Annotated in this window: 106 protein-coding genes and 1 pseudogene (2 of these 107 running past the window's edge); 60 read left to right on the top strand and 47 right to left on the bottom strand. The window is 65.0% G+C overall.

The features are described 5' to 3' along the window. On the top strand, nucleotides 1-1361 hold the 3' end of the coding sequence (locus tag A3E1_RS0102510; protein WP_020519177.1) for an ATP-binding protein. The gene continues 4087 nt to the left of window position 1, outside the view; the window shows 1361 of its 5448 coding nt (coding positions 4088-5448); the start codon falls outside the window, past its left edge; its stop codon occupies nucleotides 1359-1361. Between the two features lie 48 nt (nucleotides 1362-1409). On the opposite strand, the gene A3E1_RS0102505 is transcribed toward A3E1_RS0102510, so the two are convergent. Next, nucleotides 1410-2720: a family 43 glycosylhydrolase gene (locus tag A3E1_RS0102505; protein WP_020519176.1), complete on the bottom strand. Its 1311-nt coding sequence runs from the start codon at nucleotides 2718-2720 to the stop codon at nucleotides 1410-1412. Nucleotides 2721-2893: 173 nt separating this feature from the next. Here A3E1_RS0102505 and A3E1_RS38530 point away from each other — a divergent pair, with 173 nt between their 5' ends. From A3E1_RS38530 to A3E1_RS0102485, 4 genes are all read left to right on the top strand, one after another. After that, nucleotides 2894-4609, top strand: coding sequence for a S8 family serine peptidase (locus tag A3E1_RS38530; protein ID WP_157631266.1), 1716 nt, complete (start codon nucleotides 2894-2896; stop codon nucleotides 4607-4609). 316 nt (nucleotides 4610-4925) lie between these two features. After that, complete coding sequence (locus A3E1_RS0102495) at nucleotides 4926-6191, top strand: chymotrypsin family serine protease (protein WP_157631265.1); 1266 nt, start codon at nucleotides 4926-4928, stop codon at nucleotides 6189-6191. A 184-nt stretch (nucleotides 6192-6375) separates the two neighbouring features. Continuing rightward, nucleotides 6376-8118, top strand: coding sequence for a trypsin-like serine protease (locus tag A3E1_RS0102490; RefSeq protein WP_051104831.1), 1743 nt, complete (start codon nucleotides 6376-6378; stop codon nucleotides 8116-8118). An 85-nt stretch (nucleotides 8119-8203) separates the two neighbouring features. After that, nucleotides 8204-10606 carry a helix-turn-helix domain-containing protein gene (locus A3E1_RS0102485; protein ID WP_020519172.1) on the top strand — a complete coding sequence of 801 codons (2403 nt, stop codon included), beginning with the start codon at nucleotides 8204-8206 and terminating at the stop codon, nucleotides 10604-10606. Here A3E1_RS0102485 and A3E1_RS0102480 read toward each other — a convergent pair. Then, entirely contained in the window at nucleotides 10580-10978 is a 399-nt protein-coding gene (locus A3E1_RS0102480; protein WP_026208015.1) for a DUF5997 family protein, read from the bottom strand. The genes A3E1_RS0102485 and A3E1_RS0102480 overlap by 27 nt on opposite strands. A gap of 22 nt (nucleotides 10979-11000) precedes the next feature. Between A3E1_RS0102480 and A3E1_RS0102475 the strand changes: the two genes are divergently transcribed. Together A3E1_RS0102475 and A3E1_RS0102470 are read left to right on the top strand one after the other, a co-directional pair. Beyond that, complete coding sequence (locus A3E1_RS0102475) at nucleotides 11001-11678, top strand: LysR substrate-binding domain-containing protein (RefSeq protein ID WP_020519170.1); 678 nt, start codon at nucleotides 11001-11003, stop codon at nucleotides 11676-11678. A 115-nt stretch (nucleotides 11679-11793) separates the two neighbouring features. Beyond that, nucleotides 11794-14109 (top strand): immune inhibitor A domain-containing protein, encoded by a 2316-nt coding sequence (locus A3E1_RS0102470; protein ID WP_040390321.1) that lies wholly within the window; start codon nucleotides 11794-11796, stop codon nucleotides 14107-14109. A gap of 39 nt (nucleotides 14110-14148) precedes the next feature. On the opposite strand, the gene A3E1_RS0102465 is transcribed toward A3E1_RS0102470, so the two are convergent. Continuing rightward, nucleotides 14149-15477 (bottom strand): MFS transporter, encoded by a 1329-nt coding sequence (locus A3E1_RS0102465; protein ID WP_020519168.1) that lies wholly within the window; start codon nucleotides 15475-15477, stop codon nucleotides 14149-14151. Between the two features lie 59 nt (nucleotides 15478-15536). Between A3E1_RS0102465 and A3E1_RS0102460 the strand changes: the two genes are divergently transcribed. Genes A3E1_RS0102460 through A3E1_RS0102450 form a run of 3 tightly spaced genes read left to right on the top strand, consistent with a single transcriptional unit; the run spans nucleotide 15537 to nucleotide 18255 of the window. After that, complete coding sequence (locus tag A3E1_RS0102460; RefSeq protein WP_020519167.1) at nucleotides 15537-16154, top strand: TetR/AcrR family transcriptional regulator; 618 nt, start codon at nucleotides 15537-15539, stop codon at nucleotides 16152-16154. Nucleotides 16155-16171: 17 nt separating this feature from the next. After that, nucleotides 16172-17455: a flavin-containing monooxygenase gene (locus A3E1_RS0102455; RefSeq protein ID WP_020519166.1), complete on the top strand. Its 1284-nt coding sequence runs from the start codon at nucleotides 16172-16174 to the stop codon at nucleotides 17453-17455. Beyond that, nucleotides 17452-18255 (top strand): SDR family NAD(P)-dependent oxidoreductase, encoded by an 804-nt coding sequence (locus tag A3E1_RS0102450; protein WP_020519165.1) that lies wholly within the window; start codon nucleotides 17452-17454, stop codon nucleotides 18253-18255. Before A3E1_RS0102455 ends, A3E1_RS0102450 begins: the two co-directional genes overlap by 4 nt. Here A3E1_RS0102450 and A3E1_RS0102445 read toward each other — a convergent pair. After that, nucleotides 18252-20195 (bottom strand): AfsR/SARP family transcriptional regulator, encoded by a 1944-nt coding sequence (locus A3E1_RS0102445; RefSeq protein ID WP_245571061.1) that lies wholly within the window; start codon nucleotides 20193-20195, stop codon nucleotides 18252-18254. The genes A3E1_RS0102450 and A3E1_RS0102445 overlap by 4 nt on opposite strands. 33 nt (nucleotides 20196-20228) lie before the next feature. On the opposite strand from A3E1_RS0102445, the gene A3E1_RS0102440 reads away from it, so the two are divergent. Beyond that, nucleotides 20229-21107 carry an alpha/beta fold hydrolase gene (locus A3E1_RS0102440; protein ID WP_026208014.1) on the top strand — a complete coding sequence of 293 codons (879 nt, stop codon included), beginning with the start codon at nucleotides 20229-20231 and terminating at the stop codon, nucleotides 21105-21107. On the opposite strand, the gene A3E1_RS0102435 is transcribed toward A3E1_RS0102440, so the two are convergent. Beyond that, nucleotides 21094-22134: a hypothetical protein gene (locus tag A3E1_RS0102435; RefSeq protein WP_020519162.1), complete on the bottom strand. Its 1041-nt coding sequence runs from the start codon at nucleotides 22132-22134 to the stop codon at nucleotides 21094-21096. The genes A3E1_RS0102440 and A3E1_RS0102435 overlap by 14 nt on opposite strands. A 174-nt stretch (nucleotides 22135-22308) precedes the next feature. Here A3E1_RS0102435 and A3E1_RS0102430 point away from each other — a divergent pair, with 174 nt between their 5' ends. The 5 genes from A3E1_RS0102430 to A3E1_RS0102410 all read left to right on the top strand — a co-directional run bounded on the left by A3E1_RS0102430 (nucleotide 22309) and on the right by A3E1_RS0102410 (nucleotide 25664). Beyond that, nucleotides 22309-23178, top strand: coding sequence for an NAD-dependent epimerase/dehydratase family protein (locus A3E1_RS0102430; RefSeq protein WP_020519161.1), 870 nt, complete (start codon nucleotides 22309-22311; stop codon nucleotides 23176-23178). Nucleotides 23179-23241: 63 nt separating this feature from the next. Continuing rightward, entirely contained in the window at nucleotides 23242-23739 is a 498-nt protein-coding gene (locus tag A3E1_RS0102425; protein WP_020519160.1) for a DUF2975 domain-containing protein, read from the top strand. Continuing rightward, complete coding sequence (locus tag A3E1_RS0102420) at nucleotides 23739-23954, top strand: helix-turn-helix domain-containing protein (RefSeq protein WP_020519159.1); 216 nt, start codon at nucleotides 23739-23741, stop codon at nucleotides 23952-23954. The genes A3E1_RS0102425 and A3E1_RS0102420 overlap by 1 nt, the downstream gene beginning before the upstream one ends. After that, nucleotides 23947-24861, top strand: a complete 915-nt coding sequence (locus tag A3E1_RS0102415) for an ABC transporter ATP-binding protein (RefSeq protein ID WP_020519158.1) — start codon at nucleotides 23947-23949, stop codon at nucleotides 24859-24861. The genes A3E1_RS0102420 and A3E1_RS0102415 overlap by 8 nt, the downstream gene beginning before the upstream one ends. After that, entirely contained in the window at nucleotides 24858-25664 is an 807-nt protein-coding gene (locus A3E1_RS0102410) for a hypothetical protein (RefSeq protein WP_020519157.1), read from the top strand. Before A3E1_RS0102415 ends, A3E1_RS0102410 begins: the two co-directional genes overlap by 4 nt. Before the next feature lie 4 nt (nucleotides 25665-25668). Here the strand turns inward: A3E1_RS0102410 and A3E1_RS0102405 are convergent, their stop codons facing one another. Both A3E1_RS0102405 and A3E1_RS44320 read right to left on the bottom strand, forming a co-directional pair. Continuing rightward, a complete protein-coding gene (locus A3E1_RS0102405) occupies nucleotides 25669-26310 on the bottom strand; it encodes a response regulator transcription factor (RefSeq protein WP_020519156.1) in 642 nt (213 codons plus the stop codon). Continuing rightward, nucleotides 26307-27581, bottom strand: a complete 1275-nt coding sequence (locus tag A3E1_RS44320; RefSeq protein WP_157631264.1) for a sensor histidine kinase — start codon at nucleotides 27579-27581, stop codon at nucleotides 26307-26309. The genes A3E1_RS0102405 and A3E1_RS44320 overlap by 4 nt, the downstream gene beginning before the upstream one ends. Nucleotides 27582-27712: 131 nt before the next feature. On the opposite strand from A3E1_RS44320, the gene A3E1_RS0102395 reads away from it, so the two are divergent. Both A3E1_RS0102395 and A3E1_RS0102390 read left to right on the top strand, forming a co-directional pair. After that, complete coding sequence (locus tag A3E1_RS0102395; RefSeq protein WP_040390444.1) at nucleotides 27713-28093, top strand: DUF6326 family protein; 381 nt, start codon at nucleotides 27713-27715, stop codon at nucleotides 28091-28093. A gap of 13 nt (nucleotides 28094-28106) precedes the next feature. Further along, nucleotides 28107-28721, top strand: coding sequence for a hypothetical protein (locus tag A3E1_RS0102390; RefSeq protein ID WP_157631263.1), 615 nt, complete (start codon nucleotides 28107-28109; stop codon nucleotides 28719-28721). On the opposite strand, the gene A3E1_RS47870 is transcribed toward A3E1_RS0102390, so the two are convergent. Further along, complete coding sequence (locus A3E1_RS47870) at nucleotides 28718-29434, bottom strand: GNAT family N-acetyltransferase (RefSeq protein WP_020519152.1); 717 nt, start codon at nucleotides 29432-29434, stop codon at nucleotides 28718-28720. The genes A3E1_RS0102390 and A3E1_RS47870 overlap by 4 nt on opposite strands. 86 nt (nucleotides 29435-29520) lie before the next feature. Here A3E1_RS47870 and A3E1_RS48230 point away from each other — a divergent pair, with 86 nt between their 5' ends. From A3E1_RS48230 to A3E1_RS0102375, 3 genes are read left to right on the top strand one after another with little or no spacing between them, the layout of a single operon-like run. Next, entirely contained in the window at nucleotides 29521-29802 is a 282-nt protein-coding gene (locus A3E1_RS48230; protein ID WP_245571059.1) for a TetR/AcrR family transcriptional regulator, read from the top strand. Beyond that, nucleotides 29781-30137 (top strand): TetR family transcriptional regulator C-terminal domain-containing protein, encoded by a 357-nt coding sequence (locus tag A3E1_RS48225; RefSeq protein WP_245571058.1) that lies wholly within the window; start codon nucleotides 29781-29783, stop codon nucleotides 30135-30137. The genes A3E1_RS48230 and A3E1_RS48225 overlap by 22 nt, the downstream gene beginning before the upstream one ends. After that, nucleotides 30134-31195: an ATP-dependent DNA ligase gene (locus A3E1_RS0102375; RefSeq protein ID WP_020519151.1), complete on the top strand. Its 1062-nt coding sequence runs from the start codon at nucleotides 30134-30136 to the stop codon at nucleotides 31193-31195. Before A3E1_RS48225 ends, A3E1_RS0102375 begins: the two co-directional genes overlap by 4 nt. Here the strand turns inward: A3E1_RS0102375 and A3E1_RS38515 are convergent. The 6 genes from A3E1_RS38515 to A3E1_RS38505 all read right to left on the bottom strand — a co-directional run bounded on the left by A3E1_RS38515 (nucleotide 31192) and on the right by A3E1_RS38505 (nucleotide 39932). Then, the gene (locus A3E1_RS38515; RefSeq protein ID WP_020519150.1) at nucleotides 31192-33171 is read right to left on the bottom strand and encodes a discoidin domain-containing protein; all 1980 of its coding nucleotides are present in this window, start codon (nucleotides 33169-33171) and stop codon (nucleotides 31192-31194) included. The genes A3E1_RS0102375 and A3E1_RS38515 overlap by 4 nt on opposite strands. Nucleotides 33172-33204: 33 nt before the next feature. After that, nucleotides 33205-34002, bottom strand: a complete 798-nt coding sequence (locus tag A3E1_RS44315; RefSeq protein ID WP_020519149.1) for a glycosyltransferase family 2 protein — start codon at nucleotides 34000-34002, stop codon at nucleotides 33205-33207. A gap of 133 nt (nucleotides 34003-34135) precedes the next feature. Further along, entirely contained in the window at nucleotides 34136-35362 is a 1227-nt protein-coding gene (locus A3E1_RS0102360; RefSeq protein WP_085952204.1) for an RNA-guided endonuclease InsQ/TnpB family protein, read from the bottom strand. Nucleotides 35363-35837: 475 nt separating this feature from the next. Next, nucleotides 35838-36029, bottom strand: a complete 192-nt coding sequence (locus A3E1_RS46835) for a hypothetical protein (protein ID WP_157631262.1) — start codon at nucleotides 36027-36029, stop codon at nucleotides 35838-35840. Nucleotides 36030-36070: 41 nt separating this feature from the next. Further along, nucleotides 36071-38842, bottom strand: coding sequence for a putative Ig domain-containing protein (locus A3E1_RS0102345; protein ID WP_020519145.1), 2772 nt, complete (start codon nucleotides 38840-38842; stop codon nucleotides 36071-36073). 148 nt (nucleotides 38843-38990) lie between these two features. Next, nucleotides 38991-39932, bottom strand: coding sequence for a LysR family transcriptional regulator (locus tag A3E1_RS38505; protein WP_020519144.1), 942 nt, complete (start codon nucleotides 39930-39932; stop codon nucleotides 38991-38993). A gap of 189 nt (nucleotides 39933-40121) precedes the next feature. On the opposite strand from A3E1_RS38505, the gene A3E1_RS0102335 reads away from it, so the two are divergent. Next, a complete protein-coding gene (locus A3E1_RS0102335) occupies nucleotides 40122-41579 on the top strand; it encodes a S8 family peptidase (RefSeq protein WP_040390319.1) in 1458 nt (485 codons plus the stop codon). A gap of 42 nt (nucleotides 41580-41621) precedes the next feature. Here the strand turns inward: A3E1_RS0102335 and A3E1_RS0102330 are convergent, their stop codons facing one another. Next, a complete protein-coding gene (locus A3E1_RS0102330; RefSeq protein WP_020519142.1) occupies nucleotides 41622-44561 on the bottom strand; it encodes a hypothetical protein in 2940 nt (979 codons plus the stop codon). Nucleotides 44562-44665: 104 nt separating this feature from the next. Between A3E1_RS0102330 and A3E1_RS0102325 the strand changes: the two genes are divergently transcribed. From A3E1_RS0102325 to A3E1_RS0102315, 3 genes are read left to right on the top strand one after another with little or no spacing between them, the layout of a single operon-like run. Beyond that, on the top strand, nucleotides 44666-46549 hold the full coding sequence (locus A3E1_RS0102325; protein ID WP_020519141.1) for an FAD-dependent oxidoreductase: 1884 nt from the start codon (nucleotides 44666-44668) through the stop codon (nucleotides 46547-46549). Between the two features lie 54 nt (nucleotides 46550-46603). Continuing rightward, complete coding sequence (locus tag A3E1_RS0102320; protein WP_040390439.1) at nucleotides 46604-47851, top strand: sensor histidine kinase; 1248 nt, start codon at nucleotides 46604-46606, stop codon at nucleotides 47849-47851. Then, nucleotides 47839-48483, top strand: a complete 645-nt coding sequence (locus A3E1_RS0102315; RefSeq protein ID WP_020519139.1) for a LuxR C-terminal-related transcriptional regulator — start codon at nucleotides 47839-47841, stop codon at nucleotides 48481-48483. Before A3E1_RS0102320 ends, A3E1_RS0102315 begins: the two co-directional genes overlap by 13 nt. Here the strand turns inward: A3E1_RS0102315 and A3E1_RS38500 are convergent. The 4 genes from A3E1_RS38500 to A3E1_RS0102295 all read right to left on the bottom strand — a co-directional run bounded on the left by A3E1_RS38500 (nucleotide 48480) and on the right by A3E1_RS0102295 (nucleotide 53244). Next, entirely contained in the window at nucleotides 48480-48818 is a 339-nt protein-coding gene (locus tag A3E1_RS38500; protein WP_157631261.1) for a YbjQ family protein, read from the bottom strand. The two genes, A3E1_RS0102315 and A3E1_RS38500, sit on opposite strands and share 4 nt — an antisense overlap. Nucleotides 48819-48937: 119 nt before the next feature. After that, complete coding sequence (locus A3E1_RS0102305; protein WP_040390438.1) at nucleotides 48938-50869, bottom strand: CocE/NonD family hydrolase; 1932 nt, start codon at nucleotides 50867-50869, stop codon at nucleotides 48938-48940. Nucleotides 50870-50977: 108 nt separating this feature from the next. Further along, entirely contained in the window at nucleotides 50978-52807 is a 1830-nt protein-coding gene (locus A3E1_RS0102300; RefSeq protein WP_020519136.1) for a multicopper oxidase family protein, read from the bottom strand. Next, nucleotides 52804-53244 (bottom strand): DUF6220 domain-containing protein, encoded by a 441-nt coding sequence (locus tag A3E1_RS0102295; protein WP_020519135.1) that lies wholly within the window; start codon nucleotides 53242-53244, stop codon nucleotides 52804-52806. Before A3E1_RS0102295 ends, A3E1_RS0102300 begins: the two co-directional genes overlap by 4 nt. 166 nt (nucleotides 53245-53410) lie before the next feature. Between A3E1_RS0102295 and A3E1_RS0102290 the strand changes: the two genes are divergently transcribed. After that, entirely contained in the window at nucleotides 53411-54607 is a 1197-nt protein-coding gene (locus tag A3E1_RS0102290; protein WP_020519134.1) for a sensor histidine kinase, read from the top strand. Further along, complete coding sequence (locus A3E1_RS0102285; protein ID WP_020519133.1) at nucleotides 54604-55260, top strand: response regulator transcription factor; 657 nt, start codon at nucleotides 54604-54606, stop codon at nucleotides 55258-55260. Before A3E1_RS0102290 ends, A3E1_RS0102285 begins: the two co-directional genes overlap by 4 nt. Here the strand turns inward: A3E1_RS0102285 and A3E1_RS0102280 are convergent, their stop codons facing one another. Further along, on the bottom strand, nucleotides 55261-55632 hold the full coding sequence (locus tag A3E1_RS0102280) for a glyoxalase superfamily protein (RefSeq protein WP_026208006.1): 372 nt from the start codon (nucleotides 55630-55632) through the stop codon (nucleotides 55261-55263). It abuts the gene before it with no gap. A 175-nt stretch (nucleotides 55633-55807) separates the two neighbouring features. Between A3E1_RS0102280 and A3E1_RS48220 the strand changes: the two genes are divergently transcribed. From A3E1_RS48220 to A3E1_RS0102245, 7 genes are all read left to right on the top strand, one after another. After that, nucleotides 55808-57220: a DUF1996 domain-containing protein gene (locus A3E1_RS48220; RefSeq protein ID WP_020519131.1), complete on the top strand. Its 1413-nt coding sequence runs from the start codon at nucleotides 55808-55810 to the stop codon at nucleotides 57218-57220. 97 nt (nucleotides 57221-57317) lie between these two features. Beyond that, the gene (locus tag A3E1_RS0102270; RefSeq protein WP_020519130.1) at nucleotides 57318-58928 is read left to right on the top strand and encodes a sensor histidine kinase; all 1611 of its coding nucleotides are present in this window, start codon (nucleotides 57318-57320) and stop codon (nucleotides 58926-58928) included. Beyond that, entirely contained in the window at nucleotides 58925-59605 is a 681-nt protein-coding gene (locus A3E1_RS0102265; RefSeq protein ID WP_026208005.1) for a response regulator, read from the top strand. Before A3E1_RS0102270 ends, A3E1_RS0102265 begins: the two co-directional genes overlap by 4 nt. A gap of 52 nt (nucleotides 59606-59657) precedes the next feature. Next, on the top strand, nucleotides 59658-60662 hold the full coding sequence (locus tag A3E1_RS38490) for a Bug family tripartite tricarboxylate transporter substrate binding protein (protein WP_040390436.1): 1005 nt from the start codon (nucleotides 59658-59660) through the stop codon (nucleotides 60660-60662). Then, nucleotides 60659-61171 carry a tripartite tricarboxylate transporter TctB family protein gene (locus A3E1_RS38485; RefSeq protein ID WP_020519127.1) on the top strand — a complete coding sequence of 171 codons (513 nt, stop codon included), beginning with the start codon at nucleotides 60659-60661 and terminating at the stop codon, nucleotides 61169-61171. Before A3E1_RS38490 ends, A3E1_RS38485 begins: the two co-directional genes overlap by 4 nt. 1 nt (nucleotide 61172) lies before the next feature. Next, nucleotides 61173-62663 carry a tripartite tricarboxylate transporter permease gene (locus tag A3E1_RS0102250; RefSeq protein WP_020519126.1) on the top strand — a complete coding sequence of 497 codons (1491 nt, stop codon included), beginning with the start codon at nucleotides 61173-61175 and terminating at the stop codon, nucleotides 62661-62663. Between the two features lie 62 nt (nucleotides 62664-62725). Next, nucleotides 62726-65254 carry a S8 family peptidase gene (locus A3E1_RS0102245; RefSeq protein ID WP_026208004.1) on the top strand — a complete coding sequence of 843 codons (2529 nt, stop codon included), beginning with the start codon at nucleotides 62726-62728 and terminating at the stop codon, nucleotides 65252-65254. Here A3E1_RS0102245 and A3E1_RS0102240 read toward each other — a convergent pair. From A3E1_RS0102240 to A3E1_RS38480, 6 genes are read right to left on the bottom strand one after another with little or no spacing between them, the layout of a single operon-like run. Continuing rightward, nucleotides 65243-66232: an ABC transporter ATP-binding protein gene (locus A3E1_RS0102240; protein WP_020519125.1), complete on the bottom strand. Its 990-nt coding sequence runs from the start codon at nucleotides 66230-66232 to the stop codon at nucleotides 65243-65245. The two genes, A3E1_RS0102245 and A3E1_RS0102240, sit on opposite strands and share 12 nt — an antisense overlap. Further along, a complete protein-coding gene (locus tag A3E1_RS0102235) occupies nucleotides 66229-67254 on the bottom strand; it encodes an ABC transporter ATP-binding protein (RefSeq protein ID WP_020519124.1) in 1026 nt (341 codons plus the stop codon). Before A3E1_RS0102235 ends, A3E1_RS0102240 begins: the two co-directional genes overlap by 4 nt. Next, entirely contained in the window at nucleotides 67254-68246 is a 993-nt protein-coding gene (locus A3E1_RS0102230; RefSeq protein WP_020519123.1) for an ABC transporter permease, read from the bottom strand. The genes A3E1_RS0102235 and A3E1_RS0102230 overlap by 1 nt, the downstream gene beginning before the upstream one ends. Nucleotides 68247-68251: 5 nt before the next feature. Then, on the bottom strand, nucleotides 68252-69979 hold the full coding sequence (locus A3E1_RS0102225) for an ABC transporter substrate-binding protein (protein ID WP_040390318.1): 1728 nt from the start codon (nucleotides 69977-69979) through the stop codon (nucleotides 68252-68254). A 20-nt stretch (nucleotides 69980-69999) separates the two neighbouring features. Further along, entirely contained in the window at nucleotides 70000-71001 is a 1002-nt protein-coding gene (locus tag A3E1_RS0102220; protein WP_020519121.1) for an ABC transporter permease, read from the bottom strand. 55 nt (nucleotides 71002-71056) lie between these two features. Further along, nucleotides 71057-71587, bottom strand: coding sequence for an AMIN-like domain-containing (lipo)protein (locus tag A3E1_RS38480; RefSeq protein WP_157631260.1), 531 nt, complete (start codon nucleotides 71585-71587; stop codon nucleotides 71057-71059). Between the two features lie 73 nt (nucleotides 71588-71660). Here A3E1_RS38480 and A3E1_RS0102210 point away from each other — a divergent pair, with 73 nt between their 5' ends. Genes A3E1_RS0102210 through A3E1_RS0102195 form a run of 4 tightly spaced genes read left to right on the top strand, consistent with a single transcriptional unit; the run spans nucleotide 71661 to nucleotide 75687 of the window. After that, nucleotides 71661-72341, top strand: coding sequence for a response regulator transcription factor (locus A3E1_RS0102210; RefSeq protein WP_026208003.1), 681 nt, complete (start codon nucleotides 71661-71663; stop codon nucleotides 72339-72341). 1 nt (nucleotide 72342) lies between these two features. Then, nucleotides 72343-73632 (top strand): sensor histidine kinase, encoded by a 1290-nt coding sequence (locus tag A3E1_RS0102205; protein ID WP_020519117.1) that lies wholly within the window; start codon nucleotides 72343-72345, stop codon nucleotides 73630-73632. Nucleotides 73633-73677: 45 nt separating this feature from the next. Further along, complete coding sequence (locus tag A3E1_RS38475) at nucleotides 73678-74517, top strand: Gmad2 immunoglobulin-like domain-containing protein (protein ID WP_020519116.1); 840 nt, start codon at nucleotides 73678-73680, stop codon at nucleotides 74515-74517. A gap of 18 nt (nucleotides 74518-74535) precedes the next feature. Then, nucleotides 74536-75687, top strand: a complete 1152-nt coding sequence (locus A3E1_RS0102195) for a hypothetical protein (protein WP_020519115.1) — start codon at nucleotides 74536-74538, stop codon at nucleotides 75685-75687. Here the strand turns inward: A3E1_RS0102195 and A3E1_RS0102190 are convergent. After that, complete coding sequence (locus A3E1_RS0102190) at nucleotides 75668-76621, bottom strand: hypothetical protein (RefSeq protein ID WP_020519114.1); 954 nt, start codon at nucleotides 76619-76621, stop codon at nucleotides 75668-75670. The genes A3E1_RS0102195 and A3E1_RS0102190 overlap by 20 nt on opposite strands. Before the next feature lie 28 nt (nucleotides 76622-76649). Then, nucleotides 76650-77168 (bottom strand): pyridoxamine 5'-phosphate oxidase family protein, encoded by a 519-nt coding sequence (locus A3E1_RS0102185; RefSeq protein ID WP_020519113.1) that lies wholly within the window; start codon nucleotides 77166-77168, stop codon nucleotides 76650-76652. A 112-nt stretch (nucleotides 77169-77280) separates the two neighbouring features. On the opposite strand from A3E1_RS0102185, the gene A3E1_RS38470 reads away from it, so the two are divergent. Further along, on the top strand, nucleotides 77281-77910 hold the full coding sequence (locus A3E1_RS38470; RefSeq protein ID WP_020519112.1) for an N-acetylmuramoyl-L-alanine amidase: 630 nt from the start codon (nucleotides 77281-77283) through the stop codon (nucleotides 77908-77910). Between the two features lie 9 nt (nucleotides 77911-77919). On the opposite strand, the gene A3E1_RS0102175 is transcribed toward A3E1_RS38470, so the two are convergent. Next, the gene (locus A3E1_RS0102175; protein WP_020519111.1) at nucleotides 77920-79167 is read right to left on the bottom strand and encodes an MFS transporter; all 1248 of its coding nucleotides are present in this window, start codon (nucleotides 79165-79167) and stop codon (nucleotides 77920-77922) included. Further along, nucleotides 79164-79715, bottom strand: coding sequence for a winged helix-turn-helix domain-containing protein (locus tag A3E1_RS0102170; protein WP_020519110.1), 552 nt, complete (start codon nucleotides 79713-79715; stop codon nucleotides 79164-79166). The genes A3E1_RS0102175 and A3E1_RS0102170 overlap by 4 nt, the downstream gene beginning before the upstream one ends. Before the next feature lie 66 nt (nucleotides 79716-79781). On the opposite strand from A3E1_RS0102170, the gene A3E1_RS0102165 reads away from it, so the two are divergent. Next, nucleotides 79782-80372 (top strand): NADPH-dependent FMN reductase, encoded by a 591-nt coding sequence (locus A3E1_RS0102165; protein ID WP_020519109.1) that lies wholly within the window; start codon nucleotides 79782-79784, stop codon nucleotides 80370-80372. On the opposite strand, the gene A3E1_RS0102160 is transcribed toward A3E1_RS0102165, so the two are convergent. Next, nucleotides 80317-80955 (bottom strand): TetR/AcrR family transcriptional regulator, encoded by a 639-nt coding sequence (locus tag A3E1_RS0102160; RefSeq protein ID WP_020519108.1) that lies wholly within the window; start codon nucleotides 80953-80955, stop codon nucleotides 80317-80319. The two genes, A3E1_RS0102165 and A3E1_RS0102160, sit on opposite strands and share 56 nt — an antisense overlap. 92 nt (nucleotides 80956-81047) lie before the next feature. Between A3E1_RS0102160 and mddA the strand changes: the two genes are divergently transcribed. Together mddA and A3E1_RS0102150 are read left to right on the top strand one after the other, a co-directional pair. Further along, the gene (gene mddA, locus A3E1_RS0102155) at nucleotides 81048-81767 is read left to right on the top strand and encodes a methanethiol S-methyltransferase (protein ID WP_020519107.1); all 720 of its coding nucleotides are present in this window, start codon (nucleotides 81048-81050) and stop codon (nucleotides 81765-81767) included. Between the two features lie 8 nt (nucleotides 81768-81775). Beyond that, complete coding sequence (locus A3E1_RS0102150) at nucleotides 81776-83902, top strand: alpha/beta hydrolase (RefSeq protein WP_020519106.1); 2127 nt, start codon at nucleotides 81776-81778, stop codon at nucleotides 83900-83902. Here A3E1_RS0102150 and A3E1_RS0102145 read toward each other — a convergent pair. Continuing rightward, complete coding sequence (locus A3E1_RS0102145; protein ID WP_020519105.1) at nucleotides 83885-84706, bottom strand: phosphotransferase family protein; 822 nt, start codon at nucleotides 84704-84706, stop codon at nucleotides 83885-83887. The two genes, A3E1_RS0102150 and A3E1_RS0102145, sit on opposite strands and share 18 nt — an antisense overlap. A 24-nt stretch (nucleotides 84707-84730) precedes the next feature. Here A3E1_RS0102145 and A3E1_RS38465 point away from each other — a divergent pair, with 24 nt between their 5' ends. Next, nucleotides 84731-85348 carry a DUF998 domain-containing protein gene (locus A3E1_RS38465; RefSeq protein WP_157631259.1) on the top strand — a complete coding sequence of 206 codons (618 nt, stop codon included), beginning with the start codon at nucleotides 84731-84733 and terminating at the stop codon, nucleotides 85346-85348. On the opposite strand, the gene A3E1_RS0102135 is transcribed toward A3E1_RS38465, so the two are convergent. The 3 genes from A3E1_RS0102135 to A3E1_RS0102125 are packed head-to-tail and all read right to left on the bottom strand — an operon-like array spanning nucleotide 85285 to nucleotide 88572. Continuing rightward, nucleotides 85285-86874 (bottom strand): phospholipase D family protein, encoded by a 1590-nt coding sequence (locus A3E1_RS0102135; RefSeq protein WP_020519103.1) that lies wholly within the window; start codon nucleotides 86872-86874, stop codon nucleotides 85285-85287. The genes A3E1_RS38465 and A3E1_RS0102135 overlap by 64 nt on opposite strands. A gap of 34 nt (nucleotides 86875-86908) precedes the next feature. Beyond that, a complete protein-coding gene (locus A3E1_RS0102130) occupies nucleotides 86909-87730 on the bottom strand; it encodes a DUF72 domain-containing protein (protein WP_026208001.1) in 822 nt (273 codons plus the stop codon). Between the two features lie 2 nt (nucleotides 87731-87732). Then, entirely contained in the window at nucleotides 87733-88572 is an 840-nt protein-coding gene (locus tag A3E1_RS0102125) for an exodeoxyribonuclease III (RefSeq protein ID WP_026208000.1), read from the bottom strand. Nucleotides 88573-88658: 86 nt separating this feature from the next. Between A3E1_RS0102125 and A3E1_RS0102120 the strand changes: the two genes are divergently transcribed. The 4 genes from A3E1_RS0102120 (at nucleotide 88659) to A3E1_RS45850 (ending at nucleotide 91697) form a co-directional block, all read left to right on the top strand. Next, nucleotides 88659-89138, top strand: a complete 480-nt coding sequence (locus A3E1_RS0102120; RefSeq protein WP_020519100.1) for a hypothetical protein — start codon at nucleotides 88659-88661, stop codon at nucleotides 89136-89138. Nucleotides 89139-89198: 60 nt separating this feature from the next. Then, nucleotides 89199-90305, top strand: a complete 1107-nt coding sequence (locus tag A3E1_RS0102115; RefSeq protein ID WP_020519099.1) for a sensor histidine kinase — start codon at nucleotides 89199-89201, stop codon at nucleotides 90303-90305. Further along, complete coding sequence (locus tag A3E1_RS0102110; protein WP_020519098.1) at nucleotides 90302-90940, top strand: response regulator; 639 nt, start codon at nucleotides 90302-90304, stop codon at nucleotides 90938-90940. The genes A3E1_RS0102115 and A3E1_RS0102110 overlap by 4 nt, the downstream gene beginning before the upstream one ends. Nucleotides 90941-91019: 79 nt before the next feature. Continuing rightward, nucleotides 91020-91697, top strand: a complete 678-nt coding sequence (locus tag A3E1_RS45850) for a DUF2306 domain-containing protein (RefSeq protein WP_083929304.1) — start codon at nucleotides 91020-91022, stop codon at nucleotides 91695-91697. On the opposite strand, the gene A3E1_RS38460 is transcribed toward A3E1_RS45850, so the two are convergent. Genes A3E1_RS38460 through A3E1_RS0102070 form a run of 6 tightly spaced genes read right to left on the bottom strand, consistent with a single transcriptional unit; the run spans nucleotide 91609 to nucleotide 96387 of the window. Continuing rightward, nucleotides 91609-92397, bottom strand: coding sequence for a PIG-L deacetylase family protein (locus A3E1_RS38460; protein WP_020519095.1), 789 nt, complete (start codon nucleotides 92395-92397; stop codon nucleotides 91609-91611). The genes A3E1_RS45850 and A3E1_RS38460 overlap by 89 nt on opposite strands. Before the next feature lie 18 nt (nucleotides 92398-92415). Continuing rightward, nucleotides 92416-92847 (bottom strand): hypothetical protein, encoded by a 432-nt coding sequence (locus A3E1_RS0102090; protein ID WP_020519094.1) that lies wholly within the window; start codon nucleotides 92845-92847, stop codon nucleotides 92416-92418. Between the two features lie 36 nt (nucleotides 92848-92883). Next, nucleotides 92884-93510 (bottom strand): DUF6518 family protein, encoded by a 627-nt coding sequence (locus A3E1_RS0102085; protein WP_020519093.1) that lies wholly within the window; start codon nucleotides 93508-93510, stop codon nucleotides 92884-92886. 10 nt (nucleotides 93511-93520) lie between these two features. Further along, nucleotides 93521-94735: an MFS transporter gene (locus tag A3E1_RS38455; protein ID WP_020519092.1), complete on the bottom strand. Its 1215-nt coding sequence runs from the start codon at nucleotides 94733-94735 to the stop codon at nucleotides 93521-93523. Between the two features lie 2 nt (nucleotides 94736-94737). After that, nucleotides 94738-96057, bottom strand: coding sequence for an FAD-dependent oxidoreductase (locus tag A3E1_RS0102075; RefSeq protein WP_020519091.1), 1320 nt, complete (start codon nucleotides 96055-96057; stop codon nucleotides 94738-94740). A 15-nt stretch (nucleotides 96058-96072) separates the two neighbouring features. Next, nucleotides 96073-96387 carry an ArsR/SmtB family transcription factor gene (locus A3E1_RS0102070; RefSeq protein WP_020519090.1) on the bottom strand — a complete coding sequence of 105 codons (315 nt, stop codon included), beginning with the start codon at nucleotides 96385-96387 and terminating at the stop codon, nucleotides 96073-96075. A 157-nt stretch (nucleotides 96388-96544) separates the two neighbouring features. Here A3E1_RS0102070 and A3E1_RS0102065 point away from each other — a divergent pair, with 157 nt between their 5' ends. The 4 genes from A3E1_RS0102065 to A3E1_RS0102050 all read left to right on the top strand — a co-directional run bounded on the left by A3E1_RS0102065 (nucleotide 96545) and on the right by A3E1_RS0102050 (nucleotide 98364). Further along, a complete protein-coding gene (locus A3E1_RS0102065; protein WP_020519089.1) occupies nucleotides 96545-96892 on the top strand; it encodes an ArsR/SmtB family transcription factor in 348 nt (115 codons plus the stop codon). 65 nt (nucleotides 96893-96957) lie between these two features. Beyond that, complete coding sequence (locus A3E1_RS0102060) at nucleotides 96958-97275, top strand: ArsR/SmtB family transcription factor (protein ID WP_020519088.1); 318 nt, start codon at nucleotides 96958-96960, stop codon at nucleotides 97273-97275. Then, nucleotides 97266-97970: an aquaporin gene (locus tag A3E1_RS0102055; RefSeq protein WP_020519087.1), complete on the top strand. Its 705-nt coding sequence runs from the start codon at nucleotides 97266-97268 to the stop codon at nucleotides 97968-97970. The genes A3E1_RS0102060 and A3E1_RS0102055 overlap by 10 nt, the downstream gene beginning before the upstream one ends. Then, nucleotides 97963-98364 carry an arsenate reductase ArsC gene (locus A3E1_RS0102050; RefSeq protein WP_026207996.1) on the top strand — a complete coding sequence of 134 codons (402 nt, stop codon included), beginning with the start codon at nucleotides 97963-97965 and terminating at the stop codon, nucleotides 98362-98364. The genes A3E1_RS0102055 and A3E1_RS0102050 overlap by 8 nt, the downstream gene beginning before the upstream one ends. Here A3E1_RS0102050 and A3E1_RS0102045 read toward each other — a convergent pair. The 3 genes and pseudogenes from A3E1_RS0102045 to A3E1_RS38450 all read right to left on the bottom strand — a co-directional run. Next, nucleotides 98361-99005, bottom strand: a complete 645-nt coding sequence (locus tag A3E1_RS0102045) for an arsenate reductase ArsC (RefSeq protein ID WP_020519085.1) — start codon at nucleotides 99003-99005, stop codon at nucleotides 98361-98363. The two genes, A3E1_RS0102050 and A3E1_RS0102045, sit on opposite strands and share 4 nt — an antisense overlap. Then, nucleotides 99002-99682 (bottom strand): arsenate reductase/protein-tyrosine-phosphatase family protein, encoded by a 681-nt coding sequence (locus A3E1_RS0102040; RefSeq protein ID WP_020519084.1) that lies wholly within the window; start codon nucleotides 99680-99682, stop codon nucleotides 99002-99004. The genes A3E1_RS0102045 and A3E1_RS0102040 overlap by 4 nt, the downstream gene beginning before the upstream one ends. A gap of 97 nt (nucleotides 99683-99779) precedes the next feature. Further along, nucleotides 99780-100244: pseudogene (locus A3E1_RS38450) on the bottom strand (zinc metalloprotease); the annotation flags it as partial. 120 nt (nucleotides 100245-100364) lie between these two features. Here A3E1_RS38450 and A3E1_RS48760 point away from each other — a divergent pair. The 4 genes from A3E1_RS48760 to fxsT all read left to right on the top strand — a co-directional run bounded on the left by A3E1_RS48760 (nucleotide 100365) and on the right by fxsT (nucleotide 104525). Next, nucleotides 100365-100493 carry a hypothetical protein gene (locus A3E1_RS48760; RefSeq protein ID WP_281167349.1) on the top strand — a complete coding sequence of 43 codons (129 nt, stop codon included), beginning with the start codon at nucleotides 100365-100367 and terminating at the stop codon, nucleotides 100491-100493. 32 nt (nucleotides 100494-100525) lie between these two features. Next, nucleotides 100526-101290: a ceramidase domain-containing protein gene (locus A3E1_RS0102025; protein ID WP_157631258.1), complete on the top strand. Its 765-nt coding sequence runs from the start codon at nucleotides 100526-100528 to the stop codon at nucleotides 101288-101290. A gap of 165 nt (nucleotides 101291-101455) precedes the next feature. After that, a complete protein-coding gene (locus A3E1_RS0102020; RefSeq protein ID WP_020519080.1) occupies nucleotides 101456-102175 on the top strand; it encodes a TerD family protein in 720 nt (239 codons plus the stop codon). Between the two features lie 7 nt (nucleotides 102176-102182). Then, a complete protein-coding gene (gene fxsT / locus A3E1_RS0102015; RefSeq protein ID WP_020519079.1) occupies nucleotides 102183-104525 on the top strand; it encodes an FxSxx-COOH system tetratricopeptide repeat protein in 2343 nt (780 codons plus the stop codon). Here the strand turns inward: fxsT and A3E1_RS0102010 are convergent. After that, nucleotides 104512-105537 (bottom strand): helix-turn-helix transcriptional regulator, encoded by a 1026-nt coding sequence (locus A3E1_RS0102010; RefSeq protein ID WP_169454355.1) that lies wholly within the window; start codon nucleotides 105535-105537, stop codon nucleotides 104512-104514. The genes fxsT and A3E1_RS0102010 overlap by 14 nt on opposite strands. Between A3E1_RS0102010 and A3E1_RS0102005 the strand changes: the two genes are divergently transcribed. Beyond that, nucleotides 105536-106183, top strand: coding sequence for a VOC family protein (locus A3E1_RS0102005; RefSeq protein ID WP_020519077.1), 648 nt, complete (start codon nucleotides 105536-105538; stop codon nucleotides 106181-106183). The two genes, A3E1_RS0102010 and A3E1_RS0102005, sit on opposite strands and share 2 nt — an antisense overlap. Before the next feature lie 46 nt (nucleotides 106184-106229). Here the strand turns inward: A3E1_RS0102005 and A3E1_RS0102000 are convergent, their stop codons facing one another. Next, nucleotides 106230-107399 carry an epoxide hydrolase family protein gene (locus tag A3E1_RS0102000; protein WP_040390428.1) on the bottom strand — a complete coding sequence of 390 codons (1170 nt, stop codon included), beginning with the start codon at nucleotides 107397-107399 and terminating at the stop codon, nucleotides 106230-106232. A 68-nt stretch (nucleotides 107400-107467) separates the two neighbouring features. Here A3E1_RS0102000 and A3E1_RS0101995 point away from each other — a divergent pair, with 68 nt between their 5' ends. Next, complete coding sequence (locus tag A3E1_RS0101995; protein WP_020519075.1) at nucleotides 107468-108451, top strand: helix-turn-helix transcriptional regulator; 984 nt, start codon at nucleotides 107468-107470, stop codon at nucleotides 108449-108451. Here A3E1_RS0101995 and A3E1_RS0101990 read toward each other — a convergent pair. Then, nucleotides 108405-108668, bottom strand: a complete 264-nt coding sequence (locus tag A3E1_RS0101990) for a PspC domain-containing protein (protein ID WP_020519074.1) — start codon at nucleotides 108666-108668, stop codon at nucleotides 108405-108407. The genes A3E1_RS0101995 and A3E1_RS0101990 overlap by 47 nt on opposite strands. Nucleotides 108669-108801: 133 nt before the next feature. Here A3E1_RS0101990 and A3E1_RS46830 point away from each other — a divergent pair, with 133 nt between their 5' ends. From A3E1_RS46830 to A3E1_RS48215, 3 genes are all read left to right on the top strand, one after another. Further along, entirely contained in the window at nucleotides 108802-108960 is a 159-nt protein-coding gene (locus A3E1_RS46830) for a hypothetical protein (protein WP_020519073.1), read from the top strand. 51 nt (nucleotides 108961-109011) lie between these two features. Continuing rightward, the gene (locus A3E1_RS0101980; RefSeq protein WP_020519072.1) at nucleotides 109012-109878 is read left to right on the top strand and encodes an ATP-grasp domain-containing protein; all 867 of its coding nucleotides are present in this window, start codon (nucleotides 109012-109014) and stop codon (nucleotides 109876-109878) included. A gap of 178 nt (nucleotides 109879-110056) precedes the next feature. Continuing rightward, nucleotides 110057-113493 carry the 5' portion of a family 16 glycoside hydrolase gene (locus A3E1_RS48215; protein WP_040390316.1) on the top strand. Its footprint extends 16 nt past the window's final position, so only the first 3437 of its 3453 coding nucleotides appear in the window; the start codon lies at nucleotides 110057-110059; its stop codon lies off the right edge, out of view.

Below are 113493 nucleotides of genomic sequence, written 5' to 3'. Positions count from 1 at the left end.
CGCTGTCAGCCGGTGCCCGGATCTCGATGACGTCGGGAACCGAGAACATGGACTGGGTCGCGGCGGCCCTCAAGCGGATCGTGGAGTTCACTCAGGACGGCGGCGAAATCAACATCGTGATCGCCGGCATTACCGTTGGCGCGCAGCCTTACTGGAACGCCGAAGCGACAATGCTCATGCACACCAAGGGAATCCTGGTGATGACGCCGGATTCGGCGATGGTGCTCACCGGCAAGCAGTCCCTGGACTTCTCCGGTGGAGTGTCTGCCGAGGACAACTTCGGCATCGGTGGCTACGACCGTGTGATGGGCCCCAACGGTCAGGCGCAGTACTGGGCTCCCGATCTGACGGCCGCCCAAGAGGTGCTGATGGCGCACCACGAGCACGCCTACATCGCTCCTGGCGAGAGCAGACCACGCCGTGCCGCCACCACCGACCCGGCCGACCGTGACATCTCCAGCTTCCCGCATTCCGTGCCGGACAGCGACTTCACCACCGTCGGGGAGATCTTCTCCAAGGAGCACAACCCCGACCGTAAGAAGCCGTTCGATATCCGCACGCTCATGCGGGCACTGTCCGATCAGGACCACGTGATCCTGGAACGGTGGGCAGGCATGGCCGATGCCGAGACAACGGTCGTGCAGGATGTGCACCTTGGCGGCATCCCGGTGTGCCTGATCGGCATCGAATCACGTTCGGTGCCAAGGCGCGGGTTCCCGCCCACCGATGGTCCCGACACCTACACGGCGGGCACCCTGTTCCCACAGTCGTCGAAGAAGGCCGCCCGGGCCATCAACGCCGCCAGTGGCAACCGCCCCCTCGTGGTGCTGGCCAACCTGTCCGGATTCGACGGCTCACCGGAGTCGATGCGCAAACTTCAGCTGGAATACGGCGCGGAGATCGGCCGGGCGATCGTCAACTTCCGTGGCCCGATCGTGTTCTGCGTGATCTCGCGGTACCACGGTGGCGCGTTCGTGGTGTTCTCCAAGGCACTCAACCCGAACATGACCGTGCTCGCCATCGAGGGCTCGTTCGCCTCGGTGCTCGGCGGCGCACCCGCCGCGGCGGTGGTGTTCTCCGGTGACGTGGATGCCCGTACGGCCAAGGATCCGCGAGTGTCCGAGCTGCAGGCCCAGGCGGCCGCGGCCACCGGCCCCGAGCGTGGGGCATTGCTCTCCCAGCTACAGGAAATCCGTTCCTCCGTGCGGGCCGAAAAGCTCAGCGAGGTCGCGGCCGAGTTCGACAGCGTGCACAGCATCCAGCGCGCGGTGGAGGTCGGGTCCGTGGACGCCATCATCCGCTCGGCGGAACTGCGCCCACAGATCATCGCGGCGATCGAGCGGGGCCTCGGCGACGTCTAAGCGATAGATGTCAGCGGCCGTCCACATCGGACGGCCGCTGACGTGTGTTCAGGCGATTTCGAGATAGTCGAGTTCGGCCCAGCGGCTGTAGTGGCTGAGCCGCAAGGTGTTGTATCCCGCGTTGAGGGTGACGCCGACGGACACTTGGCGCCAGTTTTCCCAGCCGCTATTCGGGTAGTTCACGACTGCGCCCGCTCCCCCGTTGACGGAAAGCAGATGCTGAGCGTCGCCATAGCCGGCCGCGTAGGCGATGTGCGCGGTGTAGTTGCCGGACAGGGGCGCGAAAACCGTTACGGTGACCCAGCTATCTGCATAGTCAAGGTAAGCGACCGCCTGGCCTTGTGAAGCGGTCGCGGATGAGCGCGCTGAGCACCGGTTGAGCTGCCCGCGCTCGGCTTCGTAGCGGACACGGCTGCCCCGCACGACGGGGTATTCACCGGCCCAGCCGAGCGCCGCGACATACATCGCGCGGGCCGAATAGTTGTTGATCCAGCCGTGAAAGACGACGTGATCGCCGGAGGGTTCGCGAATCACATCCGCACCGCCCGGCCCGCGGACCGCATTGTCCAAACTGGCCGTCGTCATGAGCGACCGGTACGCCTTGGTATACGGGCCGGTCAGTGACGTCGCGGTGGCGTAGCTGGTTTGGTAGGCGTCGCCGCCGTACCCACCGAGTGAATAGAACAGCACATACCGGCCGCCGGTCTTCGTCAGAACCGGGGCTTCGATGATGCCGCCTTCTTCCGGCAGTCCACTTCGGAGCAGCTCGGTGCGGGCACCCTGCAGCGTCACCCCGTCTGCGGCGACCCGTTGCAGCCAAAGGCTTGTGGGCTGGCCGATGGCGTTACCGTCATCTTTGTACAACAAGTAACGTACGCCGGTGGTGTCGACAAAGCTAGCCGCATCGATGTCACCTCCTTCGCCACCGTCGCACACCAGCGGTTGCGTGCCAACGGCGGTGAACGGCCCCAAGGGAGAGTTCGCTAGGGCGGCGCCAAGGCACTGACGGCCGGCCGCGCGGCTCCTGGCCGTGTAGTACAGCAAGTATTTTCCGTCGGCACGCTGTGACACATCGGGTGCCCACGTCAGGCCGCCGCTGGCCCACGCTCCAAGCACGGGCAGCGCATCGGGCCGGCGCGTCCATGGGCCGGTGATGCTGCTGGCGGTGGCGACGGGAACGTTTCCGTTGCCGTTGTTGGTGGAGTAGGCGTAGTAGGTGCTGCCGAACTTGGAGATGTCCGGGTCGGGAAAGTCGCTCCCGATGAGCATGGATGGCGCGACCGTGACGGCGAGTGCTGGAGCCGGGACGGCGAAGGCGGCTGCCAGTGTCAGGACCGCCAGAACCAAACCTCTTCGCATGAAGAATTCTAACTCATCACACTCTTATATCGAAATATTTCGCCAAATCACGGAGGATTCACAAGTCACTGTCGCGAAAATTATGCATCGGCATATGTTCACCTGAGCCCTGGCGCAATAGCCTGTCCTCAAACATCGACCGCCATCATGGTCGATTGGTTTTAGGAGGGGAGATGGCAAATCCAAGAATGCTGGGTCTCGGCATCGTCTCAGCTAGCGTGCTCGCGTTAGCTATGGTCGGTGCGCCCGCACAGGCTGCAGAGGGCACGATCCTGCACGCCGGCGGCGCGACCGCGGTCGCCGATTCCTACATCGTGGTGTTCAAGGACGCCACGGTCAGCAAGGCGGATGTTGGTGGTGTCGCGCAGCGGCTCGTGCGCAAGCACGGCGGCTCGATCACCCACACCTACTCCACCGCTCTGCGCGGTTTCGCGGTGAACCTGCCCGAGGCCGCCGCTAAGCAGCTCGCCGCCGACCCGGCGGTGCAGTTCGTCGAGCAGAACCACACGGTCACCATCCAGGGCACCCAAACCCCCACACCTTCATGGGGCCTGGACCGCATCGACCAGCGTGATCTGCCCTTGAACAACTCGTACACGTACCCGAACACGGGCAGCGGCGTGCGGGCGTACATCCTCGACACCGGTATCCGGATCACGCATCAGGACTTCGGTGGCAGGGCAAGCCACGGGCGCGACACCGTTGACAACGACAACGACGCCACTGACTGCCACGGGCACGGCACGCACGTCGCCGGGACCGTCGCGGGTGGAGCGTATGGCGTTGCCAAGGGCGCGTCGCTCGTCGCTGTCCGCGTGCTTAACTGCCAGGGCTCCGGCTCGTTCGCGGGTATCGTCGCGGGCGTCGACTGGGTGACCGCGAACGCGGTCAAGCCCGCCGTTGCCAACATGAGCCTCGGCGGAACTGGCACCAACGCCGCACTCGAGACCGCGGTGACCAACTCCATCAACTCTGGCGTGGTCTACGCGCTCGCCGCAGGCAACAGCAACGCCGACGCCTGCAACTTCACCCCGGCCCGCACCCCTGCGGCCATCACCGTTGGCGCGACCGAGAGTAACGACGCCCGCGCGTCCTACTCCAACTTCGGCACCTGCCTGGACATCTTCGCGCCAGGTAGCGGAATCACGTCCGCGTGGTTCAGCTCGGACACCGCCACCAACACCATCAGCGGCACTTCGATGGCGTCACCACACGTCGCCGGCGTCGCCGCGCTGATCCTCAGCGCCAACCCGGGCTGGACCGCCCAGCAGGTGCGGGACCGGATGGTCGCCGACTCCACGCCGAACAAGGTGACCAACCCGGGAACGGGCTCACCGAACCGGTTGCTGTATGTCGTCAACGGCCCACCCGGCAACCAGCCGCCGGTCGCGAGCTTCACCCACAACTGTGGCACCGGCTCGCTGTCGTGCACGTTCAACGGTTCGGGTTCATCCGACCCGGACGGCACCATCGCCTCGTACGCGTGGAACTTCGGTGACGGCACCACCGGCACCGGCGCCACGGTCTCGCACACGTTCGCCGCCGCGGGCTCCTACACGGTGACCTTGACAGTGACGGACAACGGCGGTGCCACCGGCTCCACCTCGCAGAACGTTTCCGTGGGACAGCCTCCATCGAACCTGCCCCCGGTCGCCGCATTCACCGCGAGCTGCCAGAACCTGTTCATCTGGCGCTTCTGCACCTTCGACGGCACTGGTTCGTCCGACCCGGACGGCACCATCGCCTCGTACGCGTGGAACTTCGGTGACGGCTCGTCCGGCACCGGCGCCACCACTACGAAGATTTACACCGGTACGGGAACCCGGACCGTGACGCTGACCGTTACCGATAACGGCGGCGCCACCGACACCGAAACCAAGCCGGTCTAATCAGCACAGCGAAACTACCGTCGGCCGAAGGTGGATCGTCACCTTCGGCCGGCGTTAGCGTTCCCAGGTGGTCCTGTCGTTCGGCGTTCTCCTTCGCGAGCACCGCAGAGGTGCTGGATGTGGCCCGGGTGCACGCGCGGCCGCACCGGGCGCTCACCATGCTCGACGATGCCGGCGCGGCAGAGCACGAGGCGGCGTGCTAGCGGATCATCGGCGAGCTTGGACTGCGAGTAGCCGCCCTGCGCCTGACAAGTGTGTAGGCCAACTGTAAAGGTTGTCGCTGTTGCCCGCGCGGCGCAGCGGGCCAGACTCCCTCATGCGATTTACCAGAACGATGGTCATCGCCGTCTCGGCGGCAGCCGTCTTCACCAGCACCGCAACGGCGGCCGTGGCCGCACCGGCCGTTCCAGCGTTTGAGCCCTTCGGAACCCTTGTCGCGCAAAGCTCCGACGAAACGCAAGAGGCGTACGAAAAGATCGCCCTCATGGTCGAGCAGAACCCGGATCAGTTCACCGGGGCACGCATCGACGGTCCAAACACGATCACGGTCACCGCTCCGCACGGAGCCGACGTCAGTTCCCGAATCGCCGGCCTTCGCAGCGGCGTTGGTGTCACGGTTCAGCGCACGGTGCGCAGCTACGCTCAGCTGCAGGGGACCAAGGAGAAGATTGGCGCGCTCATTCGCGGCGGTGCTCACCGTGACGGCATCGTCGGGGTCGGCGTCGACGGGACGCGAGGAGTCACCACGGTTTACGCCACTGGCGAGTCTGGGAAAGCGCGCGCCAGCCTGAAGCAGCGCTTTGGGGACGCGATCGTGTTCCGGCAGGTTTCGGCGCCGCAGTTCGTTGAGGCAGACCGTAACCGGGACACCGCTGCTCACTTCGGTGGCGCCGGGTACAGCATGTGGAACGATAGGCACACAGCCGTCCGTCCCTATTGCTCAACGGCGTTCCCGGTCGTCTTGCGCGGGGTGTATTACATGCTCACAGCGGGCCACTGCCTGCCCGCAGCGACATCGTTCCCGGACGCCTGGGCGACGGCGTTCACCTCCACGACGTTGCCGCCGGTCAGTTACTACTTCGGAACCCGTTCCACCACGACAATGGGTGGCCAGTTTGGTGCTCCGGCCGATGGGACGCAAGATGTCTATGGCGACTGGGCGCTGCTGAGCGGCTCGACCTACGCGGCCTATGTTTACAACTGCGCCAATGTCACCGGCTCGTGCACTGCCGTTCCCGTGGGCGCGGCCAGCTGGACCACGCCCAGTGTCAACGCGGGCGTCTGCACCAGCGGGCGCACCACCGGCCAGATCTGCCGGCAGCACGTGGTGGATGCCACCGCCGACGCCTGGATCGAGGGTGTTTATGTGCGGCACTTGGCGATGTTCACGCGAGATGACGGCGGATGCGACACCGTCCGCCGCGGCGATTCCGGTGGCGCGGTCTATCAGGGCATGAGTACGCGGCCCGGTTACCAGCGGGCGCTCGGCATAGTGACCGCAACCGACTATTGCACCTCTTGGTATACCAAGCTTTCTGGGGTCCGGGCCTGGAACTCGGCGGTATGGATGCCGACGCTCTAGGCACCATCGGCCGGGGACGACACGATCATGTTGTTCCCGGCCGATGTGTAGAATTATATGTTTCGATATTGCCAACTATCACTGGTTTCGCTTACCTTCGGCGCACGCCCGGTAACCCCCGGGCTAACCGAGGGAGGGACATGTGAGACAAGCACTGCGTGCTGTGCTCGTCACGGCATTAGCCATGACCATGTCGGCCGTAGCGACGGCCACACCCGCGCAAGCCGACCCCGTCTGGCCACAGGTCGTGGGCGGAACACCGGCCGCGCAAGGCGAATTTCCGTGGATGGTCCGGCTATCAATGGGCTGTGGCGGTGCGCTCTACACCCCAACACTCATCCTGACCGCCGCACACTGTGTCAGCGGAACGGGCAACAACACCGGCATCACCATCACTCAAGGCGCTGTGGACCTGCAGGACCCCAACCGCGTCACGCGTCAATCCAACTACGTGTACCAAGCGCCAGGCTTCACCGGCGTTGGCGGCGGCAAGGACTGGGCCCTGATCCGGATGTCCCAGCCGATCAACGGAGTGCCGCTGCTGCGCCTCGCCACGGACACCTCGCTGCACAACGGCATCTTCACCGTCGCCGGGTGGGGCGCGGCTTCCGAAGGCGGCGGGCAACAGCGCTACCTGCTTAAGGCCGACGTCCCGTTCATCACCGACACGCAATGCCAAAGCGCGGGCAGCAGCTACTCCAGCCTGATCTTTGACGACATGATCTGTGCCGGCAACTGGACGAGCGGCGGCGTGGACACCTGCCAGGGCGACTCCGGTGGCCCGATGTTCAAGCGCAACGCGCAAAACGAGTGGATCCAGGTTGGCATCACGTCTTGGGGCATCGGGTGCGCCCGGCCACAGAACCCTGGTGTCTACGCTGAGGTCCGCTTCTTCGCGACGGCGATCTGCAACGCGGCGGCCACTCTTGGCGGATGTCAGGTGCCGCCCGGCGGCATCAGCGTTTCCAACCCCGGCAACCAAAACAGCACTGCCGGCACAGCGATCAGTGCCGTTAGCCACACCGCTAGCGGTGGCACCGCACCGTACAGCTGGTCGGCCACAGGCCTGCCCCCGGGTCTGTCGCTCGGCTCATCCACCGGCCAGATCACCGGCACGCCCACCACCGCCGGGACCTACACCGTCACCGTGACCGCGAGCGACAGCTCGAGTCCGGTTAAGACAGGCACGACTTCTTACACCTGGACCGTCGACCCGGCACCCGTGCCCGGCTGCTCGCAAACCAACGGCACCGACGTCAGCATCCCTGACAACGCAACGGTTGAAAGCTCTGTCACCGTGGCTGGCTGTGCCGGCAACGCGGGCAGCGCCAGCACCGTGGCGGTCAACATCGTCCACACGTACATCGGCGACCTCATCGTGTCTTTGGTGGCACCTGATGGCACCGCTTATGTGCTGCACAACCGCACGGGCGGCAGCGCTGACAACATCGTGCAGACCTACACGGTCAACCTGTCGTCAGAGGTCGCTAACGGGATCTGGAAGCTGCGGGTGCAAGACGCCGCCTCAGCCGACACGGGCTACATCAACACGTGGACGCTGAACGCCTCCGGCTCAGCTCCCCCGTCGTGCACCGGCACCAACAACACCGACGTGACCATCCCGGACAACACCACGGTGAACAGCACCATCGCCATCGCTGGCTGCACGGGTAACGGCTCGTCGGCCGCGACCGTGCCGGTCGCCATCGTGCACACCTACATCGGCGACCTCATCGTCACCCTCGTCGCGCCAGACGGCAGCACCTACGTCCTGCACAACCGGACCGGCGGCAGCGCCGACAACATCAACACCACCTACACGGTGAACCTGTCGTCCGAGCCGAAGAACGGCACCTGGACCTTGCGTGTTCAGGACGCCGCCTCCGCGGACACCGGTTACATCAACAGCTGGACCATCAACCTCTAATCACGACCGATCACAGGGCCGGTGCGAACGCATCGGCCCTGCTTTAATGGGTGGTGGCAGGACGCTTACACGACCGGGAGACCGCATGAGCGACTTGCCACGCACCGAATTCGCGCAGCTGTTGTGCCGCATCCGCGACCTGAGCGGGCGCAGTTTGCGCTCACTCGAACGCGACACAGGGATCAGCAGCTCTTCCCTATCGCGTTACTTCGCTGGCCAGACGGTGCCGCCTTGGGACACGGTCGTGGCGCTTTGCCGTCTGGTCAAGCGTGACCCACGGCCGATGCGGCGGCTTTGGGAAGCGGCTTCACGGGCTCAGCCGGTACCAGCGAAACAGAAAACGAAAGCACGTAACCATCTTCCGTTTGACGTCGGCGATTTCACCGGGCGGGAAAAGGAACTCGCGGAAGTCCTGTCGCTTGTCAAGAGTTCACGAGCCGTCGCCATCGACGGCATGGCGGGCGTGGGCAAGACCTGTCTCGCGGTGCACGCGGCACATTTGCTCACCGAGGACTTTCCCGACGGGCAGTTCTACCTTGACCTGTTTGGATTTTCGGCAGGGCGCGAACCACTCGACCCCGGATCAGCATTGCAATTCTTGCTCAGCGCTTTAGAAATTTCCAACATTCCCTCTGGTACTCAGGAGCTCTCGGCCCGATTACGAGCCGAATTATCGCAACGGCAAGCCATCGTGGTGCTCGACAATGTGGCCAGCGCCGAACAAGCACGCCTCTTGCTGCCCGGCGCCGGATCCAGCGCTGTGCTGATAACGAGCCGCAACCGCCTCGTGGAGCTGGAAGCCGTCCCGCCCGTTTCGCTGGAGGCGATGCCGGAAACCGATGCGGCGCGACTGTTCTCGCGCGCGGCCGGTGACGACCGCGGTGAGCGCGATCCCCAGGCCCTGTCGCAGGTGCTGCGGTTGTGTGGCGGGCTGCCACTCGCGATCCGGGTCGCCGCCGCACGGCTGCGGCATCGTCCTGGCTGGACAGTCGGGATTCTGGCCGAGCGGCTGGGCGAGGGCACCTCATCGTTAGACACCGCGTTTGACATGTCGCTGCGACAGCTGGAGCCGTTGCAGCGACGGGTCTACCGGCTGTTGGGCCTGCTTCCGGGAGCTGGCTTCAGCCACGAGCTCGTGGCCCTGCTGGCAGACAACCCGCCGGCGAAGGCACGCTCCATTTTGGAGGATTTGGTCGACGCGCACCTGGTGCAGGAGCCCGCACCGGGACGGTACAAGTTGCACGATCTCGTGCGCGAGCACGCCCGGCGCGTGGCGCAAGCCGAGGAGCACGAAGCCAGCCGGGCGAGCGCGCTCCAGCGGATGCTCGGCTACTACCTCAGCTGTGCCGCGGCGGCGCACGACGCGATGCCCTACGTGCTGCGGACCGGACGCGTCAGCCGCGTTCCCCTTGCGGTGCCGGCTTTTGACGGGCGTGAGGCGGCCCTCGCCTGGTATGACCTCGAGCACGCCAATCTGGTGGCCGCGTTTGACTACGCCGTCGAGACCGGAGCCGACGACTTCGTCAGCGAGCTGCCGATGCTGATGCGGCCGTATTTCTTCCGCCGCCGCGCGGGCACCGCCGAGGAGAACCGCATGCTGGAACTCGCGGTGGAAGCGGCGGAACGTTTGGGCGACCGGTTGCGGCTGGCGGAGTTGCGCGACGATCTGGGATACGCGCGCTACACCGCCGGGCGTGCCGACGAAGCCATGGCGGAATACGCGGCCGCTGCTGCCCTGATCTCCGATGTGGACGACCCTGAGCTGGCCGGGTTGCTAGCCATGCGGCGCGGCTACCTGCAACACGACCGGGGGTTCGTCAACAACGCCCTGGCTCTGTACCGTCTCGCCGCGGCACAGTATTCAGCTATCGGTCACCAGGTGGGCATCGCCTATGCGCTGGCATATCAAGGCTGGGCGTCGCTCCTATTAGGACGCTTCAGCGAGGCCGCCGAGCTGGCTCATGCCGCGCTGGAACCGCCGCCTGGCGAGAAAATATGGCCGCCTCGAGTGACCGCGCTGGTGACCCGCGGGCTCGCCCTAGCGCGGTCGTCTCCGGAGACGGCAGATTCCTTGCTGCGCGAAGCACTTGGCATCGCCGAGGAGGACGGCCACCTGCGCAACCGCGCCTGGTGCAGCAACATGCTCGGGGTCGTGCTGCGCCACGCGGGCAAGCTTGACGAGGCGTTGCACTTTCACCGGCAAGCCTTCAGCATCCTCGAAGAGCTGGCCGAAGAGCAGTGGGAGATGGATTTCAGCAACAGCTATGCCGAGACGTGCCGCATCGCCGGCCTGCGCGACGAGGCGCTAGCCCGCTTCCGCAGAGCACTGGAGCTGGCGCGAACGATGACCTACAAGCGGGAGGAAGCCCTTGCCCACCAAGGCATCGCCGCCATCCTCGACCTGACCGACACGCACGCGGCCGCGAGGCATCGTGACGCCGAGGCCGCGATCCTGCACGAGCTAGGCGTGCCGGGAGTCCCGCTCTAAGTCCGCACGCCGCTCCTCGATCCTGCGCTGCTCACGCAAAACCTCAGCATGCGTCTCGCGTTCGCGGATGAGCCACGGCGGCGGGTCAGCGTTCAGGCCCGCGATCTGTTCTGTCGTGAGCGGCTCGGTGATGCCACCGCGGGCGAGCCCGCTGTTGGACACGCGAAGCCGGGCCGCCACAACGTGCCGGGGATGCGGACCGTTCTTACGCAAGTCGACGAGCCATGGCGGAGGGTTGCGCTGCAACTCGTCTAGCTCTTCGCGCGAGATCAGGCTGTCCTGGAACTCCGGCGGCGTGGCCGGCAAGTAGACCTCAAGCTTGAGCGCTGCGGTTGACGGCTTCATCACCTGGGTCTTCTTAGGCTTGCTCACTCCGTCAGCGTAGCCTAATGGGGTGTCTGTCTTCCGGTTGCTCGTTGTCCCCGGCGTCACGGTGAGCAAGTGGAGCCGCACCTGGTCTGAGCGACTACCCGACGTGGAGCTGCGTCTCGTCGCGGCTGAGGACGCTCAAGCCGCCGATGAGCTGCTGGCCTCCCAAGCCGATGCGGGCCTGATCCGGCTGCCGGTCGACATGGACACATTCCACGCCATTTCCCTCTACACCGAAGCGACGGTCGTCGTCCTTCCGCGTGACCATGCGCTCGCTGAAGCTGAAGAGCTCACGTTGGCTGAGCTCGCCGGCGAGACCATGTTGCATCCGCTCGACGATGTGCTCACGTGGACTGAAATGCCCGCCACCGTGCTGGAGCACCGTCCGGCCACGACATCCGCCGCCGCAGAACTCGCCGCGGCTAGCGCTGGCGTCCTCATCGTCCCGCAATCCCTTGCGCGCCTTCACCATCGGCGCGATCTCACCTACAAGGTGGTCACTGACGCCCCGGCCTCATCGGTGGCGCTCGTGTGGATACAGGACCAGCAAACCGACCTCGTCGAGGAAATGATTGGCATCGTCCGGGGCCGGACCGCCAACAGCAGTCGCGGGCGCGGCCAGACCCCCGCCGCACCCGCCGAAGCCAAAACTCGCCGCGCGCCCAAGCCCGCCAAGGGCCCGCAGCGGCGCCGCGGGCGCTGAGCTTCCCGCGCTCTACCACTGATTCCTCTCGTGACCGGTGACATCTGGGGCTGGAAGCACGCTAACCCCACAGGCGGCCAAACCGCTTCACCTTCGTCCCCAGAAGGGATCAACGATGAGAAAGCTCCCGATATCCGCTATCGCCGGCGTGGCCGGTCTAGCGTTGGTGATCACTGCTTTGCAGTGGCCCGCCGACGCGACACCGGGCGGCCAGGACAGCGTTAATCAGGGCCAAGTCAAGGCTGAGAACCACCGGCCACACAACCGGCCGGGCCCTCTGAGCAAGCAGTGGACGGACAAACGCAAAGCCGCGCTCGCCATGGTTGCGCGTGGCGAGGCACAAGTAGATGCCAAAGGCAACGTCACGGTCGACGCTTCGACGAACAACGTCGTCGAGGTCGAGTTCGAGAAGACCGACAAGATTTTCACCATTCTGGCCGAGTTTGGAACGGAAGGTCTCGGTAAGTACGGCACGGTCCCCGGCCCGTCGCACAACGCGATCCCCCAGCCGAACCGTTCCGTGGACAACTCGACCGGCTGGAGCGCCGACTTCAACACGGCCTACTACGAGAACCTGTTCAACGGCCCCGGCGAGTCGATGAAGAGCTACTACGAGCAGCTCTCCTCCGGCAAATACTCGGTGACCAACGTTGTTAGTGACTGGGTTCAGGTGCCCTACAACGCGTCCTACTACGGCGACAACGCCATCGAGGACAACGGCGGCTCGTGGGCGTTCATTCAGGACAGTGGAAACGCCTGGTACCAGGACGCGCTGAGCACGATGAGCCCTGAGCAGATCAACGCCTACCTGGCACAGTTTGACGTCTGGGACCGGTACGACTTCGACCACGACGGCAACTATGACGAGGGTGACGGCTACATCGATCACTTCCAGGCCGTGCACGCCGGTGAAGGTGAGGACGCCGGTGGCGGCGCCCAGGGCGAGGACGCCATCTGGTCGCACCGCTGGTTCGTCAATGCCACTGACTTTGGCCTGACCGGCCCGACCGTGGGCGGCCAGGAGAACAAGTCCGGCGGCGCGCGCATCGGTAACTCCAACTACTGGCTGGGCGACTACACGACCGAGCCGGAAAACGGCGGGCTTGGCGTCTTCGCGCACGAGTTCGGCCACGACCTCGGTCTGCCTGACTACTACGACACCGCGGGCGGCGAAAACGGCACCGCCTTCTGGACGCTGATGAGCTCGGGCTCTTGGCTTGGCCACGGCGCCGAGGAGAACGAAGGCATCGGCACCGTCGGTGGCCTGATGGGCCCGGAGGAGAAGCTGTTCCTCGGCTGGCTCGACTACACCGACGTCAACCTGGGCCAAAACAGCACCGTGCTGCTCGACCCGGCCCAGGACGCCAATGCCGCCAACGCGCAGGCGATCAAAGTCAACCTGCCGAACAAGACCACGACGAAGGCGTACACGACACCGGTCTCGGGTCAGTACGCGTGGTGGACTGGCAGCGCTGACGAGCTGAACGAATCGCTGACCCGATCCATACCAGCCGCTTCCCGGGTCACCGTGACCGCGAGCGCTTGGTATGACATCGAAGCCGGATATGACTACCTCTACGGCGAGTATTCGACCGACGGCGGCAGCAACTGGATTAGTGCCGGGCAGGTCGTCTCCGGATCGTCCAACGGGAAGTGGACCACGCTGCGCTTCTCCTACGACGCCAACGGAGCGGCGACGCTGTTCCGCTTCCGTTACCAGTCCGATGGTGGTGTGCACCTGGCTGGCGCGTTCCTTGATGACATCGTCGCCAAGTCCGGCGGCACCACGCTTTTCAGTGACGACGTCGAGACGCCCGGCACGTGGACCCCAACGGGCAAGTGGGAACGCAGCACCGGCACGGTCTCCACGACGGCGGATCAGTACTACCTGCTGGAGAACCGTCAGTACACCGGTTACGACGACACCCTGCGGACCGGCCCCTACCAGTTCAGCTTCAACATCTCCGCGCCCGACAAGGTCGAGTTCTTCTCGTTCCGCCCGGGCATGCTGGTCTGGTACGTCGATCACACCACCGAAGACAACAACGTCTCGGAACACCCGGGTTCGGGTCAGGCCCTGCCTGTCGACGCGCGTCCCGCGCCGTTCAGTTATTCCGACGGCACCAGGCCAAGCAACCGCCGTCAGCCGTTTGACGCGACTTTCGGCACGCAGCCCGTGCCCGAGTTGTGTCTGCACAAGGAAATCCTTGTCGGGAAAGGACAGTCCAAGACCGTCCAGACCCTGGCCGCGTGCGCTCCGGCAAACGCGGGCATCGCGTCGTTTAGCGACAGCAACCCGACGGCTTACTACAGCACCGCTAACCCGCAGAACAGTGTCATCCTCGCGGGACACGGTGTGACAGCAACGGTTACGGCTCAGTCGGGCAACGTCCTGACCGTAAGCGTGGTCAACCCTTCAGCCGCTGGCTGACCGGTTCAGGAGGGCAGGGGCAAGCCTCTGCCCTCCTGATCACCCTCGCCGCAGCTGACTGTCGAGTGTGTACTTTCGCTGGCACAGCACGGCTAGCGCCATCAGCGCCGCGGGCACCAGCCCGAACCCGAGACGGATCGCGGTGTGAGCGCTGGAGTTCTGGATGACGGTCTGTCCCGCGCCGCTGGCCACGAAGCCACCGATGGCCAGGCAAGCCGCGTAAACATACGGCCCGAGCGCGCCGCCCGTGGCCTCCGCGGCGGTCCACATTCCCGTGTAGGCACCGGCTTTCGCCGTTCCCTCAGCCCCGCTGGAACGGATGACATCGGGCATCATCGAAAACGGCAGCAGTTGCATAGCGGCGAAAGCGATGCCCAGGATCGCGACGGCGCCGACGAGCACGGGAATGCCCGCGGGACGGCCGACTGCCAGCACCAGTGACCCGGCCGCGAAGGTGACCTGAGCTAGCAGCAGCCCCGGCTGTTTGCCGATGCGGCGGGTAACCACCACCCATATCGGGGTCGCGATCAGCGCCGGTGCCACGAATGCGGCGACAAGCACTGTCGTCAAACCTGTTCGCCCGAGTTCGTATTCGGCGAAGTAGGGCACCGCGGCGAGCACCAGATGCGTCGTGGTGGACATCAGCAGGTAAGAGATGACCAGCCAGCGGAACTGCCGATCGCCAAGGGCGGCAAGGAGTTTGCGTAGCCCAGGGCTGTGCGTGCTGGTGATCGCGGTGGGGGCGGCGGCGGTGAGCTGGCGAACGCCGCGCAGCCCCACAAGCATGACGCCCAGCATGGCCGCGCCAAGGATGAGGCCCATCAACGAATATCCGCCTCGGGTGGGGTCTTGCCCGCCGGTGATGACGGGGGCCAGCACTCCACTGAGGAGGATCCCGAGGGTCAGCACCACCATGCGGAAACCCATGAGGCGCGTTCTTTCGTGGTACCCAATGGAAAGGTCGGCCGGTGTCGACAGGTAGGGCACCTGATAGAACGCGAAAAACAGGTTGCCCGCGATGAAGAAACCCATGACCCACAACGCGGCCGGTGTGCCCGAGAAGTCGCCTGGCAAAGCGAACAGCCCGGCGAAGGCGAGGGGCAAGGCGCACCCGGCGAGCATGAGGCCGCGACGGTGACCGCGGCGGCGCAGCCCGTTGTCGGACAGGTGGCCGACCCACGGATGCACGATGACGTCGAAGATCTTCGGAACGAGTAGCACGAGGCCGGCCAGCCAGGGGCTAACGGCGAGGATCTCGGTGAGGAAGTAGAGCAACAGCAGGCCGGGCACGGTGACCCAGATGCCCATGCCGAGTGAGCCGCCTGCGAAGGTGAGCAGGCCGGTGCGGGGTAGCCTGTCCGTCGTCATTCACGACTCCTCGACACTTAAATCCAACGTTCGCTGGATTGTAGGGCAGGATAGGCGCCATGACTACACCTCGCCGTGGGCCAGGCCGGCCGCGACGGGCCGAGCAACGCGACACCGCTGACTCGATCCTGATCGCGGCCACCGGGCTGTTCGCCCGCAAGGGCTTCGACGCCGTCAGCATGCGGGAAATCGCCACCGCCGCCGGCATAGATGTGGCCACGGTTCACCACCATGTGGGCACCAAAGCCGAGCTCTACCAAGCGTGTTTCGCCCGTGTCTTCGAAGCCGAGACCCAGGCCCTGACGGCATCGGTCGCCACCGCGCACCGCAGCGTGAAAGACACCCCCGAGGATGTGTTCGAGCACCTGCACGCGCTGCTCGACGCGTTCGTCGACTTCCTGGAGCAGGTGCCCGAAACCACCGGGCTGTGGTTGCGCCGGTGGTCTGAGCCGGAGTTGCACGCCGAGCTGGACGCGGCTTATGCCACTCCCCTGTATCAAGCGGTGGAAGACATCCTGGCCGCGGCTCACCGCAAGCGCTTGCTCAGCGAGCCGACGCCGCACCTCGCGGTGCGCAGCCTGGTCTGGGCGGTGCACGCGCACGTGGCCGGGGGAAGGGCCAAACCCAGGGAGTTCCGGGCTTTTGTGCACCGGTGGCTTGACCGGATGTACCGCTAACCCGCATTATCCATCGTGTGCTGGATAAATCCTCTCTCCCCCGCGCGGCCGTCATCGGCGCCGGGCCTGCCGGGCTGGCCACCCTCAAAGCGCTGAGGGACAAAGGCATTCCCGCACGGTGCTTTGACGCGGGCAGCGAGCCGGGCGGGCTCTGGGTGTTCGGGGCGGTTCACTCCTCGGCCTACCGCACACTGCACCTCAACACCAGCAAGAGCCGCACCGAGTTCGCTGACTTCCCCATGCCGGCGCACTGGCCCGACTATCCCGGCCACGAGCACATCGCCACCTACCTGGCCGAATACACGGCGCGGTTTGGGCTAAACGAACACATCTCCTTTGGGCACACCGTCACCGGCATTACGCAGACCCCTGGCGGCCGGTGGGAAGTCACCGCCGAGGGTGTCAGCGACAGCTTCGACGCCGTCATCGTCGCCAATGGACACAACAGTGTCCCCAAGCTGCCCGACTATCCGGGCACGATCGCCGCCGAGCAGTTGCACAGCCACGACTACCGCGGACCGGAACAGCTTGAGGGCAAACGTGTGCTGGTCGTCGGCGGCGGCAACTCGGCGATGGATATCGCGGTCGACGCCTCCCATGTGGCCGACCGGACCCTGCTGTCCATGCGCCGCGGTGTGTGGGTCGTGCCGAAACACTTGCTAGGTAAGCCTTCTGACACCCTCAACGGTGCGCTCGCCAAACGGCTGCCCTGGCGGTTGCGTCAGCGCATCAGCCAGACCATGCTGCGGGTGACGGTCGGATCGCTGGAACGGTACGGATTGCAGCGCCCTGAACACGGCTTCCTCGAAGACCATCCCACGTTGTCCGACGCTCTCCTGTCACGCATCAGCCATGGCGAAATCCGGCCCAGGCGTGGCATCGAGCGTATCGACGGCAAGACAGTGTCTTTCGCCGACGGAACCAGTGACGATGTCGATGTGATCGTGTGGTGCACCGGGTACCGGATAGATCTCCCCTTCCTAGACCCCGCGTTGCTCAAGCCGTCGGCGGAGATGATGCCCTTGTACCGCAGGGTGTTTCACCTCACCGCGCCGGGGCTGATGTTCGCTGGGCTCATGCAGTCCACGGGCGCGGCATTGCCTGTCGTTGAGGCACAAGGAAAGCTCATCGCCGCCTACCTGTCCGGTGACTACACCCTGCCCTCGCCACAACGCCAGCGTGCCGACTGTGCGCAGCAGCTCAAAGCGGCACACCAGCGCTGGGGCGACCGGCGCCCTGCGATGCGCATCGACTTTGACGGCTACCTGGCCTTGATGGAACGGGAGATGCGGCGCACATGACTGACCTAAGTGGACGGCGTGTTGTCATCACCGGCGCCGACGGCACGTTTGGCAGGCTCCTGGCCACACAGTTCAAGGCACGCGGCGCACGTGTGGCCGGCCTTGATCTGCGCGGGGACGACGTCATCCGCTGCGACCTCACTGATCCGCAGGCCGTCAAAGACGCTGTCGCGCAAGCGGTCGAGTTGCTCGGCGGCCTCGATCTGCTCATCAACAACGCCGGGGTCGGCGGCCCTGCGCCGGCCGAACTCGCCCCGGGAGCCGAAGCCAGACAGCAGATCGAGGTGAACCTTCTCGCCGCTTGGTCGGTAACGGCGGCGGCTCTGCCCGCTCTGGAAAGCTCACGCGGGCGCGTCATCTTCGTCTCCAGCCGGATGGCTTTTCTGGCCTTACCGCTCGCCGCGGCCTATGGGGTCAGCAAACGGGCGGTGGCCGCCTATGCCGACGCTCTGCGCCTAGAGGTCGGCACCCACGTCGGCGTCACCGTGGTCTACCCGAGCATGGTGCCGTCGCCGATTCACGATGCCACCGCTGAGGCAGGCCTTTCCCTTCAAGGGGTGTCACGCTATGAACCGGTCGAGGGAGTCATCGCGGCCATCATGCGCGCCGCGACCGCCCGCAAGCCGCTGCGCGACGTGGCGACCACTCGCCGCGGCTGGTTCGAGATCGCCATCGCACGGCATCTGCCAGGCTTGGCCGCGCGCATGGTCCGGCGCACCATCGCCACTCGCATCGCGGCCGGCGACCTCGACAACGCTCCATTAGCGGCAGGCATGCGCCGCCGCCACGGCCGCTCTTAAGCCACGCCAGCGGCTAGTTCGGCTAACAGGTCGCGCACGGGACCGAGAGTGAACAGACCGGTGCCAGCGCCCGCTAGTTCACCACCGGCTGGCAGCAGAGCCTCGTAGGCACGGGCCGCCAGGTCACGGTCGCCGGTCCGCAGGGCGGCCAGCCCGGCAAGAGCCCACAGGGCTTCCTGTGTGTGGTTAGCCGGCGGCGGCGGGATCGCTTCGGCAGCTTCGCGTGCCTCAGCGTGAAGTCCTTGTGCCAGCAGCAGATGCGGGCGTGCCCACGGCTCGTAGGGTCCCCAGTTCGCGGACTCATCAAGGTGGACAGTCTGCCCATGGCGCACTTGAAGACATAGCAGTGCCATAGGAAGCAGCCCATCGGACAGTCCCGGCATGCCAGCGTTGTCAAGCAGTGCCGCGGCCTTGAGATAGGCGCCGGGGACACCCTGGCGCAGGGCGCGATACCACGCGGTGAACACCCCGACCAACGCCAGATCATGTTGCTGGGCAAGCGCATCCGCTGCCTCCGCATGACGGTCGGCGGCGGTGAAGTCCGCCAAAGCGCTACGGGACTGCAGGCGGATGAGGTGACCCAGCACTTCGTAAGTCGTCAGGCCGTGGCGGGCCGACACCTCGATCAGTTCGCTGCCGATGGCGTCCCGCTCGGCGGCCAGTCCACAGTGGCCAAACGACTGCATGAACAAGGCGTTGAGCGCGAACACGACAACGTTGGGGTCGTTCAGGTTCCGGGCGATCGCCACGCTTTCGGCAGCGGCGGCAGCGGCACTTGGGTCGAGTACACCCCGGGTTTCCAGGCCTATGGTCGCGAGGAGCCGAGCGCGGGTCGCGTTGTTTTCCCCTGCTGGCAACGAGCGGAGCGCGCGGCGGGCGGCGGCCACGATGTGAGCGGCCTGCTCAGGATCGTCTACACGGCTCCAAATAGCGGGCACGTCATAGGCACCGATCACGCGAGCGGTCAGGTGCGGGTCGCCGAGCTGTTCGGCTGCCGTCACCGCGGCGACACGGTGCTCGCGAGCTGACCGCAGTCCGCTTCCGCCAGTGACAGCCAGGCCGCGCAGGATGCTGACGGTCGATTCCAGTCTGGTGCGCGCATCTGCGGCGACGGCCCGGTCGTAGGCGGCTGTGGCGTTGGCCCAAACCTTTGCCGCCAGCACTTGCGCGGGAAGCAATTGGGGATCGTGGCGCAGGATGCTGGCCTCTAGTCGCGCCAGTGCCGGACCGGGGTCCAGGCCGAGTTGCCCGGCCAGCATCGATTTGGCTTGCCGCACCACGGCTAACGCGTCGGCCTGACGGCCACTTTGGTACAGGGCAAGGGCAAGGAGCCGCCAGGCGTTTTCCCGCCAGGGATGTTCAGCGGTGTGGGCATCGAGATCCGCGGCAACCATGTCGGCCAGCCCGAGTTCGAGGCGAACCGTGGCAAGCTGTTCCACTGCCTGCAACCGCAACTCGCTGAGCCGTGACCGTTCGCCATGTGCCCAAAGGTCGTCCGGGAAGTCGGCATAAGCGGGACCACGCCACAAGTTCAGTGCTTCTTGCAGCTTCTCCGCGTTCGGTCGCGCGGCAGCAGTGACGGCCGTTTCGAAGCGCCAGGCGTCAACGCTGTCAGGCTCAGCGTGCAGGGCATATCCCGGCCCCTCGGTGACGAGCAGCTTTGCCGGGGTCCGCGGGGCACGGCCCGGTTCCAGTTCACGCCGCAGCGCAGCGACGAACGTGCGTATCGCCCCGGCGGCATCCGGTGGTGGCGCCTCGGGCCACAAATCATCGATCAAAACATCCAGTGGTACAAGGCGACGGCGGGCCACGATCAGACGCGCCAGAACGGCCCGGTGACGCGGACCGCGCAGGTTGATCCGGGCACCTTCCCCGGTCCAGGCCGAAACCGGCCCTAGCACCCCGAACTCGACTGGCATCCCCGTCAGCCTAACGCTCATCAGATGCTCATTGGCTCACGGCAGCCTGGGTTCATGACCAAACGTATTCCTGGGTTTCAGTACGACGCGATCGCTGGCGCTGACGGTGTGATGCTCAACGTCGCGCATGCCGGAGCAGGCAGCCCGATCGTGCTCCTGCACGGTTTCCCGCAGACGCATCTGATGTGGCGGCATGTCGCGGCTGACCTCGCCGCCGATCACACCGTGATCGTCCCCGATCTGCGTGGCTATGGCGCCAGCGGCAAGCCGGCCGCCACAAGCGAAGACATCTACTCCAAGCGCACGATGGCCGCCGATGCCGTCGCGGTAACGAAGGCGCTTGGGCACGACCGGTTCGCCTTGGCCGGCCACGACCGCGGTGCCCTGGTCGCCTTCCGCGCCGGTCTTGACCACCCTGACACGATCAGTCATCTGGCCTGCCTCGACGTGCTGCCGACGCTGGACATGTGGGACGTGATGCACGGCACCACCGCGGCCATAGGCTTCCACCTGTTCCTGATGGCACAACCGCCCGGGCTGCCGGAGAAGATGATCAGCGCGGCTGCGGACGAGTTCTTTGGCTACTTCCTCGACACCTGGACCCGCGACCCGTCGGCCATCCCGGCCAGCATCCGCCAGGTCTATCTGGACGCGTCACGCGAAGCCGTCACTTCGATCGTCGCCGACTACCGCGCGTCGGCCACTATCGACGTTCAGCACGACACCGTCGATCTGCGGCAAGGCAATCAGCTGCCTATGCCAGTGGCTGTGCTGCAACAGGATTGGGGCGCGGCGCTCGGCTTTGACGCCGAAGCACTTTGGCGCGCCTGGGCTCCGGACCTCGAGCACACCACCGTCGGCTTTGGACACTTCATGGCCGAGGAGGCACCAAGCGACATATCGAAGGCGTTACGTGCCCTCATTGCCCGTTAAAGGTCACCGGGCCTGAGCCGTCCTGCCAGGCGTTGCCGGACCACACGTTGCCCGTGTTGCCGGGATGGAACGCGGCGACGGGTCCGTAGCCACCGCAACGGGGGTGATACTTCTTGCCCCAGCGGTTGTCTATGAACCGGATCCGCGTGCCATCGGCGCCACCGCCATAAACGCAATATCCGCCAACGGTGTTGAACAGATTGTTCTGCACGAGGACGTCGTCGAGGGTCGGCTCGTCATAGAGGGACAGTGCCGAGGAGCAGATCTGCTGCTGCCCGGGCAGCCGGTTGCATTCGATGTTGTTGTGGATGATTTTGCTGTGGTCGCCGTTGCCCTGGCCCTCGCCCATTCCGGCCCCGTGGGCACCGGGTGTCATGACGAAGTCGTGGGTCCACGAGTCGATGACAGTGGAGTTATCGCCAACGTGGATGCCGCTGCCCATGTGGTGCACGTCGCAGCGGATGCAGGTGAAGTTGGGACCACTGAGCGCGGACTGATCCGGGTGCATGTTGTCGGCTTCCTCGATCTCGACGTCGATCAAGGTGAGGTTGCGGAAGTCGAAGTTGTTCGTCCAGTGCGCGTTGACCGGCCCGTGCGATTGCGACCGTTTGATGGTGACATTTGAGCCGATAACCATGATCCCATCGGGGAAATAGCACGAATCCAGCGTGACATTCGAGGCGTGGATCGGGCTTTCACAGTTACGCAGCTTCACTCCGGTGTGCCGCCAGCCCGTGCAGTCGGGTCCCGGAAACTTGGGGAACGGCGGGCACACCTGGGTGTAGGCCGGTGGAAGAACCGGTTTGCTCTGCGTGGGCGCTGGCTTTGACGGACTCGCGGAAGGGCTGGGCAGCGCGCTGGGTGAAGCGCTGGCGCCTGGATCCGCGCTAGGGCTGACTGTGCCTGCCGAGGCCGACGCACCGGGAGCAGCCGTATCGTCCGCCTTGGACCGTCCAATGTAACCGAGAGTAACGGCGACAAGACTGAAAATGACGATGCCGCTGATACCCGTCGCCGCTAAGGCCATCGTCCAAGAACGACGAGAACGATTCCTCAACCAATTCATACGTTTTGCTCCCACCAAGGGCATCGGCTGGCGCAGTCCGTCGTCCAGGTTACCCATTTAGCTACGGGGAACGGCCAATCGTCGCGTCCTTGACACCTCTGCGCATGATCGGCGAGAGGCCTTACCGTGTGCGCCATGGGTCTAACGATCGCTGTTCTCGGTGCTACGGGCGTCTACTCCAGACACTTGATACCCAGGCTGACCGCCGCTGGGCACCGTGTGCTCGCCCTCGCCCGCCGGCCAGAGGCGGCCACGGTGGCTACCGCCTGTGGTGCCGAGGTCAGGCAAGCCGACATCTTCAACCGCGATCAACTCGCCGCGGCGCTCGAGGGCTGCGACATTGGGGTCAACCTGGCGACGAGCCTGCCGGGGCCAGCCGGGCGCGGCGACTTCGACGCCAACGATCAGCTCAGGCGGGAAGGCACGCCTGTCTGGGTCGCGGCCTGCCGTGACGCGGGTGTCGCACGGATAATCCAGCAGAGCATCGCGATGGTGAACAGCGGTGCGGGCGACGCGTGGGCCGATGAGGACACCGCTCCCACGATCGACGACAGCCCAGCGGGGCGGGCGATCGCGGCAAGCCTCGACATGGAAAACGCCGTCCGTACGTCCACTGCCGACTGGGCGATCCTGCGCGGTGGCCTGTTCTACGGTCCCGGCACCGGTCTTGACGACGATTGGTTCTCAAGGGCCGCGGCGGGAAAGCTGCGGCTGCCGGGCGACGGACAGCGCTACGTGTCTCTGGTGCACATTCAAGATATGGCGATGGCCACCCTGGCCACGATCGCTCGGTGGCCGTCGCGCCAAACGCTCATCGTGGCCGACGATCAGCCCGCGAAGTGGCTCGATGTCATGGGTTACGTCACGGCCAGCGCTGGCTCGCCACCGGCTCAGCCTGGCGGCCGCCTCGGCTTTCCCTCGTTTCGCGTGCGCAACGCCCGCGCCCGCGAGGTGTTGTCGTGGAAGCCGTTCTACTCCAGCTATCACAGCGGGCTCGCCCGCTGAGAGAGTTGCCGAACCTATCGAATAACGGTAGATTCCCATCGTGGTTCGATCGAGGGAGAAACGATGGGAAAGCTGACGGTGCTCGCACTGCGGGCCGTCATCGCGGCACTGCTCACTGGTTCGCTTTACCTGCAAGTCGTTATGGTCTACGCCAACGCGGTAAAGCTTGACGAAGGCCTAGCCGCCGGGAACAGTCCCTACGCCGTGATCTCCATCGTGCTCCTGGGCCTGCTGACCTTTCAGGTCATCCTGATCTGCATATGGCGGCTGGTGACCATGGTGAAACGGGGAACCGTGTTCTCCCACGCCGCTTTCCGCTATGTCGACATCGTGATCGGCGCGATCCTGGCAGCGGCGGTCCTAGCGGCGGCGCTCGTGATCATTCTGGCCAGCTCCGGCGACGGCGATACCCCTGGAATGTTCCTCATCATGGGCGGAATCGTCGTGGCCATCCTCGGCGCCGCTCTCCTCGTGCTCGTTCTGCGGATGCTGCTGGCGCAAGCCGTCGCCCGCGACGCCCGGGCCGCGCACCTTGAGGCCGAACTCGACGAGGTGATCTGATGTCCATCATCGTCGATATCGATGTCATGATGGCCAAACGCAAGATCTCCGTCAGCGCGCTAGCCGACCGCATCGGAATCACTCCCGCCAATCTCGCCGTCCTGAAGAACGGCCGGGCCAAGGCGGTGCGTTTCACCACTTTGGAAGCACTGTGCGAAGCCCTCGACTGTCAGCCGGGAGACATCCTGCGCTGGGAAAGAGACAGCGATGATTGAGGTCCGGGGACTGACCAAACGCTACGGCAGCATCCTGGCCGTCGACGACCTGAACTTCGACGTCGAGCCCGGCAAGGTCACCGGCTTCCTCGGCCCCAACGGTGCCGGCAAGTCCACCACGATGCGGATGATGCTCGGCCTCGACCGGCCGACTTCGGGACAGGCGCTCATCAACGGCAAGCCCTTCGCGACGTTCGCCGAACCACTGCGCGAAGCCGGTGCCCTGCTGGACCCCAGCTTCATGCACCCGGGCCGCACCGGCCGCAACCACCTGCGCATCGCCGCCAAAACCAACGGCATTGCGATGCGCCGGGTGCACGAGGTCATCGAACAGGCCGGGCTCACCGGTGCTTCTGGCAGACCCATCAAGGGGTACTCATTAGGAATGCGCCAGCGGCTCGGCATCGCCGCCGCGCTCCTTGGCGAGCCAAAAGTCCTCCTGTTTGACGAACCCATCAACGGCTTGGACCTAGACGGTGTGCTGTGGATCCGCGACCTGTTGCGCCAGCTCGCCGACGAAGGCCGCACCGTGCTCGTGTCCAGCCACCTGATGAGCGAAGTGCAGCAGACAGCCGATCGCTTGCTGGTCATCGGCCGCGGCCACCTGATCGCAGACGCGACGACACAGGACATCCTGAACGGGCTGGGAAACCGTCAAGTGCGCGTGCGCACCCCAGCGCCGGACCTGTTGTTCACCCGGCTCAGTGAGCAGGGCCTGGCCGTCGAACGCGTGGACCCACAAGAGCTGAAGGTCGCCAACAGCACCGCCGAAGACATTGGCAATCTGGCGCACACCCTGAATGTCCCCGTGCACCACCTATCCGAGGTCAGCCAGTCCCTCGAAGACGCCTACCTCGAGTTGACCAACGGCAGCGTGGAACACCACAGCCGAAAGGAAACGCCATGACGGCCACCACGATCACCCCCAGCCGCGATGCCTTGCGCCCCAACGTCTCCCTGGGACAGATCTTCGCCAGGACGTGCACGGCTGAGTGGAGCCGGCTGTGGAGCGTCAAAGCGACCTGGTGGTTCCTTGCCGCGGCGGCGTTCGTGATGCTGGCTCTTGGCACCATCGCCGGTTTCGAGTCCGCCGCCCGCCCGGCGGACCTGCCCAGTCAGCCGGCGTGGACCGAGGTCCGCTTCATCGCCCTGCCAGCACAATTCGCGCTCTTCAGCCTCGCCGCCATTTCGGTGACCGCTGACTACGCCACCGGTGGCATCGTTCCCGCGTTGCAGTGGACGCCGCGGCGAACTGTCTTGTTCTTCGCCCGCTTCCTCGTGACCGTCGCGACCGCGACAGGTGCCGGAGTGCTGGTGGCTGTGCTAGCGGCACTGACCGCGTTCACGACCGCCAATTCCGCCCTTACCTTGCAGCTCAACGAGTTTCCGGGCTTTGTCGGCACCGTCGCTGCCGTCTTCGCGGCCGGAGCGGCCATCGCGGCCGGGATCGGTTTCGTGCTACGCAACACAGCCGGGGCACTGGTCACGTTGTTCCTGCTGATGCTCGTCCTACCCTTGGTACTACGGCAATTCGGCACGTTCACCTCGGCGATAGCGGAGATCCTGCCCGGCTCCGGCACGATATTCCTCATCACCCGCCAGGTGCCCGGCATGACGATGACCTCTTCGGTCATGGTCCTCCTCGCCTGGGGCATAGGCCTCGCACTGCTCGGCTGGCTACGGCTGCAACGCACCGACGCGCACCGATGACGAGCTAGACCGCACCAGGCTTGATGAATCCCGTTTCGTAGGCGGCGATCACGGCTTGCGTGCGGTCACGAACACCAAGTTTCATCAGGATCGCGGCGACATGTGACTTGACCGTCTGCACCGACAAGAAGAGCCGCTGCGCGATTTCCGTGTTCGACATTCCGCGCGCGAGCAGGCGAAGGACCTCCTGCTCGCGTTCGGACAGTTCCGGCAGCGGCTTGCTTGCCGCCACGGCGAATCGCTCGATGACCCGCCGGGTCGAAGCCGGAAACAGCAGGGACTCACCGTTTGCCACCACCCGGACGGCTTCGATGAGTTCCGTGGGCGGAACGCGTTTGAGGACGAAACCGCTCGCCCCAGCACGCAGCGCCTCGAACACGTACTCGTCGATGTCAAAAGTGGTCAGCACCAGAACCTTCGGCGCACCATCGTGTTCGGTGATGCGACGGGTCGCTTCGAGCCCATCCATGCCGGGCATGCGGATGTCCATCAGTATCACGTCTGGCGCAGGCGTTCCCGTCGCTAACCGCACCGCGGCCTGCCCATCGCCTGCCTCCGCGCTGACCTCCCAGCCCTCCACAGTAGACAGGATGGCGCGCAGTCCGATGCGTACCAGGGGATCGTCGTCGACGATGGCGATGTTCATCCGAGCACGCTACGCCGCGTCGTGCACCCGATGCACGCGCACCGCCGCGACAGGGCGCAAACCAGTTCCGTGCCTTCGGGAAAGGCCGCCGCGATCGGCAGCACAGCGTTGACCGCGAAGTCGCCGTCGTCAGTGAGCCCGATGGTGGCCTGACCGCCGAGCAACACCGCCCGGTCCCGAATGGACGCCAGGCCGCGCCCCGGCACCGCGGGCCCGCCACCGTGGCCGTTCACCACCGAGATCGCGACCGCTGTTTGACTCGCCGCGACATCGGCACGCACAGCGGCGCCTGGGGCATGCTTGGCCGCATTGGTGAGCGCCTCCTGCACGATGCGGAAAACGCCGCGGCCCAGTGCCGGGGGCAGGTCTGTCATGTGGAGTCGCGAGACGACGTTCATGCCCGCCTCGCGTGCGCCGTCGATGAGGCCCGCCAAGTTTTGCCCCTCTGGCAACGGTCCGGTCTGCAAGCCACCAGAGATGCTGGAGATGATGCGGTCAAGCTCGCCTAGGGCGGCCCGTCCACGCACCTCGATAGTGCCCAGAGCACGCCGTGCGAAAGCGGGATCGGCATCGAAAACGTGCGCTCCCGCGCCCGCTTGCACGACGATCATCGACAGCATGTGACCGATACTGTCATGCAGCTCCTGGTCGATGCGCACCTGCTCTTCCGCCTGAGCCGCACGGGCCAGAGCAGCCGCGACGATCTGACTGCGATCCGGCCCGAGCGCCCACACCGCCAGCCGCCGGTGCAGGCCAGCCACGGCGTTCGCGGCCCGCCATAGCAACGGCGACAGCACCAGGCCCAGCGGCGCTAGGAGCAGCCAAATCCTTGCTGTGGAAGCAACCCCGGCCACGAGGGCAAGCGGCGCCAGCAACAGCGCGACAGGCAGCACCACGATGGCGAAGCCAAGCGGCCCAAGGACTACGCGGGCACCCACCCACGCCATGACCCGCCAGCTATGCCCGTCCTGGAAGACCGCAAAGCACCGCCGGATCGCGTTGATAGCACCAGACCCCTGGCTGAAGCGCAACGGTTCGGGCGCTGGGACCTCCTGGCCCAGCAGCGAACGCACCCAGTAGCGCTCGAAGCGCCCCACGGGCCGCAGCAACAGTTGCGCCACCACGATGCTGGGGAAGGCCAGAAGCAACAGCTGCCCGAAAAGCCCGCCGATCCAGAGCCCGACGACCACCGTGAACCACAGGACGCCGAAAACCAGCCCTAACACAAGGTAGAGCGCCACACGGGCTCGGGGCGGACGCAGTCTGTTCACCACCTCATCGTGCCCTGCCCGCCGGCGCTGGGCCTCACCCACGCGCCCAAATCTCAGTAGCTCCTGAGAGCGATGGAGGTTCGCTCCGCGGCGGGATGTCCGCCGGCGGTGCCGTGCCTACGTTTCAGGACATGGGAGCCAAACTTTCCACCCTGTGGATTTTTGTCATGTTCAACTATTTGTACTGCGACATCGTCGGCCTAATGGATTCGGCACTATTGCGGCAGTACCTGACCGGTGAAGTCGACGGCCTTCAGATCACCGAGGGATTCCTGCTCGGCGCCTCAGCGTTGATGCAGATCCCGATCTGGATGATTGTCCTATCTAGACTCACCAAGCCCCGCACGAGCCGGCGGCTTAACATCGCGGCCGGCGCCGTCATGACCGCCGTTCAGTCGGCCACATTGTTCCTTGGCACGCCAACCATGTACTACGTCTTCTTCAGCGTCATCGAAATCGCCACCACTTGCTTCATCGTGTGGCTCGCGTGGAGATGGCGCGACGCCGGGTAATACGATGTCGGCCGTGATCGACCCCTCGGTGGCTAAGCACGGCCGCATCCTTCGCCTTGTTCTAACCCTGCTCACCGCGAGCGTTAGTGTCGCGGGCGCGATCTGGCTTGAGGACCTGTCGCATCAGGTCGCCTCCCTGCGGTCGGTGCGCAGGCACTTGCTGGAAACCGGGTTCGTCATGTTCACTCTGTTCGCGATCGCGGTCCCGGTTGGCACAACGCTTCACGCCATCACCGCACGCGATCGCGGCCGGCGGCCAAGCCGGGCTTGGGGCAACGCCGCCATCGTTTTGGCCTATGGCGCGGCTATGGCGGTGCTGGCCTGGCTGGTGACTCCGTCAATTTCCGCGACGCTTTCCGGCGGCCGCGGCGGAGGGTCAGCCGGCGCTTACGCCGCTTGGCTTGTCTTCGTGCTCATACCGTTTGCCGCGATGGCTTGCGCCGGTGGGCTTTACACCCCTGATGAGGTGTCAGCCGGTCCGCTCGAAGCGCACGCCAGCGCGCCCAGGCAGGAGCAACGCAAGCCGGCGCCACTGTTAAGCAGGGCACTGGTGATCACCGCGATCGCCGGCTGGGCGCTGGGCGCGATCCCCTTCGTGCTGCTCGTTATCGGCCGCCTCGTACGCTAGACGTCGTCCCAGGCCATCGAGCTCATCTTCCAGCCAGACGGCGTTAAGACGAATTGGGTCGTCTTGCGCCCGGATCCTTCAAACCAGGTGCCGTCAAGGAATCCGGACTTGCGGTATTCACTGAACCGGTGCGCGATGGAGCCGAAGATCTCGGTGCGCTCGGAGACTTCCCATTCGGAGAATTCCGTCAACGTCCCGTCGGTGAGGATTTTCTCCCGCGGTTCGATGAATGCCTCCACGTCGTAGACAACTGGATCCGCGCCCACGTTCTTGACGATCATCCCCTGTGGAATGAACAGTTCCCAGATCACGCCAACGTTGGGACGCCTGCCCTTGGTGTTGGTGAAGGCGCCAAGGAACGCGTGCGTGAGCTCATCGAGCTGTGCCTTGGTGCCAGGCGCTTTCACAGCGGGCTCAAGCCATTCGGAAGCTAGGAGTGACCAGATCTGAAGGTCACCCCGGCCGCTACCGACGGGTCTGGGGAAACTCTGCCGTAGCGTGCCGTCGAGCGTCATGCCCAGTTTCTTCGCGACATTGCTGCTGCGCTCGTTGGCGGGCTGGGTGCGCCACTGGGCGTGCGCGAGCCCGCGCACGCGGAAAGCCCAGTCCAGCATCGCCCGCACTACCTGGACGAACAGCCTTTTGCCTTCCGCCGAGGGTTCGAGCCAGCAGCCGATTCGGGAATTCTTCGGCGTGCCACGGCTCAAGAGCACGCAGTTGGGCGTTTTCTCGCAGTGGGTTGGCGAACATCGGGCCTCACATTCACATAACAGATGTTGTGCGAATGTATCCTGTCCGCATGCCACGCAGCAAGGGAGATCACGAAGCCCGCCGCCGGGACGTTTCTGGAGCGGTCTGGCGCGTGCTCGCTGAGCACGGCTTCACCGGCCTGACCCTGCGCGCGGTCGCCACCGAGATGGGCGCGACGACAGGCCTGGTCACGCACTACTTCCCAAGCAAACGGGACCTCGTGGAATACGCGCTGCAGTTGCTCGGCGAACGCAGAGCGGCCCGCCCCCGGCCCGATGCCCCGAAGGGCTCGCCGCCCTGCGCGCGGCCTTGCTCGGCATCCTCCCGCTGACACCGCAAGCGGCTGCCAGCAACCGCATTTGGGTCAGCTCCTGGGACGCCGCCCTCGCCGATGCCGAACTGTCCCACCAGCATGGCCTGCGCTACGCGCACTCAAGGGAACGTCTTCGTCAGCACATCCAAGCCGCGCAACGGTTAGGCGAGCTGCCACCCTCCAATCCGGACAGTGCCGCCGCGTCCGTCCAGTCCTTCGCTCTGGGACTCATCGTGCAAGCGCTCTTTGCCCCCGCGGCCTTCCCACCCGAGACCCAGATCAGCCTGCTCGACACCCATCTGGCCCAACTCACCACACGGCCACCCGCGCAGGCGGGCACAATGGCAGGGTGAAGCTGCCTGTCATGCCGCCGGTCTCGCCGATGCTCGCCAAACCGGTGTCCGGGTTTCCTGACGACTGCTCCTACGAGCCTAAGTGGGACGGATTCCGTTCGATCGTGTTCCGGGACGGCGACGAGATCGAGATCGGCAGCCGCAACGAGCGGCCGATGACGCGGTATTTCCCGGAGCTCGTCACCGCGTTCTTAGCGGAGTTGCCGGTCAGATGTGCCGTTGACGGCGAGATCATCCTGGTACGCGAAGGAAAGCTCGACTTCGAAGCACTGCAACTGCGCCTGCATCCGGCCAAGTCACGCGTCACGTTGCTGTCCGAGCAGACACCAGCCGCGTTCGTCGCCTTCGACCTGCTGGCCCTCGGCGACGAGGACCTGACGGCACAGCCGTTCGCGCGGCGCCGGGCGCTGCTGGAGGAAGCGCTCGCGGCCGCGAAACCGCCCGTGCACATCACCCCGGCCACGACCGACCCTGTGCTTGCCCGCCAATGGTTTCACGACTTCGAAGGCGCCGGCCTCGACGGCATCATCGCCAAGCCACTCGACGGTTTGTACGTCCCGGACAAGCGGACCATGTTCAAAATCAAGCACGAGCGCACGGCTGACTGTGTCGTCGCCGGCTACCGCCCGCACAAGAGCGGGGCCAACGCGATCGGCTCCCTGTTGCTCGGGCTCTACAACGACGACGGCACGCTCGCCTCGATAGGCGTGATCGGCGCGCTGCCGATGAGCGAACGGCTGCGCCTGTTCGAGGAGCTTCAGCCTTTGGTCACCACGTTTGAAGACCACCCATGGAACTGGGCTAAGCTCGCCGAAAACGTGCCCGACAAACGCTGGTCCGGTGGATCGCGCTGGAACGCAGGCAAGGACCTGTCTTTCACGCCACTGCGGCCAGAACGGGTCGTCGAGGTTCGCTACGACTATATGGAGGGCAACCGTTTCCGGCACACGGCGCAGTTTTCCCGCTGGCGTCCCGACCGGGCCCCGCAGTCATGCACCTTCGAACAGCTTGAGCGGCCCCTCAACCGAGACCTCAGCACCGTCCTCAGCGGACTCTAGTAGCCGATGTTGCGCAACGCGGTGACGCCAAGCCGGTCCTGAAGCTGTTGCAAATACAGGCTCCACGGCCCGGCCGGTGTGCCGAAGGAGTCAAACTCGCCGTTGCCTTCCCGCGCTGGACCACGGCACCCGATCACCCAGTTGCGCGCGTTCGGTGGATTGGCCACCTTGAACTTGTCACCCAGGCAGTTGTAGAACACCTGATATCCGCCGGACCAGCCGTGACCCGTGCCGGAGTTGCCGCGGTTGTAGGCGCCGATCTGCTGCGACCCGCTACTGGACTGGTGCACGATGTTGTCGAACAGCGTGCCGGTGCCCCAGCGGTGGTGCGGGCCCAACTCGGAGTAGGACTGCTCGGCACGGCTGTCGAGGAACACGTTGGGGCCAGGGCTGTTAGCGCCGGTGACAAAGTCATGCCGCCCGGTCTGCGCGAAGCTGCGCATGACAAGCACATGCGAGGCGCCCTCCAGGTCAAACGGGTAACGCCGGCCGCCCGTGATCTGCGACTTGTGATCCAGAGACGCGCTGTCGGTGACGGTAAGGTTCTTGACCCCGGTGCCGGCCCGCATGGTGCCCTGCACAAAGTGGAGCGAGGTGAGGTTGCGCAGCCACGCGTTCTGCACGTTGGTCAACGCCACCATCCAGCTGGCATGCGCCTCATCGGTCGCGGAGGCGAAGCTGGACTCGGCGCGCAGATTCTCCACGCCGACATGCTGGATGCGTCCACTGAACGTGTATTTGTAAAGCGCGCCGCCGCCAAACTGGGACTGCATCGCCTCCACCACCGGCGAGTCGATGGTGACCTGGTTTCCGCTCACAGCGGTTACCTTGCGCTCATAATGGATCGTCCGCGCCGAGGGAGTCCATGCCGTCGTTGACAAGCACGTCGAACCGTCCACATCGGACGTGTCATAAGACGTTCCCTTGGTGCTGCACGCATCCGTTCCGCTGGCGTCAATCCACTCCTGGTTCGGGGTGCGCACGACCACCACGTCATCGCCGGCCCTGAAGCCCGCGCCGTTGGCGACGGTGAACGTATGCGCGCCAACGGGAACATAGGACGTGGTGATCCGCTGGCGAGATCCGGAAACCTCGCTGCGGCTGCCGCTTCCTTTGACTTCAATGAGATTGCGGGTACTCGTTCCGCTAGCCGTGATCACGGTTCCTGTTGAGCCGCGCAACACGACCCCACTCTTGCTCAGTGTCAGCGTCCCCGAAACCTCGTAACTGCCGGGGTTGAGCAGCACAGCGCCACGAAAACCGTTGCTGTCAGGGGTCAGGGCACCGACGGCGTCTAGTGCCGACTGGATGCGGGCGCCGTCGTCTCCAGTACCAGCTGAAATGGTTTGGCGCACTTGAAGTGTTGGTAGCGAGACTCCCCCGCCGCCGTAACCCGCACGGGAAAAGTCAGGAATGCGGTCGCCATTCGTGTGCGGGAAGTATTGCAGCCGCCCATCCGTGCCGAGCGCCAGGCGCGCACTCGTCACGGCGGCGATGTGAACCTCGACTTCGGTGAGGCTGTTCCACAGGTTGGCCGAGTTGCCATGACCGACGTAACGCACGTAGCGAGCCGAAGTCGCCGCGATGGCGAACGTCTCGTGACCGGTGGTGGTGCCACTGCTCTGTCCGGACCAGACCGTCGTCCAGGTGGTGCCGTTCGTTGAGGTGCGGAGCTCGAAGGTGGACCGGCGGGTGTCGCCGCTGTAGAAGGCGATCCGCACGAGGTTGACGGTCTGCACCGTTCCGATGTCGACGGTCAGCCACTGACCGTCGCCAAGGGCCGACCAGCGGCTGGACAGGTTGCTGTCGAGCACATTGCGCGGGACGTTTCCGTCGTCGGTGCTAGCTGTCGCGAGGCGGGCAGCCGCCTTGACGGGAGCCACCGCGGCCAAACTGACCGCGGCTTGAGCTGGATTGACCGCGGCCGAACCTGCGACAGCGAGAAGCACCACCGGCACCACAACGAGAAACTTCATAAACAGTTAAACTAGTTTCCAAATGTGAATGGGTCAATACGTCGGCATAGGACGGCGAATAGCTGTGAACAAACTGGCCAGCGCCCGTGACCGGCCACCCGCCTCGTCGATTCCGGCGATCGTGGCCGCGCCTTCGCTGACCCAGTCGTTCCACAGCGGACGGTCCAGTGGATCGAGACGCCCGCTCGACATGGCGAGCCGAAGCACCGCGGCGGCGATCTCCGTGCCCATCGCCGGCTTGTACCGGAACCGGCTGGCGATCACACCCAGGTGCTGGACCGCTATGGTGCCGCCCGCTAACCCAACGGTGATGTTGATGTGCGCTTCCACCCCGAAGTCGTTGGGCAGCAACGTATTCAGATAACTGCGGCGCACCGCCCGGTAACCGGTCAGCGAATTGGCGCCCAGCTTGCCCGCGACTTCCGGAAAGAACCGGGTCACCAACGGCTCATAGAGGGTAAAAGTGTTGCTCAGAATCGTGCCAGGGTCGTCATATTCCCAGTCCCCCGCGACGTGATCAGCCGTGCCGCCCACCGCCGCGGCCCGCAGTAACGCGGGCACATTGGCACGCGAAGAGCCAAGATCGGCGTCGAGGAAGCACACCCACGGCGTATCAACGACTCCCAGCGCCGCGTTCATGGCCGCGCCTTTGCCCAGCGGGCCAACGAGGACCTCGGCACCGGCCGCTGCCGCTTTCCCACCCGTTCCGTCGGTCGAGGCACTGTCCACAACCAGGACACGGTCACCTGGATGGCATGCCTGCAAAGCTTGAGCGACCACGGTCGCGACCGTGTCTTGTTCGTTGTGCGCGGGGATGACAAACGTAAACAAAAGATGGCACCTTCCGTCGTGCCGCTTGAAGCGGCCAGGGTCGCGACAGCCCGGCATGGACCGTCGCGTGTGGTGCCTACCGGAGGGTATGCCTTGGCTTAGGCGGTTCCCGCATCTTGACGTTCTCTCCGCTCTAAAGGACGGAGATTCCCTCCACGCTGCGTGTGTAACACACCGCGTCTGGGTGGATTACCGCTTCACCGCGCTGCGCCAGCATCACTACTGGTCTTACCTGCGCTCCACGGTCGTTGAGGTCCGCCCGTCCGGCGGCCCTAACGTTTAACGCCGCGTTGATATCCCGGTCATGAGATACGCCGCATGGGCACACCCACTCCCGCACCGACAGCGGCAACTTCTCGCCCAACCGACCACATGCCGAACATGTGCGCGTGGACGGGAAGAACCTGTCCACTTTGGCCAGTGTGCACCCGGCACGGGCAGCCTTGTACTCCAGCATGTTCACGAACATAGCCCAACCTGCGTCATATACCGATTTCGCCATCCGGGTCCGCCCAAGTCCGGCCACGCAAAGGTCTTCCAGATATACCGCTTGGTTATCGCGGATTATCGTGGTGGACAGTTTGTGTAGCCAGTCTCTGCGTGTGTCGGCAACTCGGGCGTGAGCCTTGGCAACTGCGCGCCGGGCTTTCTTACGATTGTTGCTGCCCTTGGTCTTTCGTGCCAAATTCTGCTGTGCTTTGCGTAATTTGTGTGCGGCGCGCCTCAGGAACCTCGGACTTGCGACCTTGGTGCCGTTCGACAGAACGACGAAATGGACCAGCCCGAGGTCGATACCCACGTCTGAATCGCGCGGTGGCAGGGGTTTTGTGTCTACGTCCACCACGAACGACACAAGATAGCGCCCCGCTGCGTCCGCGATCACCGTAACGGACGACGCAGCACACGGTAGCGGTCGTGACCACACAACCTCCACGTCACCGATCTTCGGCAAGCGCAGTCGGCCGTTGTCGAGCACCTTGAATCGCGCATTGCTGGTAAACCTGATTGCCTGCCGATTGTCCTTGCGTGACCGGAACCTAGGCGGGGCGATGTTGCGCCCCTTATGTTTCCCTGTCATTGATTTGAAGAAGTTGCGGTAGGCCACGTTCAAGTCCGCCAGCGCCTGTTGCAGCACCACGGCGGAAACTTCGCCCAGCCATGCCTGCGCTGGACTCTGCTTCGCCTCGGTCAATGCTTTGGACAGCGCACCATCAGAGATATAAGGCAGTCCGGCCTCGTGTGCCTGCTGACGTGCACGGAGGCCATCGTTGAACGCCACCCGGGCACATCCGAAGGCCCTCGCCAGGCGATCACGTTGAACAGGCGTCGGATAGATCCGGTAGTAGTACCGCAAATGCACAGCCAAAGTTTAACAATGGTTTATGGCCAAGTTTGACGACGTACGCACCGGCACACTGTGGATGCACATTTGGTCTTTGCCTGCCAAGTCTCGGCACCAGGTATTCAGTGATGGGTGCGTGCCCCCGATGAAAGAAATCATGCCGCGATATGCCGCCTTTCGATTTCAACCGGCGAGAACAACCGTGTACATCTGCCAATGAACTAGAGGCCCTAGCGCGTGCGTCTTAACGATCGCTCCGAAGGACACCATGCTGCCATCCGTTCCATTAGAGGCCGCGTGAATCGGGCGGTTCGGGGTAGGCTGAGGCTCTCAGGCGCTCCGGTAGCCGTCCGGCCATCAGGGCTTCCCTGCCGATTGGATTCGTCATGGCCGAAAAGTCCCCGCAGAAGAACGGTTCCAAGAAGGCCGGCAAGACGCTCAAGGAAAAACGCGCTGACAAGAAGACGAAGAAGGCCGCTCGCCGCACCGACGACTAGTCGGCGTCAGCCGCCCGGCGCTTAGCCTCGACCTCATCCCAAAACTGCAGCTCGGCTATTTTCGCCAGCCGCCGCCTCTCCGCGTCCTCAACCCCGCCACGCACTGCCAGCCGGATGATCCAATACTGGGCGAACAAACTCACCAGGATCATGACGATCCAGAAGAAGAACATGCCTTCAGCGATCACGGTGGCAGGCTAGCAAGAGGGCGCTAGTTGCGTCTGTCCACTCAGGACGTTCTCGGCTTGACCAGGAGCAGCTTCCACTTGTTCGCACCGAAGTCCTGGTCGTAGACAAACGCGATCCCGGTGGAGCTTGACCAGGGCGAACTGTCAATGCGTTGCCTGAGGGAGATCGTTGTGAGGTCTCCAATGACGGCGTTCGTAGCCAGATCGATAAAGACGTAGCTGCCATACGGTGGTTCCTGGCCACATATCGGGGAGGCGATGGCCAAGACATACCGGCCCATACTCGTGGACCCGAAGGTGTAGATGCACCGGCCCTCTGAGGTGACGGTCGCAATCGCGTTGGTGTCTGGACGCCACACCACCAAGGCACGGTTGGGCCAGCCGGTGGTACGCGCGAAGGCATAGGTGCCGTCACTGCTCCAGCGCAGCGACTCCGCGATAGCGGGAATAGTGGTGGTTGTGACCTGGCCGGTGGCCGTATTGAGCTTCGTCGTCGGCTGTCCATAGGAATGGATCAAAATGGACGAGCCGTCCGGCGAGGGCAATGCCTGAAGGCCAGGCGGCACGAGACCGATCGGAATCGCGGTAGGGCTGCCGAGCGGCCAGCGGTAGATAGTCCTGCCCTCAGGAGTGAAGTCACCTAACGTGATCAGCGCATCCTGCGCTGGATTCCAGGCCAGGAAGGTATCCGCGTGCTGCGGCACCTGTGTTGTGCTGCCCGTCGCGGCGTTGAACAGCACCAGGCGTCCTTCCGCCACGCCCACTGGGATCCGCGTTTGATCAGACGACCAGGGATAGAGAACTGGCGAAACGTAGAAATCCTGCGAGCCGGACCATAAGGTCTGGTCGCACGTCGTCGCCAGACCTGTGCACAGACGCACCGTGTTTCCTTGGCCATCCGTTTGCATGCCGAACATCCGGTGCCCGAATGGCGCCCATGCCGTGACATTGACGCCACCGTTGCTATTGGACAGCGGAATGGAAACTCCTGTCTGCCGGTCGTGGAGATAATTCGCATGCCCGGCCGGACCGTCATAGCCGAAGAAGAAGACATAGCGTCCGTCGGCTGAGATCTTCACGTTGGACAGCGAGCCACAGCAAGGATGCGTGACATTCGGGGCGATCTGTGTCACGGCATGTGTCGCCGCGTCCCACACGAGCAGTTGCCTGGCAGTGAAACTGTCTCGGGCGAACAGCAACGCGTTGCCGGTCGCTGACCATCGCGAATCGTTGACACCGGAGCCGCAGGAAAGGCCGGCTTCGACAAGGTGATCGGCGCCGCTGGCAGTGTCGTGCACCCTCAGATCGCAGGTCGAGTTCTCGCTAGGCTGGGGGTAGTAGGAAAACAGTGTCCCTTGTGGACTCAGTTGCAAGCCGTAGCTGTTGAGACCGAGATCAGCGACCACCGTGCCGAGCCCGCTCGGCGGTGGGGTCGTGGACGGGGCGACAGTCAGCCTGACCGGCATCGTAAGGCTGTGATTCGCCGTGTCCTGCAACAGGATCGAGAAGTTCCAGGAGCCCGGCTGATCCGGCGTGCCTCCCAGGGTCACCGCGCCCTGGTCTGCTGAAAGAGATAGCCAGCTTGGCACCGTTGAGTCCGCAGTGACGGTGGCGACAACCTGTCCCTGCCCACCTGAGTAGTGCAGTGGTTGCGGTGCAAGCTCTTGGCCGACTTCACCTTCGATCTGCCAGGTGCTGCCAAGGCTAGTCAACGCACCCTGGAACGCGGCTTCGACTTGGGCCGCCATCATGGTCTGCCCACCGCGATTAGGGTGAAACGTCGCGGTGGAAACTAACTTCTTGGGGCCAACACCACGGAAGATGCTCAACAGCACGCCGTTAACCGAAACCCCAGGCGTGTCACCGGAACAATTGTGTGGCACAGAGGCGTCCCAAGTGTTGGCGAAGGAGATCCGGCCAGCGAAGCCATCATTGGCCAGGGCCGACACCTGGCGCAGCGCCGCGAGGTTTAGCCGCTGAATGAAGGCGCTCAGTTCCGTCGCATACACATCGGCGACGCCCGCCCAATAGCTCAGAACACGACCGTTGGTGCGGCATAGCATCGCCGCGGATCCGGGCAAGCCGAGATAGGTACGCTGCTCGACGGTAAGCCCAGCCAGCGAGAGACCCTGTTCGAAGGTGTCGGGAAAGACCTTGGGGTATCCGACCACCACGAGGTGGGCGTTGGGCGCCTTGTTCAGCAGGTCACGGTAAACGTCGTGCAGCGCGAGGTCGAGCTCACTACTGCCGGGCGGAGTTAGCTTGGCGTTCGAGCGCTCGAGGCGTTCCGCGCAGCCCGGCTCGCCCGGCGGTCGCCACACCTTGCCGGTGAACGGTTTGTACCCCATGGCACACGCCTTGCCCAAGTCCCCGAAGTAGGCATCGTTACCACCCGCCGAGATGGTGATCCACTTGGTGTCGGCGCCGACCGTGTCGGAAACCTGGCGCGGCTGCGAGTGCTGATACCTTCCGTCGCTCGAGGGCAGCTGGCCAACATCCAAGGTCATCGTCTCGGTAGTCGCACCTGAACACGCCCAAAACCCACGGTTTGCCGCGAGCACGCCGGGACGCACGCGGAAGGTCCCGTCCTGTCGCTGTGTGGCGTAGGCGTCAGTTCGCGAACGGCGGCAGGTGTTCTTCTGCGCGCCATCGTTTTCCTGGGTTCCGCTTTCGAAGGGATCGAGCCCTTCCCCTGCCGCATAGGAGTCACCCAATGCCACGTAGGTGGCGTTAGACCGAGGCCCGGAAGCTGAGGCGGTGTTCGTTACCGCGGTGAAAACCAGAAGCACTAGCGCGGTGACCGCACTGCCCATGCTTGTCTGCCTCGACATAGACAACAGTAGTACGGGCACAAGGAGGGGACATATATCCGTTGATCCGCCAGCGATTTCGCCGTAAGGCCTAGCTCAGCCGGCTAACCGCCCGCCGCGGCTCGTCGTTTGTGGACAAAAGATGAGTGAGTCATGCACTTGCGGGGTCGTCGCCTAGGCGGATGCCGGCCTGCACATCGGCGCGGGCGTCGGCGGGAAGTGCTGACAGGAGTTCGAGATAGGCGTTGACCGCGGCTGTGTATGCCTCCGCGGCGCGGGGTGTGCCGGACCGCCAGACGAGGTGCCGCTGCACCCGCAACGGATTGTCGCGCAGTGGGCGGATGATGATGCGCGGGTCATCGCGGCGGGCCAAGGGCTGAAAGAGCGCCACACCTCCGGCGGCGACCATCTCACGGATCATGCCGGACCCAGGGGACTGATTCTTTACCCGTGGCGTGAAGCCAGCCTCAGCGCACACGCGAAACAGGGCAAGGTGTTCGCCGTCGTCGAGCACGGGCGGCACGATCCAGTCTGAATCGGCCAGGTCGGTCAGCAAAACCTGTGGCGAGTTGGCCAGCGGATCGCTCACGGACAGCCCAATGTAGGCGGGTTCGTCGATGATTTGCTTGGCGTGCAATGCCTTCGGGATCGGGGCGGCAAAGGATCCAAAACGGATCGTTAGCCCGAAGTCATAACCTTCAATCACCTTCTGGCAGATAGCGCTCGTCGAATCCTCAGCGAGCACCTCTGGGTTGCCGAAAAGTTGTGCGAAGGCCATGAGCAGTGGCCCGGAATAGCCGATGACCCGGATCCGCGATGTGTCCCGCAACCGTTGCGCGGTGCCCTCGGCGAGGCTGTCCATCTCGGCCAGGACGGCCCTCGCTCCCCCGAGCACGAACTGCCCGAGGTCGGTTGGCTGGACGCCGTGGGTGCCGCGGGCGAAAAGGACACCGCCGACACGCTGTTCGATGCGGCGCAACATGGCGGTAAGCGCCGGCTGGGAAATGCCCAGGGTGACGGCGGCTTTGCTGAGGCTTCCCGAGTCGGCGATCGTGCATATAACGCGCAGGTGCCGAAGGTCCAGGTCCTGCATACACGAATGTTATGCCCTATTGGGATAAGACGGATGGCCTTTGCCTGGCTGATGCTGTTATGACACGGAGTCATCCATCCCATCCATCCCCCCCGGCGAAGAGGCGGCGTCCGCCTAGAGAAGCGACGCCGCCACTTCCATCGGCTTTGATGATTGTGGGTGACCGGACGGCCACCTAGTGTCCACCACATGAGATTCAGGCGTATCACGGTTACCGCTCTCGCGATGGGGCTCGCGGCTACCGCCGTCGGTTCCGTTCCCGCAGCGGCAACCGGTCCAAACACGACCTACCTGGTGGTCGCGCCTCAAGGCCACGCGGTCGGCCAGGCCGCGGATCGGGTCGCCTCAGCAGGCGGCACCATCGTGGCCAGCTACCCGCAAATTGGCGTGCTGGTCGTCCAGTCCACCAGCCTGTCCTTCGAGACCGATGTCGCCGGCAGCGGCGTTGAAGCGGTCGCGTCCACGGCGAGCCTGCGCACCCGGCTCGACGAGGAAGAGGTCATGGAGACGGTCGACGCTCCCATCGGGCAAGCCACCGGAAACCCAGCCGGTGAGCCACTTTGGGGTCTGCAATGGAACATGCCGCAAATCAACCTTGAGGCGGCGCACGCGATCACGACCGGCAGCTCCAACGTCGTCGTTGGCGTGCTCGACACCGGCATCTCCAGTTCTCACCCGGACCTCGCGACTCAGATCGACAAGTCCAAGAGCGCCTCGTGCCTCGGCGGAGTGGTCGACACGAACGAAGCCGCGTGGAATCCAACCACCTCAACGCATGGCACCCATGTCGCCGGCACCATCGCGGCGGCACTCAACGGCATCGGCGTCGCCGGTGTCGCACCGGGTGTCAAGGTCGCGTCGGTCAAAGTCGTGACCAACGCCGGATTCATCTACCCCGAGGCGGCCATTTGCGGCTTCATCTGGGCGGCCGAAAACGGCATGCAAATCACCAACAACAGCTACTTCATCGACCCGTGGGAGTTCAACTGCCGCAACGACGCGCGCCAGCGGCCGGTGTGGCAGGCGGTCCAGCGGGCCATCCGCTACTCGCAAAGCCGTGGTGTGCTGAACATCGCGTCAGCCGGAAACTCCAATGTGGACTTGCAGCACAAGTTCATTGACGACGGCAGCCCCAACGATGGCAGCGCTCCGGTCGAAGAACGGCTCATCAACAACGCTTGCGTCGTGCTGCCGGGTGAAGCTCCCGGCGTGGTAACGGTTTCGGCCGTCGGCCGGGTGCGGCTCAAGAGCTACTACTCGTCCTATGGGCAAGCTGTCGTGGACGTCGCGGCACCGGGTGGCGACACCCGCCAGCCGAACCCGGCCGTGTCGACCACCGCTAACGCGATCCTGTCGACCACGTACAACACGGCGACCGGCATCAACGGCTACGGCTACCTACAGGGAACGTCGATGGCCAGCCCGCACGCCGCAGGCGTTGCCGCGCTGGCACTTTCGGCACACCCGGGCCTGACGCCCGCCGCACTGGCTTCGTTCCTGGAGCGCACCAGTGTCGCGTTGCCTTGCCCGCCCGGCGTTTACGACCCACGCCCGGGTCTTGACCAGTTCAAGGCCACGTGCACCGGTGGTAACCGCAACGGCTTCTACGGCGCCGGTGAAGTCGACGCTCTAGCGGCGGTTCAGTAATGCGGTCTGCCCGGCGGGGGTCCTCCCGCCGGGCAGCCTTCCTCAGGCGATGACGGAACGCCTGCGGCGGATCAGGAACCAGACCACGCCGGCGATCGCGACCGCCGCGGCGCCGCCTGCCCCGAGCCAGAGCCACAGGTGCTCAGGTGGAACAGCCGCGCCGGCCAGGAGCCGCCGTTCAGCATCAGGTTCTGCTCCTTGGGTACGCAGTGCGCCCGCACCCCCATCAACAACGGTCAGTTTGAGCGTGGCGATCCCGTTGGCCCCGGAGCCGTCCGTCACCGAAGCGGTGATCGTGTGCTCGCCCAGCGACAGCCGCCGCAACGACAGCGTCCTGCCAGAGCCGAGGTCGCCGTCGAGGCTGGACTTCCACAAGATCGCCGATCCGGCCAGGTCGCCTTCTTCGGGATCGAACGCGAACGCGCTCAGGTCGCCCAGGAAGTAGCGCGGGATCGTCGACCCATCCGGAAGCTCACCAATACTGACCAGCGGCTTGCGGGCCGCCATAGCGAAAGGCGTGCTCACGGTTTCGGTGTTGCGCACGCCATCGTTCGCGATGACCTTCACCTTGACGGCCGTGCCGCCCGGCACGGCGACGCCGGGTCCAATAAGGACAGACGTCACGTCGGTGTCCAGCGCGACCGGCAGCCAGCGAACGCCATCGGCACTCCACAACACCGTCGAGCGCACCGCGTCACCATCGGGATCGCTGACGTTCCACGTGATGCGGGTGCCGTCGGCGCCCGTGTTCACGGCCAGGCCGCCGATCGCGGGAGCCGCGTTGCTCACCTTGCGCGTCGACTTGACGTTTCCGTCGGAGAGCAGGCTGATCGCACTGATTTGGCCGGCGACGGGAATCACCTTGGCGAATTCACCGACCGCCGTTTCGGTGCCCTTGTCGCCGTGCAGGTGCACCATGTCAGCCGAGCCGAGTTCGCCAACCTTGACGCGGGCGATGACCGCTCCGGCACTGTCGCGCACGGCGATCTCGTTCTTGCCTACCGCACCGCTTCCGGTGGCTTCTTCGGCGGCCAGTGCCGCCAGTGACGGTGCGAGCTTGTCGACCAGAGCGGCTTGTGTGATGGTGCCGCCGTCCTTGGTGAGCACGCCGGTCACGAGCACCCATGCCTGAGGTTTGGCTGGGATCGCCATTTTCAGCTTGGTGGCTGGCATCGTCGGGTATTCGTTGTAGTTGGGAGTGCTGGGATCGGCGAGGCAGATCTTCAGCTCCATCCCGTTAGGACCGGTCACCGACTCATCGCAGTCGACCGTGTTGCGCGTCGGGTTCGGAATCGGTTTGCCCGGCACGCCAATGCCCTCAGGCGAGCAAGGAACCTCGTAGTAGGTGAGCATCAGGCACCAGTGGTAGGCGTCGTTCCACTTGGTGCTGGCGTAACTCATCAACGGGAACGCCGCCTTCGGGTGCGACGGGTTGTTGCTGTAGATGTTGAACGGGGTGTCGAAGACTGTCATCCCGAAGTAGCCCATGGCGTTCACCGGTGCCAGGGAGCAGTTGGGTGCCGCGTTGGGGTGGGTCTTGTCCAGCGCCCCACCGGCTTCCTCGCTGCCAACACAATCCACATGCCCGAGTCCGGTGAGGTGACCAGCTTCGTGCGAAGGGGTCGTCCCGGAAGGCATGGTCCACGCGGACTTCAAGCTCGACTTGGCCCAGCCGGTGTAGCCACCGCTGGGAATAGAGCTGTCGAACATGCCGAACAGGCGCTCATCGGCTGGCAGGTTCAGCACTTGGTGATACCAGAACAGTTTCTGCAGTGGCTGCGTGCGCCCGGTGCCGCTGGAGAGATCCCAGGCGGAGATCGCGGCGAGCCCGCCGTTGCCACCGCCCGTGGCGGGGCTGAGCGGAATCGGGTAGAGCGTGAGGTTGGTGTCGGCCAGCGGGTGGTAGCGGACAATGTTGTTGGACACGAACTGCGCTGAACTGACCGTCCACGCGAGGCTGGGATTTGGTCCCGGGCCAGCCCCATCGTCGAGCGGGACGACGTGGATGTTCGGCTTTTTCGCGTTCTTGAAGTTGACGTTTAACTTCATGAAGTTGTTCTCGGGGTTGGGTTCCTTATCGTCCAGTGTGGACGGTCCATAGGCCCACACGAGCGCGGAGACGCTCAGGTTGCCTTCGGCATACCACTTCGGATCGAGCACGAAGTTGAGCGCGGAGTCGGTCTCGGTGCGGTCGGTCGTCAGGCCCACGCTGAGCGGCCCGTTGACCGGGTAGAGAATCTCTTGCTCGCCACCGCGTTTGACCAGAATCGCCCCATCGACCGGAGCCCAGTTGCCTACGTTGGCTCGCGGGTGCACGCGGATCCAGGTCTTGCGGTCGGCCACGAGCGGCATCTGTGACTTGAGGTCCTGAATGTTCTGGGTGACCTCAACTCCCAGGAGGTAAAGATCGGGGAAGTCCGGGGCTGGCCCAGGGTTCTGAATAGCCGGGCCAGGGGTGGGGCTTTTCGGTCCGGCCAGGTTGACCGGGTTGCTCGGCGCTGGCGGATCGCAGCACAGCGGGTCCAGGGAGATCTGCAGGTCACCCGGGGTGGCCGGAGGCGGCGGCGGCACGGGAGTGCGGGGCGGTGTCGTCTGCGTAGGCGGTGGCTCGATGCGCAGCCGCGCCTGAGCCGACGTTCCGGGCGCGGTCGAGCACACGCCATTGTTCGCCACACAAGCGGTCACGGTGTGGAAGCCGGGGGTCAGGTTGGGAGCGCTGAAGACCGCCGTGAACCCAGGTGGCTGGTAGGCGACGGTTGTCAGCACCGTTTGTCCAATGGCGAGCTTGATCTGGTTGCCGCCGAAGGTGGGGAATCCCGCTCCCGTGGCGGTGATCTGCGCGCCTGGGCGGGCGCTCGCTGGGTTCAGCGAAAGGCTCGCGGCCGCTTGGGCCACGGCGGCCGGCTGCGCGGCTATCAAGACTATTACGGCGGCGGCCAGGGCTGGCCCGCGCCAGTAACGGCGGTAAAGCGGCATCGTCATATCTATGTGAGACCGCCCGGCCGCCATCACCAACACAAATTTGGTGTCGGCAAGGCGACGAGCTGGGACTGTTCTCGGGCGCACAAACTTCGTACGATTCGTACATGACGGACGAAAGCGGGCATTTGCCAAGTGTGCTGGTCATCGGAGCCGGGATCGCGGGACTAGCCGCGGCAAGAGCCCTGCACGACCGCGGCCATCCCGTCACCATCCTGGAAGCACGCGACCGGATCGGCGGTCGCATCTGGACCGACCACCATGGCGTTGACCTGGGCGCGCACTGGATCCACGGCACCGATGGCAATCCGATCACCGACCTCGTCGAGACCCTCGAAATCCCTTACAGCTATATCGGCGGCGACAGTTCCTACACCGGTGGCTTCGACAACCTGGACCTGTTCGGCGCGGGTGGCCAGATCACGGGCAAAGCCGTAAAGGACCGGACGCTTCAGCTAGCCGACAGCCTGCTGCACGAGATCGAGCAACGCGCCGACATCGCCCGCAAACGCGGGCATCCTGACATCACGCTCGCCGAGGCGATCCAGCAAATCTTCGCCGCCCGTGCCTTCAGTCCCGAAGACGAACAGGCCGTTCGGTACCACTTGAATATGATCCTGCGCGACGACGTCGCTGAAGACGCCGACAAGCTGTCGCTGAAATTCTGGGAAGACGGCTATCTCGTTTACGGCTACGGCGACAGCATCCTGCACCACGGCTATCAGTCCGTCGTGGACGCGCTCGCCAGCGGCCTGGACATCAAGCTGGGACATGTCGTTAGCCACATCTCCTCTGACGGCGGGCTGGTGCGTGTCACGACAAACGGCGGCGTGTTCGAAGCCAGCAAAGTGCTCGTCACCTTGCCACTCGGCGTTCTCAAAGCCAACACCGTGACCTTCGAGCCTGACCTGCCGCAGGACAAGCGAACCGCGATCGCCCGCCTTGGCTTCGGCACCCTCAACAAAATCGCGCTGCACTACCCGGAACCCTTCTGGTCACAGGAGCAATACGTCTTCGGTTACCTGTGCCGGGAGACCGACCAGTACCCCACTGTCGTCATCAGCATGTGGAAGTCGCACGGCAAGCCGATTCTGGTGCTGCTGCTGGGCGCATCGCTGGGCCGCGCGATGGAAAGCTGGCCCGACTCGCTGGTCCACGAATACGCCACCACCGTGGTTCAAGACATCTTCGGCCCGCAAGCGCCTGCCCCGCAACATATCTCGCGCACGGCGTGGTCGGCCGACCCGTTCTCTCGCGGTTCCTACACCTGCATCGGTGTCAACGCTTCACCGGCCGACATCACCACGCTCGCCGAGCCGGTGGACGACCGGCTCTTCTTCGCCGGTGAAGCCACCAACGGGTACCACTGGGGTTGTGTCCACAGCGCTTATGAGTCCGGATTACGGGAAGCCGCGCGGATCAGCGGCGAGACGTCGCTCTACACCCCGCCGAGCGCCGAGACGTCACGCCGTCAGCGCCGCGATATCGACCGCATGAAACGGTTCGCCCGCCTGCGCATGACACACATCAGCGACCGTGACCTCAAAGAACGGGTGGCCTGTCTGCGTGATAGCGCCGATCCTTATGGGGTCAGCCTTTTCGCGCCTCTGGTGGATGCCGAGCTCGAAACCCTCGCGTCAATGTTCGACGAGTTGTCCTTCGCTCCAGGCGAGGCGATCTGCCGTGAAGACGATGTGGCCCACGGCATCTACCTGATCTCAGCCGGAGACGTAAACGTCGACTTTGGCGGCATCTACGACAGCGTCACCATGGCGCGCGGCGCTCTGCTCGGCGCACATGACCTGTTCTTCAACGCGCGCACCACGACCGTCACGGCCCTGAGCGACGTTGAGGTCTACTACCTGGACCACTATCGCTATCGGACGTTCCTCTACGCCTTCCCCGACGTCATGATGCTGATGATGGCCGACCTCGTGACGCGCTGGGAGCGGCTGGAGAGTGCCCTCAACGGTAGAGCTATCTCTACCTAAAGTGTCTAGGTGGACTCCGTGTGGCCGCAGGCGGCCGGCAATAGCGTCAAGCGCATGCCTTCAACGTTGCTTCGTGCGGTCATTAGCCGCCGGTTCCTGTTGTCCCCCTGGCCCTGGCGCGGACTGGCCTATGCCATCACGACGGGGATCAGCTCCGCCGCGCTGTGGCTGCTGCTCCTGTGCCCGATCTCGCTCGGCTACGCGGCCGCCAAGGCCAACGTCAGCCTGGCCGTCGCCGCCGTCTTGGCGATGTCAGCCGCCGCGATCGTCGTGTTTCTCGGTCCACCGCTCGCCGTTGTGTTCGGCTATGGGGAACGCTGGCGGCTGCGGCTAGCCGATGACCGCCCGGCTGTCGCCAACCGCATTGGCACCCTTTACCTGGACCCCAACACGTGGCGTGCCTTCGCCTATCTGCTCGCGCTGGCTATCCTGCCACCGGTTTGGCTTGGCGGCCTTGGCTTTTTTGGCCTGCTCATCTTCGGGCTGATCGCCGCGCCCTTCGCCGTGCCGCTGTCCAGCGGGCCGATCGTCTTCGGGCCAATTGAGATCGACTCCCCCGGTCCCGCGGCGGCACTAGCGGTCGTCGGCGTCTTGCTGATCCCCGTGCTGCTCTACGCGGCGTCGGCCTTCAGCGGCGTGCAGGCGGCCTTGGCACGCTTGCTGCTGTGCCCGGACCCGGCCCTGGCCGAGGTGTCCCAATCACGGACACGGCTTGCCGACGCCTTCGACGCCGAGCGCCACCGCATCGAACGCGACCTGCACGACGTCGCCCAGCAACGGCTCGTCAACCTCACCATGCAGCTCAGTCTGGCCAAACTGGACGTCCCCCCGGATTCACCCGGGCACACCGCGCTGGAGGCAGCACATGAGCAGGCCAAGATTCTGATGGCTGAACTGCGCGACCTCATTCGCGGCATCAACCCCCGCACGCTCAAGGAACTTGGCCTGCGCGCGGCTTTGGAGGAACTCGCCGATGACAGCACGCTCACGGTCGCTTTGGATGTCAACGTGGGCAGGCTGCCTGCCGCTGTGGAGACGGTCGCTTACTTCGCCGTTTCCGAGGCACTGACTAACGTCGCCAAACACAGCGGAACCACCCAGGCCTCCGTCACGGTCCGCCAAACGCCAGGCATGCTTCACGTGGAGGTACACGATGAGGGCCGCGGCGGCGCGAATCCCACCCAGGGATCAGGAATCACGGGCCTCGCCGACCGGATCGCCGCCGCCGGTGGACGGCTTCTCCTCTCCAGCCCGCAAAACGGCCCAACTGTTGTCAGGATTGAACTGCCATGCGCATCGTGATCGCCGAGGACTCGGTTCTGCTGCGAGAGGGTCTCGCCGGCCTGTTCGCCCGCTTCGGCCACACCGTGACCGCGGCCGTCGGTGATGCCGGCGCCCTCATCGCGGCTGTCGCCGTGGACGCGCCAGATCTGGTCGTGACCGATGTCCGCATGCCACCAGGCTTCACCGATGAAGGCCTTCGCGCCGCGGTCACGTTGCGCCAGATGCACCCCGGTCTTCCGGTCGTGGCACTGAGCCAATTCGTGCAGCATTCCTACGCCACCGAACTGCTCGCCAGCGGCGACGGGCGCGGGATCGGCTATCTGCTCAAGGATCGTGTTGGCGACGTGGAGGAGTTCATCGCGTCCCTGGAGCGGGTGGCGGCTGGCGACACCGTCGTCGACCCCGAAGTCGTGCGCCAGTTGTTGCGCCGCAGCCAAAATCCACTCACGACACTGTCCGCCCGCGAACGTGAAGTGCTGGCGCTGGTGGCCGAAGGCCAGTCCAACGCCGCCATCGCCAGGACCCTGGTGTTGTCTGAAGCGGCGGTCAACAAACACATCGGCAACATCTTGGCCAAACTCAACCTGCCCGCGACCGAAGACACCAACCGCCGTGTGCTGGCCGTGCTCACCTATCTTCGGTCCACTTAGGACACCACGACCGCGGTCCCGTAGGCGCAGATCTCGTTTGATGTTTCCGTGACTTGGCGGTGGTCAAACCGCATCGCGATGACCGCGTTGGCGCCACGTGCGCTAGCGGCCAGGCGCATGCGGTTGACCGCCTCCATCCGGCATCTGGTTAGCAGCTCGATGCGCCGTTCGGGAGCCACAGGGCTTCCATCGGCGATCGAGCGAAGACCTTCGCTATAGGGGCTCAGACTGCGCGCGGCCACCCCGATCACCTCACCGAGAACGGCTGTAATCGTTAGCCCAGGCAGGCTTTCAGCGGTCGCGACCAGCACGCGCGCAGGGAGTATGGGATTCATAGGCCAGCCTCCCGCCGTGAAAATCAGCTGGGTTGATGACATTACTGCCCACAGGCCGCCCGCGTAGCCGTTTTCACGAAGACCGCCGCCCGGACCGAACCGGGCGGCGGCAGGTGACCTCAGCTGTTAGCGGTTTCGAGGAACTGGCGGATCAGGATCGCCGGGTCTTTGACCGGCTCCGGGTGTGCTTTGACGCGGCCCTTGAGCGCCACCACGGGACCGGCTTCACGCAGGCTGACCGGAACCGTCTGCACGGGAAGGGTCAGCAGCGAGCCACCAGCGTCGATGGTTAGCTTGATGCGGTCAAGGTCGTGGTCGGGATTGCTTTGCTCCACCGTGAACACCAGGCCGATCCGGTGCCCTGCCGCGAAAATGACATCGTCGGCGTTGAGCTCGAAGGTCAAGTCGTACCAGGTGCCACGCTGCAACGGTTCCAGCTGGTCAAGTGAGCGATAGTGGCCGATGTTGGCGATGTTGCGGGCCACGATGTTCAGATCGGACGGTTGCGCCACCACTGCCGTGTTCACGTAACAGCCTGTGTCCGCGGCGGTCCCGCCACCCCAGCACGTCTGCGTCGGCAGATTTGCCATGGTGACATAGCGGTTGGCGGTGCCGTAGTCGACGAGCCGTGCCTTGATCGCGGCCGCTGGCGCGTCGGACTGCACCCTGACTTGCACGGTGCCGGTGCCCGATACCCGCATCGGGGCGCTGAGCGCGTTGCTGAGGAAGACCAAACGGTCGGTGCGCGTGACCGTGGGGTCGTAGACGAAGTCGTCGTCTGATTCGCCCCGGCTTGCCATCGTCGCCGTGCCCGCACCCGGCTGTCCGCCGATGGTGAGCGTGCCAGCGGCGCGGCTTTGCGGTTTGCTTAACGTGAACGCGGTCTGCTGCACGCCAGCGGCAGGCCATGTGTTCTCGGAAACGAACGTGCCGTCTTCGCGCTGCACCGTCGCCATTGGACTGTCCATGACGCCGTTGGCCAGGCCTTGCAGCCAGTGGTCAAACCAGGGATGCAGCCGCTGCACCCAAAGATCGCGGTAACGGAACGAGTCGATGTGAACGTCTTGGTGCAGGAAGATCTTCCGGGGTACGCCGAAGCGCTCCAGTTCATCCCACCACTCCCCGAAATGGCGAGTCTTGACGTTCTCATCGTTGAGCCCGTGCACCACGTAGACACTGGCATTGACTTGCCCCGCGTTGAGCCGGTAGTTACGCGGGTCCCACCAGGAGCTGTAACTTCCCGTGGGAGTGTCCGAGGCGATTTCGAGTTCCTTGTTCAGCGGCACACAGCGCGGGCTGCTGTAGTTGCTGACGTAATCGTGCAGGAAGCCGACGTACTTGCCCCAGAACGGCACCCCGTGCCCACGGGTGTAGTCGTACCAGCTGGAGATGGCCGCGATGGGAACGATTGTTTCCAGTCCCGCGACCCCTGTGCTGGCAACGGAATTGGCGATCGTACCGTTCCAGGACACACCAATCATGCCGGTCTTGCCGTTGGACCAGTCCGCTGTCGCGGCTGAACCGTCGGTCTTGAAGCCCGGTGCGCGGCCGTTGAGCCAGTCGACCACGGCTTTGCCACCGGCGATCTCCCCGTCGCCACCGACATCGTCGCAGCCCGAGGAGCGGAACGTGCCGATGAGGTCAACGAAAAGCACGGCGTAGCCGCGCGGCACGAAGTAGTTGTCCAGCCAGGTTTCGAAGACCTGACGGGTGCCGCTGGCGTCGAAGTTCGCCGGTGGCGTGGAGGCGTAGTAGGGCGAGGCCTGAATGATGACGGGCACATCCACCCCGGCCGCGGCTGCCTCCCGGGGGCGGATGATGTCCACCATGACCCGGTCGGCAGCCCCGTTGCTGTCGCTGTCGATAGGCACCTCGACCGCGACGCGTTCCCGGATAGCGCTGGCGTAGTCGTATACCGGCACGGTTTGCGTGCCGCTGACGAACGGCCGGCTGTCAGCCACTGGCTGGGCTCCGGCGTTGAAGGGATTGAGGAGCACGCCAGCGGCCGCGACGGCGGCCACTGCGGCCCCGATGACGGGCTTGCGTCTCATGAAGCGCACAAACATCGTGGGGGTCTCCTGTGACTAGGCGCCTGATACGTAGCGCCCATCAAACCCGTCAATGCATAGCTATTCAACCCCGGCTATGCATCGTCCCTGCTAGCCGCCGTGCGCGCCATGAAACGGGGTGACAACGCCTTCGTAGGAGAGGTGAAGTGCCATTCCCTGATCGGCGTGCGTGAGGTTGTGGCAGTGGTTCATCCACACACCGGGATTCGATGCGCGAAACGCCACCCGCCACACCTCTCCTGGCCGCACGTCAAACGTGTCCAGCAGCAACGGGCTACCCGTCACCGGTTTGCCGTCTTTGGCGAGCACCAGCACCCGGTGCCCATGCAAATGCCACGGATGCGTCTCGAAACCCCGGTTGACCACCGTGAACGCGACGAGGTCGCCCTCGCGGACTATCTGCTCGGGGATATTCGGGTACGCCCCACCGTTGACCGTGTGCGCATACATCGGCTTTCCGTCCACTATGGACAGACCGCGATCCAGCACGAGCGCGAAGTCCTTATCGGGCCGTGCGTCCAGGCCGCCCCACGACGCCGGGGTGCCATAGGACGTCAGGTCCAGCTCCGGCCACGCTGACGTGTCTTGATGCTCGCCACTGGCGCCGCCGGATAGGGCCACGCCAACCGGGCCATCGTCGATCCGCAAGGCAACGGGACCTGACGGCATCGTGAAGGCGATGTCATAGCGGGCACCCGCGGCCACCCGCAGCGCCACATCGCGCACCTCTGTTGGCCCGTTGAGGTCGTTGCCGTCCGCGGCGACGACCCGGAAAGCGCTGCCGCTCAAGGTAAAGCGATGTGGGGTGTTGTCGGTGTTGATGAGCCGCAACCGCACGGGCTCACCGGCAGGCACGGGCCGGCTGTCCATGCCGTCGTGCGTGCCGATCGCGAGCACACCGTCAAACGTATGCACCGGCAGCACGAGATCGGTGCCCACAGACGCTGACCGCGGCCGCACGATCAGATTGCCATACAGGCCAAGGCGCACACCACGGTCGGAGACCTGATGCGTGTGATACCAATACGTTCCCACCTGATCGGCACGGAACCGGTAGACGAAAGTCCCGCCGGGCGCGACCTCGTCCTGCGTCACGCCAGGTGCACCGTCCTCACCGTTGCGCACGTCGTAGCCGTGCCAGTGCAACGTCACCCCATCGGCGATGTCCAGATTGGTCAGTGTCACCTCGACGAGGTCCCCTACGCTAGCCGTCAACGCGGGCCCGGGAACCTGACCGTCAAACGTCCACGCCGCCACCTTCTGGCCCGACGCGAGCGTGATCTCGGCTTGCCGTGCCGTGAGGGCGTAGCGTTTCACGGTGCCGCCGGGGGCGGGCTCAACCGGGCCGCGCAAGTCCGCGACGGAAACGGTGTGGTGCGGGTGTGCGGCGGGAGCCGGGTCGCCCGGCAAGAAGCCGAGCGCGGCGGCGATCAGGCCCAGGACGGCCGCGCCCACTCCGGCGAGGACCGCCGCTCGTTGTGCCGCCGGCTGCCGCAGCCACCACGTCACGGCCGTTGCCGCGCCCACTAAAGCCAGGCTCGCGGTGATTTGGGCCGGGCTCGCTGGGTACCCCCAAAGGAATTGAAAAAGCAGGCCACAGATTGCGGCATAGCCGGTCATGAAAAGCGGCACCACGGCTTGGGAAATGCCGCGCCTTAGCGCGGTGAGGCCGGCCGTCACCGCGGCCAAACCCAGCAACGGCAAGGCGAGGGTCACCTTGTCCTGCACGAACCACCAGCCGTGACCGGCCAGGGCGATGACAATCGCGACCCGGGCGGCGGTGGACACGACGGCTGCTATCGCCGCTGCCACGGCGACCCGGCGGCGCCCGGAGGCTACGGCGATCGCGGTCGCCAGCCACGCGGCGGCGCTCACCGCCGCCGCCAAAAGGTCGGCGGCGATGAGCTGTTGTCCATTCATCGCGCGAGCTCCACTTTGGACACAGGAGCGGCCTTGAGGTGAGCACGCGCTTCCGTGAGCACACCGCCGGCGACGCCCATGATGGCCATGCCGTTGACGGCGTGCAATCCCAGTATGGCAAGGGAAACGGCCGTGGTCCGCTGCTCGGTCGAACCACCGATAACGTTACCCAGCACGATAATCAGCGTCTGCACGATGGTCAGGCCGAGCGTGAGCGCGGTCCGGCCGATCAGCCGGCCCGGAGCGCGGGCCAGCGCCGCGGCGAGAATCGCGACAAGTGCCAACAGTGCGAAGATCCGGCCGTTGAGCACGTGCAGGGCAAACGAGTCATCGGTGCGTGGCCGGGTGAAAGCCCCAATGGCGGCGAAGTAGAACTGCAGCGCGCCCGAGGCGAGCAGAAGTCCCACGATGGCAACATAGATCCGGCGCATCATCATGCGTTTGATCCTCGGCTGCGAGACGATTCTTGGCGTCGCCTGTGAAGCGACAGTTGCGCTACGGCGCTGGTTAGCGGACCTAGCCTGGTCGACTACGTTCCGGAACGTACCCGGATGCGCTCGCTGCCGGATTCGGGCCGGGCTGAGCTGCGGTTACCATCGGCGCATGAATCCCGTGCTGGGCCGCCTGGTTCGTTTGCCGCTGTGGGTGCAAGACACCGCGCTCGCGATCTTCATCGCGCTGATGCAATGGCAGGGCACCCGGCACACCGCCGCCAGCCAGGGCACGAGCGTCGACCCGACCGAAAACCTGTTCCCCGCCATCGTGCTCATGGGCAGTGGCCTGCTGCTTATTGTCCGCAGACGGTGGCCGGTGCCGGTGTTCGTGGCGATTGGCGCGATGAGCCTTTGCTACTACGCCGCGGGATATCCCGATGGCCCCGGCTGGGTGGCGTTCTTCGTCGCGGCCTACACGCTGACCGCGCACGGTGACGGCATCCGCTCGATGCGCATCGCCATGGGAGGGCTCACCGCGCTGGCGATCGGCTGGATCATCACCGCCGACACCTCTGACCCGAACCGGATGGGCTGGCTGATGTTCCGCATCGGCACCGCCATCATGGCCACGATCCTGGGCGAGTCGGTGCGGATGCGCCGCGTCCTTGCGGCACAAGCACATGAGCGGGCCGAGCGGGCCGAGCGGACCCGTGAGCAAGAGGCTCGCCGGCGCGTGGACGCCGAGCGGATGCGCATAGCGCGCGAAGTGCACGACACGGTCGCGCACGCGATCGCCATCATCAACGTGCAGGCCGGTGCGACCGCACACGTGCTCGACAAACGTCCGGAGCAGGCTCGGGAGACCCTCACCACGATCGAACGGACCAGTGCCCGCGCCTTGCAGGAATTAAGGGCGACCTTGGGCGTACTCACCGATGGCTCCGATGACACCAGAGCGCCCGCACCCGGGATGGATCAGGTCTCCGAGCTCGTGCGGGTCGCCCGCGAAGCAGGCCTGTCGGTGGAGATCAAGCTGCCCGCCAACGCCAAGGAACTGCCAAGTGCACTGGACAGCGCGGCCTACCGGATTTTGCAGGAGTCGCTGACAAACGCCATCCGCCACGCCGGTTCCGGCGTCACCGTGCGAGCGACGGTCGCCTATGACGGCGACGAACTTGTCGTCAAAGTCAGCGACGACGGCGTCGGCTCCTCAGCGTTCGAAGCGGGCAGCGGCCGCGGCATCGTGGGCATGCGCGAAAGATGTGAGCTGCTAGGCGGTTCGCTCATCGCGGGCCCACGCACAGGCGGCGGATTCGAAGTGCTAGCACAGCTTCCCGTGCGGGCCGGGCTGGTGGCAGCCGCATGATTAAGGTCCTGCTAGCCGACGACCAGGTGCTGGTGCGCGCGGGATTTCGCATGCTGCTCGATGTCGAGGACGACATCGACATCGTGGGCGAGGCCGCTGACGGTGCCGAAGCCGTCACCATGGCCCGCTCCACTAACCCCGATGTCATCTTGATGGACATTCGCATGCCCGTGCTCGACGGCATTCAGGCGACCCGGCGCATCACGCAAACCGCTGGCCTGGAAGCGGTCCGCATCATCATCTTGACAACCTATGACACGGATGCCTATGTGTTCGAGGCATTGCAGGCCGGTGCCAGCGGCTTCCTCCTCAAAGACTGCGGCCCCGCTGAACTCCTGCACGGCATTCGCGTCGTGGCGGCTGGAGAAGCCTTGCTGGCGCCCAAAATCACACGCCGCCTGATCGGCCGCTTCGCGGCGGCCGGCGCTGCCGCGCGCGTGGCCGACGAACAGCTAGCGGTGCTGACCACCCGCGAACGAGAGATCGTGGGACTCGTCGGGCAGGGACTGTCCAATGAGGAGATCGCCAGTGAACTCGTGCTCAGCCCAGCGACCGCGCGCACCCACGTGAGCCGGGCCATGACCAAGCTGGGCGCCCGCGATCGCGCCCAGCTTGTCGTCATCGCCTACCAAACCGGCCTCGTCACGGTGTAGTCACTGGCGCAGCATTTCCTGGACCGCCCAGCCGTTGCCGTCGGGGTCCTGGAAGAAGACGAACTTGCCCCACGGAAACTCCTGGACCTCACTGACCTCAACGCCACGCGAGGCGAGCTCCCGGGCGACCGCCGCGGCGTCTTCGACGACGACCTGCAGTCCCTGTGCCGATCCCGGTGCCGCGACGCCGCCAAGGCCGGTGCCGATGGCGATGGAGCACGCCGATCCGGGCGGTGTCAGCTGAACGAAACGTATCTCGTCGCTAACCCGGTGGTCGTGATCGGCGTTGAAGCCCACTTGTTCGGTATAGAAAGCCTTCGCCCGGTCGACGTCGGAAACGGGCACGGCGATCAACTCCAGCTTCATATCCATTCCCCCACCATAGACACACAGGAACGCGGATGTGTCTCAGAGAGAAGGATGCGGGGCCGGTGGGAAACAGAAAGCGCTCTTTCAGAGAATAGTTGACATCTTTTGATGTCTGTAATAGGAAGCTCACAAAGGCATGAGAGCGCTCTCTTAACTCACTCCATGCTTGGGAGGACCCATGCGCCGTCCCTTTGCCGCTCTGGTCGCCATGACCTTAGCGGTCACCATCGGCATCATCGTCAACCGCACCATCGACGCACCGGCTGTTTCGGCTCCACCGCAAGACAATCCGCACGCGTGGCATGTCATGTCCAGCGGGGAAGACGCCGCGCACATCCAGGCGCAGCAGCTTGCCGCCTTGCCCGGGTCGGAGTTTCGCGCGGACTGCCGGGGCACCCACGTGGCCGGCGACGATCCCATCGTCAAGTTCAACCAGCCCGGAGCGTCACATCGGCACCAGTTCATCGGCAACTCCTCCGCTAACGCCGCCTCGACCCAAACGTCGCTAAGACTCGGGTCGACCAACTGCAACCCTGTCGTGGACAAGTCGCCCTACTGGGTGCCCGCCTTGTACAAGAACGGCGTCCACGTCGCACCGGAGAGTGTGATCATCTACTACCAGGGGCTGACCAATCCGCAAACGGCAGTCGCGTACCCCCAGGGTCTGAAGATCGTGGTGGGTAACGCTTTGGCGACCAGCCCGGATCAGAATCCGTCAGCCAGATGGAACTGCACGCCCGGTTCGGCTTCCAGCCGCGACTTCATGAATTGCCCAGCGGGCACGAAACTTCAGACCTATCTGGACTTTCCAACGTGCTGGAACGGCGTCGACCTCGACAGCCCGAATCACTTCAGTCACATGGCCTGGGCCCTTGGCGGCGTCGGGGCTCCTTGCCCGGCATCGCATCCGGTCGCCGTGCCACGGGTTCAGTTCGTCATCACCTACCCGGTCAACGGCACCGGCCTGACCCTCGCCGGAACACGCAATGGTGTCAACGTTCTTGACGCTCCGGGGTACACCTTCCACGGAGACTTCTGGAACGTCTGGGACCAAGCCGAATTGCAGCGGCGGGTACGCGACTGCATCAACGCCGGATACATCTGCGGCAACGACGGCTGTCCCATCGGCGGGCCGTCTTGCCAGCCGCAAACGCCACCGCCGACGTCCAGCCCGGGTGACGGCCGCGACGCCTTCGCCACGATCCAGGCGGAGTCGTTCGACTCGCAGTCGGGACTGACCGTTCAGTCCACATCGGACACTGGCGGCGGGCAGAACCTGGCTTCCATCAACAACGGCAACTACGCGGTCTATCGCGGTGTCAAGTTTGGCACCGCGACGGCCACACAGTTCAAGGCGCGGGTGGCAAGCGGTGCTTCAGCCGGCGTCAGTGGCCTGGTTCAGGTGCGCCTCGGCAGCGCGACCGCCGCCCCGATCGGCAGCTTCGCCATCGGGAACACCGGCGGCTGGCAAAACTGGCAAACCATTCCCGCCAACATCAGCGGCGTCACCGGCACCCACGACGTGTATGTCACGTTCAGCAGCGGGCAGCCGGCCGACTTCGTCAACCTCAACTGGTTCACGTTTAGCTAAGTTCACGCAGGCGCGGGCCGCGCTCCCGCGCCGCCCGGCCCCCGCCTGCGGGTGAACGAGGCTTTACAAAGCCGAAACGTCGTGGACACTATGCCCCATGCGCGCAAGGTGGCGGCCCGCTGAGTGGAGCCTGGCCCAGCAGTTGCTGGTCTTTCAGGCCGCTATCGTGCTGGTCGTTTTCCTGATCGCGGCCGGGGTGGCGCTCTTTGACGCCCGCAGGGACGCGCATCTGAACGCGAGCCAGCGGGTGATCGGGGTAGCTGAGGCTGTCGCACGCTCCGCCGAGGTCGCCGCGGCGGTTCAGGCCGTCACAGCGGCGCCAGAGACCGCTGCCGCCCAAACCACCATCCAGGCGTACGCCGAAGAAGTCAGGATCGCTTCAGGCACCGACTTCGTCGTCGTCATGACACCGTCTCGGCTGCGGCTCTCGCACCCGAACCCGGCCCAGCTGGGCAAGCTCTTCCTCGGAAACATCGACCAAGCGCTGCAAGGGCAGCCGTTCACCGAGACCTATACCGGGACGTTAGGGCCATCGGTGCGGGCCGTCGTGCCGGTGCGATCCGGCGGCAACGTCGTCGGCCTGGTCTCGGTCGGCATCACCATCGACAAGATCGGCCAGGAGTATCTGGCACAGCTGCCGGCCGTCTTAGGCGTGGCCGCGTTCGCCTTCGCGCTCACCGCGGCGGGCACCTTCGCGGTCAGCCGGCGGCTGCGCCGCCAAACCCATGGCCTCGGCCCGAAGCAGATCACCCGCATGTATGAGTACTGGGACGCCGTGCTGCACTCGATCCGCGAAGGGCTGATCGTGCTCGACCGGGAGCAGCGCATCCAGCTGGCCAACGACGGCGCGCGCACCTTGCTGGACCTGCGGCCCGATGCCGTCGGCGGGCCAGTGTCGGCCGCCGCGTTGCCGCCGTCGCTTTTGGAACTCGCGGTGTCCGGGCGCGACGCGGTTGACGAGGCGCACATCGTTGGGCTGCATACGGTGGTCGTCAATCAGCGCCCCGCTGTCTGGGAAGGCCGTGTCCTGGGCACGGTCATCACCCTGCGCGACCGCACCGAGCTCACGGAACTCACCGGCGAACTTGACTCCATCCGTGGCTTCGCCGAAGCTCTGCGCGCGCAAACCCACGAGGCGGCCAACCGCCTGCACACCGTCGTCGCGCTGGTCGAGCTGGGCCGGGCTGAGGACGCCGTGCTCATGGCCACCGAAGAACTGCGGCTGACGCAGGAACTGGCCGACCAAGTGCTCGGCGCGGTGAACGAACCCGTGCTGTCGGCTCTCTTGCTGGGCAAGGCTTCCCAGGCACACGAACGCGGCGTCGAGTTCGTCGTGACCGCTGACACCAGGGTGCAGGACACCATCATCGACCCACGTGCGCTCGTGACCGTGGTGGGCAACCTCATCGACAACGCGATCGAGGCTGCCCTGGCCGCGCCACTCCCCCGCTACGTCAAGGTCACCGCCTTAGAGGACAACGGCGAACTCCTGGTACGCGTTTGTGACAGCGGCCCGGGACTCCAATCTGAGCAACTCGAACAAGCCGTCAAACGGGGCTGGAGCACGAAAGCGAAGGCTGGCCGGGGACTCGGCCTGGCGCTCGTGGACCAGATCGTGCGGCGCTATGACGGCACGATCAGCGTTTCTTCAGACGGCCCAACCGTTTTCGAAGTTCGCCTGCCGGTCGCGGCGGTGCTGCCGGTATGAGCCCGATCAGGACACTCGTGGTCGAGGATGAGCCAATCATCGCCGAGGCACACCAGGCCTACGTGCAGCGGGTCGCGGGGTTTACCGCCGTTGGCGTGGCACACACCGGGGCGGGCGCGTTACGCATGCTCGCCTCGCAGCCGATTGACCTGGTGCTGCTGGACTTCTACCTGCCCGACATGGGCGGCCTTGACGTGTGCCGGGCGATGCGCGCGGGCGGCCACTCCGCGGACGTCATCGCGGTGACGTCGGCCCGCCAGCTCGACACCGTGCGGGCCGCCGTGTCGCAAGGCGTCGTCCAATATGTACTCAAGCCGTTCGCCTTCGCGACGTTGCGCGACCGGCTCGAACGTTATGCGGCCTACCGCCGGCAGATCGCCGGCAGTGCCGAGGCCGGCGATCAGGTCGACGTCGACCGGGCGCTGGCGGTGCTGCGCGGCTCCAGCGAGCCGGGCACCCCGAAAGGGCTCAGCGCCACCACGCTCAACATAGTGATCGAGCACGTCAGATCGCATTCCGAGCAAGTGTCGGCCTCCGATGTGGCCGAGCTGGCTGGGGTTTCCCGCGTGACCGCACGCCGCTATCTTGAGCACCTGGTGGAGCAGGGGCTGGCCGACCGGCACGCCCGCTATGGCCACGGCCGGCCCGAGCACCTGTATCTATGGAAACGACGCTGACCAAAATGAACAAAAGCGAGACCTGATCTCGCCGTCCTCGCACAGTGTCCCCATGAATAACGCATTCTCCCGGCGTAGCCTGCTGCGCGCTGGAGCCGGCCTCGGCGCTGGCGCGATATTGGCGGGTTGTTCGGTCAAGAAAGACGATCCAGGGCAAGGCTCGGGAGCGAAGTTTCCCGAGCGCGCCGTGGAATGGGTCGTGCCGTTCGCGGCCGGCGGCAGCACCGACCTGATCGCACGGATGCTCGCCAAGAGCCTCGAAAAACCTTTGGGGCAAACGGTTCTGGTCGTCAATAAGGAAGGTGCCGCTGGCGCCGTTGGCACCAAGGACGTCATCTCGGGCACGCCAGACGGCTATCGCATGGCGTTTCCGCCGTCATCCCTGTTCACGATCACGCCGCATCTGCAGCAGAGCGCCACGAAAATCGGTCTCGACGAGCTGCGCATCGTCACCGGGCTGACCGTCGAAAACATCTGCTTCATCGTCCACAAAGACTCCAAATACAAGACCATCGACGATCTGCTCAACGACAAGGGCGCCAAGATAAAGTTCGCGCACTCAGGTGTCGGCACGGGCTCATATCTGTCGCAGGTGCTGTTCTTCAAACAAGCCGGCTTCGACGCGACCGACGTTCCGTTCGGCGGCACCGGCCCGGCGGTGACCGCTGTGCTGGGCAAACAGGTCGACATCGCCGCCTCGCATGTGGCCGAGTCACACAAGCAGGTCGCCTCAGGGGATCTGCGCCGGCTGGCCGTCTTCACCGACACGCGCATGCAGCTGCTGCCTGATGTGCCCACGGCCAAGGAGAAGGGCATCGACGTTGTCGTTGACCAGATGCGCTTCGCCTGCGTACCCCCAAAGGTTTCTGATGATGTCGCGAAGGTCTTGGAGAACGCGTTCCGTGAGGCCGTGAAGACGCCTGAATACGGCAAGTTCCTCAACGACAACTACATCGAGCGCCGCGAACTGTCCGGAGTGGACCTCACCGCGAAAATCAAGGCGGACAGTGACAGGTACAAGGCGGCACTGGCCAAGTTTGGGATCGCCACGCGATGACCACTCCCATCGAGCTTGATGTCGAGGCCGAGCCAGAGCCCTCAGGCCCCGCGACGCGGCTCATCGCCATGATCGTGCCGTTGGCCGTCGGTGCCAGCGCACTGGTGAACGCCTACCTGCTCGGTGTCGGAACGCTTACCGCGCCGGGTGCCGGGCTCTGGCCGGCCTTCGCCAGCGCCGCCATGGTGATCGGCTCGATCGTCCTGCTCGTGCGCTGGCGGATGGCGCCAAACGACTGCGAGCGCTTCGATCGGCGGACCCTCCACATAGGACTAGCCGTCGCTAGTCTGAGCGTCTTCGTCGTGGTGTTTGGTGGCCTCGACGCCTTCGGCTGGCCGGGCATCGGCTTCGAGTGGTCAACCTTCCTTCTCCTGGCGTTCTGGTTGCGTGTGCTGGGCCAGGAGAGCTGGAAGACCACGGTGCTGGTAGCGCTCGGCGTCACGGTGGCGTTGCACCTGTTCTTCATCGAGTTGTTCCAGGCACCCCTTCCTCACTTGATCGGCCCCTAGCATGGATATCTTTGGATCAATCGCCGACGGATTCGCGGTCGCCCTGGCCCCACGCAACCTGCTGTGGGTCTTCGTCGGCGTCCTCGTCGGGATGATTATCGGGGTGATGCCGGGTCTTGGCCCGGTCCCGACCATCACCCTGCTGTTGCCGCTGACGTATGAGATCCCGCCAGACTCGGCCATCATCCTGCTCGCGGGCGTCTACTACGGCGCGATGTATGGCGGCACCATCACCTCCGTGCTCTTGAAGCTGCCAGGCGAAGCGGCGAGCGTCGTGACCGTCATCGACGGCTATCAGATGGCACGGCAAGGACGGGCCGGCTCCGCCTTAGGGATCGCCGCCATCGGCTCGTTCATCGGCGGCACGGTCAGCATTCTGGGCCTGACGTTTGGCGCACCTCTGCTAGCGCGATACGCGCTCAACTTCGGCCCGCCCGAATACACCGTGCTGGCTATGCTGGGCATCCTGCTCGTGGCGACAATGACCACTGGATCGACCGTCAAAGCCATCATCGCCGCCGCGGCCGGCTTGCTGCTCGCGGCGATCGGGCTCGACCAGTTCGTTGGCGTGGAACGGTTTACCGGCGGCGTGCTGGAGCTATCCGACGGACTCGACTTCGTCGCGGTCGCCATGGGCCTATTTGGACTCGGGGAAATCTTCTACGCCTTGGACCATCGCGTCCGGCAGAGGTTCACACAGGTGCGCCTGGCCACCAAATGGCCGTCGCGCCAGGATTTACACGACTCACGCGGCGCCATCACGCGCGGCTCGTTCCTCGGCTTCGTCCTCGGGATCCTGCCCGGCGGCAGCGGCACACTTTCGTCCATGGCGTCATATGCCTTGGAGCGGCGCGTTTCCAAGACCCCGGAACGCTTCGGCAAAGGCGCCATCGAGGGCGTCGCCGGACCCGAAACAGCCAACAACGCGGCGGCGACATCATCGTTCATCCCGTTGCTGACACTGGGGATTCCCACCAACCCCGTCATGGCGGTCATCCTCGGCGGCCTGATGCTGCAAGGCATCGCACCCGGTCCACGGCTGATAACGGAAAACCCGGCCGTCTTCTGGGGTGTCATCGACTCGATGTACATCGGCAATGTCTTGCTGCTCATCATGAGCATCCCGCTCGTCGGGCTGTTCGTGAAGCTCATCTCCGTGCGCGAGTCCATCCTCGCCTCGGTGGTCATCGCCGTGGTCATGCTTGGCACGTACACCATCTCCAACACCGTGTTCGACATGTGGATCGTCATCGGGTTCGGCGTGCTGGGCTACCTGATGAAGAAGACCGGTTTCGATCCCGGCCCGCTGCTGCTGGCTTTCGTGCTCGGCTCCGTCCTTGAGGAGAGTCTCCGGCGGTCACTGCGCATGTTCGACGGTGACTTCGCCGGCTTCGTGACCCGCCCCATCTCGGGCACCCTGATCGTGATCATGGGCATCGCCATCATCGCGCCGTTCGTCCTGAAGAGGCTGCGGCGGGCGGCCGAAAAATAGCAGCCAAGTTGCCGACAGGCGTTTTGGTGGAAGCGGGCCCTCGCCGGTGCGACGCTGTACCTATGCGCACGCACATCACGGACGAGGGCTCGCAGCTCAACCGGCGAGCGATGGCCCGGTCTTGGGCGAGCAGGCGGCCCGTGGAGGCCTACCACGCGGCCGGGCGGGAGCCGGTGTTCTTCATTCAGGGCGAGCTGCTGGTCAATGCCGAGGACACCGAGCTGATCGATGAGCTTGTCAGCCGCGGCGGGCGTATCACGCGAGCGGCTGAGGATCCGCCCATGCCGGAGGAGTTCCGCAGGCTCGGTCTCGGGCGTGATCCCGAGGTGGACATGAGCCGCGCACCCCGCACGGTGAAGATCTGCTTCGACGAGGTTCCACCACCTCCGGACAATGCGGGCGAGGTGCTCGCTGAGGCGTGGCCACGGCTGGAAAACGTGGAGTGGACCTCCGCATCCGCGCAGGGACTCGCGGCGCTGATCGCCCCGATGCGTGCACGGGGCAGGCGCGTGTCCCTGAACCGCGTCGCCGATTCGCGCACCCTGCCACACCTCGCGCCGATCGAGGGCGGCGGCCAGGATCCGCTCACGTGGCCATGCCTGAACAAGCGCACGCGCATCACTAGCGCATGGCAACTGGTGGAATCGATGCGGCTCATGCGCACCGTGTCGTCGCCTGCCGAATTCATCGCGATTCACGACGTCGAATTCGACACCTCGTTGACGACAGACATCGGCACCGGACTCGTCCGGTGGAATTCAGCGACGGATAAGCCAGGGATCCCTGTGCCACCACCGGGTTCCACCTTTCACGGCGTTGAAGTCGCTGGGGTGGCGGCGGCCGCCGTTGGCAACCTCGCCGGCACCGCGGGTGCGGGTGGCACCGTCGCCTTGCCCTGTTTCTTCGACACCGACCGGACAGTCGACGCGGTGATGACCACCGTCAGGCGCTGCACCCAGTGGGGCATCCGGATCGTCAACATCAGCGCGGGTTTTGTCATCGACCAGGACGACATCGAAGACGACTGGGTCGACATGTTCAACTGGGCCGCGGACAACGGTGTGCTCATCGTCTGTGCCTCACCTAACGGGCCTGTCAACCTTTCCGGAGGCAAGGGAGACTTTCCGAGTACCGTCTCGCCGCGCGTGCTCGCTGTTGGTGCTCACGCCGACGACGAGACGTGGTTTGACTCTGCTTTTGGAACCGGCGTCGACCTTTACGCGCCCGGAAAAGATATCCCGCTGGTAGCCACTCCCTTCATGCCCATTGGCAACAAGAACAACGGCACCTCGTACGCCGCGCCGCTCGTAGCCGGAACCGCCGCGATGATGCGTGCGGTCAATCCCGGCCTCACGCCGGATCAGTTGCACAGCATCATCGTCAACACCGCGTGGCCTGGCACGGGCAGAGTCAACCGTGGCCTCGACGCCTACGCGGCGGTCTGGGAGGCGATGCGCTTACAGATGGCGGAGACCATCTCCGAGTCGCCAGACGAGCGTCTTTACCCGGCCGCGAACGGAACGTTCAAGCCCATCTTCAACGACGGCTTCAACCGCGCCGGTGACACCGACACATTCTTGCTTGACGCCAAAGCTTTCTCCAACGTGACCGTCCGGCTGCGATGGTATAACCAGCTCGCCAAGGTCACGCTGGACCTGGAAGGCGCCAAGGCGACCATCACGGAGGTGGCTCCCGGCGAGCTAACGCTGGCGGCCGATGTGGGCTCAGGGACCTACCGCCTGACGGTCAGAGGCTCTGGGGCGTCGGCCTATTTGCTGACCGGGCAAATCACACCGGGAATCCTGCTCCCGGACCGTTTCGAGCCGAACAACTCCTTCGACGAAGCCACGGAGCTGAGGTGCCATCCGCGCGGCAAGTGGGAAGTCGGTGGCGTTCTCGCAGCCCCGTGGGGGCCAGGAACTTTCGACCTCAACCTGCACAGCGACGGCTTGGGTCCCGTGACCACTGACGCCGACTACTTCGTCATCACCACACCCGCCGCGCCAGGAGTGCTCGACGAATGGCGGGTGCAGATCACCTACAGCGACGAACCGCTTGAGGTCACGTTGTATGACGCGGCACGCAACGTCCTGGTGACGCATCGCAACGTGCGCAGTGTCCCTATTGGACTTCCCGCCTCACAAACGGTCTACCTCAAGGTGTCGGGCCGGGTGCACACCCGCTATGGCATCTGGACCGGAAAGTACTTCCACGATGAGGAATTCAGGCGCGTATGGCCGGAGATTCAGCTGCTTCCAAAGTGGTGGGAGCAAAACATCGTCGACCGGTTCACCGGGCCACGAGAACAGCGGGGGCTTCAGATCACTCCTGAGCTGATCAACGACGGGGTGCTGACCTTCGGCGGAGCCAACGGCCAGGCGCTGCCCGACGGCGTCAGCATCACGTTGCTGGACAAGGCCGGAGCCGTCGTCAGCGAAGGCAGCATCGTCGATGGGCGTGCCGTCATCAGCCTCGACGGCGTAAGCGAGGACGCTTACGTTGTCAGCGCCACACTAGAAGGCACAGCCCTCGAAGTCGCCACCGCGAGTGGGCTTGGCTTCGCGATGCAGCCGCCGGCGTTACGGGGTTAGGTTTTCGGGGAAGTGGCAGGCGACCCGGTGGCCTGGTTTGAGTTCACGCAACGGTGGTGTTTCAGTGCGGCAGATGTCTTGCGCTTTCCAGCATCTGGTATGGAATGGGCAGGCCGGTGGCGGGTCGATCGGGCTGGGCGGGTCGCCTTGCAGGCGGATGCGTGACTGGCGTTTGGTGCTCTTGGGTTTCGCGACCGGGACGGCTGACAGCAACGCGACCGTGTAGGGGTGCATGGGTGTTTCGTAGACGGATTTACGTGGCCCGATCTCGGCGATGTGGCCGAGGTACATGACGGCGACACGGTCGCTGATGTGCCGCACCACTGATAGGTCGTGTGCGATGACGACGTAGGTGAGACCGAGTTCGGTTTGCAGGTCGGCGAGCAGATTGATGACCTGTGCCTGAATCGAGACATCCAAGGCGGACACGGGTTCGTCGGCGACGATAAATTTGGGCCGCAGGGCAAGGGTGCGGGCGATGCCGACACGCTGGCGCTGACCGCCGGAAAACTCGTGGGGGTAACGGTTGTAGTGCTCGGGACTCAGCCCGACAAGCTCGAGGATTTCCTGGACGGACCGTTTGATGCCCTGTGGTGTTTTGACGCCCTGGATGCGAAACGGCGCACCGACGATAGTCCCGACAGTGTGCCGTGGGTTCAGTGAGGAGAACGGGTCCTGGAATATCATCTGGATGTCGCGGCGCAGGGGCCGCATCGCGGCTTTGGACAGGCGGGTGATGTCTTTGCCGTCAAAGATGATGCTGCCCGCGGTGGGGTCGAGCAATCGCACGAGCATGCGCCCGGTAGTGGTTTTGCCGCAGCCGGATTCGCCGACCAGCCCGAGTGTTTCGCCTTTGAAGACGGTGAAGTCCAGCCCGTCAACCGCTTTGACCGGGCTGCCGCTGCGCGGGCGCCAAAGTTTGCGGGGCGGCGGGAAGTGTTTGACCAGCCCGCTCACTTCCAGGATGGCCTCGCTCATGGCCCCTCCAGTTTGGGCTTGATATCGGTCTCCCACAGCTGATGTCGGGTTTCCACGGGCAGGTGGCAGGCCACGAGGTGGCCGGACTCGCTTGCTTTGAGCGCGGGCACGCTGGTGTAGCTGCGCTCACCGTTGAGTTCGGCGTAGGGGCAGCGAGGGTGGAACGGGCAGCCGGATGGCACGTTGATCAAACTTGGCGGGGTGCCTTTGATCTGCAGCAGCCGGTCGGTGGGTTCGGTGTCCAAACGCGGCAGTGACCCCAGCAGTCCCCATGTGTACGGGTGTTCTGGCCGCGTGAACAACACGTCGGACGAGGCGCGTTCGACGGCCCGTCCCGCGTACATGACGAGGATCTCGTCTGCGATTTCGGACACGACACCGAGATCGTGCGTGATGAGGATGACGGCTGTGTGGAAGTCGCGCTGCAAATCCCTTATCAGATCAAGGATTTGCGCCTGCACGGTCACGTCGAGGGCGGTCGTGGGCTCGTCGGCGATGAGCAGTTCCGGATCGCAGGACAGCGCCATGGCGATCATCGCGCGTTGCCTCATGCCGCCGGAGAACTGATGCGGGTAGTCATCGACACGCTTTTCCGGGCGGGGGATGCCGACGCGGCCGAGCATGTCGATGGCGTGTTTGCGGGCGACTTTGGTGGAGACGGCATGATGTATCTGGTACGCCTCAATGATTTGGTTGCCAACAGTGTAAAAGGGGTGCATCGACGACAGCGGGTCCTGAAAGATCATGGCCATTTTCTTGCCCCGCAGCCGGCGGATGTCATCGGGCGCCATGCTGATGAGGTCCTGCCCGTCGAGCAGGATCTGCCCCGATAGGCGGGCTTGCTTATGCAGCCCCATGATGGCAAGGCTCGTGACACTCTTGCCCGAGCCCGACTCCCCCACGATGCCAAGGGTTTGCTGCTTGCGCAGCTCGAAGGACAGACCGTCGACAGAGCGCACCAGGCCATCATCAGTCTGGAACTGCACCCGTAGATCCTGCACGCTCAGAAACGGCTCGCCCATCACAGCCTCACCCTCGGATCGGCTACGGCGTAGAGCAAATCCACGACGAGACTGGCCACGACGACGAAGAAAGCGGCGAGCATGGTGACGCCCAGAACCTGCGGCAGATCCTGGTTGTTGATGGCATCAATGGCGTAGCGGCCGATGCCCGGCAACGAGAACGTGCTTTCCGTCAGGACAGCACCACCGAGCAGCAGCCCAATGTCGAGACCGAAGATGGTAAGAATCGGGGTGAGCGTGGCCCGCAGCGCGTGGCGCGTAACGACTTTGCGTTCCCGTAAGCCTTTGGCGCGGGCGGTGCGAATGTAATCCTCAGTCATCGTCTCGAGCATGCCTGCCCGGGTGAGCCGGGCGTAGAGCGCCGCGTAGAGGAAGGCCAGGGTGATCCAAGGCAGCAACAGGTTCGAGGCCCATCCAAGCGGATCAGACGTGAACGGGACATAGTTCACCCCAGTGGGCCGGAACAGGGCTAGGGAAAGCAGACCGGTGAAGAAGATGGGCAGCGAGACCCCAGCCAGGGCGATGACCATCGCGAACCGGTCGAAGATGGTGCCCTTCTTCAAGGCTGACAGCACCCCGATGGACACCCCGGTGATGAGCCAGATGACGGCGGCCCCGATCGCGAGGCTAAACGTCACCGGCACCCGGTCAACCAGATCCGGCCAGACAGGCCGCTGCGTTTTGAACGAGTAACCAAAGCACGGTGGCGGGCAGTATTCCGTGTCCGGCCCGAACGAGAACTCCCGCCCAGCCACGATGCCTTTGATGAACTGTCCATATTGGACAATGATGGGCTTGTCCAGGCCAAGTTTCTCCTTCGTCGCCTCGATTTCAGCCTGGCTCGGGTCTTTGCCGACATATTGCGCGGCAAGCTGGTCCACCGTCTGCCCGGCGAGCCTGGGCACGATGAAGAAGATCGCGAACGTCACCATGCTGGTAATCACCAGCAGCAGTACCGCTCCGGCCAGCCGGCGGACCAGGAACCGCGCCATCTAACTCACTGCTTTCCGACCTGCGAGAAGTCGTAGATGCCGTACGAGTACTGGATGTACACGTTGGTCATCTGCGGGTTGCGGTAGACAAGTCCCTTCGCGTAAAGGAACGGCACCACCGACGCGTGCTCCATCGCGGCCCGGTCGATCTGGCCATAGATCGCCGTGCGCTCGGCGACGTCGGTGCTCGCTGCCGCCTTGTCAAACAGGGCGTTGATAGCTGGCAGATCCATTTCCTGGACGTTGGTGTTGCCCTGGGCCTTGATGGTCCTGCCGTCGACCAGCTGCTGCAGGAAGCCGTAGCCGGTCGGCCAGTCGGCCTGCCATCCGTGGAAGGCAATGCCGATGTTGTTGGCGTGCATGTATTCTGGCGCGCCCGCGAACCGGGTGAAGTAGCCACCCGAAGGCACACCGGTGATCTCGGCCTGAATGCCCGCCTTGGCGAGCGCCTGCTGCAGCGCCTCACCCGCCGCGACCTCCTTTGGCCGGTCAGACCGCAGCAAGATCTTCGTCGAGAAGCCATTTGGCATGCCGCACGCGGCCAGTGCTTCCTTCGCCTTGGCTATGTCGCCCTTGGCTTCCGGTGTCTGATAGAGATCAAACTTCTGGTACCCGACGATGTTCGGCGGCAGCATCGTTGTCGCCACTTCACCGCCGGCGATCGGGCCGCCGAAAGCGGTTTGCAGCGCGACCTTATCCGTCGCGTACTGAACCGCCTTACGGCACTCGATGTTGTCAAAAGGTGCGACCTTCTCATCCATCACGAAGAACCACAGGCGTCCCGTGAAGGAGTTGTCCGCGTTCTTCTTCAGGTTCGGGTCGGACAGGATCCTCGACTGTGCCGCCGCTTGCACGCCCGTGCCAGCGAGGTCGGCGTCCAGCGATCCCGCCAGCAGCCGGTTGTCGATGTCTTCCGCGTTCACCTTGAGCTTGACATCGATCTTGTCGAGCAGCTGTTTGCGGTTGGTATCAGACGTATCCCAGTTCGGGTTCTTGCTCAGGATGAACTCTTTGCCAGGCACATAGGAGTCCACTTTGTACGACCCGGTCGACATCGGGTGCTCCTGGTACTTGGCACCGGTGTCCTTAGCCTGCGGCACCGGAATCGTCTGCGGGTTGGCCGCGAGATAGTCGAAATCACCGAACGGTGCCTTGAGCTTGAACACGACTGTCAGATCGTCCGGTGTCTGTATTCCGGTGAACTGGTTGAGATCCGGTTGCTGGTATGGGCCCGGGTAGTCACCCGCGTCGAGCAGATCCACGAAATACGTCGGTCCGTTGGGCAACACGTCACGTGCGTAGGTGCGGGCCACGGCGTACTTCACGTCCTTGGACGTCACGGGCGTGCCGTCCTCGAACTTCACGTTGGGCCGCAGCTTGTACGTGACCGTCCGGCCCCCATCGGTGAACTCGCCCAGCCCGGTCGCCAAGTCGGGCACCACCTCTAGGCCGGCGGTTCCCGGCGCGGGCTTGAACATCGTCAGCGCCCGTCCATAGAACCGGGCGAAGTCCCAGGCGAAACCGTAATAGGTGTTGCCTGGGTCAATGGAATCCCAGTCGTCGTTGAGCGCTAGGTTCAGCGTGCCACCGGCCTTTGTGGACGCGTTCACGATCGAGGTGTCCGCGGCGTTGAACTCCGCGGTCCCCCCGTTTCCTCCGTTGCCCCCACCGCCGCAGGCCGTTATCGCAAGGACGAGCGCGAGCCCGGCGGCTAAGGCAGCCTTCCTTCTCATCGTCACCACCCCCGTTGTGGTTACCGGGCACGCGGGTCCAGCGCGTCCCGGAGCCCGTCGCCGAGCAGGTTGAAGGCCATCACCGTGATGAAGATGGCCAGACCGGGCACGACCATGTACATGGGCGCGACCGAGTAGAAGGGGACAGCGTCGGCGAGCATCTTGCCCCAAGAGGGGGTTGGTGGGCGGATGCCAACACCGAGGAACGAAAGCGCTGCCTCAAACAGAATGTTGGTCGGGATCATGAGGGTGCTGTAGACGAGAATCGGGGCGAACAGGTTCGGCAGAAGCTCACGGAAGATCACCCACCGGCCACTGGCGCCCAGACTGCGTGCCGCGTCAACGAATTCACGCTCACGCAACGCCAAGGTCTGGCCGCGGATAATGCGCCCGATATAGGGCCAGTTAAAGAAGCCGATGATGAACACCAGCACCGCGACCCGCAAACTGTTGCCGCTCAGCCCAAATGCACTGTCTGGGATAACACCCGCTAGCGCCAAAGCGAACAACAGCAACGGGAAGGCAAGGAACACATCCATCGTGCGGCTCAGGAACGTGTCCACCCAGCCGCCGAAATAGCCCGCGATCACACCGGCAACCGTGCCCAGCACGACTGACACCGCCGTGGCGAGGAATCCAATCAGGAGCGAGATCTGAGCCCCATAAAGGATGCGGCTAAACACATCCCGGCCACTGCGCGGCTCTACCCCGAGCGGATGGTCCCAGCTGAACCCGGCGAAAATCCCATCGCCTTTAGGTTTGCTGAAGGTGGGGTCGATGAGATCCTGGTTGAACTCGGTCGGCGAACCGCCAGTGATCTTCGTGAGTAGTGGTGCCAGAAGCGCCATGGCGATCAGCAAGATCACGACCACGCCACCGGCGATAGCGAGCTTGTCGCGCTTGAGCCGCGCCCAGGCGATCTGGCCGAGAGACCGGCCTTCGATAGCTTTGCGGCCAATACCCTGCAACACGGCCTCAGGCTGTGCCACAGCAGTGCTCGGGGCATCAAGCGGCGACGTCATCAATGTCTCCTAGGCACATCGTAGCTCGCTCAAAGCACCGCGTTCCCAGTACTGCCTAATAACTGAAGTCGAACACGACGCGGGCGGGCGAGGTGAGCGTCTCGACCCGCACGCTGCTCTGGTGGCTCAAGCCCACGCCAAAGCTGAGCACAGCTTCGAAGTCCCCCGAGATGGCCACCTCTTTGAGCACGCGGAGCCCGGGCGTGATCCGCTTCGGTCCGGTGTATTTCTGCGCCTTGGTGGGGTCAGTCTCGTGCGCGCTGGTGTCCAGGAACGCACCTTGGCACACGATCTGCACGAACGCCTTGCCCTGTAACGGAACCGGCTTGTCAGACGGATCTTCCGTGACCGCGTCCACGAAGGCATAGCTGACCTCGGGCGCCTTGTCGCCACCGAATTCCAGGACCAGACGGTCAAACGTGGGGTGGCTGGCGGCCCGGATCTCCACCAGCAGACCTTCGGCCGCGGATGGCTTGGCCGCGGAGCTCGGTGAGGCACCGGGTGCCGTAGGTGATAACGGCGGGCTCACGGCAGGCTCACAGGCCGCCATGAGTAACACTGTCAAGAACATCAAGGTTCGTCTCATGACGTTCACCGTCCAACGTCGTCCTAACCGCCGCTTCACAGCCGGGTAACCGTTGTGTCACGCTGGCCCTGCTATGGAGGGACGAGTGCTGATCGTCGAGGACGACGCCTCTATCCGGGAGGTGACCGCCCTCGGCTTGTCGCGCGCTGGTTTACGCACCACGACAGCGGTCGACGGGCGCGAAGCACTGGCTCAGTGGCGTGCGCACGAGTTCGACCTGATCATCCTCGATGTCATGCTCCCCGGGCTCGATGGCTTCGAGGTGTGCCGTGAGATCCGCAAAACCAGCCAGACACCGATCCTCATGCTGACCGCCCGCACGGACACGATCGATGTCGTGGTCGGGCTGGAGTCCGGCGCCGACGATTACGTCAAGAAGCCCTTCGAGGTGCCCGAACTGGTCGCACGCGTGCGGGCCCTGCTCAGGCGAGCGACGGCGCCGGTGGAGCAACAGAGCGTCCAAGCCGGTGACCTGACCATCGATCCGGGGCGTTTCTCCGTCCACAAAGGCGAGACTGAGCTGACGCTCACGGCGACGGAGTTTCGGTTGCTGCTGGAGCTGGCCCGCCGGCCCGGTCAGGTGTTCACGCGCGAGGTGCTGCTGGAGCGCGTTTGGAACTACCCACAGGTGGGCGACTCCCGCCTGGTCGACGTCGCGGTGCAGCGCCTGCGGGCCAAGATTGAGGACGATCCCGCCAACCCGCGTCTGGTTAGGACAGTGCGCGGCGCCGGTTACAAACTGGCAGCACGGTGACATGGCCGTCCTGCCCGGCCGTCTGCGCCGGCGGCTGACCATCGCCTTCGTGCTGGTGGCCGGTGTCTCGACCGCCGCCTTGGCGATCGGCTCCTACCTGCTCGTGCAACGAGCACGCTTCGACGACTCACTGTCGCGAGCGTCCGCCGACGTGCACTATCAACTGGTGCTCGCGCAACAGTTCCTGCCGCTGGACAATCGCGAAGCCCTGCTGGAAAGCTTCCGCAACAGCGGCCGGCAAGTCTTTCTCGCCGCGCCGGAGAGCGGATTGGTGCGCCCGCAGACGAGTGCGGTGGCCGCCCAGGGTCAGATCGCCTACGAGCGGACCGCCGATCACCGCCTGATCGTGGGCGGGCAGATTCCCGGTGCCACGATTCAGCTTTACGTCATCTACGAAGAAGCCCGCATCCACCAGGATCTGGCTCAGCTGCGTAACGCGTTAGCGGGTGGCTGGATTCTTATCGTCATCCTTGCCGCCCTCATCGGCCGCTCGCTCGCCCGGCGGACCCTCGAACCCGTTGGCAGGGCTAGCAATGCGGCGCTGGCGGTCGCCGAAGGACTGCTCGCTACTCGCCTACCCGTGCAGGGGCGCGACGAATTCGGGACGTGGGCCGAGTCCTTCAACCGGATGGCCGAAGCCCTGGAGGCCAAGATCGCCCGCGAACGCCAGTTCACCGCCGACGTCGCGCACGAACTGCGTACGCCAGTCACCGCCTTGGTCGCCGCGGCCTCCCTGTTACGCGAGCATCTGGACGCCATACCAGCCGAGGCACACCGCCCGGCCCAGCTTCTGGTCGCCGATGTGGTGCGCCTGCGTCACCTCGTCGATGAGCTGATGGAGATCTCGCGTTTGGACGGTGGCCGCGAGACCGTTACGCCGCAACGGCTGGAGCTGCTGTCGTTCGTCAACGCGATCGTGCTCAGCCGCGGCTGGGAGGCCGAAGTCACGGGCGATCCGGCACCTGTGGACCTGGACCCGCGCCGACTGGAACGCCTCGTGGCCAACTTGATCGCCAACGCGGTCGAGCACGGCCGGCGGGAAGTCCGCGTCTTCGTTTCCGTGTCTAGCATTAAGGTGACTGACCGCGGGCCGGGCATAGCGCCAGAGCACCTGCCACACCTGTTCGAGCGCTTCTACAAGGCCGACCGTGCGCGGGGCGGTCCGGGCAGTGGACTCGGGCTCGCGATCGCTCACGAAAACGCCCGGCTCCTCGGCGGGGAACTGCACGTGTCCAGTGAACCCGGCGCCGGCAGCGAGTTCACCTTCACGCTGCCTGTTACGAAGCGGTAACCCGGCAGTGAAACCACGGTGGCTCAGGAGGGGGACGGTGACACCATGAAGAGTCTTAGTTTGCTCACGGCACTGGTGACGCTCAGCGCTGTCGCCGCGTGCACACCAGGCGACGGCGGTTCGCTCGGCCCGGCGCCAAGCGCGAGCCCACGGCCCTCGGTGTCCTCAGCGGCCCCAAGCCCGGATGCCGTCGCCACCAACAGCATCACCATCGAGGTGTGGTTCACCCGGGCCGGAAAAGTGTTCCCCACCAAGCGGACCCGCCCTTCGACGCTCGAGACGTCAAAGCTCGCGTTAACCGAACTCATGGCCGGACCATCCACAGTGGAGCATTCAGCCGGTGTGAGCACCAGCATGTTCAGCCACTTCACCTTCGCCATCGCCGGCATCACCAATGGCGTGGCGACGGTCAGCTTTGAGGAGAACTTCTACTCCGGTGGACGGGAAGTCGCGCGCATGCGCCAGGCACAGGTCGTCTACACGCTGACGCAGTTTCCAACCGTGTCCAAGGTGGGTTTCCAGTCCGCTGGCCAGCCGGTGGCCGCGCCCGTGGGGCGGGCCGACTACGCCGACTTACTCCCGGTCATCGTCGTCATGACACCCGTCATCGGGCAACTGGTGCGAAGCCCGGTCACCATCAGCGGCACCGCCAACGTGCACGAATCCACGGTGACGGTCCGGATCCTTGACCGCAATGGCAAGGAGATCGCGCAACGATTCACGACGGCCACCTGCGGCTCGGGTTGCCGCGGCGAGTACTCACTGAATGTTCCTTATCAGCTCTGCGGGGAGCAGCCCGGAACCGTGGAGGTGTTCGAGGTTTCCTCCGAAGACGGCACCCGCGTGCACACGGTCGCCATCCCTGTCGTGTTTGGGGCCTGTTAAAGGTCTTAGACTCCCTGGATGACTTTGAGCGCCGCCGAACGCTACGTGCAGCTGGGACTGCGGCTGGGCCGCCATGACGACGGCGTGGTCGACGCCTACTTCGGCCCACCCGAGCTCGCGGCAGCGGTCGAGGCTGAGCCACTTGCCGCGCCGGCGCGGCTGGTCGCCGACGCGGAGGCGCTGCTAGGCGACCTGGCTGACAGCTGGCTGCGCGATCAGGTCGCCGGGCTGCACACGTTTGCCCGTGTGCTGGCCGGTGAGTCGCTTTCCTTCGCCGATGAGGTGCACGGCTGTTATGGCATCCGGCCGGTCCACACCGATGAGGCTGTCTTCGCCACGGCACATGCCCGGTTAGAGGAACTGCTGCCTGGCTCAGGGCCGTTGCTCGACCGGTACCAAAGCTGGCGTGAGAGCACTTTGGTCCCCACCGGGCAAATCGCGCCCACGATCGCGGCGGTCATCGAAGAAGCCCGTGCCCAAACACGAGCGTTCGCTGAACTGCCCGCCGGCGAAGGATATGCCCTCGAGATGGTCAGCGATGAGCCGTGGATGGGCTACAACTACTACCTTGGCGACCTGCGGGGCCGGGTCGTCATCAACGAAAGCCTTGCCACATCTAGCTTTGAGCTGCTCCACCTCGCCATCCACGAAACCTATCCCGGGCATCAGGCCGAACGTTGCCTGAAAGAGCATCTGCTGGTACGCGGTCAGGGCCTGATCGAGGAGGCGATCGTGCTCGCGCCGACGCCGCAATCGCTTATCTCCGAAGGCATCGGCGAACTCGCACCGGAACTCGTGCTTCAGGGTGAGGGCGCGGACGCCTTCGCTGCCATCCTGCACCGGGCAGGGCTCAAGCTCGATCTCTCCTTCGCGTTCGCGATCGAGCAGGCTCGGCTGGATTGCCACTGGGGCATGGTGAACGCGGCGCTCATGCTCAACGAGCACGGTGCTTCCGAAGCCGAGGTGCAGTCCTATCTGGAGCGATGGGGATTGCTGAACGCCGAGCAGTCAGGCCACGCGGTCCGCTTCGCCACCGAGCCGTCCTCGCGCACCTACGTTCCGGTCTATCCGGTGGGGCGTGAACTTTGCCGGTCGTTTGTGGACGGTCAGCCGGAGCGCTTTGGGGCTCTGCTCACGCGGCAACTGCGCGTCAGCGACCTGAGTCAGTGAGCTCGTGGTAGTAAAGCAGCGGCCCTTCTTCGCCTGACGCGGCACCAGCGTCGAAAAGGTAAAGCGTGACAAGGAGGGCCGGTGCGCCCGAGGGAGCGGTCAGCATGGTGACCGTGGGATTGGCGAACGCGGCACTGCCACCGGGAGTCTTGATAGCAACCGGATAGGCCTTATCGACCGCCGGGTCATACAGGAAGATCCGCCATGATTCCCAGCGGTGCTTTCCCAATTGCCCTTCAATCAGGGTGTACTGCCGTCCGCGCCACCTGAACTCATCGCGCCCGCCGATGTTGCCCTTGACGTTCCAGCGCGCGAGAGCGGCGTCAAGGTGGCGTTCGCGCCGCGTGGTCCAGTGCTGGAAGTTGACGAGCAACCCCTGTGCCTGCCGGTCAACGTCGCCGCGGCGCAGGAAACGGGTGGCGCGCAGGTAATGAAACCCGGTGATGACCGTCGAGTGCTCGATATCCGGGGCGAACGTCACCTGATAGACGTTCGGTGTTCCCTCGGCCATCTCGCGATGAGTGATGGTGTGCGGGGCGTCGAACACCTTCACCGCGTCGCCGGACAGCAGCCGCGCCACGTTGGGGTAGTAGAGAAAGCGCAGCCAGGCCGGACGGCCATCGCCGCCGGCCTCGACCACGACGAGAAAACCGCCGTCTGGGGTGACCGCGATCGTCGGCTGTGACGCCGGTTCATCGAGCAGGGCCTGATGCGTCCAGTTCAGCAAATCCGCTGACGTCGCCAGGTGGACCTCGTAGCCGTGACCGGTGCCGACGTGATAAACGGCCAGGTAACCGCCCGCCGGGCTCGAGATCACCTTGAGGGTGTCCATCGTCTTGCCGAGGTCGTCACGAATGCCGAACCTCGACGTCGCCGTGGGCACCTCACCGATGAGCCCGATCAGCTCACGTAGCGCGGCCGCGTAGTCAGACACCCGCTCAGTATGGCGCCTGCGTGCCTGCTTAATGGGCGAAGTCCCAGCGCGTGGCGCCGTGCGGCTCAGCCGAGGCCACGCCGACCGCCGTGTGCAGGTCAAAGCGGTAGAGGTACCACGGTGGGGGCCCGGCGCTGGGCGCGGTGAACGGCGCTGTCAGCGCGTCACCCTCAACCGTCGCGGGCCAGCCGCCGCCACGGTATACCCCGGCGAGACGCTCCAAAGTGGACGCGTCAGTGACCCTTTGCGCTTCGCCTTCGAGCACGAGATCGATGCCAGGCAGGCGAACGGAGGCGTTGCAGGCCGGATTCTTCGCGAGATTGCGGGACTTCAAAGTGTCGGGCCCACTCACGAAGTACAGCGTGTCATCGACCCACACCGCACCAACGCCGGCCGAATGCGGGCGTCCATCGGAGCGCACGGTCGCGATGAAGAACGTCAGGTCGGACTCCGGAGTCTCGCTGGCCAGCAGGTCACGTGGACGCGACCACGGCAGCTCAGCAGACCCGTACTGATCAAGATTTTGTGTCGAGATCGGCTCAGTCATGCTCTAAGTCATACCCCCGCGCCGGGCGAACAGACGCCGAATCGGCGATGAATGCTTCGGGCACAGGCGAAACTTTATTTCAGCGACGTATGTATATACGTTATGGTCGCGCATGACCTTCATTCAGCGTCGCACCCTGCTGGCCGCCGCGGCTGGAGTCGCCGCGGCACCCTTCGCCGCTAGCCCGGCCTTCGCCGCGGTTCCCAAGGTTTACATCGACCCAGGTCACGGCGGCACCGATCCGGGTGCCAGTGCCAATGGGCTGACCGAAAAGCACCTGACCCTCGCCATCGCCCTGCAGACCCGCGACTTCCTGCTTGCCCGGGGCAATGTCGCCGTCCGCATGTCACGCACGTCGGACATCACGCGCAGCCTCACCTGGCGCACCGATGACGCGAACGCTTGGGGCGCCACGATTTTCGTGAGCATCCACATCAACGCCGGTGGTGGCACCGGCTTTGAAAGCTACCGTTACCCAGGCACCGGCGCGACCACGCAGCGCTTGCACAGCAACGTGCACAGCCGGGTGCTATCGGGCATGCGGACGATCGCCGCGGTCACCGACCGTGGCCAGAAGACAGCCAACTTCCATGTCCTGCGCGAGACGGCGATGCCTGCCGTGCTCACCGAGAACCTGTTCGTTGACCGGGTCGCCGACGCTAACCTGCTCAAGCGAGCCGACTTCATCACCGCGACCGCGCGTGGCCACGCCAACGGGATCGCCCTTTTCCTTGGCATCTAGCCCATGACGTCAGGCATCCGCCGTCGCCAGCTGTGCGGCGGGTGCCTGCGGCGGAGACGCCGGAAGCGTGCGCACGTCACGGCTCAGGAGCATGAAAACGACCGCCACAACGGTCAGCACCGAGGCGCCTAATAGAGCCGTGCTCGTGCCCCAGGCCTCGACAGCGGGCCCAGCGAGCGTCTGTCCTAACGGGATGGCCAAGAACGAACCCAGGGCGTCATAGGAGTAAACGCGGGCGAGCTTGTCAGCGGGAATGTAACGCTGCATGCTCGACTCCCACGCCACGCCGAATTGTTCGACGACGATGCCCGCGATCAGGGCGGCCGGCATGAGCAAGACCACCCGTGGCGCTTCGGCCAGCAAGAACATCAGCGGCGCCTCACCGAGCATGCAGATGACGCCGAGCCGCAGCAGGCGGTTGACCCGGAGTTTAAGCGCCACAATGGCTCCCAGCACCATGCCCACGGTTTGAGCCGCGAGCACGAGTCCCCAGGCACGGCGGCCGATGGTCTCGTCGGCGATGACCGGGCCCAGCACCCCGATCGCGGCCGCGTGCACCCCGTTGAGCAGCATGAAGCCAAGCACCACCACCCAGAGCCAGGTGCGTGAGGTGAACTCGTGCCAGCCTTCCTTCAGCTCGCGCCACGGATGCGGCCGCTGTGCCTTCACGGCGACGACCGAACGCACTCGCACGAGCGAGAAAGCGATGGCGGCCAAGGCAAACGTCGCGGCGTCGACGGCCAGGCCCCAGCCCGGGCCAACGACAGCGACGAGGATGCCGCCCACGGAAGCCCCGAGGATCATCGCCGCGTTGATGCCCAGCCGGTTGATCGCGTTGCCCGGCTGAAGCAGCTCGGCCGGAATCGTCTGCGGGACAAGGGCTGCCGCCGCCGGGAAGGCGAACGCGGACACTATGCCGTTCACGCTCGCCAGGGCGATCAGCAACGGGATCGTTGCCGTATCGGTGAGGACGAGCGCGGCGACCGCTCCTTGGCTGACCGCTGCCAGGACGCAGGAGACAACCATGACGAGATGCCGCGGCAGCCGGTCGGCGACGACTCCCCCAACGAGCAGGAACAGCACGTTCATCAGTGAGCGGGCGCCAACGACCAGGCCCAGGTCGCTGGCCGATCCGGTCAGGTCCAGCACGGCGAACGCCAGAGCGATCGGCGCCACCGAGTTGCCCAGCATGGTGATGAAGCGGCCCATGGCCAGGAACCGGAAAGCGCTGTAGCGCAAGGGGGCGAAGGCGTTCACTGGTCACTTCTCATTTCGAAGAGGGCGATCGTCGCGTTGACGCGGATGCTGCCGCTCGTGCGCGGGGGCACGGCGAGGCGGTGCAGCTCGTCTGACGCGGCTTCGATCTGGTCGCGGATGCTGGCCCACGCGGAAGGGTCGATCCACAGCTCGGCGTCGGTGAGGTGGTTGTGCGGGCCGCGCCGCATGGTGGCGGCCCGGCGTTGCAGTTCGGCGGCCATCGCGGCGTACACCAAAAGGTGTTCGCGCGTTGGCCTGCGGTCGGCCGGTGTCGTCTTTGGACGGTCGCCGCCCGCGCTGGAATGGTGCCGGTAGCGCTTGGCGATGCCGCCGTGGATCCGCTCCTCGCCGACGATATCGATCACCTGAGCGGCATGCAGCTGGCGCAGGTGATAGCTGGCGTTGGCGTGGGTGAGCTCAAGCTCGCGCGCGATCTCGGCGGCGGTCAGCGCCGACGCGGTGAGCAACGACAGCATGCGCAGCCGGATCGGATGGGCGAGCGCGCGCAACTGCGCGCGGGCCTGCTCGTCCGCAACCCCCAAAGACATGTTGGGGAGCTTAGCCGCCCTGCCGATTACGCGGCAACCGCCTTGCTACCGTGCGATCCTGACGTTATGTCCACGTACAAAGTTGGCTACTTCGTCGGTAGCCTGTCTTCCAAGTCCATCAACCGGGAGCTGTCGAAGGTCTTGCTCAAGCTGGCTCCCGAAGAGCTCGAGTTCACCGAGATCCCGATTGGCAACCTGCCGCTCTACAGCCCGGATTACGACGGGAACTACCCGCCGGAGGCCAACGAACTCAAGGACGCGATCCGGCGGTCCCAGGCGCTTTTGTTCATCACGCCCGAGTACAACCGGTCCATCCCGGGCGCGCTGAAGAACGCGATCGACTGGGCATCGCGGCCCTGGAGCCAGAACTCGTTCGACCACATCCCGGCCGCCGTTATCGGAGCCTCGATCGGCGAAATCGGCACCGCTGTCGCGCAGCAGAGCCTTCGCGCGGTGCTGAGCTTCTGCAACGCGCGCCAGATGACCGCACCAGAGGCCTACATCAAGTTCACGCCGCAGCTGTTTCCGGGAAACGGTGAGGTGACGGAACCGTCCACCAAGAAGTTCCTCGAGACCTTCCTAGGGGAGTTCCGCGATCACATCATGCGGGTGCTGACGGTCCTGCCACGGGAGGCTCAACCGGCCCAGGCGGGGTGACCCCTTCCTCCAGCACCCGGATCAGCTCGGCGACGCGGCGCAGGGAGGCATGCACGCGCCCGGCCCAGCTTTCGTCACCGAGCAGAATCATCGCCTCACCGCCGAGGAACGAGATGCCGATGAGGGCGGCCAATTCGGCGGCAGTGAAAGGACCTAACGAGCCGAAGCGTTTCTCCGCTTCACCGGCGACCTCCTCAAGCAGGTCCATCCAGCCCTGCAGCATCGCGAGCACTTGACGCGCCACGGCACTGTCAGACCAGCCGGCGGCGATCATTTCCTGAAGCACGCGAACGTAACCCGAGGCGAGGTCATCGTCGAGGAAATCGCACGCCTGCTCATATCGCTTCCACAACGGAGCCGACGCGGCATACATCTGGCGCTGACGGCTGACGAGGCGCTGGTTCTCATAGTCCAAAAGCGCCAGCACCATGCCCTGCTTACCGCCGAAGTGGTAATGGATCTGGCTTAGCGGCACCCCGGCCCGGTCGGCGACCTTGCGTGTCGAGAGGTTGGCGTATCCGTCGGCCAGCAAGCAGTCACGTGCCGACTCCATGATTTTGCCCGGCGTCTTGGCTGTCGCCATTCAGTCTCCCCCTTGCTCGGTCGATCGACCGAATGCTAGCTTACCCGAAATTCGGTCGATCGACCGAACACCCTTCAGGGAGGGAAAGCAGCATGACTCGGCGCATCCTGACAGCCGGATACGGCGTGATCGCCTACGTCGCGTTTCTCGCGGTCTTCACCTACACCATCGGCTTTCTCGCCGGTGTCGCTGTCCCCAAAGGCATCGACGACGGCACGCATGGCCCAGCCTGGACCGCCGTGCTCATTAACCTCGCGCTGCTTAGCCTTTTCGCGGTGCAGCACAGCGTGATGGCCCGCCCGTGGTTCAAACGCTGGTGGACCCGGATCGTGCCCGAGGCGATCGAGCGCAGCACCTATGTACTGGCCGCGAGCGCCAGCGTCGCCCTGCTGCTCTGGCTTTGGCGGCCGCTGCCGGAAACGGTCTGGTCCGTCTCGGCCGGGTGGCTGCGCACCGTGCTGTGGACGGTCTACGCCCTGGGCTGGATCGTGCTCGTGCTGAGCACCTTCCTCATTGGACACTTCGACCTCTTCGGCCTGCGCCAGGTCCTAGCCCGCAAAACCTATACCGAGCCCGGTTTCCGCCAGCCGTTCCTCTACCGGCTCGTGCGTCACCCGATCATGACCGGCTTCCTCATCGCCTTCTGGGCCGCGCCCGACATGAGCGTGGGGCGGCTGCTGTTCGCCGCCGTGGCCTCGGCCTACATCCTGGTGGCGGTCCGCTTCGAGGAGCATGATCTGCGTAAGCAGCTCGGCGAGCCCTATGAGCGGTACCTTGAGGAAGTCCCGCGATTCGTTCCCCTGCCTAAGTAGGACGTCAAATGCAGGGCTTCATAGAGCACGACAACGTCAAAATCCACTACGAAGTCCACGGCGAGGGCGGCCCGGCGCTCTTGCTCATGCCCACCTGGACTGTCATCCACAAGCGGTTCTGGAAGGGACAGATTCCGTATCTGTCCCGCCATCACCGGGTCGTCACCTATGACGGGCCGGGCAACGGCCGCTCTGACCGCCCAGATGACGCCGGGGCCTACGCGCAGGAAGCACAGGTCGCCTACGCGCTCAAGGTGCTTGAGGCCACCGGAACGGAAAGCGCCGTGCTGGTGGCGCTGTCCATGGCGGCGAGCTGGGCGCTCGACCTGGCGGCCAATCACGCTGACCGGGTGCTCGGCACTGTCCTAATTGGACCGACGGTCGCCATTCCCGCGCCGCATCCGGCCAGGGAAGCCAGCACGGCGAGAGTCGATGGGCCACTGCCCCAGGTCGCGCCATCTCAGGTCCCTCTTGTCAAGACAGACCCAGCCGAGCACTGGGCCAAATACAACCGGGAGTACTGGCGGGAAAGCTACGAAGACTTCCTCTGGTTCTTTATGGGCCAATGCTTTTCCGAACCGCACTCGACCAAGCAGATCGAAGACGGCGTCGCGTGGGGGCTCGAGACCAGCGGCAGCGTGCTCGCGACGAAAAGTCATGCCCGCTGGCCCAGCACCGCGGAGGTCACCGATTGGTGTGCTCGCTTAACGACTCCCGTGCTGCTGATCCACGGTGACGAGGACCGGGTTAGCCCGGTGCGCCGCAGCGAGATCCTCGCGGAACTGACCGGCGGGGAACTCGTGGTGATGCAAGGAGCGGGCCATATCCCGCTGGCCCGCGATCCGGTGAAAGTCAATCTGCTGATCCACGACTTCGCGCGGCGGCTCACGCCCACAGCGGCGAAAACGCAGACGTGGCAACGCTGGAGCAACCGGCCTAAGCGCGTGCTCTACCTATCCTCACCGATCGGCCTCGGGCACGCGCGGCGCGACGTCGCGATCGCGGCGGCGCTTCGCGAGCGCCATCCCGGCGTTCAGATCGACTGGCTGGCCCAGCATCCGGTGACACGGGTGCTCGAAGACGCCGGGGAACGCTTGCATCCCGCTAGCCACTGGCTCGCCAACGAGTCAGCGCACATCGAACGCGAGGCCGGCGAGCATGACCTGCATGCCTTCGAAGCCATACGCCGCATGGACGAGATCCTCGTCGCGAACTTCATGGTGTTCCAAGACGTGGTCAGTGAAGAGCCCTATGACCTCGTCATCGGCGACGAGGCGTGGGACGTCGACCACTTCCTGCACGAGAACCCGGAACTCAAACGGTTCGCCTACGCGTGGCTCACCGATTTCGTGGGCAATCTGCCGATGCCCAGCGGAGGCCAGCGCGAAGAACTCGTCACCGCCGACTACAACGCCGAAATGATCGAGCACATCGCACGCTATCCCCGCCTGCGGGACAAGGCAATTTTCGTTGGCAACCCGGACGATGTCGTGCCGCACCGGTTTGGGCCAGGGCTGCCGCTCATCCCCGACTGGACCCGTGCGCACTATGACTTCGCGGGTTATGTCACCGGATTTGACCCCCGCACGGTCGCCGACCGGGAGGCACTGCGTGCGGAACTTGGCTTTGATCCAGACGATAAGGTATGCGTGGTAACGGTTGGCGGCTCCGGAGTCGGCGGCCACTTGCTGCGCCGTGTCGTGGAGGCTTACGGCGAAGCGGCCAAACGCGTCAGCGATCTGCGCATGATTGTCGTCACCGGGCCACGACTCGACCCATCAGCCATTGGGCAACGCCCGGGGCTCGAAGTACGTGCGTTCGTCCCGGATCTCTATAAGCACTTGGCGGCAAGCGATTTGGCGATCGTCCAAGGTGGACTCACGACGTGCATGGAGCTGACCGCCGCCCAGCGGCCGTTCCTCTACATCCCGCTGCGGCACCACTTCGAGCAGAACTTCCACGTGCCGCACCGCCTGAGCCGCTATGGCGCGGGCAGGCGGCTCGACTACGAAGACCTCAACCCGGACAGCCTGGCCGAAGCGATCGCGACCGAGATCGGGCGCGAGACAAAATACCGTCCCGTGGAGACAGACGGTGCTTCCCGCGCCGCCGATCTGCTAGCCGGCCTGCTCTGAAAACAGGTGCACCAGCGACGCCAGCCCCTCATCGCGATAGTGGGGCTGGCGTTCGCGCACGCCATAGGCGATGTCACCGAGCACCGAGCAGCGCGCGTAGAACCACGAACGCGGCGCCCAGTCGCCAGGATTCATGGCCTCAAACACCTCCGGGCCGAGGTCGCGCAAGAGGAGACCGGGGTCGCGGGCTGGATCGGCCATCGCCGCGTCGGTCCAGTCAATGACCGCCTGCGGTTCGCCCGCGTCGCTGGCGAGGATGTGTTCGGCACCCAAGTCGTTGTGGCAGAACACTAATTCCTTGCCCCGTGGCGGCGGATCCGCGTCGAGAAAACGCGCGATGGCAGGGCGAAACCGTTGCGGCACCAGCTCGGCGACTAGCGCATAGTCTGCTGCCGCTTCGGCCAGGTGATCCTGGAACGGTTCGTCATCGGTGCCGGCGATATCGGCTAGCGGAGCGCCGTGAAGCCCGCGATGGAACTCAGCCAGCACCCGGCCCACCGCGTGGGCGTCGATCCCTTGACATTCATTCAAGGGCAAACCCTTTAGCTTGGGGTACGCGAGTGCGCCCGCCCCCGGATCAGAAAACAGAAGGTGCGGCACCGCCAGCGTCGACCATTGCCGCACCACGGAAAGCACCGCCGCTTCCCGCGAAACCGCCCGCACCGGATCGTCATCCTTGCTGAAGCGGACGATCAGTTCACCGTTGACTTCATAGGCGACGTTGTCCCAGCCTTCGCCCAGCAGACTCACGGTCTCGATGGCATAGCCGGGCAGGTGTTTGCCGAGCAGCTGCTGGACCTCCACGTCGGCAAGGCTACCCTTGGACGCGTGATCCCCCTCGCGGCCCTGTTCCTTGGCTGTTTCGCCGTTCTCGGGCTCGTGTTGTCGGTCTGGCCACTCGGTTTCGAAAGTTATGTGAGCGAAGGCGGTGTCCCTGGCACGGGCCGCGCCACGCTCTACACGCTTAGCGTGCTGTCCATCGCCGCCTCGGCTGGCCTGCTCGCCTGGGCTTACCGCAAGGCGGCCCCACTGGCCGCCCTGGCGCTCGTGGTCGCCGCGCCCGCGATCGCGTTATCGGCAGCGGTTCCGTGCACGCAGGGCTGTCCGCTGCCGCCTCACGAGGAGTCCACGGTTAGCGATCTCGTTCACGCGGCGGGCAGCACGGCGGGCGTCGGTGCGTGCGCGCTCGCGATGCTCGCGCTGGCCTGGCAGTCGGCTGGCGGGACCAGGCGTTTGTCGGTCGTGGCGCTGGCCATCAGCTGGCCGTTACTGCTCGGCACCGCTATCTCGATTCTCGCCACCGGCCGCGATGTCGTCACGGGCACCTTGGAACGCCTGGGCCTGACCGTCTGTCTGCTATGGATTATCGCCGTGAGCGTGGCTCAGAAACGGCCAGCCAGGCGCATCCGTGTCGGCCGGCCATCCGGGTCGCAGACCGCACGGTAGAGCGCCCGCGCCAGGGGGCGCCGCCATCTCGGCAGATCCGGCTGTTCGTAAGGACGCAGCTGTCCCGCCGGGCGTTCACCGATGCCGCCGCTGTCGTGCCAGGCCTGAAGTTCCTTGGCACACCGCGCGAAAGCCGCGAACGCGATCGCGGGATCTTCCAGTCCCTCCGGCTCGGTTAGTCCCAAGTGTTCCTGGCTAAGCGCCAGGCGCAACTGCCGTGGGAAGCCGTCGCCGCTGGTCTGGTCATAGACGGCACAAGTGAGTTCACTGTCGTAGGTCCATGAACGCAGGTTGAAGTTGTCCGAGCCCACGGTCGCCCACGTGTCATCGATGACGCACACCTTCGCGTGCACGTAGATCGGTGTGCCGCAAGCGTTTTCGACCCCGTAGGTGGCGACCCGGTCCCCGCCGGCCTCCCACAGCACGTTGAGCGCGGCATGCCTGCCGTGTGCCTGAGCGTCGGCCACCGAACGGCTCGGTGAGTCGGGGTACATCGGCACGATCGCGATCATGTGCAGGTCCGGGTTGGAGCGCAGTGCTTCGGCGAACGGGCCGATAACTTCGCTCGACCACAGATACTGGTCCTCGACGTAGATGAGCCGCCGGGCCTGCTTGAGTGCCTTGAGGTAGCCGCGGGCGATGCTGCGCTCCCCGCGCGGCGCGAAGGGGTAGGGCGTTCCCCGCAGCCGTGGGTAGGTGCGCAGAATCTGCACGTGCTGGGTGACCGCTCCGGTGTCCACCGCCGACGGTGCCGCCGCCGCTGGCGGGTCCGCCATGCGGCGGGGAAGCTTGCTGGCCTTGCTTTTGCGGCGGTCGACGAGATCGCGCAGCCGCCGGGCAGGATGGCGCGACAGCTCAGCCGGGTCGTTCCACCGTTCCCGGAACACGGTTTCGACATCGGCCACGGCGGGACCACGGATCTCGGCCTGCACGTCGTGCCAGGGTGGGCGCGGCCCATACTGCGGCGCCATCAGCACGGGCTGCGGATCGCCGTCGTGGACATTGCCGTCATTGCGGCCGTGGCACAGATCGATCCCGCCGACGAACGCGACGTCGAGTTCAGGGCGCCCGGCATGCCTGACGACGAACAGCTTCTGATGGTGTGAGCCGCCGACTTTGACGCGCATGTCCAGCAGGCAATCGCCGCCTGCGGCCTGAATCGCGTCGGTTAGCCCCCGATTGGCTGCAGCGCTAAAGGCCAGTCTGTCGTCATAGGACCGCCAGATCAGGCCCTTGATGATGACGCCGCGTTCCGCCGCCGCGCCAAGGATGGCTGACACTTCGGTGCCTGGGCCGGCCAGCTTCTCATCGGCGTCGCCGCGCCAGTCGGTGAACATGACGACATCGCCGCGGCGAGTCCCGGCCAGCACTTCGCGTAGCCGCGCGAAGTAACTGTGCCCGTCGATCAGCGGAATGACGATGTTGCCCGCGGTCCATGCGGTGCCGTCAGGTTTGCCGGAATCAATGCGGGTAGCCGAATTGCCACGCTCGGCCGGTTTGAGGAACCAGTCCGACACCATCGCCATGCCAAAGGAATACCCGTGACGCCGGGGGACGAAACTAGAACAGCGTCAGCGGCCCGGCCGGCTCCGGCTCCGGCAGCGGGTCCAGCTCAGGCACCCGGACCCGGACCTCGTCATGGAAGCGGCGGGCCAACTCGGGCGCGTCAGCATTGTCGGGTGTGTGGAGGAACACTGTCGGCGAGCGCCCTTCGCGCAGCCACCGCTCGACGATCCCGATCCACGGCTGCCAACCCGCGACTGTCTGTATCGGATCGTCCCTGCCGAGGTAACGCACCACCGGGCGGTCCGTCAGCGCGACAGTGCGCCGCGGCATGCGCGGTTTCTTCGACCAAGCGTCGCGTTCAGCGTCACTCGTCGGCGGCTGCTGGAAGAAAGTGTTGGTGTCAAAGGGGATCCACTCGGTGGACAGCTCACTTAGTACCCCCTCTAAAGGTTCGGGGTCTTCGAAGAAGGCGCGGTGGCGCACCTCGACGGCGTAGCGGTGCGACGACGGCAGCCGGCGCAGGAACCGTTCCAGCACAGGGACATCGGCTGGCCCGAACGATCCCGGCAGTTGCAGCCACAGCAGATGCAGCCGGGAGCCGAGCGGTTCGATGGCGTCGAGAAACGCCCGGGGGTCGCCGGTCAGGCGGCTCTCGTGCGTGATCGTCTTGGGCAACTTGATGACGAACCGGAAATCGGGACTGGTCTGGCTCGCCCACGACGCGACCGTCTCGCGCGTGGGCGTGGCGTAAAAGGTCGTGTTGCCCTCAACCGCGTTGCACCAGCTGGCATAGGAACGCAGCCGTTGCGCGGAAGGCAGCTTCGCGTTGAACCACGGCTTGAGCGTCCACATCGCACACCCGACGTGCAGCCGCATCGTCACCGGCCCCGCTTGGCGGGCGCGGAAGGCGGCGGCACGACCGGCCCAATGTCACCGTCGGGCGCCTCGTCCAGATCGACGATGACGGGAGCATGATCGCTGGGGCCGGTTCCCTTGCGCGCGTGCCGGTCTACCCAGGCCGCCCGCACCCGGCTGGCCACCGGGCCGGAGGCGAGAATGAGGTCGATGCGCATGCCCAGGTCCTTGTGGAACATGCCTGCCCGGTAGTCCCAGTAGGTAAACACGCGCTTGTCCGGCCAGCGATCGCGCACGACGTCATGCAGCCCAATGGCTTGCAGCTCGGCGAGTGCGGCCCGTTCCAGCGGCGTGACATGCGTACTGCCGAGGAAAGCGCTGGGATCAAACACGTCCGCGTCAGCGGGAGCGATATTCACGTCCCCGCAAACGATCGCGGCGTCCGGTCCGGCGGCCACCATGTCCCGCAACGCGGTCAGCCACGCGAGCTTGTAGTGATAGTGATCGGAGTCGGGCGTCCGTCCATTCGGGACATACACCGAGTGCACGCGAACGCCGCCACACGTGGCCGAGACCGCCCGGGCCTCCGGATGCGGGAACCCGGGCCCGTTGGGGATGCCGCGCACAATATCGTCGAGCCCGACGCGGGAAAGGATCGCGACCCCGTTCCACTGGGCTTCACCGTGAGTGGCCACTTCATAACCACGTTGTGACAGTTCCGCGCCGAGCAACGCGTCGAAAGCGTCGTCGGTCAGTTTGGTCTCCTGCAGGCACAGCACGTCGGGCTGGCGCTCATCGAGCCACGGCAGCAACCGGGGCAGCCTTTGCTTGACGGAGTTCACATTCCACGTCGTCACCCGCACTCACGCCACGATACCGGCCTGCTGGGCATCGGCCGATCGGCGCCTCGACTAGTCCGAACGGACGTGTGCGGGTAGGGTGCACCGGCATGCGGCACACATGGAGTCTCCTCACCGGAATTGTCGTAACCCCTCTTGTCTGGCTTCTCGTCGCCGTGGGCCAGGGTGCGACCGAGAAGGCGCTTCCCAGCCAGAGCAGCATGCCGGGCCAGTTGCTTGTCGGCGGCTGCGTGCTCGCTGGAGCTGGCCTGCTCGGCGGGCTGATCGCCACGCTGCGAACCTCACCGACGGGTGCGATGTTCACCGGCACCATCTACCTCATGGCATCCACATTTATGTATCTCAAGCACGTGCAGGCGGTAGACCTCTTCACCACGGAATGGGAAATCCAGGGCTATCCGGTCAATCTCGCCACCCCGCTCACGAGTGGATTGCTGGCCTTCGCCGGCGCCATGCTCGTGATCTCGATCTTTAGCGCTTCGCGGTGGCGTGGACCGGAAGCCGAGGCCGAAGACCGCAACTGGCACCCGCTCGTGCCCGACGAAGAGGAGAGCTGGAGCTACCGCTAGGACAAAACGGTCGTACTTTGGGCGGATCTGGCAGGACAGCCCGGTTCGTAGGATGGCTGTGTGCACGCCACCTGGCATTCCCTCTGGGATGAGCCCCGCCCGCCCTACCCGGCCACAGGCTGGCGTGACTTCGCGCTCGGCGGCGTGCTCGCGGTTGCCGCCGTACTAGAGGTGACGTTACGGCCCGGGCTGCCCTGGCGGGGTGTGTGCCTCGCGCTGGCGCTCCTCGCCGTCCCGGCCGTGGTGTGGCGGCGGCGCTATCCCCTGCTGATGGTGGCGGCAGCCTTCACCGTGACCGGTCTTGCCCCGTTTGTCACGGGAGGCGAGCAGCCGCAACTGGGCTCGCTGGTTTTCGTGCTGCTCCTGCCTTTCGCGTTGTACCGCTGGGGATCCGGGCGGCAGATCGTGCTCGGCACCGCGATCGTTGTCGTGAAAATGGCTCTGTCATTGGCCTTTGGGCACGTGCCGCTCAGCGACACCGTGGGCGGCGCCGGCGTTCTGTTCGCCGTGTCGGCCCTGGCTATGGCTTTGCGCTACCGGGCCAAGGCACGCGCGCGTGAGCTGGATCAGGCCCGGCTTCTGGAGCGCGAACGCCTCGCCCGCGACCTGCACGACACCGTCGCCCATCATGTGTCCGCGATGGCGATCCGCGCCCAGGCCGGTCTCGCGGTCGCGGCGTCCGATCCGGACAGTGCCGCGAAAGCGTTGCGCCTCATCGAATCCGAGGCATCACAAGCCCTCGCTGAAATGCGTGCCCTGGTTCATGTGCTGCGCCAGGACGAGGGCGCGGCATTGCGGCCCAGCCCCCGTGTAAGCGACCTGCTCCAGCTTGAGGCCGGCAGCGGACCGTCCGTCGAGGTCACGATCTCCGGCGACGTGGACAACGTGCCCAGCGCTATTGGCACCGCGATCTACCGTCTGGCCCAGGAATCGGTGACGAACGCGCGGCGGCACGCCAGGCACGCCACCCGTATCGAGGTGAGCGTCACCGCTAACGAGACCACCGTGCGGCTGCGCGTCAGCGACAACGGTGCCAGCTCAGAGCAGGCGAAGCCTGGGTACGGGCTGATTGGCATGACCGAACGCGCCACCTTGCTCGGCGGCACGTTAACGGCCGGTCCCGGCCCCGCCAAAGGCTGGACCGTCGACGTCGTGCTGCCCACATGAGCATCCGCGTGGTGGTCGCCGACGATCAGGAGATCGTCCGAACCGGACTGACGATGATCCTCAACGTCCAGCCGGGCATCGAAGTCGTTGGCGAGGCTGCCGATGGCCGCGAAGCCGTCAGCCTCGCCCGGCGGCTGCGTCCCGACGTGTGCCTGTTCGACATCCGCATGCCAGGCATGGACGGCATTGAGGCCACCCGCCAGCTGGCCGGCACCGGGATAGCCGTCGTCATCATCACGACCTTCGACCTCGACGAATATGTCTACGGAGCGTTGCAGGCAGGGGCTCGCGGCTTCCTGCTCAAGGATGCTGGACCACAGCTGCTGTCCCAGGCGATACACGCCGCGGCCAACGGCGACGCGCTGATCGCGCCGAACATCACCGTGCGGCTGCTAAAGGCCTTCGCCTCCGGCTCGCCCCCGAAACAGCCCATCGAACCGCTAACGGACCGCGAAGAACAGGTGCTGCTGGCCACCGCGCGCGGCAAGACCAACAGCGAAATCGCCGCCGAGCTATACATCAGCCTCAGCACGGTGAAGACACACGTCGCCAACCTCATGGCCAAACTCGGCGCCCGCAACAGGGTCGAGATCGCGATGTGGGCCTACGAAACGAACCGCGTCAAAAAGGCCTAAAACGCTAGTGCTTAAGCACGAGAAGCCTTGAGCCTGTGGAGCGATCCGCTAAACCGTTGCCACGGCGACGATTACGGGTATGAAACGGCTCATCCCCTTCTCCTTACTCGCCTTGGGCGCCGTGCCCATCATCTTCGGCGCGGTGCGCGTCGCCGAGTTGGCCGGTGGCCCTGACGTGACTGAGGCCAACGCCCGGTTCGTCGGCTCGCCCGTGCCGATAGTCGTGCACATCGTCAGCGTCACCATCTACAGCCTGCTCGGAGCGTTCCAGTTCGCGCCCGATTTCCGCCGCCGCAGACCAGGCTGGCACCGCGCGGCGGGCCGGGTACTTGTCCCCTGTGGACTGCTGGCCGCTCTTTCGGGCATATGGATGACTGTTTTCTATGCCTTGCCCGCCACCGACAGCATGGCCGTCAACGTCATGCGCCTGATCTTCGGCTCAGCGATGGCGGCCGGGATTGTCCTTGCCGTCATAGCGATCCGCCGCCGCGACATCCAGACTCACCGCGCCTGGATGATTCGCGCCTACGCCATCGGGCTGGGCGCGGGAACGCAGGTCTTCACCCACCTGCCGCTGGCGTTCGTCACGGGGCAGCAGACGATCACCGGGCTTCGCACCTATGCCATGGGGGCCGGCTGGCTCATCAACATCGCCGTGGCGGAGTGGATCATTCGCCGTCCGGCAAGGCTTCGAACAAACCGGCGAGCATCGGCCCTTCGTAATCCGGCCACGCGATCGACCACCATTCCCGGGTGACGATCCGTTCCCACCGCTCAACATCTGTCGGGTCGTCGATGATGACATGGTGCTGGCTTCGATGCTCCAGCAAGCCAGCCACCACCCGTTTGGACACCGGCGACGTGTCGATGGTGATGTCGACTTCCTCGTCGGGCACACCACGCATGTGGTACATCGCGGTGGGGTCAAACGGTCGCAGGCCCATCTTGAGACGCTGGCTGTTCCACCGGCTGAACACCGATTCCGGGATAATCCCGTGGCACAGCCGTTTGAGGCTGGACTGTCCTCTTTCCACCAGCCGGAGAAACGCCGCATCGGTCGCGGCACCAATGGTGATGTGATCCGGGTGGCCGAAGATGCCGTCGGGGCCAAACGTCGGGACCACAGTGGCTCGCTCTTCGGCGAGGATCGCCTCGACCCGCCCGGATAGCTCCTCAAAGGACACGTTAGCCAGTTCACCGTCGGGATAGCCGAGCCACTCATGCCGGTCAGGCACCCGGCCCACGGCACGCCAGGCCGCCGCGGTTTCGCCACGGCGCACCGCGCCAAGGGTTTCGCGCGTGGCCGGGAAACCTTCGCGGATGTCTCCCGCACCACCGTCGGTGGCATGCACCATCACGAACCGGAACGCGGGGTCATCCCTTAGCAGAGCGACGCTGCCGGCGATGCCATAGGCGTCATCGTCAGGATGCGCCATGACACAAACGAGGGTTCCCATTCGCGAGATCGTAGCTTTTCAGAGCGCTAACCACTGGCATTCGTAGTCAGGGCCGTCGCGATGAAACCGCTTGTCCACTTCCATGAACCGCAACTCGGCGAAGGCTCTGCGGGCGTTTGGTGGCGGCACCCGGTGTGGGGCCAGCAACCGTTGCAGCTGGTCGTAGCGGCCGTTGATGCCGCCACGAGCGGGATGCGTTTGGACAGTGGTGGTTCCAGCTTCGAATTCATCGTTCCAGTCGGTGAAGATGGCCCACTGCTCCTGTTCCCAGGCCACCGCTTCCTCACTGGCAGGCCACACGTGAAACTCATCGACAGCATCTCCTGGCCGGGAGTAGCCGCGCACGCACTGGAAGTAACAAACCTTGCCCCAGACGTAGGCAAGCCCGCTGCGTGGCCCGTCGTACCAATCGTTTTCCACCAGCACCGGCTCGAACCCGTACCCAGGCATGCGCAGAGTTTAGCGGTGCCTGACCGCCGCACTAGGTCAAGCCCCGAAACCAGCCAGAGCGAAAGCACCAAACCCAATAACGCCAAGGGGTACGGCAGCGAGCAGCGCCAGGCCACGTTCCCGTACCCCACGGCTGACCCAAAACAGCACCAGGATCGCCAGCACAGCATTGATCGCGGCGGTTTGCAGGCTGTCCGTGCGATAGCTGCCGTCGTGATTCCCGCTGCGCTGCCACAGCACCGCCGCCTCGGCGAGCAGAACCGCACTCGGCACGGCCTGGCTCACGTGGCGCAGGACACCTTCGCCGTCACGTGACCACGCGCCGGCAGTACCAAAGATGACCCCGGCGAGTGCACCAAAGCCCAGCCACAGCAGCGTCGCTTCGCCCCAAAGGTTTTCCCAGCTGTCGTTTTGAATCAGTGACGCGGCCGCGTAATAGCTCTCAACAGCGACCAGCAGGCAGATCACCGCCGCTAGCGCGGGCCAAAAGCGTTGCCGCCCCACCCACCGGCCGACGGCGAAGGCCGCGATGGCCCAGACCGCGCTGGAGTTGGCCAGGTTGGCCCACGGATAGGGCAATTCCCGCTGGGCGATCAGATCCAGCGGACCGAGCAGAAGACCGGCCAAGGCAGCGACGAGGAGAATGCGGCTGGGCTTAGGCATGCGAGCCACCCTATCGCGATGTGCTTTTCCTCGATGCCCCTAGCAGCAACAGCGCACTCGCCGCACAGGCGATCGCGCTAACCATCACGAACACGTTGGGCGCCACCGCGGCCGCTGCCAGTGGGGCGCCGGCCTTGCCGAGGGTCACCGGCACGGTCATCACCCCGGCGATCGTGGCATAACGGGTCGTGCCGTAGCGGGCCGCTAGCAGCGCGGGCCGGGCGATGGTCGCCACCCCGAAACCGAGGCCGAAAGCGACAACACAGGCCGCCGCACCGGCGACGCTGCGGCCAAGAAACGGCAATGCCGCCGCGCCCACGGCCTGCACGCCAAACACGACGGCGGTGATGGTGGCCATACCGTGGCGTTTGGACAGTCCCGTCAGCACGACCCGCCCGGTGACCGACAGGATGCCGAGCAGGCCCGCTAGCGTCGCGGCGACCGTAGCCGCGTGCCCCGCCTGCCGCAGATAGGTCACGAGCAAGACGCCCACGGCGTTTATCGCCGCGGCATGCACCACAAAAGCGGCGGCGAGAAGCCAAAAAGTCTTGTCCCGCAATGCTTCGCCGACCCCGGCGCCAGGTGCAGCAGCGGCCAGCCGGGTTCGGTGTTCCCGCCGTCCCGGAACGGCCAGGAAATGCGCGGGCACGGTTACCACCGCGAGCAGCGCGGCCAGGATCATCAAGGCGGTGCGCCAGCCGAAGCGTTCCAGCAGCAGTCCCGTTAACGGAAAGAAGATGCTTGAGGCGAAGCCCGCGACGATGGTGACGGCAAGCAATGCTTTGTCACGCCGCTGCGGAGCGGTCGCGGCGACGATGACGGGAAAGGCCGCCTCATAAAGCATCGTGGCCCCGGCAAGACCCAGCAACGTGAACACCGCATAGAGCTGCCAGGCAGTGGTGACCTGCGACCACGCCAGCACGAGCAGTGCGGCGCAGAGGGAACCCACGGTCAGCAAGGTCCGGCCGCCGTGCCGGTCGAGCCAGCGTCCAACGGGGATGGATGCCGCCGCGGCCGCCACGATCGCGGCGGTCAGGGCGCCGGTCACCGCCGCGGTGCTCAGGCCAAGGTCGCGGGCGATCGGTGTGAGGAGGACGGGAAAGGCGTAGAAGACCACGCCGTATCCGACGGTCTGGGTGATGGCGAGCACGGCGATCAAGACGCGCGGCGACGATGACCGGCCGCCAGCTGGCGAGCCGGCGGCCGGAATGAGGGTGGCGGTCATCGTTAGCCGCAGCAGGCGCTGCCGCTAGCCGTCGCGCTAACGAGCGGCAGGGAGAGCAGTCCACCTTGGACACCGGTCGCGAGACCCTGTGCGTTGCTGGACGAGCACACTCCGGTCTCGGGCAGTTCGAGCTGGACGTCGCGGGCCGCCTCCCAATCGCCGTCAATCGCGGCGACAACGGACCGTGCCTGCTCGTATCCGGTTGCCAGCAGGAACGTTGGCGCCCGGCCATAGGACTTGGCCCCGACAACGTAGAAGCCCGGCTCAGGATGGGCAAGCTCGTCGGCTCCGTGGGGCGGAACCGTGCCGCAGGAATGCTTGTTCGGGTCGATCAGCGGTGCCAGTGCGCGCGTCGAGCCCAGGATGGGGTCCAGGTCGAGACGCAGCTCGCTGGCCACCGCGTGGTCGGGCCGGGCACCGGTCGCGTTGACGATGACATCAGCGGGAACCTTCTGCCCATCGGCCGATACCAGACTGTCGCCCGTGACCTCGTGCACGAAGAATCCAGTGTGGACGGTCACCTTGCCGCTTTCGACGAGCGCCTTGACGTGTGTGCCAATCGATCCCCGGGCGGGCAGCGCGTCGGCGGCGCCACCGCCATAGGCACGCGAAGGGTTTGGCGCCCGCACCACCCAGTGCACCTCGGTTCCCGGCTCCTGTGTGGCCAGCTCGGCCAACGTGAGCAACGTGCCAGTGGCTGAGTGACCCGCTCCCACGACAGCGACTGTCTTACCGGCGAACGCGTTCCGCAGATTACCCAAAACGTCAGGCATGCCGTCGAAGATCCGGTTGTCCAGGCGGGCTTCGGTCTCGCCGTGAGCCTCAAGACCGTTGCCGCCCAGCGGATTCGCCGTGCGCCACGTCCCTGAGGCGTCGATAACCGCGCGGGCCAGTATTTCGCTGCCGTCGGACAGGCGCAGGAGGAACGGTGCCTCTTCCCGGCCGGCGGTGCGCACTTTGTCAAAGCCCTGCCGGGCGATCGCGGAAACCGTGGTGCGGTAACGAATATGTGGTGCGATGGCCGGGTGCGCGGCCAGCGGCGCGAGATAATCAGCGATGAGGTCGTCGCCGGTCGGAAGGTGTTGCGGGTCTGGCGCCGTCCAGCCGGTGGCCTCGAGGAGCGCCCGGGCCGCGGCGTCGGTGTTGTATTGCCAGGGGCTAAACAGCCGCACGTGTCCCCACTCGGCGATGGAAGAGGCGATGCGGTCACCAGCTTCCAGCACAACGAAGTCGAGGTGACGGGCGGCAAGCTGAGCGGCGGCGGCCATCCCGACCGGACCGGCCCCGATGATGGCGACGGGAAGTCCTGATGTGGTGCTCACGGCAGAAATCTCCTTTTAGATTTTGGGGGGCGCCGGTCTGCCCATGACAAGGTCAGCGGCACTGGGAAAACAACTGATGCAGTTTTTGTTGATCCGGTAGCGGCGGGCGTTGCCGTCCGGTTCGGACAGCACGAAGCGCACGTCGGCCAGGATCTTCAGGTGTTGCGAGACCGTGGACTGAGCGAGGCCCATGACGGCGACGATCTCGCCGACGCTCATGGGTGCACCTGTGCGAGCCAGCAGCTCGACGAGCTGCACCCGCGACGGATCCGCCAGCGCCCTGAACCACGACGCGTACTCCTGGGCACTGGCCCGGTCGAGCAGCTCCACGTTTCACTCCAACATCATCGTTAATCGCCGATAGACGATTTAACCCTAGTTACAACATCCCTGTCTAGTCATGACGCCTCCGCTGTCTAGATGATTGTCTAATCAGATGTGCAGGACCTAGCTTGCACCCTGTTTAGATATCTGTCAACCTAGAGGCATGTCGAAACAGCTTGTGGTCCTGGACACCTCGACCGGCGCCTGCTGCGAGCCGCTCGCGGCCGCCGCCCTTGACTCCGGGCAGGCCGAAACGCTGGCGCCCATGTTCAAAGCGCTGGGTGACCCGATCCGCCTGCGGCTGCTGTCGATGATCACCTCCGCCGCGGGAGGCGAGGCCTGCGTGTGCGACCTGACCCCCGCTTTTGACGTGTCTGGGCCGACGATTTCGCATCACCTCAAGGTCCTGCGGGAAGCCGGGCTCATCGAAGGCGACCGCCGCGGCACCTGGGTCTGGTACCGGCCGATGCCTGACGCGATGCGCGCCCTGGCTGCCGTTCTAAGCACGTGAACACCTGGTGAACTTGTCTGCCACACCCTTGCGGCGACCGCTCGGGCTCCTCGTAGCATCACACCGTGCTGATATCAGCTGACAATGATGTGTCCATGCTCGCGGGCTTGCTGGCCGATCCGGTCCGCGCCCAGATCGTGCGCGTCCTGGCCCAGGGGCCAGCGTGTGTGTGCCACCTCGTCGAAGACCTGGAGCTGAAGCAGCCCAACGTGTCTAACCACGTGCGGGTGCTGCGCCAGGCTGGCCTGATCAAGGGCGAGAATCGCGGCAGGTTCACCTTCTACCGCCTCAATCATGAGCTGCTCGGCCAAGCCGCGGCACAACTTTCCGCGCTCGCCGAAGCCGCCAGGGCTAACGCTGACATCTATCGCGAGTGCGCATGATCGCCCTGTGGCGGCGTGCCGCGGCCGAGTTCACCGGCACCGCAAGCCTGGTCACCGTGGTCGTCGGGTCCGGCATCATGGCGCACAAGCTTTCCCCAGATGGCGCGGTCCAACTGCTCGCCAACTCAACGGCCACCGTCTTCGGGCTCGCCGTCCTCATCGCTGTCTTCGGGCCGGTTTCGGGCGCGCATTTCAACCCGGTGGTGTCCCTTGTGGACTGGTGGCTGGGGCGCAGCAGCCGCACAGGACTGACTTTGCGCGAAGTTGGCGTCTATGCCGTGGCCCAGACCGCGGGTGCGATAAGCGGTGCCGTGCTGGCCAACCTCATGTTCGGGCTGTCAGCCGTCTCATGGTCACAGACGGCTCGCGATGGCTCCAGCCTCTGGCTGGCCGAAATCGTTGCTACCACTGGGCTTCTGGTCGTCATCGTGAGTTTGCTCCGCAACGGGCGAGCCGCGGTCATCCCCGCCGCCGTTGGTGCGTATATCGGTGCGGCTTACTGGTTCACGTCAAGCACATCATTCGCCAATCCCGCGGTGACCATTGGCCGGGCCTTCACCGACACTTATGCCGGGATAGCTCCCGCCAGCGTGCCCGGATTCGTTGCCGCCCAAGCTATTGGCATGATCGCCGCGATCGGCCTCATCGCCGTGTTCTATCCCACGGCCGTAGAAAGCGAGCCTCAGCATGTCTAAACCAACGGTGCTCTTCGTGTGTGTCCACAACGCTGGCCGCTCGCAGATGGCGGCCGGCTGGCTGCGGCAGCTGGCCGGAGACAAGGTCCGGGTCCTGTCAGCCGGATCGGCGCCCAAGGAGTCCATCAACCCGGTCGCCGTCGAGGCGATGGCCGAAGTCGGCATCGACATCACCGGCAACATTCCGCAGAAGCTCGAATACGAGACGGCACAGGAATCCGACGTCATCGTGACGATGGGCTGTGGCGACGCGTGCCCCTATTTCCCCGGAAAGCGTTATGAGGACTGGGTTCTCACCGACCCGGCTGGCCAGCCGATCGAGGTCGTGCGCACGGTCCGCGACGAAATCCGTCAGCGCGTCGAGAAGCTAGTCAAGGAACTCCTTCCCGCTTAAGCGGCTGGGACGTTGAGTTCGCTGAGAAGCTGCCTTACGCGGCGTTCGATCTCGTCACGGATCGGGCGCACGTGTGTGACGTCTTGTCCAGCTGGGTCGTCCAAATCCCAGTTCTCATAACGGATTCCGGGGAAGATCGGGCAGGCGTCGCCGCAGCCCATGGTGATAATGACATCGGCGGCGCGCACTACCTCGTCCGTCCACGGCTTTGGGTATTCACCCGTGATGTCGATGCCCCGTTCCGCCATCGCCTCTATCGCGGCAGGATTGACGGACAGCCCCGGTTCGGAACCGCCGGACCAGCCAACGGCCCGGTCTCCAGCCAGGTGCTGGAAGAAACCCAGGGCCATCTGTGAGCGGCCCGCGTTGTGGACGCAAAGGAAAAGCGCCACGGGCTTACCGTCGTTACGCTTTCCTTCCACTTTGGCCAGTGCGTGCAGACGTTGCCGGGCAAAGCGTTCGGCTAGCAGGGGCAGGAATTGGGCGATGCTCGACTGGGTCGCGAACTGGTCGTAACTGGAGTGCAGGAACCGCTCGATGGTTTCCGGTCCGTAGATGCCTGCGAAGTCATCGGCCAGTTTCGCCGCCGCTGTCCGCAACGCGAGCTGCTGATCGATGGAAAGTTCGGTGTATGTGCTCATGACCGCTCCTTGGCAGGGATGGCTGGGGTGAGCCGCTCAACGCGGGCGGCGAGATCGGCGTATGCCGTTTCGAATGCGTCGTCTGTATTGGCGGGAACGGGATCGGGGACGGACCAGTGCAACCGGACCACGTCCGTGGGCAGGTTCTCGTGGGCGTGATCGCACACGGCGATGACGAGGTCACCGGCTTGGGTTACGTCATCGACGTGGGACGTATGGACCGGATCGAGTTGCAGCCCATGCTTTTTGGCCGTTCGCACCGCCCGTGGGTGCACCCGTGGCGCCGGATCGGTGCCCGCGGATGCGGCCGGAACGGTGCTATGCCTGGCCCACAACGCCGCGGCGAGCTGAGAGCGGGCCGAGTTGCGCGTGCAGACGAAAACCACGCGACGCGGGGTCGCCAGGGCCGGCGTGCGCAGAGCGGCTAGTGCTTGTGGGAGCAGGCGCACATAGGTGCGGCGGCGGTCAGCCTCTGACCGTGTCCGCTCCGCCACTCCCGCTTCAGCCAGAACGTTGAGGTGATGGGCGATCAGGTTGGAAGGCAGGCCGAGGCCGGCGGCGATCTCGCCCGGCGAGGCGTCGCCGACCGCGAGCGCGTCCGCGATCGCGAGCCGCACGGGATCGCCCAGAGCAGCGTGCACACGTGCCCGTGTCTCCAGAGAAAGCTCAGTGTTCATTGAGTCAATATTTACTGAGCAAGTGACGGGCCGTCAAGTGAACAATCGCCGGCTGGCTGGCCTCAGTGCCACGTGAGGCCAGCCAGCTTCGCCATACCTAGCGCACTGCCCGGTAGGCGGTCCAGGCCGTCACCATGCGGGTCGTCTGGCCGAGGGTGAAGACGTGCATGCACGCGTCATCGGTGTAGTCGATGAAATTGCGGATCGGGTCGCTTCCCAAGGCGGCACACGTGTTGCGGCCGACGGAGCAGCCGAAGGCGGGGCTCGACTCAGCCGGTGTGTCCGCGGCGTAGTCGCCGCTGACACCGCAGCCACCCTGGAAGGTGTGGTAGAGCCCGAGCCAGTGGCCCACCTCGTGAGCACCAGTGTCACCAAGGTTGTAAGGCGAGGCGGTGCCGCCGGGTAGCGACTCAGCGAGCACCACTACCCCATCCATCCTCGGGCTGGCGCCATAGCTCGACAGGAACGTCGCCCAGCCCAGCAAACCACCGCTGGCGTTAGCGCTATAGATGTTCAGCATGCTGGCATTGCCCACCCGCAAAGAATTTTTCATGGTGCACTCATCGGCACCAACATCATGGCCAACTCCGGTGACAGCATGGGCAACCGCAAGGCCAAGTCCGGCGGGGCCTAGCCGAAGCTGACCACTCCTGCTGACGCCGGCCGGCAGATCGTTGAGGCGGTGGAGAAAGGAAGCTATCGCGTGCGCATCGGAGGTGACGCCCGTTTGCTCGACCGGCTCTCGCGCCTCATGCCCCAGCGGGCGACGGCGATGATCGCCAAGCGAATGAAGTCCCTTTTGGACTCCTGACAGACGCCAAGCGCCGCAGTAGCGTGACGCCCATGCGGCGTAACCTCACCCCGATCGTCATCACCGCAGCCACCGCTGTCGTGTCCTGTGCTTTGCTGGCGCTCGCGGTGTGGCAAGGCTGGCTCGGCCCCGACGTGGGCCGCGGCGCGAACTTCTGTGAGGCCGCCCGCGACGCGCTGGTCCGCCAGCCAGCCAACACGTTTAGCAACGCCGGTTTCGTCGCCGCCGGGCTGCTGATCGCGTGGCATGCCGGCGCCCGCGCCAGGCTGGGCCGGATGGCCACATTCTACGCCTGCGTGGTCGTCCTATTAGGACCGGCCAGCGCCGCGATGCACGCCACCCAATCCGCCAACGGTGGCCATCTCGACATGCTCAGCATGTACCTGGTGGCATCGTTCATCTTCGCCTACGCCGCGAAGCGCTGGTTCCGCGGCGGGTGGCCCCTGTTCGCGGCACTATTCGTTGTCGGCATAGCGTTCTGCGAACTCGCTGGCCTTTGGAGCAACAACATACCCATCGTGGGGTACTCAGGTAACGCCGCCTTTGGCCTTTTGCTTCTTGCGGCGACCGTCCTCGAAGCGCTCATCATGAGGCGGGGAGAAACGTCCTCGGCACGCGGCTTCGCCTTCGCCTCGCTGGGCGCTCTTCTCGTCGCGTTCGCGATCTGGAACGCCACCAAGGACTGGCTGTGCGCGCCGCACTCCTTCGTGCAGGGACACGCGATCTGGCACCTGCTCTGTGCCCTCGCGGCTTACCTGCTCTACCACTATTACGACAGCGAAAAGGCCGCGGCCTGACCTGACAGCCCACATGCGGGCACGATCGTCTATATCGACGGTTGCGCTCGTCCAGTACCGTGATTGGTCGGAACTCGCCTGCTGGGGTGGCTAATGTGGAACAGGTTCGTGCAGTGGTGGGCTGGTTCGGAGCCGGAGCTACGCCAACACACGGATGGAGCGCACATGCCGACCGACCGCAACGGTGATTCCACGAGGCAGGGGAAGACGACGGCGGGATCTCGCCGGCCCGGCCCGCCAACGAGCCGGGTGCCCGCAGAGCCCGCCTACCACGTGCACTCCCCCGGTGGCATCGATGAGACCGGCATCAACGTGGCGTTTCGTGCTGACGAGCCCGGTCTAACGTCCAAAGTGGAGGCACGCCTCACCTACGACGCCCACAAGTCACCCGACGACCTGCTCTTCCACCTCGCCGCTTTCATGGTCGACGAGAATGGCACGGTTCCCCGCCACGACCCCTACTACTCGGTGCACCACGCCTGGATCAGATCCAAGGATCTTTCCCTGTTCCGCCAGGGCCGCCGTCCCCACGGCTCGGGCAGTCTGGATGAGACGATCATCGCTGACCTGCCCCTGGTCGTTGATGAGATCGCCAAGGTGGTCTTTGTCGCCTACATCCAGACCGGCGCTGTCGAGCACAAGTTCGCCGACGTCGTCGACGGCTTGGTGACCTTCTCTGAGGTGCTGCCCGACGGGTCGACGCGGGAGTTCGCCCGCCATGAACTCGACGCCGACTACGGCGACGGGCACCGCGCGGTGATCGTCGGCAAGCTCATCCGAAGGGCTCACCCGGCCGGTGCCGACGAGTGGATTTTCGTGGAGAGCGGCGAGGGAATAACCAGCCTGATCGAAGCGGGCGATCTGTTCGGCGTGAAGTTCGTCTAAGGCCGCCGTGGCTGGATCACGAAAATACGACATCTTCATTTCGCACGCCGGGCCGGACGATGACTGGGCCGACTGGGTAACCGAAAGGCTGGAAGGCGCCGGCTACCGCGTGATCGTTGACCGCCATTGGCGGCGCGGGGAGAACTGGGTCCAGCGCATGGAGGAAGCGCTGGACGAGTCTGACTGGATGGTCGCGCTCTATTCGCGGGTCTACTTTGAAAACAAATACTCCAAACAGGAGTTGCGGGCGTGGTGGTCTCGTCCCGACGGCGACGACCGGCTAATCCCGCTACGGATTGAGCCTTTCGACGAGATACCAACGATCTTCCGGCCTGTGCTTTACGCCGACGTCTTCGGGCTGTCTGAGGTCGCGACCGTGCGGGCGCTCATGCACGCCGTCGAGCGCGTCGGGATGTGGCGCGCCGAGCGCACCGCCAAACCCGTGCTGGGACAAGCGTTTTCGGCTCCGCCGAGGAACGCCGCGTTTACCGGGCGCTCACATGAGCTGGAGCTCATCCGGCGGCAGTTGCAAGCCGGTGACCGGACTGTCGTGCAGGCGCTGCATGGTCTGGGCGGGGTCGGCAAGACTCAGGTCGCGACCGAGTTCGTGCACCGTTACCGCAGCGACTACGACCAGGTGTGGTGGGTGGACGCTGAGCGCCCGGAACTCGTTGACGGCCAGTTGAGCGCGTTCGCGGTCGATGCTGGCGTCGCGAGCCCTGAGACACCGATTCCGGAAGCCGTCGACCGGCTTCGCGCCGCCCTGCGCGAGAACAGCCGCTGGCTCATCGTCTTTGACAACGCCGGGTCAGCCGACCAACTGCAAGACTCACTGCCCTCCGGCGGTGGGCACATCCTGATCACGTCACGTGACGCCAACTGGCGCGATGTTGGCCAGACCGTGAACATCGGGCCGTTCACCCGGGCTGAGTCCGTCGAGATGCTGCGCAACGGCGTGGGCGCGCTGACCGAGGCGCAAGCAGGCACGCTCGCGGGCCAGCTTGGGAATCTCCCGCTCGCGATCGCTCAGGCCGTGGGCGTCCTGGCTGGGTCGAAGATGCCCGTTGACGACTATCAGCTGCTGCTGATGAGCCATCCACAGAAGGCGATGCAGCTGGCCGGGCCGGGGAGTTATGGCACTTCCCTGGCGCAGGCCGTGGAAGCTTCGCTTCGCCGCCTAGCGCAGGAGAATCCGGCCGCTTGGGAGCTGGCAAGGGTTTGTGCGCTTCTTGGGCCCGAACCCGTTCCGCTGGACTTGTTCACCGGCTCAGCCCGCAAGGCGTTGCCGCCGGCGCTGGCCGCCCTCAACACTGCCGCCGCACTGTCCACTTGCGCCGAAGCCGTCCGCACGGTGGGCCTCGCCTTTCCCGCTTCGCCTGGATCACGACAACTTCAGCTGCACCGGCTCACGCGCTCGGTGATCGCCGACGGCATGGACCAGTCCGAGCGCCGCGCCGTGAGTACGGTCGCCGAAAACATCGTCTCGGCGGCACAACCCGACGACGGCAGCAATCCCCGGCTTTGGGTCCGCTGGCGCCAGCTGATGCCACACTTGCTCGCCCTGCGGCCGGCGCGCAGCGCTAATCCGTTGCTGCGCAACATGGCTAGCGCCGCCGTCTGGTATCTCCTGTCCGCCGGGGACGTCCGCTCCGCCGACCTGACAGCCGTCGCGCTGTATGACGAGCTGGCGGAAACCCTTGGCACGGACCATCCGGACACGATGAACGCGGGCGTCAAACTGGCCGCCTGCCGCTATCAGCTTGAGGATTACGCGGCTGCCCGCGCACTGGACGAGACTATTTGGAAACAGCGTCAGCGCGTGCTGGGTAAAGACCATCCCGACACTCTGACGTCCGCGAGTGACTTGGCCTTGGACCTGCGCGCCGAGGGCGACTTCGAGCGCGCGAAGGAAATCAACGAACAAGTTTGGGCGGCCCGCTATCGTTTGCTCGGGCGAGTGCATCCACACACGCTGACCTCTCAGCACAATCTGGCCCTGGATCTGCTTGCCCTAGACGACCTCGGTGCCGCGCGCCGGCTGCTTGAGGAGTGCTATTCGGTGCGCCAGCACGAGCTCGGCAAGGACCATCCCGACACCCTGACGACCGGCAGCAACCTCGCCGAAGTCGGCTATGAGGAGGGTGATTTGGTTACCGCCGAACGGCTCCAGCGCGAAATCCTCGCCAAACGCAGGGCTGTTCTGTCCAATCACCACCCCGACGTCGCCGAATCCGCCAGACGCCTGGCCAAAGTGCTTCGCGCGCTAGGGAAAGGGCAGGAAGCCAAACAGATCGAAGAAAGTGTCCGGCCAGCGCGCCGCAAACGGCCACGGGGCGCTAGGCGCCGCTAACGCCATAACGCGCACTGGTGGCCTTCAGCTCCGCGGCGATGCGTTCCCGCATGGCAAGAGGGCTCAGCACTTCTGCCGCGGAACCAAAGCTGAGGATGGCTTCGCGTGCCCAGACTTCGCTTTCGAACGCAACCGTGATCTCGGCTTCTCCCGTGACCGAGACGGGAATGGCGTCCTGTCCGTGCACGGGCACCATTTTCCGCAGGCGAGGTAAGGCACTTGCCGCGATGCGCAACGTCACCTCGACGGCGGTCTGCTCCCGCTCTAGCTCGGCGCGTGTGTCCAACCACGACTGAGCCAAGTCGAACCCGGCGGGACGGCGCACGGGTTCGTCGAGAAGCTCCACAGCGGTCACCCGGGAAATGCGATAGGTGCGCCGTCGCCCATCACGGAAGGCGATGAGATACCAGTCGCCGCCCGCGAGCACGAGACCCATCGGCTCCACGTCGCGCAAGGCTGACTGTCCGTCGCGGACATAGGTCATGCGCACCCGGCGGTCCCTCCACACGGCTTCGGCAAGCTGCGACAAGCAGGGCACGGGCTCGGGTGTCCCGTACCACCGCATGGGGTCGAGGTGGAATCGGGCCGCGGCGTCACCCGCCCGCTTGCGTGCCTCGCTGGTCAGGCTGGCCCAAACCTTGATCCGGGCGCCTTCGAGCACCTCGCCCAGGCCGAGCTGCTGAGCTGGGCCGGAAAGGCCGAGAAAGGCCAGCGCACCGGCCTCATCGAGCCCTACTCCGGTCAGCCGGGTGCGATAGCCGCCATCAAGGCTATAGCCGCCAGCAGGCCCCCGAGCCGAACGGACCGGCACGCCAGCCGCCACGAGAGCGTCAACGTCGCGCTGAACGGTCCGCTCACTGACCTCCAGCTGCCTGGCCAGGTCTTTTCCGCTGGCCTGCCCACGCACTTGCAGGTGCAGCAGGAGCGACATCATCCGGGAAGCGCGCACGAGACCATGATCGCCGCTATATACGACAGAGGATGTCGGGAACTCGGGTAATACTCGCCGCATGGCAGAAAAGATTTCTCCCCGGCAGTTCCACGACAGCGCCGGAGTCGACGACTGGCGGGTCATCGGCGACGGAGTGTGTGCCGTCTTCCGGCCTGCCTCATTTTCCGAGGGCACCCGGTTCGCGCACGCCATCAGCGAGCTAGCCAGTCCTGATATCGATGTCCGGCGAGACAGCGTGACGGTCCGTCTGATCAACGTTGGCGAGGGGTTCTACGGCTTGACCGCCCAGGACGTCGAGACGGCTCAGCAGATTTCGGAACTCGCGCGAAAGCACGGCCTCAGGGCTGACCCGGCCGCGGTGCAAAACATCCAGGTTTGCATCGACGCGCTCGTCATCCCGGAGGTGCTGCCGTTCTGGCGTGCCGTGTTCGGCTACGAGGATCGGGGCGATTGCCCCGATGACCTGATCGATGCCAAACGGCGCGGGCCACTGACCTACTTTCAGCAGATGGACGCTCCGCGCGAGCAGCGCAACCGGGTCCACTTCGATGTGTGGGTAGCCCACGATCAGGCCGAAGCCCGCGTGAAGGCGGCCCTCGCGGCCGGCGGGCGGCTCGTGAGCGACGAGCAAGCGCCGCACTGGTGGGTGCTCGCCGACGCGGAAGGCAACGAGGCCTGCGTCTGCACGTGGCAACGGCCGGAGTAAAAGCTTTTGTGGGCCCGGAAACGTTCCGGGCCCACAGCTCATGTGGTTAGCGAAGTGGGCCGAAGAAAGCCCGGATGTCGGCGATCAGCAGGTCTGGCACTTCCATCGCCGCGAAGTGGCCGCCTTTGTCGTGCTCGGTCCAGTGACCGATTTTGCCGGCCGGGTCCATCAGGGCACGGATGGTGTTGTCCGCCGCGAAGACCGACACTCCCGTGGGCGGACCGGCCTGCTCGCCCTGCCACTGCTCGCCCTGCCACTGCTCGTCGCCGCCGTGGTTCTGTTGTGCCGCAAAGGCTTTCCACGCCTGCATGCCGTCATAAACGGCGTGCGCGGTCGACGCCCCGGATCCGGTGAACCAGTAGAGGCTGACGTTCGTCAGCAGCTGGTCGCGATCGATCTCCTCATGTGACCACTCGCGGAACTTCTCGCTGATCCACGCGAGCTGGCCGATCGGGGAGTCGTTTAGCGCATAGGCCAGCGTTTGCGGGCGGGTGGACTGGATCGCGAGATAGCCGATGCCGTCCTCGCGGAACTTGTTGAACTGCTCGGCCCGGGCCCGGTCGGTGCCTTCGAACTGGTCCACGTCCAGGGGCGGGCCGAAGGGCGTACCAGCGCTGGTTCCGGAAAGATGAACTCCCGCGACATGTTGTGCGTCAAGCATGGCCAGCATGCCTGCCACTCCCGATCCCACGTCGGTGCCCTGAACGGCATAACGCTCATAGCCCAGCTCGCTCATCAGCTTCGCCCACATCTGGGCCACGCCGAACAAGCTGAAACCGTTGCTGGACAAGGGTGTCGAGAATCCATAGCCGGGCAGGGACGGCGCGATGACGTGGAATGCGTCGGCCGCGGCACCGCCGTGGGCGACAGGATCTGTCAGCGGGCCAACAAGCTCGGCGAACTCGGCCGGCGAGCTGGGCCAGCCGTGCGTCAGGATGATCGGCATCGCGTTCGGCTCGGCCGAGCGGGCGTGGAAGAAGTGGATCGTCTGCCCGTCGATCTCAGTCAGGAACTGCGGGATCTCGTTGAGCTTGGCCTCCTGTGCCCGCCAGTCGAAACCGTCCATCCAGTAGCCGGCCAGCGGCTTGAGGTAGCTGACCGGGACACCACGGCTCCAGTCGTCAGGGCCGGTCTGGGCGGGCCAGCGGGCGGCGGTCAGCCGTGAGCGAAGGTCGTCGAGGTCGGCTTGCGGGATTTCCATCCGGAACGGCTTCATCGTCATGCCCCAACGCTAAACCGAATAGCGGAAAGGTTCGTTCCGCTTTTATCGGCGAGAATGAAGAAATGTTGGAAACCTCGGCACGGCTGCTGCGCTTGCTCTCGCTGCTGCAGGCCCGGCGCGACTGGACCGGTCCTGAGCTGGCCTCACGGCTGGCAGTCACCACACGGACGGTCCGCAACGACGTGGAGCGGCTGCGCACCCTCGGCTATCCCGTCGAAGCGGTCGCCGGGGTCGGCGGCGGTTACCGGCTCGGCATCGGAGCCGCCTTGCCGCCGCTTCTGCTCGATGACGACGAAGCTGTCGCGGTGGCGATCGGATTGCGGACCGCTGCCGGAGGATCGGTGTCCGGCATCGAGGACAGCTCAGTACAGGCTTTGTCCAAACTGGAGCGGATTCTGCCGTCCCGCTTGCGTCATCGCGTCAGTCTGCTGGCCAAGACGATGGTGACGCTTCCGGGAAACGGCCCGGTTATCGACGCTGACACCCTGACGGTCATCGCCACGGCCTGCCAGGATCACGAACGGCTGCGGTTCGGTTACCTTACGCACGGCGGACAGTCGGGCGTGCGTGTCGTTGAGCCACACCGTCTCGTGAACGCCGGCCGCCGGTGGTATCTGCTGGCGTGGGATCCGGAAAAGGACGGCTGGCGCACGTTTCGCGTCGACCGCATGGACATACATCGCCCCACCGGGCCGCGTTTCGCCCCACGTCCACTGTCCGATGAGGAGGTCGCCGAGCGGCTCGCCTTCGCGTTCGCCACAGTGACATGGCGTTATCGCGCCCGGGTAACGGTTTTCGCCCCGGCTGAATATGTCGCCCAGCGCCTGAAGAACGTGCCCATCGAACCGCTGGACGAGCACTCGTGCGTCATCGAAGCCGGCTCCGACTCACCGCAGATGCTGGCATTGCACCTAGGGATGCTCGAAGCCGGGTTTACCTTTGATGAGGCCGAAGCCCCGGAACTAGCGAACTACTTCCGGGAGCTATCGGAGCGCTACGTCAGACAGCCGGGGTCGGGTCAGCCGGCGCCGGGGCAACCGGGATGACCGCCGTCTTCTCAGCCGGCATCAGGATCCACAGGATCGGGTAGATGAGGATCTGGCTGCCCGGAATGAGCAGGAGCAGCAGAACGAAGAGCAGCCGGGCCGGCCACGGGTCGATTCCGAAGCGCCGCCCTAGGCCAGCGACGACGCCGGCCAGCAGCCTTCCCTCGCGCGGGCGCACCAGGCCTTGATTCTGGAAGTTCTCGTGGATGCTGTTCATGTCCTCAACGGTGCGCTCATTTGGCGTAAGCGGCCTCAGGGACAGACCCTGGCCAAACCCTGAGATTGACTTGTGCGACCTGGTTGGTCACAGTTGCCGCTAGCAACCAAACTTTTCCGCGAAGGAGAAACCTGTGAGCGACGACGAGCGCACTGAGGTCGTAGCGTTCGATACAGACGGCGATGGCGTGGCCGATGTCCGGACGTTCGACACCGACGGCGACGGCAAGGCCGATCTGATGGAGCTCGACACCAACTCAGATGGTGAAGTGGACATCTCCAAGTCCATCTAAGGGCGCGAAAAGCGGTCCGCCTCGCGGGCCGCTTTTTATTACCCTCTGGCCATGCTTCGCGTCCTGTTTTGCGCCGACCCCCTCGCCCCTTCGAAAACCGACCCACATTTCGCCGCACAAGCGTCGATCGTGCGGGAGCTTGGTGGGCAGGTCGCCCTGATCGACCACGACGTGCTTCTCACGGGCGAGGTGGCGGCAGCGGTCCGGCGGGTACCCCGGGAAAGTGGCCCGTGGTGGTACCGCGGCTGGATGATTCCCTCTCCGTCCTATGTGGAGCTTGTGTCCGCGTTGACCCAACGTGAAGCGCCGCTTCGGGTGTCGCCGCGGCAGTATCGTGCCGCGCATGAGTTGCCGGGCTGGTTCGACACGTTCCGGGACCTCACGCCCGCTAGCGCGTGGTGCGCATGGGAACCCAGGGCTGTTCCGTCTGAAAAAGACGTCGCCGCACTCGCGGACGCTCTCGGCCCGGGTCCAGCCGTGGCAAAGGATTTCGTCAAGTCACGTAAGCACGAGTGGGCACAAGCCTGCTATATCCCCGAAATCAGCGACCTAGCCACCGCAACGGCGGTTGTCGCACGGATGGTGGAGCTGCAAGACGACGGGCTCAATGGCGGAATAGTGTTACGCCGCTTTGAAAACTACCCACGCGCCGAGGAAGCGCGGGTTTGGTGGATCGACGGGGCGCCCGTGCTGACGACGGCGCATCCTGATACTCCGGCAGTGGAGATCACTCCGGATCTCACGGCGATCGCACCCTCGGTAGCAGCTTTAGGCTGCCGCTTCATCACCACCGATATTGCCCTGCGCGACGACGGGCAGTGGCGTGTGGTGGAGGTCGGAGACGGTCAGGTCAGTGACTTTCCGGCCAGCGGTGACGCCACTGTCCTGTTGGAACAATGGGCACACAGAACGACGTAGTCAAACATCTAGACAACCAAACATTTGAATCGTAGGGTGGCGGTCGCCAGGTATCGGCGTGCCGGGCAAATCACGGATCCCCAACATCGTTGTCCCGTGGTGCCAAGCACGCCGTGCGCTTCGCGGTCCTCTTTGGCGTCGGCGAGACAACGTTGTCCGCTCACCCCTGGAGGAATAAGTGCCTGTACCGTCCCGGCGAGCGTTGGCTGTCACGCTCGCTTCCGTCCTTGCCGCCGCAGGCGCATGGATCGCGCCCACCGGCGCGGCCGCGGCTCCCCCGCCGCAAGAGCCGGGTGTCACCCTGCGGGTGTTTGACCTTCAAGTCCCGCTGAACAACCTGTGCACCCTCAAGTCGGGGCAAACGCCGAACGTCGACAAGCTCATGCCGGTGATCAACTGGTCGGCCGTGTCCGACTTCGGCTTTGACAACTTCTTCCTCGCCCACGTCATCGGCAACATCAACATCTCGCAGGCGGGCAGCTACGCGTTCCGCCTCATCAGCGACGATGGCTCCCGGCTAATCATCGATGACGGCGTGGTCATCGACCACGACGGGCTGCACGGCCCCACCCCGAAAGACGGCACGATCAACCTCACCACCGGGTACCACTCCCTGCGCATCGAGCACTTCGAGCGCGACGGCGGCCAGCAGATCACGCTGCAATGGCAGCCACCCGGCGCGACGGCGTTCGTCAACGTTCCCAACTCGGTGCTCAGCACCGACGCGGGCGTCGTGCGGGTTACCGCACCGGGCAAGAAGGAGTGCGAGGCCAGCGGCGACGCACCCGGCGACGGCCTGCCGCTAACCGCGGTGCACCCCAACTACACGCTGACCAACTTGCGCCCCACCGGGTTCGAGCCGCAGGTCACCGGTTTCGACTGGTTCCCTGACGGCCGTCTGGCCGTGGCGACTTGGGGCGGGTCACTCAACACCGCCGGCGAGGTCTGGATTCTGGGCAACGTCACCGGAAACACCAGCCCGGGTCAGGTCACCCGGACGAGATTCGCCAGTGCGCTGCGAGAGCCGATGGGCTTGAAGATCGTCGACGGCAAGATCTACGTGTCGGAGAAGCATCAGCTCACGGAACTCAATGACACCAACGGTGACGGCGTCGCCGACAATCCGCGCACGGTCGCCACTTGGCCCTTCGGGCAGAACTTCCACGAGTTCGGCTTCGGGCTGCTTTATGAGGCAGGGTTCTTCTACCTCAACCTGTCAGTGTCCATTAACTACGGTGGGGCGACGACAGACCCACAGCCAGCACCCAACCGCGGCACCACGATCAAGGTGGACCGCAACACCGGTGCGGTGACCTATATGGCTGGTGGCCTGCGCACCCCGCACGGCATCGGGTTTGGCCCGGAAAACGGCATCTTCGTCACCGACAACCAAGGCGGCTGGCTGCCATCGTCCAAATTGGTCCATGTCAAGCAAGGCCGGTTCTTCAACCACTACATGAACCCGGCCGGACCGTTTGACGGCCAGCCGGTCACTCAGCCGGTCCTGTGGATGCCGCAGAACGAAATCGCCAACTCGCCAAGCACTCCGGTCATGCTCAACCAGGGGCCGTTCGCGGGACAGATGGTCATCGGTGACGTCACCTATGGCGGTCTTCAACGGGCCTACCTAGAGAAGATCAACGGCGAGTACCAGGGCGCGCTCTTCCGGATGACGCAAGGACTGGAAATGGGCGTCACCGAAGTCAGTCTGGGCCCAGACGGCGCACTTTACGTTGGCGGCCTGCACGGCGGCGGCAACTGGGGCCAGGAGGGCAAGCTCAGCTTCGGCTTGCAGAAGATCAGTCCCAATGGCAGCAACAACTTCGACATGCTCGCCATGCGCGCTCTGCCCAACGGGTTCGAAATCGAATACACCCAGCCGCTGTCGGCGACCACGGCAACGGCACTCGCGACGAAGTACCGCGTGAAGCAGTGGCGCTATCAGCCCACCGCGGCCTACGGCGGCCCGAAGCTCGACGAGGAAACCCTTGCCGTGTCGTCGGCGTCCCTGTCAGCCGACGGCAAGAAGGTCACGCTCGTCATCAACGGGCTCAAGGCGGGACGGGTCGTTCACGTGCGTTCTCCGCGCCCGTTCAGCGCGACGAACGGACAGTCACTGTGGAGCACCGAGGCGTGGTACACACTGAACGCCATCCCGGGACAGCAGTCCAGCACCAACCTCGCTCTGGGCCGTCCGGCCACAGCGGACAGTTCCTGCGCGGCCACTGAAGGGCCGGACAAGGCTGTCAACGGCAGCGTTACCGGCGGCAACACCGACAAGTGGTGCTCACTCGGCACGACAAAGTGGATGCAGGTCGACCTGGGCGCGACGCAAAACGTCAACCGCTTCGTCGTCAAGCACGCTGGCGCCGGTGGTGAGCAGACCGGCTGGAACACGAGTGCCTTCAACATTCAAGTCAGCACCAACGGCACCTCGTGGACCACGGTCACCAATGTCACGGGCAACACCGCCAGCACCACGACGCACGACATCACCACCGCGCAGGCAAGGTATGCGCGGCTCAACATCACCACACCGACCAGCAACGGCAACGCCGCGGCCCGAATCTACGAATTCGAGGTGTACGGAGCCACGACCGCACCCATCAGCAACCTTGCCCTGGGCAAGCCCGGGAGCGGCTCTGCCGCGTGCAACGCCAGTGAAGGCCCCGACAAGGCGTTCAACGGCAGTGTCACCGGCGGCAACACCGACAAGTTCTGCACCACCGCGGCCACGAAGTTCCTGCAGGTCGACCTGGGCCAGAACCACGATGTCAGCCGGTTCGTCGTCAAGCACGCTGGCGCCGGTGGCGAGAACACCGCTTGGAACACAAGCGCTTTCAACATCCAGGTGAGCACCAACGGCACGGCCTGGACGACGGTCGCCACCGTCAGCGGCAACACCGCGAGCACGACAACGCATGACATAACCGCGACCCAAGCGCGCTATGCCAGGCTGAACATCACCACCCCAACCAGCACCACGGATGGGGCGGCACGCATTTACGAGTTCGAAGTCCACGGGACGGGTGGCCAGAACCCTGGCCGCGTCATCCTCTTTGATGGCACCAACACCAACCAGTGGGAGCACACCAACGGCAGCCCCGCCACCTGGCCGCTAGGCAACGGTGGCATGGAGGTCATCGGCGGTGACATCCGCAGCAAACTCAGCTTCGGTGACTTCCGTTTGCACGTGGAGTTCTGGCTGCCTAACCTGCCGCCCGACGTGACGGGTCAAGCCCGCGCCAACAGCGGCATCTATCTGCAAGACCGGTATGAACTGCAGGTGCTGGATTCTTGGGGTGACACCACACTGGCCAACAACGAGTGTGGCTCCATCTATTTGAAGCTCACGCCAGCGGTCAATGCCGCGACTGCCCCGGAAACGTGGCAGACCTACGACATCACCTTCCGGGCGGCACGCTTCAACGCTTCGGGAGTCAAGACGGAAAACGCACGCGTCACGGTGGTTTGGAACGGCGTGACCGTCCACAACAACGCGGTTATCGACGGCTCGACTGGCGGCGGCGCGTCAGAGGGTCCAGGGACCGGTCCCATTCGCCTGCAAGACCATGGCGACCCGGGCGCCAACCTGTTCTACCGCAACATTTGGGT

Source organism: Catelliglobosispora koreensis DSM 44566 (genome assembly GCF_000379685.1).
Lineage (GTDB): Bacteria > Actinomycetota > Actinomycetes > Mycobacteriales > Micromonosporaceae > Catelliglobosispora > Catelliglobosispora koreensis.
The sequence above is the reverse complement of the archived record's forward strand: the minus strand, read 5'-3'. Positions and strand labels throughout refer to the sequence as shown.

Bases quoted from the DNA above. Each gene is read 5' to 3' on its own strand.
- A3E1_RS0102185 (WP_020519113.1), bottom strand. From the start codon at position 77,168: ATGACTGAGCCGATCTCGACACAAAATCTTGATCAGTACGGGTCTGCT.
- A3E1_RS0102435 (WP_020519162.1), bottom strand. From the start codon at position 22,134: ATGGCCTTAGCGGCGACGGGTATCAGCGGCATCGTCATTTTCAGTCTT.
- A3E1_RS0102430 (WP_020519161.1), top strand. From the start codon at position 22,309: ATGGGTCTAACGATCGCTGTTCTCGGTGCTACGGGCGTCTACTCCAGA.
- A3E1_RS0102210 (WP_026208003.1), top strand. From the start codon at position 71,661: ATGGAGGGACGAGTGCTGATCGTCGAGGACGACGCCTCTATCCGGGAG.
- A3E1_RS0102440 (WP_026208014.1), top strand. From the start codon at position 20,229: ATGACCAAACGTATTCCTGGGTTTCAGTACGACGCGATCGCTGGCGCT.
- A3E1_RS0102490 (WP_051104831.1), top strand. From the start codon at position 6,376: ATGACCATGTCGGCCGTAGCGACGGCCACACCCGCGCAAGCCGACCCC.
- A3E1_RS0102120 (WP_020519100.1), top strand. From the start codon at position 88,659: ATGCGGCACACATGGAGTCTCCTCACCGGAATTGTCGTAACCCCTCTT.
- A3E1_RS0102170 (WP_020519110.1), bottom strand. From the start codon at position 79,715: ATGTCTTTGGGGGTTGCGGACGAGCAGGCCCGCGCGCAGTTGCGCGCG.
- A3E1_RS45850 (WP_083929304.1), top strand. From the start codon at position 91,020: ATGAAACGGCTCATCCCCTTCTCCTTACTCGCCTTGGGCGCCGTGCCC.
- A3E1_RS38505 (WP_020519144.1), bottom strand. From the start codon at position 39,932: ATGCAGGACCTGGACCTTCGGCACCTGCGCGTTATATGCACGATCGCC.
- A3E1_RS0102320 (WP_040390439.1), top strand. From the start codon at position 46,604: ATGCCTTCAACGTTGCTTCGTGCGGTCATTAGCCGCCGGTTCCTGTTG.
- A3E1_RS38480 (WP_157631260.1), bottom strand. From the start codon at position 71,587: ATGAGACGAACCTTGATGTTCTTGACAGTGTTACTCATGGCGGCCTGT.
- A3E1_RS0101980 (WP_020519072.1), top strand. From the start codon at position 109,012: ATGCTTCGCGTCCTGTTTTGCGCCGACCCCCTCGCCCCTTCGAAAACC.
- A3E1_RS0102205 (WP_020519117.1), top strand. From the start codon at position 72,343: ATGGCCGTCCTGCCCGGCCGTCTGCGCCGGCGGCTGACCATCGCCTTC.
- A3E1_RS0102315 (WP_020519139.1), top strand. From the start codon at position 47,839: ATGCGCATCGTGATCGCCGAGGACTCGGTTCTGCTGCGAGAGGGTCTC.
- A3E1_RS0102245 (WP_026208004.1), top strand. From the start codon at position 62,726: ATGCGCACGCACATCACGGACGAGGGCTCGCAGCTCAACCGGCGAGCG.
- A3E1_RS38485 (WP_020519127.1), top strand. From the start codon at position 60,659: ATGACCACTCCCATCGAGCTTGATGTCGAGGCCGAGCCAGAGCCCTCA.
- A3E1_RS38460 (WP_020519095.1), bottom strand. From the start codon at position 92,397: ATGGGAACCCTCGTTTGTGTCATGGCGCATCCTGACGATGACGCCTAT.
- A3E1_RS0101995 (WP_020519075.1), top strand. From the start codon at position 107,468: ATGTTGGAAACCTCGGCACGGCTGCTGCGCTTGCTCTCGCTGCTGCAG.
- A3E1_RS0102420 (WP_020519159.1), top strand. From the start codon at position 23,739: ATGTCCATCATCGTCGATATCGATGTCATGATGGCCAAACGCAAGATC.
- A3E1_RS0102020 (WP_020519080.1), top strand. From the start codon at position 101,456: ATGCCGACCGACCGCAACGGTGATTCCACGAGGCAGGGGAAGACGACG.
- A3E1_RS0102005 (WP_020519077.1), top strand. From the start codon at position 105,536: ATGGCAGAAAAGATTTCTCCCCGGCAGTTCCACGACAGCGCCGGAGTC.
- A3E1_RS0102415 (WP_020519158.1), top strand. From the start codon at position 23,947: ATGATTGAGGTCCGGGGACTGACCAAACGCTACGGCAGCATCCTGGCC.
- A3E1_RS0102505 (WP_020519176.1), bottom strand. From the start codon at position 2,720: ATGCGAAGAGGTTTGGTTCTGGCGGTCCTGACACTGGCAGCCGCCTTC.
- mddA (WP_020519107.1), top strand. From the start codon at position 81,048: ATGACTCGGCGCATCCTGACAGCCGGATACGGCGTGATCGCCTACGTC.
- A3E1_RS0102450 (WP_020519165.1), top strand. From the start codon at position 17,452: ATGACTGACCTAAGTGGACGGCGTGTTGTCATCACCGGCGCCGACGGC.
- A3E1_RS0102220 (WP_020519121.1), bottom strand. From the start codon at position 71,001: ATGACGTCGCCGCTTGATGCCCCGAGCACTGCTGTGGCACAGCCTGAG.
- A3E1_RS0102240 (WP_020519125.1), bottom strand. From the start codon at position 66,232: ATGAGCGAGGCCATCCTGGAAGTGAGCGGGCTGGTCAAACACTTCCCG.
- A3E1_RS0102050 (WP_026207996.1), top strand. From the start codon at position 97,963: ATGTCTAAACCAACGGTGCTCTTCGTGTGTGTCCACAACGCTGGCCGC.
- A3E1_RS0102165 (WP_020519109.1), top strand. From the start codon at position 79,782: ATGTCCACGTACAAAGTTGGCTACTTCGTCGGTAGCCTGTCTTCCAAG.
- A3E1_RS0102330 (WP_020519142.1), bottom strand. From the start codon at position 44,561: ATGACGATGCCGCTTTACCGCCGTTACTGGCGCGGGCCAGCCCTGGCC.
- A3E1_RS0102250 (WP_020519126.1), top strand. From the start codon at position 61,173: ATGGATATCTTTGGATCAATCGCCGACGGATTCGCGGTCGCCCTGGCC.
- A3E1_RS0102065 (WP_020519089.1), top strand. From the start codon at position 96,545: ATGTCGAAACAGCTTGTGGTCCTGGACACCTCGACCGGCGCCTGCTGC.
- A3E1_RS0102160 (WP_020519108.1), bottom strand. From the start codon at position 80,955: ATGGCGACAGCCAAGACGCCGGGCAAAATCATGGAGTCGGCACGTGAC.
- A3E1_RS0102040 (WP_020519084.1), bottom strand. From the start codon at position 99,682: ATGAACACTGAGCTTTCTCTGGAGACACGGGCACGTGTGCACGCTGCT.
- A3E1_RS38515 (WP_020519150.1), bottom strand. From the start codon at position 33,171: ATGAAGTTTCTCGTTGTGGTGCCGGTGGTGCTTCTCGCTGTCGCAGGT.
- A3E1_RS0102135 (WP_020519103.1), bottom strand. From the start codon at position 86,874: ATGGCGATGGTGTCGGACTGGTTCCTCAAACCGGCCGAGCGTGGCAAT.
- A3E1_RS0102025 (WP_157631258.1), top strand. From the start codon at position 100,526: ATGCGGCGTAACCTCACCCCGATCGTCATCACCGCAGCCACCGCTGTC.
- A3E1_RS0102090 (WP_020519094.1), bottom strand. From the start codon at position 92,847: ATGCCTGGGTACGGGTTCGAGCCGGTGCTGGTGGAAAACGATTGGTAC.
- A3E1_RS0102470 (WP_040390321.1), top strand. From the start codon at position 11,794: ATGAGAAAGCTCCCGATATCCGCTATCGCCGGCGTGGCCGGTCTAGCG.
- A3E1_RS0102425 (WP_020519160.1), top strand. From the start codon at position 23,242: ATGGGAAAGCTGACGGTGCTCGCACTGCGGGCCGTCATCGCGGCACTG.
- A3E1_RS0102405 (WP_020519156.1), bottom strand. From the start codon at position 26,310: ATGAACATCGCCATCGTCGACGACGATCCCCTGGTACGCATCGGACTG.
- A3E1_RS38530 (WP_157631266.1), top strand. From the start codon at position 2,894: ATGGCAAATCCAAGAATGCTGGGTCTCGGCATCGTCTCAGCTAGCGTG.
- A3E1_RS0102150 (WP_020519106.1), top strand. From the start codon at position 81,776: ATGCAGGGCTTCATAGAGCACGACAACGTCAAAATCCACTACGAAGTC.
- A3E1_RS38490 (WP_040390436.1), top strand. From the start codon at position 59,658: ATGAATAACGCATTCTCCCGGCGTAGCCTGCTGCGCGCTGGAGCCGGC.
- A3E1_RS0102485 (WP_020519172.1), top strand. From the start codon at position 8,204: ATGAGCGACTTGCCACGCACCGAATTCGCGCAGCTGTTGTGCCGCATC.
- A3E1_RS38500 (WP_157631261.1), bottom strand. From the start codon at position 48,818: ATGAATCCCATACTCCCTGCGCGCGTGCTGGTCGCGACCGCTGAAAGC.
- A3E1_RS48230 (WP_245571059.1), top strand. From the start codon at position 29,521: ATGCCACGCAGCAAGGGAGATCACGAAGCCCGCCGCCGGGACGTTTCT.
- A3E1_RS0102305 (WP_040390438.1), bottom strand. From the start codon at position 50,869: ATGAGACGCAAGCCCGTCATCGGGGCCGCAGTGGCCGCCGTCGCGGCC.
- A3E1_RS0102290 (WP_020519134.1), top strand. From the start codon at position 53,411: ATGAATCCCGTGCTGGGCCGCCTGGTTCGTTTGCCGCTGTGGGTGCAA.
- A3E1_RS0102300 (WP_020519136.1), bottom strand. From the start codon at position 52,807: ATGAATGGACAACAGCTCATCGCCGCCGACCTTTTGGCGGCGGCGGTG.
- A3E1_RS38475 (WP_020519116.1), top strand. From the start codon at position 73,678: ATGAAGAGTCTTAGTTTGCTCACGGCACTGGTGACGCTCAGCGCTGTC.
- A3E1_RS0102495 (WP_157631265.1), top strand. From the start codon at position 4,926: ATGCGATTTACCAGAACGATGGTCATCGCCGTCTCGGCGGCAGCCGTC.
- A3E1_RS0102110 (WP_020519098.1), top strand. From the start codon at position 90,302: ATGAGCATCCGCGTGGTGGTCGCCGACGATCAGGAGATCGTCCGAACC.
- A3E1_RS0102085 (WP_020519093.1), bottom strand. From the start codon at position 93,510: ATGCCTAAGCCCAGCCGCATTCTCCTCGTCGCTGCCTTGGCCGGTCTT.
- A3E1_RS0102295 (WP_020519135.1), bottom strand. From the start codon at position 53,244: ATGATGATGCGCCGGATCTATGTTGCCATCGTGGGACTTCTGCTCGCC.
- A3E1_RS0102195 (WP_020519115.1), top strand. From the start codon at position 74,536: ATGACTTTGAGCGCCGCCGAACGCTACGTGCAGCTGGGACTGCGGCTG.
- A3E1_RS0102230 (WP_020519123.1), bottom strand. From the start codon at position 68,246: ATGGCGCGGTTCCTGGTCCGCCGGCTGGCCGGAGCGGTACTGCTGCTG.
- A3E1_RS0102460 (WP_020519167.1), top strand. From the start codon at position 15,537: ATGACTACACCTCGCCGTGGGCCAGGCCGGCCGCGACGGGCCGAGCAA.
- A3E1_RS0102270 (WP_020519130.1), top strand. From the start codon at position 57,318: ATGCGCGCAAGGTGGCGGCCCGCTGAGTGGAGCCTGGCCCAGCAGTTG.
- A3E1_RS0102280 (WP_026208006.1), bottom strand. From the start codon at position 55,632: ATGGATATGAAGCTGGAGTTGATCGCCGTGCCCGTTTCCGACGTCGAC.
- A3E1_RS0102130 (WP_026208001.1), bottom strand. From the start codon at position 87,730: ATGCGGCTGCACGTCGGGTGTGCGATGTGGACGCTCAAGCCGTGGTTC.
- A3E1_RS0101990 (WP_020519074.1), bottom strand. From the start codon at position 108,668: ATGAACAGCATCCACGAGAACTTCCAGAATCAAGGCCTGGTGCGCCCG.
- A3E1_RS0102225 (WP_040390318.1), bottom strand. From the start codon at position 69,979: ATGAGAAGGAAGGCTGCCTTAGCCGCCGGGCTCGCGCTCGTCCTTGCG.
- A3E1_RS0102265 (WP_026208005.1), top strand. From the start codon at position 58,925: ATGAGCCCGATCAGGACACTCGTGGTCGAGGATGAGCCAATCATCGCC.
- A3E1_RS0102285 (WP_020519133.1), top strand. From the start codon at position 54,604: ATGATTAAGGTCCTGCTAGCCGACGACCAGGTGCTGGTGCGCGCGGGA.
- A3E1_RS0102465 (WP_020519168.1), bottom strand. From the start codon at position 15,477: ATGACGACGGACAGGCTACCCCGCACCGGCCTGCTCACCTTCGCAGGC.
- A3E1_RS0102000 (WP_040390428.1), bottom strand. From the start codon at position 107,399: ATGAAGCCGTTCCGGATGGAAATCCCGCAAGCCGACCTCGACGACCTT.
- A3E1_RS38455 (WP_020519092.1), bottom strand. From the start codon at position 94,735: ATGACCGCCACCCTCATTCCGGCCGCCGGCTCGCCAGCTGGCGGCCGG.
- A3E1_RS0102345 (WP_020519145.1), bottom strand. From the start codon at position 38,842: ATGGGCAGTGCGGTCACCGCGCTAGTGCTTCTGGTTTTCACCGCGGTA.
- A3E1_RS0102010 (WP_169454355.1), bottom strand. From the start codon at position 105,537: ATGCGGCGAGTATTACCCGAGTTCCCGACATCCTCTGTCGTATATAGC.
- A3E1_RS0102410 (WP_020519157.1), top strand. From the start codon at position 24,858: ATGACGGCCACCACGATCACCCCCAGCCGCGATGCCTTGCGCCCCAAC.
- A3E1_RS0102325 (WP_020519141.1), top strand. From the start codon at position 44,666: ATGACGGACGAAAGCGGGCATTTGCCAAGTGTGCTGGTCATCGGAGCC.
- A3E1_RS0102395 (WP_040390444.1), top strand. From the start codon at position 27,713: ATGGGAGCCAAACTTTCCACCCTGTGGATTTTTGTCATGTTCAACTAT.
- A3E1_RS0102335 (WP_040390319.1), top strand. From the start codon at position 40,122: ATGAGATTCAGGCGTATCACGGTTACCGCTCTCGCGATGGGGCTCGCG.
- A3E1_RS38470 (WP_020519112.1), top strand. From the start codon at position 77,281: ATGACCTTCATTCAGCGTCGCACCCTGCTGGCCGCCGCGGCTGGAGTC.
- A3E1_RS0102045 (WP_020519085.1), bottom strand. From the start codon at position 99,005: ATGAGCACATACACCGAACTTTCCATCGATCAGCAGCTCGCGTTGCGG.
- A3E1_RS0102235 (WP_020519124.1), bottom strand. From the start codon at position 67,254: ATGGGCGAGCCGTTTCTGAGCGTGCAGGATCTACGGGTGCAGTTCCAG.
- A3E1_RS48220 (WP_020519131.1), top strand. From the start codon at position 55,808: ATGCGCCGTCCCTTTGCCGCTCTGGTCGCCATGACCTTAGCGGTCACC.
- A3E1_RS0102445 (WP_245571061.1), bottom strand. From the start codon at position 20,195: ATGAGCGTTAGGCTGACGGGGATGCCAGTCGAGTTCGGGGTGCTAGGG.